Origin of the sequence: Methanoregula sp., from assembly GCA_041645435.1 — an archaeon.
GTDB lineage: Archaea > Halobacteriota > Methanomicrobia > Methanomicrobiales > Methanospirillaceae > Methanoregula.
In genome coordinates, this window is the sequence record JBAZQB010000002.1 from 230,686 (window position 1) to 346,028 (window position 115,343).

The 115,343-nt window shown below is 51.9% G+C and carries 110 protein-coding genes and 1 tRNA gene; 71 read left to right on the forward strand and 40 right to left on the reverse strand.

Going from position 1 to position 115,343, the window contains the following annotated elements; translation table 11 throughout:
- Nucleotides 1-439 precede the first annotated feature (439 nt).
- The 4 genes from WC593_04770 (at nt 440) to WC593_04785 (ending at nt 3,437) form a co-directional block, all read left to right on the forward strand.
- Nucleotides 440-895 (forward strand): hypothetical protein, encoded by a 456-nt coding sequence (locus tag WC593_04770; protein ID MFA4824453.1) that lies wholly within the window; start codon nt 440-442, stop codon nt 893-895.
- A 193-nt stretch (nt 896-1,088) separates the two neighbouring features.
- Nucleotides 1,089-1,161: transfer RNA gene (locus WC593_04775), tRNA-Gln, on the forward strand.
- Between the two features lie 481 nt (nt 1,162-1,642).
- On the forward strand, nt 1,643-2,389 hold the full coding sequence (locus tag WC593_04780) for a zinc ribbon domain-containing protein (GenBank protein MFA4824454.1): 747 nt from the start codon (nt 1,643-1,645) through the stop codon (nt 2,387-2,389).
- A 229-nt stretch (nt 2,390-2,618) separates the two neighbouring features.
- Entirely contained in the window at nt 2,619-3,437 is an 819-nt protein-coding gene (locus WC593_04785) for a potassium channel family protein (GenBank protein ID MFA4824455.1), read from the forward strand.
- 517 nt (nt 3,438-3,954) lie between these two features.
- Here the strand turns inward: WC593_04785 and WC593_04790 are convergent.
- From WC593_04790 to WC593_04845, 12 genes are all read right to left on the reverse strand, one after another.
- Nucleotides 3,955-4,734, reverse strand: a complete 780-nt coding sequence (locus WC593_04790; protein ID MFA4824456.1) for an RNA-guided endonuclease TnpB family protein — start codon at nt 4,732-4,734, stop codon at nt 3,955-3,957.
- A 181-nt stretch (nt 4,735-4,915) separates the two neighbouring features.
- Entirely contained in the window at nt 4,916-6,724 is a 1,809-nt protein-coding gene (locus tag WC593_04795; GenBank protein ID MFA4824457.1) for a DUF2070 family protein, read from the reverse strand.
- The gene (locus tag WC593_04800) at nt 6,724-7,380 is read right to left on the reverse strand and encodes a diphthine--ammonia ligase (GenBank protein ID MFA4824458.1); all 657 of its coding nucleotides are present in this window, start codon (nt 7,378-7,380) and stop codon (nt 6,724-6,726) included. Before WC593_04800 ends, WC593_04795 begins: the two co-directional genes overlap by 1 nt.
- Nucleotides 7,381-7,382: 2 nt before the next feature.
- Entirely contained in the window at nt 7,383-8,282 is a 900-nt protein-coding gene (locus WC593_04805; GenBank protein ID MFA4824459.1) for a carbohydrate kinase family protein, read from the reverse strand.
- A complete protein-coding gene (locus WC593_04810) occupies nt 8,279-8,617 on the reverse strand; it encodes a DUF555 domain-containing protein (protein ID MFA4824460.1) in 339 nt (112 codons plus the stop codon). The genes WC593_04805 and WC593_04810 overlap by 4 nt, the downstream gene beginning before the upstream one ends.
- A gap of 10 nt (nt 8,618-8,627) precedes the next feature.
- Nucleotides 8,628-9,155: a nitroreductase family protein gene (locus tag WC593_04815; protein ID MFA4824461.1), complete on the reverse strand. Its 528-nt coding sequence runs from the start codon at nt 9,153-9,155 to the stop codon at nt 8,628-8,630.
- Nucleotides 9,142-9,498: a hypothetical protein gene (locus WC593_04820; GenBank protein MFA4824462.1), complete on the reverse strand. Its 357-nt coding sequence runs from the start codon at nt 9,496-9,498 to the stop codon at nt 9,142-9,144. Before WC593_04820 ends, WC593_04815 begins: the two co-directional genes overlap by 14 nt.
- A 134-nt stretch (nt 9,499-9,632) precedes the next feature.
- A complete protein-coding gene (locus tag WC593_04825) occupies nt 9,633-9,968 on the reverse strand; it encodes a DUF5350 domain-containing protein (GenBank protein MFA4824463.1) in 336 nt (111 codons plus the stop codon).
- Nucleotides 9,969-10,051: 83 nt separating this feature from the next.
- Nucleotides 10,052-11,908: a Glu-tRNA(Gln) amidotransferase subunit GatE gene (gene gatE / locus WC593_04830; protein MFA4824464.1), complete on the reverse strand. Its 1,857-nt coding sequence runs from the start codon at nt 11,906-11,908 to the stop codon at nt 10,052-10,054.
- On the reverse strand, nt 11,898-13,124 hold the full coding sequence (gene gatD / locus WC593_04835; GenBank protein ID MFA4824465.1) for a Glu-tRNA(Gln) amidotransferase subunit GatD: 1,227 nt from the start codon (nt 13,122-13,124) through the stop codon (nt 11,898-11,900). The genes gatE and gatD overlap by 11 nt, the downstream gene beginning before the upstream one ends.
- Nucleotides 13,125-13,132: 8 nt before the next feature.
- Complete coding sequence (argH, locus tag WC593_04840; protein MFA4824466.1) at nt 13,133-14,614, reverse strand: argininosuccinate lyase; 1,482 nt, start codon at nt 14,612-14,614, stop codon at nt 13,133-13,135.
- Between the two features lie 46 nt (nt 14,615-14,660).
- Nucleotides 14,661-15,194: a helix-turn-helix domain-containing protein gene (locus tag WC593_04845; GenBank protein ID MFA4824467.1), complete on the reverse strand. Its 534-nt coding sequence runs from the start codon at nt 15,192-15,194 to the stop codon at nt 14,661-14,663.
- Between the two features lie 201 nt (nt 15,195-15,395).
- Here WC593_04845 and WC593_04850 point away from each other — a divergent pair, with 201 nt between their 5' ends.
- The 5 genes from WC593_04850 to WC593_04870 all read left to right on the forward strand — a co-directional run bounded on the left by WC593_04850 (nt 15,396) and on the right by WC593_04870 (nt 20,088).
- Nucleotides 15,396-16,403 (forward strand): ABC transporter substrate-binding protein, encoded by a 1,008-nt coding sequence (locus tag WC593_04850; GenBank protein MFA4824468.1) that lies wholly within the window; start codon nt 15,396-15,398, stop codon nt 16,401-16,403.
- Nucleotides 16,404-16,504: 101 nt separating this feature from the next.
- Complete coding sequence (locus WC593_04855; GenBank protein ID MFA4824469.1) at nt 16,505-17,293, forward strand: ABC transporter permease; 789 nt, start codon at nt 16,505-16,507, stop codon at nt 17,291-17,293.
- Nucleotide 17,294: 1 nt separating this feature from the next.
- Complete coding sequence (locus tag WC593_04860; protein ID MFA4824470.1) at nt 17,295-18,056, forward strand: ABC transporter ATP-binding protein; 762 nt, start codon at nt 17,295-17,297, stop codon at nt 18,054-18,056.
- Nucleotides 18,057-18,177: 121 nt separating this feature from the next.
- Nucleotides 18,178-18,924, forward strand: a complete 747-nt coding sequence (locus WC593_04865; protein ID MFA4824471.1) for a 50S ribosomal protein L16 — start codon at nt 18,178-18,180, stop codon at nt 18,922-18,924.
- Nucleotides 18,925-19,344: 420 nt separating this feature from the next.
- On the forward strand, nt 19,345-20,088 hold the full coding sequence (locus tag WC593_04870; protein ID MFA4824472.1) for a DUF3821 domain-containing protein: 744 nt from the start codon (nt 19,345-19,347) through the stop codon (nt 20,086-20,088).
- A gap of 362 nt (nt 20,089-20,450) precedes the next feature.
- Here the strand turns inward: WC593_04870 and WC593_04875 are convergent, their stop codons facing one another.
- The gene (locus tag WC593_04875; GenBank protein MFA4824473.1) at nt 20,451-22,412 is read right to left on the reverse strand and encodes an alkyl sulfatase dimerization domain-containing protein; all 1,962 of its coding nucleotides are present in this window, start codon (nt 22,410-22,412) and stop codon (nt 20,451-20,453) included.
- Nucleotides 22,413-22,559: 147 nt separating this feature from the next.
- Between WC593_04875 and WC593_04880 the strand changes: the two genes are divergently transcribed.
- On the forward strand, nt 22,560-22,820 hold the full coding sequence (locus WC593_04880; GenBank protein MFA4824474.1) for a hypothetical protein: 261 nt from the start codon (nt 22,560-22,562) through the stop codon (nt 22,818-22,820).
- A gap of 72 nt (nt 22,821-22,892) precedes the next feature.
- Here the strand turns inward: WC593_04880 and WC593_04885 are convergent, their stop codons facing one another.
- From WC593_04885 to WC593_04925, 9 genes are all read right to left on the reverse strand, one after another.
- Nucleotides 22,893-23,048, reverse strand: coding sequence for a hypothetical protein (locus WC593_04885; protein ID MFA4824475.1), 156 nt, complete (start codon nt 23,046-23,048; stop codon nt 22,893-22,895).
- A 709-nt stretch (nt 23,049-23,757) separates the two neighbouring features.
- Nucleotides 23,758-24,180, reverse strand: a complete 423-nt coding sequence (locus tag WC593_04890) for a hypothetical protein (GenBank protein MFA4824476.1) — start codon at nt 24,178-24,180, stop codon at nt 23,758-23,760.
- Nucleotides 24,177-24,446: a hypothetical protein gene (locus WC593_04895; GenBank protein ID MFA4824477.1), complete on the reverse strand. Its 270-nt coding sequence runs from the start codon at nt 24,444-24,446 to the stop codon at nt 24,177-24,179. Before WC593_04895 ends, WC593_04890 begins: the two co-directional genes overlap by 4 nt.
- Nucleotides 24,443-24,937, reverse strand: coding sequence for a hypothetical protein (locus WC593_04900; GenBank protein MFA4824478.1), 495 nt, complete (start codon nt 24,935-24,937; stop codon nt 24,443-24,445). Before WC593_04900 ends, WC593_04895 begins: the two co-directional genes overlap by 4 nt.
- Before the next feature lie 188 nt (nt 24,938-25,125).
- A complete protein-coding gene (locus WC593_04905) occupies nt 25,126-25,431 on the reverse strand; it encodes a hypothetical protein (GenBank protein ID MFA4824479.1) in 306 nt (101 codons plus the stop codon).
- 331 nt (nt 25,432-25,762) lie between these two features.
- Nucleotides 25,763-26,803 carry a PDDEXK nuclease domain-containing protein gene (locus WC593_04910; protein ID MFA4824480.1) on the reverse strand — a complete coding sequence of 347 codons (1,041 nt, stop codon included), beginning with the start codon at nt 26,801-26,803 and terminating at the stop codon, nt 25,763-25,765.
- Between the two features lie 386 nt (nt 26,804-27,189).
- Nucleotides 27,190-27,915, reverse strand: a complete 726-nt coding sequence (locus WC593_04915) for a TetR/AcrR family transcriptional regulator (GenBank protein ID MFA4824481.1) — start codon at nt 27,913-27,915, stop codon at nt 27,190-27,192.
- A gap of 27 nt (nt 27,916-27,942) precedes the next feature.
- The gene (locus WC593_04920) at nt 27,943-28,767 is read right to left on the reverse strand and encodes an EFR1 family ferrodoxin (GenBank protein ID MFA4824482.1); all 825 of its coding nucleotides are present in this window, start codon (nt 28,765-28,767) and stop codon (nt 27,943-27,945) included.
- A 48-nt stretch (nt 28,768-28,815) separates the two neighbouring features.
- Complete coding sequence (locus tag WC593_04925; GenBank protein ID MFA4824483.1) at nt 28,816-29,685, reverse strand: methyltransferase domain-containing protein; 870 nt, start codon at nt 29,683-29,685, stop codon at nt 28,816-28,818.
- Nucleotides 29,686-29,895: 210 nt separating this feature from the next.
- On the opposite strand from WC593_04925, the gene WC593_04930 reads away from it, so the two are divergent.
- Entirely contained in the window at nt 29,896-30,525 is a 630-nt protein-coding gene (locus WC593_04930) for a type 1 glutamine amidotransferase family protein (protein ID MFA4824484.1), read from the forward strand.
- 138 nt (nt 30,526-30,663) lie between these two features.
- Here WC593_04930 and WC593_04935 read toward each other — a convergent pair whose 3' ends face one another.
- From WC593_04935 to WC593_04945, 3 genes are all read right to left on the reverse strand, one after another.
- Nucleotides 30,664-30,930, reverse strand: a complete 267-nt coding sequence (locus WC593_04935) for a hypothetical protein (protein MFA4824485.1) — start codon at nt 30,928-30,930, stop codon at nt 30,664-30,666.
- A 5-nt stretch (nt 30,931-30,935) separates the two neighbouring features.
- On the reverse strand, nt 30,936-31,169 hold the full coding sequence (locus WC593_04940; protein ID MFA4824486.1) for a hypothetical protein: 234 nt from the start codon (nt 31,167-31,169) through the stop codon (nt 30,936-30,938).
- A gap of 379 nt (nt 31,170-31,548) precedes the next feature.
- Nucleotides 31,549-32,232 (reverse strand): RibD family protein, encoded by a 684-nt coding sequence (locus WC593_04945; protein MFA4824487.1) that lies wholly within the window; start codon nt 32,230-32,232, stop codon nt 31,549-31,551.
- Nucleotides 32,233-32,554: 322 nt separating this feature from the next.
- Between WC593_04945 and WC593_04950 the strand changes: the two genes are divergently transcribed.
- The 3 genes from WC593_04950 (at nt 32,555) to WC593_04960 (ending at nt 37,029) form a co-directional block, all read left to right on the forward strand.
- On the forward strand, nt 32,555-32,992 hold the full coding sequence (locus WC593_04950) for an isoprenylcysteine carboxylmethyltransferase family protein (GenBank protein MFA4824488.1): 438 nt from the start codon (nt 32,555-32,557) through the stop codon (nt 32,990-32,992).
- A gap of 377 nt (nt 32,993-33,369) precedes the next feature.
- The gene (locus tag WC593_04955; GenBank protein ID MFA4824489.1) at nt 33,370-36,141 is read left to right on the forward strand and encodes an HAD-IC family P-type ATPase; all 2,772 of its coding nucleotides are present in this window, start codon (nt 33,370-33,372) and stop codon (nt 36,139-36,141) included.
- Nucleotides 36,142-36,570: 429 nt separating this feature from the next.
- Nucleotides 36,571-37,029, forward strand: a complete 459-nt coding sequence (locus WC593_04960; protein MFA4824490.1) for a hypothetical protein — start codon at nt 36,571-36,573, stop codon at nt 37,027-37,029.
- A 239-nt stretch (nt 37,030-37,268) separates the two neighbouring features.
- Here WC593_04960 and WC593_04965 read toward each other — a convergent pair whose 3' ends face one another.
- Both WC593_04965 and WC593_04970 read right to left on the reverse strand, forming a co-directional pair.
- Nucleotides 37,269-37,511 (reverse strand): type II toxin-antitoxin system MqsA family antitoxin, encoded by a 243-nt coding sequence (locus WC593_04965; GenBank protein MFA4824491.1) that lies wholly within the window; start codon nt 37,509-37,511, stop codon nt 37,269-37,271.
- A 568-nt stretch (nt 37,512-38,079) separates the two neighbouring features.
- Nucleotides 38,080-38,826, reverse strand: a complete 747-nt coding sequence (locus tag WC593_04970) for a class I SAM-dependent methyltransferase (GenBank protein ID MFA4824492.1) — start codon at nt 38,824-38,826, stop codon at nt 38,080-38,082.
- Nucleotides 38,827-39,354: 528 nt separating this feature from the next.
- Here WC593_04970 and WC593_04975 point away from each other — a divergent pair.
- The 15 genes from WC593_04975 to WC593_05045 all read left to right on the forward strand — a co-directional run bounded on the left by WC593_04975 (nt 39,355) and on the right by WC593_05045 (nt 57,613).
- Nucleotides 39,355-39,744, forward strand: coding sequence for a HEPN domain-containing protein (locus WC593_04975; protein MFA4824493.1), 390 nt, complete (start codon nt 39,355-39,357; stop codon nt 39,742-39,744).
- The gene (locus WC593_04980; protein MFA4824494.1) at nt 39,714-40,055 is read left to right on the forward strand and encodes a nucleotidyltransferase domain-containing protein; all 342 of its coding nucleotides are present in this window, start codon (nt 39,714-39,716) and stop codon (nt 40,053-40,055) included. The genes WC593_04975 and WC593_04980 overlap by 31 nt, the downstream gene beginning before the upstream one ends.
- 409 nt (nt 40,056-40,464) lie before the next feature.
- Nucleotides 40,465-41,052: a hypothetical protein gene (locus WC593_04985; GenBank protein MFA4824495.1), complete on the forward strand. Its 588-nt coding sequence runs from the start codon at nt 40,465-40,467 to the stop codon at nt 41,050-41,052.
- 630 nt (nt 41,053-41,682) lie between these two features.
- Nucleotides 41,683-46,425, forward strand: a complete 4,743-nt coding sequence (locus WC593_04990; protein MFA4824496.1) for an ATP-binding protein — start codon at nt 41,683-41,685, stop codon at nt 46,423-46,425.
- A gap of 233 nt (nt 46,426-46,658) precedes the next feature.
- On the forward strand, nt 46,659-47,495 hold the full coding sequence (locus tag WC593_04995; protein ID MFA4824497.1) for a fumarate hydratase: 837 nt from the start codon (nt 46,659-46,661) through the stop codon (nt 47,493-47,495).
- Nucleotides 47,492-48,055 carry a FumA C-terminus/TtdB family hydratase beta subunit gene (locus WC593_05000; protein ID MFA4824498.1) on the forward strand — a complete coding sequence of 188 codons (564 nt, stop codon included), beginning with the start codon at nt 47,492-47,494 and terminating at the stop codon, nt 48,053-48,055. The genes WC593_04995 and WC593_05000 overlap by 4 nt, the downstream gene beginning before the upstream one ends.
- 76 nt (nt 48,056-48,131) lie before the next feature.
- Complete coding sequence (locus WC593_05005; GenBank protein MFA4824499.1) at nt 48,132-48,404, forward strand: ferredoxin family protein; 273 nt, start codon at nt 48,132-48,134, stop codon at nt 48,402-48,404.
- Nucleotides 48,401-49,501, forward strand: a complete 1,101-nt coding sequence (locus WC593_05010; GenBank protein ID MFA4824500.1) for a 2-oxoacid:acceptor oxidoreductase subunit alpha — start codon at nt 48,401-48,403, stop codon at nt 49,499-49,501. Before WC593_05005 ends, WC593_05010 begins: the two co-directional genes overlap by 4 nt.
- On the forward strand, nt 49,498-50,286 hold the full coding sequence (locus WC593_05015) for a thiamine pyrophosphate-dependent enzyme (GenBank protein ID MFA4824501.1): 789 nt from the start codon (nt 49,498-49,500) through the stop codon (nt 50,284-50,286). The genes WC593_05010 and WC593_05015 overlap by 4 nt, the downstream gene beginning before the upstream one ends.
- Nucleotides 50,283-50,813 (forward strand): 2-oxoacid:acceptor oxidoreductase family protein, encoded by a 531-nt coding sequence (locus WC593_05020; protein ID MFA4824502.1) that lies wholly within the window; start codon nt 50,283-50,285, stop codon nt 50,811-50,813. The genes WC593_05015 and WC593_05020 overlap by 4 nt, the downstream gene beginning before the upstream one ends.
- Nucleotides 50,810-51,895, forward strand: coding sequence for an ATP-grasp domain-containing protein (locus tag WC593_05025; protein MFA4824503.1), 1,086 nt, complete (start codon nt 50,810-50,812; stop codon nt 51,893-51,895). The genes WC593_05020 and WC593_05025 overlap by 4 nt, the downstream gene beginning before the upstream one ends.
- Entirely contained in the window at nt 51,892-52,767 is an 876-nt protein-coding gene (gene sucD / locus WC593_05030; protein ID MFA4824504.1) for a succinate--CoA ligase subunit alpha, read from the forward strand. Before WC593_05025 ends, sucD begins: the two co-directional genes overlap by 4 nt.
- A 245-nt stretch (nt 52,768-53,012) precedes the next feature.
- Nucleotides 53,013-53,978 carry a transporter substrate-binding domain-containing protein gene (locus WC593_05035; protein MFA4824505.1) on the forward strand — a complete coding sequence of 322 codons (966 nt, stop codon included), beginning with the start codon at nt 53,013-53,015 and terminating at the stop codon, nt 53,976-53,978.
- A gap of 8 nt (nt 53,979-53,986) precedes the next feature.
- Nucleotides 53,987-56,245 carry a PAS domain-containing protein gene (locus WC593_05040; GenBank protein ID MFA4824506.1) on the forward strand — a complete coding sequence of 753 codons (2,259 nt, stop codon included), beginning with the start codon at nt 53,987-53,989 and terminating at the stop codon, nt 56,243-56,245.
- Between the two features lie 102 nt (nt 56,246-56,347).
- A complete protein-coding gene (locus tag WC593_05045) occupies nt 56,348-57,613 on the forward strand; it encodes a threonine/serine exporter family protein (protein MFA4824507.1) in 1,266 nt (421 codons plus the stop codon).
- Nucleotides 57,614-57,977: 364 nt separating this feature from the next.
- Here WC593_05045 and WC593_05050 read toward each other — a convergent pair whose 3' ends face one another.
- The gene (locus WC593_05050; protein ID MFA4824508.1) at nt 57,978-59,450 is read right to left on the reverse strand and encodes an RNB domain-containing ribonuclease; all 1,473 of its coding nucleotides are present in this window, start codon (nt 59,448-59,450) and stop codon (nt 57,978-57,980) included.
- Nucleotides 59,451-59,587: 137 nt separating this feature from the next.
- Here WC593_05050 and WC593_05055 point away from each other — a divergent pair, with 137 nt between their 5' ends.
- The 32 genes from WC593_05055 (at nt 59,588) to WC593_05210 (ending at nt 90,336) form a co-directional block, all read left to right on the forward strand.
- Nucleotides 59,588-60,265, forward strand: a complete 678-nt coding sequence (locus WC593_05055) for a stage II sporulation protein M (protein ID MFA4824509.1) — start codon at nt 59,588-59,590, stop codon at nt 60,263-60,265.
- A gap of 109 nt (nt 60,266-60,374) precedes the next feature.
- Nucleotides 60,375-60,656, forward strand: a complete 282-nt coding sequence (locus WC593_05060) for a hypothetical protein (GenBank protein ID MFA4824510.1) — start codon at nt 60,375-60,377, stop codon at nt 60,654-60,656.
- Nucleotides 60,657-60,716: 60 nt separating this feature from the next.
- Nucleotides 60,717-61,130, forward strand: a complete 414-nt coding sequence (locus WC593_05065; GenBank protein ID MFA4824511.1) for a pyridoxamine 5'-phosphate oxidase family protein — start codon at nt 60,717-60,719, stop codon at nt 61,128-61,130.
- Between the two features lie 726 nt (nt 61,131-61,856).
- Nucleotides 61,857-63,287 (forward strand): hypothetical protein, encoded by a 1,431-nt coding sequence (locus tag WC593_05070; protein ID MFA4824512.1) that lies wholly within the window; start codon nt 61,857-61,859, stop codon nt 63,285-63,287.
- A 99-nt stretch (nt 63,288-63,386) separates the two neighbouring features.
- On the forward strand, nt 63,387-64,772 hold the full coding sequence (locus WC593_05075; GenBank protein ID MFA4824513.1) for a zinc-ribbon domain-containing protein: 1,386 nt from the start codon (nt 63,387-63,389) through the stop codon (nt 64,770-64,772).
- A 333-nt stretch (nt 64,773-65,105) separates the two neighbouring features.
- Nucleotides 65,106-66,308 (forward strand): methionine adenosyltransferase, encoded by a 1,203-nt coding sequence (locus WC593_05080; protein MFA4824514.1) that lies wholly within the window; start codon nt 65,106-65,108, stop codon nt 66,306-66,308.
- Between the two features lie 90 nt (nt 66,309-66,398).
- On the forward strand, nt 66,399-67,256 hold the full coding sequence (gene hisG / locus WC593_05085; protein MFA4824515.1) for an ATP phosphoribosyltransferase: 858 nt from the start codon (nt 66,399-66,401) through the stop codon (nt 67,254-67,256).
- Nucleotides 67,257-67,262: 6 nt separating this feature from the next.
- Nucleotides 67,263-67,973 (forward strand): 1-(5-phosphoribosyl)-5-[(5-phosphoribosylamino)methylideneamino]imidazole-4-carboxamide isomerase, encoded by a 711-nt coding sequence (gene hisA / locus WC593_05090; protein MFA4824516.1) that lies wholly within the window; start codon nt 67,263-67,265, stop codon nt 67,971-67,973.
- Nucleotides 67,970-68,551: an imidazoleglycerol-phosphate dehydratase HisB gene (gene hisB, locus WC593_05095; protein ID MFA4824517.1), complete on the forward strand. Its 582-nt coding sequence runs from the start codon at nt 67,970-67,972 to the stop codon at nt 68,549-68,551. The genes hisA and hisB overlap by 4 nt, the downstream gene beginning before the upstream one ends.
- Before the next feature lie 965 nt (nt 68,552-69,516).
- Nucleotides 69,517-71,769, forward strand: a complete 2,253-nt coding sequence (locus WC593_05100; protein ID MFA4824518.1) for a PAS domain S-box protein — start codon at nt 69,517-69,519, stop codon at nt 71,767-71,769.
- 134 nt (nt 71,770-71,903) lie between these two features.
- Nucleotides 71,904-72,518, forward strand: coding sequence for a YIP1 family protein (locus WC593_05105; protein MFA4824519.1), 615 nt, complete (start codon nt 71,904-71,906; stop codon nt 72,516-72,518).
- Nucleotides 72,519-73,138: 620 nt separating this feature from the next.
- The gene (locus tag WC593_05110; GenBank protein MFA4824520.1) at nt 73,139-73,810 is read left to right on the forward strand and encodes a hypothetical protein; all 672 of its coding nucleotides are present in this window, start codon (nt 73,139-73,141) and stop codon (nt 73,808-73,810) included.
- A 12-nt stretch (nt 73,811-73,822) separates the two neighbouring features.
- Nucleotides 73,823-76,408, forward strand: coding sequence for a PAS domain S-box protein (locus tag WC593_05115; GenBank protein ID MFA4824521.1), 2,586 nt, complete (start codon nt 73,823-73,825; stop codon nt 76,406-76,408).
- Complete coding sequence (locus WC593_05120) at nt 76,386-77,735, forward strand: response regulator (GenBank protein MFA4824522.1); 1,350 nt, start codon at nt 76,386-76,388, stop codon at nt 77,733-77,735. Before WC593_05115 ends, WC593_05120 begins: the two co-directional genes overlap by 23 nt.
- Entirely contained in the window at nt 77,704-79,803 is a 2,100-nt protein-coding gene (locus tag WC593_05125; protein MFA4824523.1) for a CDC48 family AAA ATPase, read from the forward strand. The genes WC593_05120 and WC593_05125 overlap by 32 nt, the downstream gene beginning before the upstream one ends.
- Nucleotides 79,804-79,895: 92 nt before the next feature.
- Nucleotides 79,896-80,108, forward strand: coding sequence for a gas vesicle structural protein GvpA (gene gvpA / locus WC593_05130; protein MFA4824524.1), 213 nt, complete (start codon nt 79,896-79,898; stop codon nt 80,106-80,108).
- Between the two features lie 884 nt (nt 80,109-80,992).
- A complete protein-coding gene (locus WC593_05135; protein ID MFA4824525.1) occupies nt 80,993-81,775 on the forward strand; it encodes a hypothetical protein in 783 nt (260 codons plus the stop codon).
- Nucleotides 81,776-81,867: 92 nt separating this feature from the next.
- Complete coding sequence (gene gvpN / locus WC593_05140) at nt 81,868-82,743, forward strand: gas vesicle protein GvpN (GenBank protein MFA4824526.1); 876 nt, start codon at nt 81,868-81,870, stop codon at nt 82,741-82,743.
- A gap of 100 nt (nt 82,744-82,843) precedes the next feature.
- Complete coding sequence (locus WC593_05145; protein MFA4824527.1) at nt 82,844-83,203, forward strand: hypothetical protein; 360 nt, start codon at nt 82,844-82,846, stop codon at nt 83,201-83,203.
- Complete coding sequence (locus tag WC593_05150) at nt 83,181-83,945, forward strand: GvpL/GvpF family gas vesicle protein (GenBank protein MFA4824528.1); 765 nt, start codon at nt 83,181-83,183, stop codon at nt 83,943-83,945. The genes WC593_05145 and WC593_05150 overlap by 23 nt, the downstream gene beginning before the upstream one ends.
- Nucleotides 83,946-83,948: 3 nt before the next feature.
- Nucleotides 83,949-84,179 (forward strand): hypothetical protein, encoded by a 231-nt coding sequence (locus WC593_05155; protein ID MFA4824529.1) that lies wholly within the window; start codon nt 83,949-83,951, stop codon nt 84,177-84,179.
- 1 nt (nt 84,180) lies between these two features.
- Nucleotides 84,181-84,489 carry a gas vesicle protein GvpO gene (gene gvpO / locus WC593_05160; protein MFA4824530.1) on the forward strand — a complete coding sequence of 103 codons (309 nt, stop codon included), beginning with the start codon at nt 84,181-84,183 and terminating at the stop codon, nt 84,487-84,489.
- Nucleotides 84,490-84,517: 28 nt separating this feature from the next.
- Nucleotides 84,518-85,015, forward strand: coding sequence for an Hsp20/alpha crystallin family protein (locus WC593_05165; GenBank protein MFA4824531.1), 498 nt, complete (start codon nt 84,518-84,520; stop codon nt 85,013-85,015).
- Between the two features lie 4 nt (nt 85,016-85,019).
- The gene (locus tag WC593_05170) at nt 85,020-85,268 is read left to right on the forward strand and encodes an Hsp20/alpha crystallin family protein (GenBank protein ID MFA4824532.1); all 249 of its coding nucleotides are present in this window, start codon (nt 85,020-85,022) and stop codon (nt 85,266-85,268) included.
- A gap of 128 nt (nt 85,269-85,396) precedes the next feature.
- Nucleotides 85,397-85,774 (forward strand): gas vesicle protein, encoded by a 378-nt coding sequence (locus WC593_05175; GenBank protein MFA4824533.1) that lies wholly within the window; start codon nt 85,397-85,399, stop codon nt 85,772-85,774.
- 6 nt (nt 85,775-85,780) lie between these two features.
- Complete coding sequence (locus WC593_05180; protein MFA4824534.1) at nt 85,781-86,428, forward strand: gas vesicle protein; 648 nt, start codon at nt 85,781-85,783, stop codon at nt 86,426-86,428.
- 39 nt (nt 86,429-86,467) lie between these two features.
- Nucleotides 86,468-87,577 carry a TRC40/GET3/ArsA family transport-energizing ATPase gene (locus WC593_05185; GenBank protein ID MFA4824535.1) on the forward strand — a complete coding sequence of 370 codons (1,110 nt, stop codon included), beginning with the start codon at nt 86,468-86,470 and terminating at the stop codon, nt 87,575-87,577.
- Nucleotides 87,574-87,873, forward strand: coding sequence for a hypothetical protein (locus WC593_05190; GenBank protein MFA4824536.1), 300 nt, complete (start codon nt 87,574-87,576; stop codon nt 87,871-87,873). The genes WC593_05185 and WC593_05190 overlap by 4 nt, the downstream gene beginning before the upstream one ends.
- Nucleotides 87,873-88,583: a hypothetical protein gene (locus WC593_05195; protein MFA4824537.1), complete on the forward strand. Its 711-nt coding sequence runs from the start codon at nt 87,873-87,875 to the stop codon at nt 88,581-88,583. The genes WC593_05190 and WC593_05195 overlap by 1 nt, the downstream gene beginning before the upstream one ends.
- A complete protein-coding gene (locus WC593_05200; GenBank protein ID MFA4824538.1) occupies nt 88,580-89,098 on the forward strand; it encodes a hypothetical protein in 519 nt (172 codons plus the stop codon). Before WC593_05195 ends, WC593_05200 begins: the two co-directional genes overlap by 4 nt.
- Nucleotides 89,088-89,453 carry a gas vesicle protein K gene (locus tag WC593_05205; GenBank protein ID MFA4824539.1) on the forward strand — a complete coding sequence of 122 codons (366 nt, stop codon included), beginning with the start codon at nt 89,088-89,090 and terminating at the stop codon, nt 89,451-89,453. Before WC593_05200 ends, WC593_05205 begins: the two co-directional genes overlap by 11 nt.
- A 103-nt stretch (nt 89,454-89,556) precedes the next feature.
- Complete coding sequence (locus WC593_05210) at nt 89,557-90,336, forward strand: GvpL/GvpF family gas vesicle protein (protein ID MFA4824540.1); 780 nt, start codon at nt 89,557-89,559, stop codon at nt 90,334-90,336.
- A 245-nt stretch (nt 90,337-90,581) separates the two neighbouring features.
- On the opposite strand, the gene WC593_05215 is transcribed toward WC593_05210, so the two are convergent.
- From WC593_05215 to WC593_05225, 3 genes are all read right to left on the reverse strand, one after another.
- Nucleotides 90,582-90,785: a histone family protein gene (locus WC593_05215; GenBank protein ID MFA4824541.1), complete on the reverse strand. Its 204-nt coding sequence runs from the start codon at nt 90,783-90,785 to the stop codon at nt 90,582-90,584.
- Between the two features lie 196 nt (nt 90,786-90,981).
- Nucleotides 90,982-91,746, reverse strand: coding sequence for a methanogenesis marker protein Mmp4/MtxX (gene mtxX, locus WC593_05220; protein MFA4824542.1), 765 nt, complete (start codon nt 91,744-91,746; stop codon nt 90,982-90,984).
- The gene (locus tag WC593_05225) at nt 91,731-92,744 is read right to left on the reverse strand and encodes a methanogenesis marker 2 protein (protein ID MFA4824543.1); all 1,014 of its coding nucleotides are present in this window, start codon (nt 92,742-92,744) and stop codon (nt 91,731-91,733) included. The genes mtxX and WC593_05225 overlap by 16 nt, the downstream gene beginning before the upstream one ends.
- A gap of 92 nt (nt 92,745-92,836) precedes the next feature.
- On the opposite strand from WC593_05225, the gene WC593_05230 reads away from it, so the two are divergent.
- Entirely contained in the window at nt 92,837-94,261 is a 1,425-nt protein-coding gene (locus WC593_05230; GenBank protein MFA4824544.1) for a replication factor C large subunit, read from the forward strand.
- Here the strand turns inward: WC593_05230 and WC593_05235 are convergent.
- Nucleotides 94,238-94,657 (reverse strand): UPF0146 family protein, encoded by a 420-nt coding sequence (locus WC593_05235; protein MFA4824545.1) that lies wholly within the window; start codon nt 94,655-94,657, stop codon nt 94,238-94,240. The genes WC593_05230 and WC593_05235 overlap by 24 nt on opposite strands.
- A 17-nt stretch (nt 94,658-94,674) precedes the next feature.
- On the opposite strand from WC593_05235, the gene WC593_05240 reads away from it, so the two are divergent.
- A complete protein-coding gene (locus WC593_05240) occupies nt 94,675-95,205 on the forward strand; it encodes an archaemetzincin family Zn-dependent metalloprotease (protein ID MFA4824546.1) in 531 nt (176 codons plus the stop codon).
- Nucleotides 95,206-95,370: 165 nt separating this feature from the next.
- Nucleotides 95,371-96,360 carry a histone deacetylase gene (locus WC593_05245; protein MFA4824547.1) on the forward strand — a complete coding sequence of 330 codons (990 nt, stop codon included), beginning with the start codon at nt 95,371-95,373 and terminating at the stop codon, nt 96,358-96,360.
- A gap of 4 nt (nt 96,361-96,364) precedes the next feature.
- Here the strand turns inward: WC593_05245 and WC593_05250 are convergent, their stop codons facing one another.
- Together WC593_05250 and WC593_05255 are read right to left on the reverse strand one after the other, a co-directional pair.
- Entirely contained in the window at nt 96,365-96,925 is a 561-nt protein-coding gene (locus WC593_05250; GenBank protein ID MFA4824548.1) for a hypothetical protein, read from the reverse strand.
- A 164-nt stretch (nt 96,926-97,089) separates the two neighbouring features.
- Entirely contained in the window at nt 97,090-97,605 is a 516-nt protein-coding gene (locus WC593_05255) for an RDD family protein (protein ID MFA4824549.1), read from the reverse strand.
- A 144-nt stretch (nt 97,606-97,749) separates the two neighbouring features.
- Between WC593_05255 and WC593_05260 the strand changes: the two genes are divergently transcribed.
- Nucleotides 97,750-99,057 (forward strand): hypothetical protein, encoded by a 1,308-nt coding sequence (locus WC593_05260; protein ID MFA4824550.1) that lies wholly within the window; start codon nt 97,750-97,752, stop codon nt 99,055-99,057.
- 334 nt (nt 99,058-99,391) lie between these two features.
- Here the strand turns inward: WC593_05260 and WC593_05265 are convergent, their stop codons facing one another.
- On the reverse strand, nt 99,392-101,008 hold the full coding sequence (locus WC593_05265) for a putative manganese-dependent inorganic diphosphatase (protein MFA4824551.1): 1,617 nt from the start codon (nt 101,006-101,008) through the stop codon (nt 99,392-99,394).
- A 683-nt stretch (nt 101,009-101,691) separates the two neighbouring features.
- Here WC593_05265 and uvrA point away from each other — a divergent pair.
- The 6 genes from uvrA (at nt 101,692) to WC593_05295 (ending at nt 110,143) form a co-directional block, all read left to right on the forward strand.
- Nucleotides 101,692-104,499 carry an excinuclease ABC subunit UvrA gene (gene uvrA / locus WC593_05270; GenBank protein MFA4824552.1) on the forward strand — a complete coding sequence of 936 codons (2,808 nt, stop codon included), beginning with the start codon at nt 101,692-101,694 and terminating at the stop codon, nt 104,497-104,499.
- Complete coding sequence (uvrC, locus tag WC593_05275; GenBank protein ID MFA4824553.1) at nt 104,496-106,052, forward strand: excinuclease ABC subunit UvrC; 1,557 nt, start codon at nt 104,496-104,498, stop codon at nt 106,050-106,052. The genes uvrA and uvrC overlap by 4 nt, the downstream gene beginning before the upstream one ends.
- A gap of 129 nt (nt 106,053-106,181) precedes the next feature.
- A complete protein-coding gene (locus WC593_05280) occupies nt 106,182-107,402 on the forward strand; it encodes a hybrid sensor histidine kinase/response regulator (protein MFA4824554.1) in 1,221 nt (406 codons plus the stop codon).
- A gap of 276 nt (nt 107,403-107,678) precedes the next feature.
- A complete protein-coding gene (locus tag WC593_05285) occupies nt 107,679-108,623 on the forward strand; it encodes a magnesium transporter CorA family protein (protein ID MFA4824555.1) in 945 nt (314 codons plus the stop codon).
- 124 nt (nt 108,624-108,747) lie between these two features.
- Entirely contained in the window at nt 108,748-109,308 is a 561-nt protein-coding gene (locus WC593_05290; protein MFA4824556.1) for a YqhA family protein, read from the forward strand.
- A 61-nt stretch (nt 109,309-109,369) separates the two neighbouring features.
- Nucleotides 109,370-110,143: a DUF169 domain-containing protein gene (locus WC593_05295; GenBank protein MFA4824557.1), complete on the forward strand. Its 774-nt coding sequence runs from the start codon at nt 109,370-109,372 to the stop codon at nt 110,141-110,143.
- Between the two features lie 5 nt (nt 110,144-110,148).
- On the opposite strand, the gene msrA is transcribed toward WC593_05295, so the two are convergent.
- The 5 genes from msrA to WC593_05320 form a co-directional block, all read right to left on the reverse strand.
- Entirely contained in the window at nt 110,149-110,655 is a 507-nt protein-coding gene (gene msrA / locus WC593_05300) for a peptide-methionine (S)-S-oxide reductase MsrA (protein MFA4824558.1), read from the reverse strand.
- Between the two features lie 225 nt (nt 110,656-110,880).
- On the reverse strand, nt 110,881-111,267 hold the full coding sequence (locus WC593_05305) for a rhodanese-like domain-containing protein (GenBank protein MFA4824559.1): 387 nt from the start codon (nt 111,265-111,267) through the stop codon (nt 110,881-110,883).
- A 256-nt stretch (nt 111,268-111,523) separates the two neighbouring features.
- Entirely contained in the window at nt 111,524-111,832 is a 309-nt protein-coding gene (locus WC593_05310; GenBank protein ID MFA4824560.1) for a DUF1894 domain-containing protein, read from the reverse strand.
- 88 nt (nt 111,833-111,920) lie between these two features.
- A complete protein-coding gene (locus tag WC593_05315; GenBank protein MFA4824561.1) occupies nt 111,921-112,601 on the reverse strand; it encodes a DedA family protein in 681 nt (226 codons plus the stop codon).
- A gap of 129 nt (nt 112,602-112,730) precedes the next feature.
- Nucleotides 112,731-115,301, reverse strand: a complete 2,571-nt coding sequence (locus tag WC593_05320) for a calcium-translocating P-type ATPase, PMCA-type (GenBank protein ID MFA4824562.1) — start codon at nt 115,299-115,301, stop codon at nt 112,731-112,733.
- Nucleotides 115,302-115,343: the final 42 nt, after the last annotated feature.

The window sequence follows — 115,343 nt, forward strand, 5'->3', positions numbered from 1 at the left end:
TCCAATGTTCTTGAAATCAGAAACTATGTCTGATAAGCGGTTCAAATCAATTTTTTTGGATTATCTAAAATTATATCTGAAAATCTCATCATTTCTATCTCGTTTGATATCGCAGTATCTGAAATAATATTATCATCAAATATTTCAGAATAGTTTTCAAATTTTTTTAATATTGATATTCCAATTTTTTGGATAAATCCCTCTTATAAGGACAATTCTTAATTTTATTGAAATAATTCCAATTTAAAAATTTCACCTCATGTTTTCTTGAGATTCAATACTTTAGAAAAATCTGTTCTTATGACTGAATTTTTGTATCAATTCAATATCATCAATCCGTTCAGATTTATTTTTAACATTTCATCAATTCCAATTAATTTTTAGGTTCCTTCATTGACGTGGATAGATTCAAATTCGAAAATATCCAATGTTTTACTATATGCCAAAGACTCATAAACGAAAATACGAAAAAATCGATGATGCAGAGATTGATCTCGTTATCCAGTGTGACGATAGTCATGAATTTTACGAACGGTACCGGCAAGTTTTTCCCACAAAAAAGAAAGGAATTGACAGTATCAGTAAAATCTGGAAACGCCGTAGTGAGTTTATAAAGAAACAACAGCCTGCTGAAGAATCTTCAGAATCGGTGTTGGGATCTACCCGTGAACTTGAGGTACTCATAACCGCACAAAATAAAATCCTGGCTGAATTGTCAACTGTTATGAAAGAACATCTCAAAGTCAGCAGGGAAATACTGGCACATCTTCCGAAACATATCCAGAAATATGAAGAACCCATCCCCAAACACAATGAAACAAGTACACCTGAACAAAAAGAACCCGGAAAGAAAACCAGTACGGAAAAACGCACTGATATCGTGATTGGATCCTGAATATCTTTTTTTGTAGCGCTGCCCGATAGCCATATTATTTTAAAAAAGTTCGTTTGATTGGATTCACCTTTTACTTTAATATTGCCTGAAAAAGGACTGTGGTGAAAGCTATCCTTATAGTGCTAAAATGCATAGGTATTATGACATTTCTCCAAAGGGAAAAATGTCCGATTCACGATCCAGTAAAATAAAAACCCCCGTAGTGTAGCGGTCAATCATGCAGGACTTTGGATCCGGCGACACCAGTTCGAATCTGGTCGGGGGTATTCTAGAGACGATTCTGGCAATTCTTGTTCTGTTTACCCAATTAAGGTAAAATGTCCCCTTTTTAAGATTATTGATAACACTTTTTTCGAGGCAGCGTTTGCGACATAGTTTACCTCATTTGGACCGGAAAGTGCTACCAGAACGCGAATATGAAGGTTGGTTTTACCGGTGAATTTAAAAAATCATGGTATTTGCCAATCGAATGCAGTGATGTAAAGCGAACCGGAGCATCCGGGATGACGAGTGAAAATAACCGACCGATATCCGGTGAACCGGACATTATGGCTCCTGCCATAGATGTGGTGATCCGGGAAAAGGGACTACACCGTGTTAATGGGGCATTGGGGTGAAGCTCTCAATAATACAAAAAGGTTCTTTGGCAAAGTCCCGATTATAATCCGTTGTTAACAATACCGTGATAGTAATTATTTTACAACCAAATACGAGAGAAGATATATAATTAAAACGAGAGGTAAAAATATGGCACCTGTTATCTGTCCAAATTGTGGCAGATCTACTCCAGAGGGTAAATTTTGTGAACACTGCGGGGCTTCCCTTTTTGCTCCCCCGGTCTATGTGTCCCCACCTTCTCCACCAGCCCCGGCGCCAAAAAAACAATCCGGCCTCACAACGATTCTCATAATACTTGGTGCTACGATCGGAATTATTTTGTTTATCGGGGCTATCGGATTTATAGTGGCATATGCAAACTATCAACCCTCTACTGAGGATAAAATTACTAATACAATTCAACCAACTCCGGTGCAAACATCAATAATAACGTCTGTGATAACACCAATGCCAATTAAGACGTCCCAGACATATCCTCCAACATATAGATCGACCTATACCACATCTTACAGTTCCTGGCATGCCGGCACACCCTCGACGGTACAGATCCAGAATAATTATTACTATTACTACAGGCTTGATATGCAACAGGGTGATATGAAAAAAATTTCTATCAAGACTGATGGATCTCCGATAGATCTTATGGTGATGGATTCCTCCAATTTTAAAAAATATGAAGATGCTGAGAAGAATCCACAATCAAAATACACCTGGCAATCTCGGAACCAGTTGAGCATAATCAATACTGAGTACATCCTGACTGCGCCGTTTGATGACACCTATTATTTTGTTCTCGATAATACGAATTATCCATCATTAGGAGCGTATGCAAAGAAAAATGTGAATGTCGGGGTGACGTTCAGTTCATATTATTAATGGGGAGAACGGTAGTTTCCCTCCCCGCCCATTTACCAATAAACAGGGCATGAACCCTCTTTTAGGTAATGTGGGGAGGGTTACGCGTAGGGCGTCCGGAATATTGTAACAAAGCGTGTGAAGGGCCCGGATTGCGAAACGATTCTAACCTTATGTCAGGAATCTGGTCGGGGGTATAAACCTGTATCAAGGGATTTCTTTTTTACGTATAACAAAAAGAATGTGATTGATGGAACCGATACCGCTCAGGCTCCGGATATATCTGATTGTATTTTTGATTGTTGCCCTTGGGGGTGTCATTGGCATGATGGCCATCGAACATCTCTCTCCATTAGATGCATTTTACTTCATGGTCGTTACGCTGGCTACGGTAGGATACGGGGATATCCACCCCCTTTCCCCTTTGGGCAAACTGCTTGTGATGGTGATCATTCTTGCGGGAGTAACCTGTTTTGTCGGCCTGGCCGCAGATGTTGTTGAATTCATCATTGACCAGCGTGAGCGGGAAAAACGGCTGGCTAAACTGAATATGATCATTGGGGTTTTTTATTCCGAGGTCGGTACCAGGCTGCTGAGAAAATTCAGTGTGCACGATAAAGACATTGACAAAATCCGGGATGCTCTGCTGGTTTCGAATACCTGGTCTGACGACGATTTTAAAAAAGCTCATGCCCTCCTGAAAGACCATTCATTCCAGCTTGACAGCCATTCTCTTCCGTTAGAGGAATTGCATAATTTCCTCTCGCAGCACAAGACATTCATGCTGGCCCTGCTAGAAAACCCGCAACTCTACGAACATGACCGGTTCACCGATCTCATGCAGGCAGTCTTCCATCTGGCAGAAGAGCTGATCTCCCGGGAACAACTGGTGAATCTCCCGCAAACCGATTATAGTCATTTATCCGGAGACATCACCCGGGTATACAGTCAGCTTGTGGTGGAGTGGCTGACCTATATGCAGCATCTCAAAAAGCATTACCCGTATCTTTTCTCACTCGCAATGAGAACGAACCCGTTCGATGCGCATGCAAGTGCAATCGTACGGTGATCGATTACCATTTATTCGGGACTAAATTTAAAAAATCGGCACTGATGAAACGGGCATGAACCATTATGTTCACTCCCAGACCATGAAACCGGACATGATGCCGACGGGCCACTAGCATATTGGATGAAAACGGAAGTTCTATTTTCATAGTAAATTGTCCTCTTTAAAGCGATGGGGGTTGAGACCCCCATACCCCCAGTTGCGATGAACGTCGTCGCCCCCGACGGGGCACCCCCGCGGCGATTTAGTGACTAAAAAACTAAAACCACCTTGCCCCGCCGTGCCTAAAGAGAGGCCCTGAGGCGGGGGAGAATCATAAAAAACAATTTTCATGGTTCGGGTGCGAACTCCCGTTCATTCCCGTTTCGACAAAACCAAAAATTTCAAACTCTCGTCCCCCGCATTACCCTCATAATTAAATCAAGCCCAGGCCCGGATTCATGTAAAGTGCGCTCCTTTGAACGTCAAAACCGAATATCTCCTATTGGGAATTACTCTCAGGGCTCTCTAAAAAAAATTATACCTGTTCCAGCACCGCGAGCAGGTTTTCTCTGACAGCCATATCAGCGATTACCGATATGACCGGGGCTGGGGAAAGTACAGGTTTGTGCCGGGCTTCAGTTTTTGCAATCCTGCGCATCTGTTTCTTTGATAGCAGGAATGCGTGTGTTTCTTCCTGTTCTGAAAGACTCTCCAGGCTTGCGCACCGGAGCGGTGTGGTGGCAATGTTGAATGCTGCATTCACATCAGCATGCACAACATACCCGCAATGGGGACATTCGAACCGCTTGCGCGATCTCCTGCCAAATTCCCCGCACCGGCAGCAGCGTTTGGAGGTGTAGGCCGGGTTCACGTAGATGACAGGAATTCCCCGTTTATGTGCCCGTCTTTCTACCATTTTCTGGAGCGTAAAAAACGATCCGTTGTCAAACGTGAATTCATAAGCGAACGTGTTTTGTTCGTGGGGTGTGTAACGGTTAGAAAAAAGCTTCTCAAATTTGATGCCGGTGCCCAGCAATTCGGCAAACGTTACGATCTGCCGGGTAATGGCGGCAAGGGCATATTTGAACGATGATCGTTCACGCGTTTTTGTTCTTTTTAATTTCCAGAGTTTGCCTTCTTTCCAGAGTTTTGTGCAGTTGTTGGTGGATTGAGTGTGGATGTGATGGATACTTTTTCCCAGTTTCAGGATTTTTCCGCTCTCGGGGTCTGCGGCAACAGCCACATGGCCCGTAGTGTTCAGGTCAACACCTATCCAGCGGATCTCATTGAGCGTGGCGAAATGAACTTCAATCACCTCTCTTTTAAGGATTCCGACTGCGATACAAACTAAAAACAAACCTTCAAGGGTCTTTTTTAAAACATCCTCCTGTGCTTACAGATTAGTAATCGACGGATTTCGGATATATCTTTCGGTCGGAGGGGCCCGGTTTAAAAAAAGAGTGATGATCCGTGCAATTTGTTGTATCCTTAAGGACCTAAGCCATCACAACATATGCAATAAGTGAGAGCAGGAACGCAAGGAGCAGCATGGCAAGAGAGAGAGGAGCGACAAATACGAGCATTGCATTGACGGTACTCGCCAGTTGGGATATCCGGTTTGACCCAAAGACCACCACATGTTCACAGTGAGCGGTGCTCGCTGCCACCTCTGCCGGGGAGAGATCTTTAACCGCGTCCCTGACACTCTGCATGACATACGGCAGAAATTCAGAAACCGGTACATGCATACCGACCGGGTTCTTTCCGGTGATGGTATTGACCACGTGTGAGTCTGTGGTCATCACTTCCGCATGATCAACCAGAGTAAAGATCTGCTCAAGCAGCACCTCACGCACACCTTTTGCCATGTTGTTGCCATCGATGAGCACGTAAGCCGTGCGCTGTCCGTCCACTTCCGTGACAAGAGTCTGGATTCCCAGATCCCCAAATCCCTGCTCGCGATGGTAGGGCACGGTCAGGTGGTTGACACCAATCTTCAATGGGTGCAGAGGTGAAATTCTGCAGGCTTCCATTGCATCCATAGCCGCACGTTCGTATTCGGTGCCGGTCAGGGTTGCAAGGAGTACCGGCGATGAAAGATCGGTCATGCAGTTGTGGGCATCGACGAGGGCGACATGGGGGAACAAGCGGTGTCCTTCTGCCATGATCGTGGAACCAATGGAGAAATCCAGATCTTCCGTTCTCCGGGGTGAGCGGGTGGTAACGAGAAGCACCGAGTCGTTGAACCGCTGGTAGAGTACCTGGACGGAACCAACGGTCAGGCGCCCGGCTCGTCCTGCCACCCCGGCATACGATAGATCGACCCGTGATTTCCTGAGTGCATCGATCACCTTGTTGATCTCGGATTCAGAAACAAGATTGAAGTCATGCGTGGCGCACCCATGGGCGACAAGGGTCTCTTCGGGAAAATTGTCGTGCAGCACCTTGGGCAGGTTACCCCCGCCAATTTCCCCCATGGGGCCCGGGTGCAGGTTCGGTACCGTAAACAGGACCGGTTTTCCGTTCTCCCGCTTGAAGAAGAAGTTGACCTGCGGGACAAAGATCTCCTCGCCGATCTCCCGGAAGAAATTCTCCATACCTTTCGACCCGTCGGTCATATGGGCAATAAAGGCGTTGATGAAGGCCAGTCCCCGTATGCCGAATGCACGCTTGAGCGGGCGCTCTATCATCCAGATAAGGATAACGAAACCCAGCCCGAATACGAGATGAAGGACCAGTGCGAAGATTGCAAACGAAGGTGAGAAGAGGAGCATTCCCACAATTACCCCGACCCCGCTCTGGGTCAGCGCTGGCAGGATCATTCTTGTCACCCGGAAATCTGCGATGGCAACAAGGATCAGGAGGCGAAGACCGAAAATGAAACCAAGGGATATTGCATAGAACAGGGGAATCAGTGTCACTGACGAAGCAAGTGAGACAAGGGTGATGATCACGCCAAAAACGGTACAGGCAAGTGCGAGCAGCCCGGACCTGTTCCAGGTCATGGTCTTGCCACTGTACTCGATCATGGGCTTTGTCAGGAGCAGGGCCGCGATTGCGGGTATGCTGAACGCAATGGTCCCGGAGAACAGGAATTTTTCAGGGAGGAAAAAGATGTTACTGCTCAGCACGGTCGGAAGGATGTACACGATATTGCCGGACGGGAGATTCAGCCAGGCACGGGCACAGGCACCATCGATGATAAGGCCGAGTATTACAATGAGGAGAAAGGATCTGAGCGCTGAGGGAGCGGTGAAAATAAACCGGGTGAGTTGTCCGAGTTTTACATCACTGTCCTGTGCCATCAGGCAAATCCTCCCAAAACGAGTTCGTGCCGGTCCGGAGTTGATCGTATCTTTTCTGTTGTGTAGGTGATGGCCCGGGAATAAAACGGTGCATTGAGGGTAAGGCTCTCGTACTCTCCGCCCTCGCCTGCAAGATTGATCCGCCGTGCAGCAGCAACCCGCTTGAGCCGGCTGATGAGATCCTGGTTAAAATGTGCCCCAAGGAAACTCTCGTCGAGTCCTTCCGCGGCAGTGACAATGATCATGGCATCCATCCGTGCTGCCACTTCCTGCAACAGGAGTTCCGTGTCCATGTGCCAGAGAGGGGTGAAGAGCTCAAGGCCGAGTTTGTCGGTTATCGTCTTAACCCGGACTGCCTGGTATTCCGATGCAACCGCCCCGGCAATCACTCCTTCAATGTCCAGCGCGGCAAGCCCGGCCTCGAGATCTGCCAGTTCTTCTTCCTTGCGCCCGTGGGTTTCAATCTCCACGTACTCCATGCCGGCAACCTTTGCAATAACGGGGACCGCATCGAGATTTGCTGAATGGAACATATAAGAGTCACGGTTTGCCGGACGGGCAGTCACCATGTACCGCACATCCCTGCCGCTGTCAATTGCTTTCTGGCACGACAGGATCGAGTCCTTTCCTCCGGAAGTGAGTGCAGCCCAGCTCATGCTCATTCTCCTGTCATTTCCGGCGTCTCAAGCGAGCCGAAATGCTGCTGGTACCGGGCCTTCATCGCATTCCAGTCCGGCAGGTGCGTCTGGCAGCCTACATGTTCGACCACATACGAGGCGGTAACCGTTCCAATCTTACAACTGGTTACCGGCGTATATCCGCGAACATATGCAGAGAGGAATCCTGCACGATATGCATCTCCGGCGCCCGTGGGATCAACCAGTTTGACCGGGACTACCGGTATGAAGTGCTCCTTACCTTGTGTATAGAGCGTACTCCCGTCGCCGCTCATGGTGAAGATTGCCGTATCCACCTGCCGGACGAGTGCCTCGCGGGTGATACCCAGCGTAGTGCACATCTGCTTTACCTCGTGCTGGTTTGCAAAGAGAATATCGGTATTTGCTATGATCGATCCGAGCTGTTCCTTTGTGTACCAGAAAACATCCTGCCCGGGATCAAACGAGGCAAATTCGCTTTGCTCTGCAACCCGGCAGTTGAAATCAGGGTCCGCAGTTGCCATGTGCACAAAGGGAAGTGAAGGTGCATCCGAATGAGCGAAGGCCTTTGAAGCCCCCCACTCAAAGAATGTCATCTGGTCGCCGCTGTCATCGGTGAACATGAACGCCGTGGGGGTATGGGTGCCCGGCACCTTGAAAAACTGCTGACCAATCCCGAGTTTTTTCATCCAGCGATCGTAGTCGCTCCCGGTAAAATCATCGCCAATACAGGAGACCAGGGTAACCTGTTCGCCCAGCATGGCGATTCCTGCCGCAATGTTTGCCGCCCCGCCACCAAAATAGATCTGACGGTCCGAGATATGGGTCGAGCAGTTCTTCTCCGGGAGATGGGCAACCCGGGATATGTGATCGATCGCCGTGTGCCCGACAATATGGATCATTGTTCCTGCACGTCCAGGAGTTTTAAGGGGATATCCCGCAGGGCTTTTCCAATGGTCTGTTTGGCGATCCGGCCGGCATGTTCCGGTGTCTCAGCACGGAATACCTTCATTTCCAGCACGAGCCCCACAAGAGCGGTATCTGCGACGACAATTGCGCTTGACAGTGTCTCTTCGCAGTAAGGGCAGGCTAAAAAACCCGCCTCGACTTCAACGTACTTTGCCTGGGGGTTCAGGCGCTTCCCCGCTTCGCTGATGGCAATCCCGATCGCATCATCCAGTGTTTTAACGTCGCGAACGAGCCAAGCGGATTCTATTGTTACAACATAATCTGGCATTTTTTCTCCATTACCACGTATTCAGGTGCACGTGCTCTCCTTCTGCCATGCGCCCGGTAAGCTGTGCCGGCGGGTGGCCTTTACCCACCGCAAGCAGGGAAACCGGACGGATGTGCGGGGGAAGGGAGAGTACTTCGCGCACGGCCTCATCGTCGAAAGCGCCGGTCCAGCAGGACTGGAGGTGGCGTGCATGGGCTGCAAGCATCATATAGGTACAGGCAATCGTTGCATCTTCAAGGCCGTACAGGATTCCGCGATCCCCGTAGCGCGACATCGAACGTACATAATTGGCACAGACGACAAAGACTGCCGGTGCCTTTTCAATATGTGCCTGATCGAGTGCAGCCTCTGCAAGTGCTGCACGGGTGTCTTCATCTGTGACAACAACGACATCCCATGACTCAAGGTTCCCGGCACTCGGCGCGGTACCTGCACACGTCACGATATAATCGATCTCGTCCTGGGACAGGGGCTCGTCATCGTACTCGCGCACCGAAGAACGACTGGTCAAGAATCCCAAAAATTCAGAGGAGTCCATGTTCCGATAGTACCTGCCATGCTTCCTGTGCGGGTGTTGTGGATGCGCTGATCGCTGCAGCGATCCTCAGTGATGCCTGCTCGGGCTGGTTGCTTTCCGTAAGCGAGATCGCTTCATTCAGGGCATTGATCGCTTTTGAGAATTCGCTCTGCCCGGTGCTCTTGAAGGCAAACTGGAGTTCGGTCCGTACTGATTCCATCACCATGAGGAGCATCCTGCGTCCGCCCGCCCGTTCCTGTTCCGGAAAGCCGGAAATCGCGAGACAGAGCTGAGACACTACGATCAGTTCGGATTTTGCCTTTTCACCAAACTGGAAACTTCTGACTGCAGTTTTGAGATCCATACTCACCATAGTTGTTGTGGATAAAAGATAGTTATCCTTGACGGAATAAATCTCTAAAAAAACCGATCAAAAAAACCAGAATGGGTGGAACTTAATCCCACCCGGCACGGGCGTATAGTGTTATTTTAACTCAGTTACCGTGCAGACTTTGCCTTTGCACCGAGCGCGGACACCTTGGGTCTGGCCATGCGTCTGCGGATCATCGGGTTTGCCGTGGACTCGTTCATACCGGAGCCGCCGGACCTGTCGCCCCTGCTGCCACCGCGCCTTCCACCCCTGCTGCCGCCACGCTTGCCTCCGCGCCCCTGCAGTGCTTCTGCAGCAGCATCGATCTGCTTGACGTTTGCGCCTGCCTTGAATCGCTGGTTCGGGCCGGGAGTCTTTGCCAGTCCTTCCTTCTTCGGGACGAGCCTGATCTTACCTTTTACTCCCTTAACCTGTGCCCATGCTGTTGTTCCTGTCTTGCCCATAATTAAACTCCTTATCTAATTCTGTCCCACCACTCATAAATGTTCGCGCCTGAATACCGGTCGGTGCGAATAAAAAGAGTATATTATCCGTTCCTGCCGGTGGTTGCCGCATCGATCTCTTTTCTTAAGATCTCGCTGACCAGCCTGCCGTCCACCGAGCCCCGCACTTCTTCCATCACGAGGCCCATGAGAGGGCCAAGCGCGGCTTTTCCCTTCTCTTGTACAAAGTCCGAGCGGGTGGCGATGATCTTTCTTACGATGGTTTCGAGGTCTGCGCGCGAGATGGCGGGAGCGAGCTGCGCAAGCGCTGCATCAACGGTACTACCCGCAGCGATACTGCGGAGGAGGTCCGGAATCGCTTCCTTTGCCGCACGCCCGTTTTCCACGGCATGCCAGATCGCGAGGTAACTCTCATCCGGTACCGCACGTATCCCGACGCCTTCGCGCCGGAGTTCGGTCGCGGTGGAGAGGATGGTGAATGCGGCAAGTTTGGGTTTGATCTTTTCGTTGACCGCTCTTTCAAACAGTGGCAGTTTATCTGATGCTGCCAGCTGGAGTGCATAATTCAGGTCGATGGCATAGTCCTTTGCGTACCGTTCAGCCTTGTGCGTGAGCAGTTCGGGTATGATGACTGCGTTCCAGCGCTCCTTGCCGATAATAACCGGCAGGACATCTGTCTCAGGATACATCCTTGCCGCGCCGGGCAGCGGGCGCATGTACGCGGTGCTGCCTTCCTCCAGCATCTTCCGCGTCTCTTCCGGTACGGGAGTATCGGAGAGTGCCATGCCTGCCCTTATGATCACCTGGCTGAGGGCACACGCCGCCTGCTTCTCGTTTGCTCCCGATACGATGATAACGCAGTCCTGCGCTTCTGCATGCATGTGGCTGCGCAGGATGGCAACTTCCTCTTCAGTCACGCCGTACGCGGGCAGCTCATCGGTATGAAAAATACCGCCTACCCCGCATTTTTTTGCGTAATCCGACATCTCGCTGCCGAGGCGGCGGCCCGGCTGGATCTCGCGTCCCACGAGCCCGGCAAATCCTTTGAGCGTGATCGCAGAGATTCGCTTTGCCTTTTTGAGAACCGCCGATTTCGTCTCTTTGAACAGGCCGGTCACGTCCTGCGCCGCTGCATGGGCAACCGATGCATTCCGCTTCTTCAGTTCATCGCGGATGGCAAGGAGTGCCTGTTGTCGCTGTACCTCGCGCTTCACGACTTCTGCTATGAGATCGAGTTCCTGCACGCCCTTGATCTCAACGCGTGCACCGCTTGCAATCGAGATATTCACATCCTGCCGGATCGTGCCGATCCCTCGCTTGACTTTTCCCGTTGAGCGCAGCACCATACCGATATACTCGGCCATCTTCTGCACTTCCTCGGGAGTGTGCATGCAGGGTGACGTGGTGATCTCGATGAGCGGAATACCGAGCCGGTCGAGCGAGAAGCAATCGTCTTTTACCCGCTGTGCCGCCTCCTCTTCAAGACAGATGGTCTCGATCTCCCCGCCGTTCGGGAGTGCTCCTTTGACCGCCACGAGCGCCGTGCGCTGGAACCCGCTCGTGTTCGAGCCGTCGATGACCAGTTTGCGCATCGTGTGGATCTGCGGGATCGGGGTCATACCGAACATTTTCCCGATCGTCAGGCAGACCGCGAGCGCTTCATCGTTGAGCGGTGCCGGGGGTTCCTCATCGTTCTCGACAAGGCAGGTGGTATCATAGGTATAATACTGGAACTTCCGGTCGCGCTTCATCTCCTCTTTCGCTGCCCGGTCGATCTCACCCATCTCGCTCTCGGTGGCCCGGAGGTACCGGAAAAATTCCCCGCTGTGCCCGCTCACTTCACGGAGGCTCGTCGGGCAGTGGCAGAACAGTTTTTCCTTCGTATCCAGCTGCTGGTGGATCTCGATGCCCGCTACCAGTCCCAGCGCCTTATAATCCATGAGCTGACCTCCGGTTCAATTCGCCTTTGAGATCGGTCTGCATCATCGCAGCCGCTTTTGCCGGGTCTTTCCCGTTGCCCAGCACCCACATCATCTTCACGAGTGCCACTTCAGGAAGCATGTCGCCCCCTTCTATGACTCCTGCGTTGAGGAGATCGCGCCCGGTATCGTATACCCGGTCGCAGACCCGCCCGTGCATGCACTGCGAGGTCATTACAACGAGTGTGCCTGCGTCAACAAGTTGTTTGATGGCCGGAATGAGCAGCGTGCTCACATGCCCGAGCCCGGTGCCCGAGAGCACGAGGCCCTTGTAGCCTTCATATGCCCTGAACAAATCCGGAGACATGCCCGGGTAGAACTGCAACAGGGCGCAGTGGGGTTCGAGGGTATCGTGAAGGGCAAGGGTATGACTTCCGCGCCGGACTGCATCCGGTGCCAGGGTGACCGTGCGGGACGGGTACGCAACCGACCCGATGGCCGGCAGCCCCACGCTCTGGAATGCATCGCGGCGTGAGGTGTGCATCTTGCGCACTCTCGTGCCCCGGTGAATTGCGCAGGTGTCGTCGTTCGTGGTTGCGTGCATGACGACGGCAACTTCGCCCAGACCGCTGGTTGCTGCGGCAGCGGCACAGATCGCGTTCATCGCGTTGTCGCTTGATGGCCGGTCGGCCGATCGCTGCGAGCCGACAAAAATAATCGGGACGGGCGTGTCGAGCATGAAACTGATCGCGGCTGCACTGTAGGCCATCGTGTCGGTGCCGTGCGTGACGATGATACCGGCTGCGCCGTTTTTTATCTCCGCATGGATTGCCCGGGCAAGTTCCTGCCAGATCGCCGGCGTCATGTTCTCGGAGAGGATGGCCGCGAGCGGGAGGGTGCGGTAATTGGCGATCTGCGCTAGCTCCGGGATCGCGGTCAGGATATCGCTCGCATCGAACTGGCTGGAGACCGAGCCGGTGCGGTAATCGATCCGGCTCGCAATAGTCCCGCCGGTGGAGATGATCGAGAGATCCGGCAGCCCCCCGGTTTTATTCACCACGCGTGATCGCGGGGGTGTCGGGACGGACCGCTCAACACAGGTGCAGGATGCCGGCGGCACCCCGATATTGTATCCGGAACTGAGTTTGACCACGGACATGCCATCCCGGCTGGTGATAAAAATTCCCTTGTGGGTCTTGCCCCCGTATTCGCATGACACCAGGTCGCCGGATTTCATCGCGGTGGTTATGCTACCAGCCTCCGTGCACCGGTGATGAGTTCATCCTTTGCTGTTGCCAGTTTTGCCAGCCGTTCGTCAACCAGTGCGGAATCCTTATCGAGCTGCTTGTGCCGTTCACCGAGTGCAATCTTTGTTGCAAACGGTGCCGGGCCCCCGGGCGCTTTCCGGAGCGCAACCGAATGCACAACATCGAGCGCCTCATCGATCTTTGCCGGGGTGAGCCCTTTTGCGCTCAGGGAGATACCGGCATTGAGCTCCAGCGCTGCTTCATCAAGGGTTGCAAGCGACAGGCTGCCTTTCTGCACGGCCCGGCCGACAATATTGTGGGCAGTGCGGAACGGCAGGCCGTAGTTCCTGACCAGTGTATCGGCAAGTTCGGTTGCCGTGGAAAATCCCTTGCCCGCCTCTTCCTTCATCCGCTCCGTATCAAAATGTGCGCTCGCGAGCATGTCGATGAGCAGGCGCAGGCTGGCCCTGGTATCGTGCATGCCCCGCCATATATTGGGCGTGAGTTCCTGGAGGTCGCGGTTGTAACTCATGGGGAGTCCCTTGACGGTCATCATCGCCGCTGAATAGGCGCCAAAGACCGAGCCGCTCTTTGCCCGCATGATCTCGGCCATATCCGGGTTCTTCTTCTGGGGCATGATGGAGGAGGTTGAACAGAAAGCATCATCGAGCGAGACAAACTTCACAAACGAGGTGCTCCAGATGATCAGTTCCTCGCAGAGCCGGCTCGTGCCGGCCATCAGGATCGAGAGATCGGCAAGCACTTCGAGAGCGAAATCGCGTCCTGCCACCGCGTCCATGGTATTGGTCACCAGCCCGTCAAACCCGAGCAGGCGTGCGGTGAGTTCGCGGCTGATGGGGTAACCGGTAGAAGCAAAGGCTGCTGCACCGAGCGGGGATAAGTTCACCCGCACGTACGCGTCCCTGAGCCGGTCGAAATCCCGCGAGTACATCTGCTCGTAAGCGAGGAGGTGGTGGGCAAGGGTGGTGGGCTGGGCATGCTGGAGGTGGGTGAACCCGGGCATGACCGTATCCCTGTGTTTCTCGGCAAGCGCAACGAGCACCTCGCGCACTTTTATGAGTGCTGCCATCTGCTTGAGAAGATCGTCGCGCAGTTTGATCCGGATGCAGGTGGCAACCTCATCGTTGCGCGACCGTCCCATGTGCATCCGTCCCCCGACATCGACCCCGACAGATTCGATCAGCATCGCTTCGATCCCGGCATGCACATCCTCGAACCGGTCATCGAATACCTCTTCGGGAATGCCGTTATCGAACAGTTCCAGCAGTGCCGGTATAAGCTGCTTCGTAATCTCGCGCTCGATGATCTTCTGCTTGTCCAGCATCAGCACATGAGCAATATCCACGAGTACATCAGCGTCAGCAATGCACCGGTCGGCATGCATCGAGGAGAGAAAGCGCATCATCTCTCCGGTCCTCTCACCTGAAAGGCGCCCCAGCCTCACAACATCGGTTCGCATTTAAGTTCACCCACAAATAGTACTGTTGTTTTTGGCGGCGGACTGATTAAATCCACGCCTTTTTTGCCGCAAGTTCGATCGCTGCCTGAACAGATTCCTTGGGAATGATCGTTGCTACGGGCACACGGATGATCTGTTCAATGACACTCGATACAATGGGTGCGCAGACGACCGCGATCGCACCCTCGCGTTCAGCCCGGACGGCTGCAACAATCGCATCTTCCATCGTATGCACGGGATACTCACGCACCCGCATACGGTGCCCGTCGATATCGGTCACCCGCTCCTCAACACTTTCAAGGACGGAACGCGCGGCAATCAGCCCGATGAACGCCTCGTCGCCCACATGGTATAACTGGCGCAGGGCATGAATGATCGCCCGCAGGGTGGAGAGGTTGGGCGATCGTTTTCCATGCATGATCTTGTAGAGAGAACTTTGTGCGATCCCGCTCTTTTCCGAAAGTTCCCGCACGCTGATACGCAGATCGTGTTTGAGGAGATCATTGAGCGTGGCCACGAACTCCTCATCCGAGACCAGTGCTGCGCGCATGAGCCGGTCGATTGGGTCCACCTGTGCCATATAACAGGTACAATAAGGTTAATTATTGATTAATTTTTTCTGTATTGTACCAAAATTGAACATTTTTAATTTTCCGATTCTGGACAGTTATGGCAATTTTATGATACTAAAGTAAAAATTACATGATTAAATTAATACAAAAAGGAAGATATCATGTCCTTATAGAGCACTTTTAAATTACTGACAGAACAACTCTCATCTATGAAAACGATGAGAATAACTGCAATTGCACTCATTGCCATTGCCCTTCTACTGATCACTGCCGGCTGCACGCAGCCTGCAGGTACTACTCCCACGACAGCCCCGATCAAGGAACTCCGTATAGGGTACCAGCCCAGCACCCACCAGATGGCCCACACCACCGCCATGGATAAGGGCTGGTGGCAGCAGGATCTTGGACCTCTCGGCGTCCAGAACGTTTCCGATAAGGTATTTCCCACCGGCGCTCCCGAGATGCAGGCCATGCTTGCCGGTGACCTTGATGTTGCCTATGTAGGAGCAGCCCCGGTCCTGAGTGCCATCAGCACCGGGCTCGATGCCAAGATCGTTGGCGGTGTCAACACGCAGGGCTCGGATCTGGTTATCCGGTCTGACCTCAACTACACCGGTCCGCAAAGTCTCAAGGGTCTTACTATTGCAACCTTCCAGGCCGGCACTATCCAGGACACCGTCCTTCGCAACTGGCTTGCCAGGAACAATATCTCTGTTGGAACCGGGGCAACGGATGTCAAGATCACCGGCATGGGTCCCGGGGATGCGGTTACGGCAATTACTGCCGGCAAGGTCGATGCAGTCTTCCTCCCGCACCCGTCCCCCGCAGTGATTGAGGCGCAGGGCAAGGGCAAAATCGTGGTCCACTCCGGCGAGATGTACCCGGGCCACACCTGCTGTGTTCTCGTTGTCAGCGGCAAGCTGATCCGCGAGCACCCGGAGATCGTCTCCCAGATCCTCAAGACCAATGAGAAAGCGGTTGCCTTCAACCTCCAGAACTCAGATGAGGCAGCGGCAATCTATGCTAAGAAGACCGGTGCAAAAGTCGAGGATGTCAAGGCTTCCTTAAAGGAATGGGATGGCAACTGGGCAACGGATCCGAACCCGATCGTTGCTCCGGTTCTTGACTACGCGAAGATCCAGTACGATCTCGGGTATATCAAGACACTCCTGACCAAGGACCAGCTCTTCGACCTGACTTTCTACAAGAAGAACTGATCGGGCATTCCCAACCCTTTTTTTCCTTGAAGTTCTTTATTATACAAAAATATCCGCAGGTGACACCAGAACGGTCCGCTGCGGGCAGAAGGTGAAGTCCCGTGGGCACACAGATTCAGAAGAAGGAAAAGAACTGGTGGCTCGGTGCACTTGCCATCGTGCTCGCGCTCATTATCTGGGAAATTGTGGCGGCAGTGATTATCCGCTACCCGTTTATCCTCCCCACCCCCACGGATGTCCTGGCTGCATTCATCGGTTTTCTCGATGATGGCACTCTCTTACTGGATCTTGAGACCAGTCTCATTCACTTTGCCATCGGTCTTGGCGCGGCACTCCTCATTGGCATCCCTCTTGGGATCATGATGGGCTGGAACCGCCGGCTCGATGCCTTTTTTGATCCGCTCATCGAACTCCTGCGCCCCATCCCCCCGCTGGCATGGATTCCCTTTGCCATTATCTGGTTCGGGCTGACGTCATGGTCGGCCGGGTTCGTCATCTTCATGGGGGCGGTGTTTCCCATCATCCTCAATACCTACCACGGGTTTCGCAGTGTCCCCCGGATCTTTGTTGAAGCGGCAAAGATGCTCGGGTGCACAAAGAGCAGGGATCTCATACGATACATCGCCTTTCCCGCGGCATTACCTTCCGTAGTGGCCGGGATCCGTATCGCCTCCGGTGTAGGCTGGATGTGCCTTGTCGCAGCCGAGCTCTTCGGGGTATCGAATTACGGGCTCGGTTCACGGCTCTGGTTCTCCTACAACCTCCACCAGATGGACGGGGTGGTTGTGTACATGATCATCCTCGGGCTCATCGGTCTTGCGTTTGACATGGTGTTCCGGTATTTCATTGACCGGCACTTCCTGAAGTGGCAGACCGGGGTGGTGGCATAATATGGGCAAGCTTGAGATCCGTGATTTAAACCAGTCTTTCCCCCGCGATGACGGTTCCCGCCTCATTGTCCTGGACCACCTCAATTTTGAGGTTCAGGACAAGGAGTTCGTCTGTATCCTCGGGTCATCCGGCTGCGGCAAGACCACGCTGCTCCGCCTGATCGCCGGGCTCGATGAGGCACAGGCCGGCTCAATCTTTCTTGATGGCGAGGAGATGAAAGGCCAGAACCCCAAGGTCGGGATGGTCTTCCAGGAATATTCCCTCTTCCCGTGGCGGACGGTCATAGACAATATCGCCTTTGGCCTTGAGATGAAGGGAATACCCAAAGAAGAGCGTTACCGTATTGCCATGCAGTACCTCGAACTGGTCAACCTCTCGCAGTTCAGGGACAGTTTTCCCTCGGAATTATCCGGGGGTATGCGCCAGCGGGTTGCTGTTGCGCGGGCGCTTGCGCTGGACCCGGTGCTGCTGCTGATGGATGAGCCGTTTGGCGCACTCGACGCGCAGACCCGCAACATGCTCCAGTTCGAGCTGCTCGAGATCTGGGAAAAGACGAAGAAGACGATCATTTTTATCACCCACAGCGTAGATGAAGCGGTCTTCCTTTCAGACCGGATTATTGTGCTCACCCCCCGGCCCGGCATGATATGCCATTTTGTCACGATCGATCTGCCCCGTCCCCGGGACCGCACCAGTGTGGAATTCGCCCAGGTCCGGCGGCATGTGCTGGATCTTATAAACCAGAAATGTTCAATCCAGTAAGGTTTATTACGCCATATCTCCATTTTATAAAAGCAGTTTGTGAAGCGTAATGGCATGGTCATCTGATCATTTATGGATGATTATGCCCGCTTTTTGCATTATAATTCAGGAGTAGGACGCGATGGTTAGAAAACCGGCAAAGATGTACAGGAACATTTCCAAGAAGGCCTATACACGGCGCGAATATATGGGCGGTGTTCCGGGAAGCAAGATTGTTCAGTTCGAGATGGGAAACCTCTCGCAGGAATTCCCGACCGAAGTTGACCTCATTGTCGAAGAGTCATGCCAGATCCGGCACAGCGCTCTTGAGGCAGCCCGTATCACGACCAACCGGCGCCTGATGAAGGATGTCGGCCGGTCGAACTTCCACTTCAAGGTACGGGTTTTCCCCCACCATGTCCTGCGCGAGAACAAGCAGGCTACCGGTGCCGGTGCGGACCGTGTGTCTGAAGGCATGCGTCTTGCCTTTGGCAAAGCAGTCGGGACTGCAGCCCGGGTAAGTTCCGGCCAGAAGCTCCTGACGGTATATTCTACTCCCCAATACCTCGAAAAGATCAAGGATGCACTCCGCCACGCGGGTTACAAGCTTCCGACTCCTGTTCACCTCAAGGTGAGCGAGATCAAGGTCAGCGGCAGGATCATCGCAGCCCCCAAGCTTGTGGGTGAGAAGGTTGTTGCAGCACCGGTTGTTGTCGAAGAGGCAGCAGCAGCTGAGCCCGCCAAGGGTGGCAAGGATGCCGCCAAGGCAGCAGCACCGGCAGCAAAGGGTGGCAAGGAAGCAGCACCGGCAAAGGGCGGTAAGGACGCAGCACCCGCCAAGGCCGATGATAAGAAAGGCGGCGCCCACGCAAAGGGCGGCAAGAAATAACTTTTTATTTTTCCTGTCTTTTTTTTCGGATTTGTTCTTTTTTGCACCGCAGGGTGTGTTTATTGGATGTAATGGCTCGTATTCGCAGATCAATCCGGTCAGGATTGTAAAGAAGTATAACCTGTTTAAAAAAAATGTTCTGAAAACGAATTTTTTTGGAGAGCAGGGGTCCCGGTGCCGGAATCTGACAGGGTGTGCTAATCTCTCTCAAGTCCGACAGTGCCCGCGTCGTGAAAATATTACACCTGCTTATTTTCAGAATAAAAATGCCGGGTCGTTTTACAGAATTGCATTTCGATAATTTATTAGGGTTTTACTAATGAATGTGTTAATATTCAAAGAAAAAATTGAGAGATATCAATGCTGAAATCAAGTCCTCGGAATTGGGTTCTGGCAGGAATTTTTCTCCTGTCTTTGTGTATGGTAACTAGTCCGGTATGCGCTGCAGGAACCGTTATCGAACAGGGTGAGACGATATTTATCGGGCAGTCTGGGTTGGACGTAACCCATGCCCTGAACAGTGCACAGGGCACTCCGATCGATGGGATCCCTCCGTCTGCCACTATCGGCTGGTGGCCATCAGCAGCACTAGTCAGTCTCACCATGCCGACTAAAACCATTTATCTGGGTGCAAATTACCAGAACTTCTTTGTCAGTCCGGTAGATTTTACCGGATACGAGGGTGAGTGGTACGTTATATCCGAATCCACCGGGCAGGCTTTAGGCACGCCGGCATTTACCGTCAGGGCTCCGGCTCCTGTTGTCCTCTCTGCTAAGGTACGGGTTGTGCCAAATACTCTTAATCTCGCGAGCAAGGGGAAGTTTGTGGCATTCATCACCTTGCCGGATGCATACCGTGTTACTGATGTGGACGCAAAATCCGTTGTCTGCGAAGGTGCCCCGGCACTCAGGCTCTTGAGAACCAAGGCATCCTCCCCTACATTCGCAGCAGTATTCAGTCGCGATAACCTCGTGAATGTGAACCCCGGAAATAATGTGAAATTCACCGTATCCGGGACATTAGACAACAACGGTCAGGACGTTAACTTCCGCGGCAGCGACACCATAAGGGTGATCAGCAAGGCAACAAAAGCAAAAGAATTAATCGATGACGTGGAATCCATGACTTCTGACATGGTGTTTAACCAGTTCAACCACGGATAACATTTTTTCAAATCCCTTTTTTTTAATAACCGGCTGAAAAGCCAGGGCATTGCGACATCCTGGGTTGTGGGTGAGAAGGTTGTTGCAGCACCGGGTTTTATCGAAGTGGTAGCAGCAGCTGAGCCAGCCAAGGGGGGAGTCCACGCAAAGGGCGGCAGGAAATAAATCTTTTTTAACCGTTTTTTCTTTGTTCAACCAGTACGGGTTTTTGTTCAGTACAGGCACATTACCGGTACTGCATGAATCTGATAATCCCTTTCCGGGCAGGTTCCATTTTCTTCCGGCAGGACATCATGCCTGCATCAAAACAATAAAAAAAAGCGGGGGTACCAGCATCACTGGACCGCATGGTTATTTTCAGACTACGGGATTGCTATATGAAAGTCGGGATCGAACGTATCGAGCATTCCGACAAATTTGCTGAACACTACAGGATCTCCGGATGTCACGACCACTCCTGATGGAGTGGCAGAGGGGTTGAGAGCCAGCGTTTCGAGTGTTTTTCTCGGCATCTCAACGGATATGTCCGCTGCCGGTAAAGACTCATTCACCCAATATACGATCACGCTGTTTTTCACCTGGACGAGCGCTGTGTCCCCGGTATCGGTAATCCTGAGACTGATGCGGTAATTTTCGCCGTCTGCTTTCGTTGCATTAACCCTCACTGACAGGTAGTCGAGGAGCTGGCTGGTCGTCAGTGCGGACATGATATCTGAAGATATCATGCTGCGACCCCTGGCCGGCAGGGTTCCCCGGAGTTCCGATGCTGCAGTCAGGTACGCGTTCCTTGCAGAGCCCGATTCTTCCTGGTATCCGAGCTGTTCGAGAGCATCTGCTTCGATCTTCCTTGCCCCGGTGTTCGCGGGATTGGCATACACGAGATAATTCGCGATCGAGGCAACGAGTTCGTAGTTTCCGGCATCATAGTCCTGAGAGAGACGCTGCATGACGGCATCTTCTCCACCCATGTATTCGGTCATGCTCTTTGCGTATTCCACGGGTGTAAGCCTTTTCAGGTTGACCGGATTCCCGTCGTAAAAACCAAGATACCGCTGGTACGTGGCCTTCACGCCCATGGAGACCTGGCCGTAGAAGCCATGGGTGTACCAGTGCTGCTCCAGCGACGGGGGAAGCTCGACCATGTCTGCGATCTCGTCCATGGTATAGCCCTTGTTGGCAAGGTTCAGCGTCTGGTCGTTGATGTACTTGTACATGTCCCGCTCGTTTTCGAGGATCTCAATGACCCGGTCATTTCCGAACCGGGGCCAGTTATGGGCGGAGAACATGATCTCTGCCTTGTTCCCGTACAACCGGCGGGTCTCGTCCAGGCTCGCCGACCACGCGAGCGGGTCCCGCACCTGTGCCCCCCTCGGCGTCAGGATGTTATGGAGCGTTCCCGCGCAGTTCTCCGCAACGAACAGGGCATTGTACTGCGGGAACCAGATATTCATCTCAACCGGGGCCTCGGTATCCTCAGCCAACTGGAACTCCATGCGGACGCCGTCAATGGTGACTTCCTGCCCGGTATGGGTAATGTCCATGGTGGGCGGGATTAAGGAGGCAGTACCGGTCGAGATGGTTTTGCCGATTCCGTTGTCGACCAGTCCCTTCTCATCCCGCGGGAGGAAGAGGCCCAACTGGTAAACCGCCCTCCGCTGCATCGCGTTACCCGCATACACGTTCTCGCTGATGGCATACTCCATGAAGTGCTCGGGAGCGATGATCATTACCTTACCGGATTTGACCGCATCGCTCGTCGTAACTCCCTTGACTCCCTGGTAATGATCGGCATGGGGGTGGGAGTAGATGACGGCTTTTACCGGATAGGAGCCAAGGCTTTTGTTGACGAGTGCCATTGCTGCCCGGGCCGGCTCGACCGATGACAGGGGGTCGATGATGATCCAGCCGGTGTCGCCTTTGACCAGCGTCATTGACGACATATCGAAGCCCCTGATCTGGTAGATCCCCGGGCTGACCATGAAGAGGCCGTGGATGTTGTTCAGCTGCGCCTGCCGGTAGAGGAGCGGGTTGATGGTATCCGAACGGGACCCGTTCTCGAAACGCCGGAACGCCTCTGCGTTCCATGCGGTGATGTTGGGGATGTCGGCCGGGATGATCAGGGGGTCGTAGGTCGCGATGAGTCCCCGGCTCGCAAAATCGAAGTCCTCGTTGTTGTTCCACGCGGGAGTATTGTTCGCGTTCAGGTTGGCGGTAACCGTGAACGCTGTGGCATTGTTCCGAAGGTCCTTTGCAGCAGATGCACCGGCAATGATGCAAAGGCAGCATAAAACGACCAGCAGGAGAGTGAAAACCGGGGATCTCATGGGTACTAGGTTGTCAACCTGTCCTTTGGTATAACGATATCGAAATGATGCAGGGGGGCCGTGCCTGTTTTTAAAAAGGTCCAAAACCGCTCAGACCGGGAACGTAACGCATGGGAACGGCATCAAGAGCATTTAAGAAAATTCGTAATGCCGGCCTGCAACTTTCTCTCAGTGGCAGACGCCCTGGTCTTTAAAGATCCCCCGGGACGAGCAGGAGGGCCGGCATCAGACGGCATCCATGTTCCAGTAATTGAAGTCCGGTCGCTTGCGGCCGCAGTTGGGGCAGGCTCTCCGGGCGAGGCGCTCTCGCTCTTCGGGAGTGTTGGAGTACCGGCGGGGTTCCCGGGAGATCATCGTTGCCGGGAGATGTTGGGGGCGGTCGGGATAATGCCGGGGCTCGTGGGGTGAAAGTGAGGGCGGGTGAAAAATGCCTTTGTGAAAAAAGACTACGAATAAAAATGTGAGAAATGAAAAATAGGATTATCCTCGCTTTGGGCTGCCTTTCTTGGCTCCGGCTACGGTCTTTCCTGCTACGGGAGCGGTCTTTGCTGCGGGGGCAACTACTTTCTTTGCTTTATTTGACGTGGTTATCACTTCCTTTTTCAGTTGTTCTTCGTTGATGGTGGTATTTACCACGTATTCATGTTCTTCCGGTGCCGGGATATACGCTTTCTCCCTGTTCAGGAATTTAAACGATGTAATTGGTATTTTTTTGGACCGGGGACGGGAAATGTGCCGGGGAATTTGAGGGTGGGGAGCTTTGTAGGTCTACGCAAAACCCCGTCGGCTCCCTCAAAACCTGCATTCTTTCATTTCCCACGTACCCCCGCAAACCCGGAAAACGATCCGCCCCTCAATTGATGCTATTAGCGGATATTTCAGGCTGCATTTTACCCGTATTTAGCCGGAACTGAGGAAAAATTGGCGGAATCTAAAAACAATAGTGTCGTTTTTACGGGAATTCATGTCAGAAAACATCCCGGAACCGGCAAACGGAGCCTGTAGAGGGGAGATCTGGTCTCATGTCATCAGGGGTATTCCCGGCTGCCGGGAAGATCTTCCGGCCCCCTTAAAAACCCGTATTCTTTCATTTCTCACATATCCCTACAGACCCGGAAAACGATCCGAATCCCAATTGATGCTATTAGCGGATATTTCAGGCCGCAGTTTGCCAGTATTCAGCCGGAACGGAGGAAGAATTGACGGAATTTTAAAAACAATAGTGTCGTTTTTCTACGAATTCATGTCAGAAAACCTCCCGGAACGGGCAAACGAAACCCTTACAGGGGAGATCTGGTCTCATATCTTCCATGCTCTTTTGCTCCTCAAAAGAGGGGGTGACCGGTTAATCCCGTACCGGGACTACCCCGGCCGCATCAGACCCCCCTCCCGGTTTTGCCGGCTCTTTCGCTGCTACAGTCACCGGCAACCCCTGCGGGCCGATCTCGGTTATGCCTGTGTCCCCGATCCTGAAGTACCGCCAGTTCCCGTGCCGGGAATAGCACCAGAGTTCCCGGAGGATCGTGCCGGAACCGGGAAGCGACCGGAGCCGGCTGACCGGTTCCCGGCACTCGGCTTCCATCTCCATGAGAGTCCCGTACAGCCGCTGGGCATTCCGGATCCGGACAAACACGAGAAGCCCGCCCCCGTTGATTACAAAGTTACTCACGCTGTCGCCATCCGGCAGGAATCTCATCATCGAGCCCCGCGTTCGGGCTATCCGAATCGCATCCACCATCCCTTTTACCGGCCTGCGTCCCCGTGTCATGCAACACACCCGGGTCTGTTGCTCCCTGAAAAATCCCGGGGATTATCCGGTACCCTGCATGCCGGTACCGGGACGCAGTTTTTGTGCCGGAGTTCCCGGTACACGGCCCCGGTCCTTACCGCCACACCATAGGAATGGCGGGGCGATGAACGTGCGTGGACATGACGGGTATCCCTATAACGTATCCACCAGGCCGGCGTTGCCCCGGCCTGCGGGATCAGCAGGGCCGGCAGTGCGATTGTTGCGGGTATCCGGAATGCGTTCATTCCGATCGTCCCGCTTCAAGGTCGTCAAGTCTGTACTGCATATCGGTAATCAACAGCAGCACCCCTTCGATCGCCCGGTCCTGCCGCTCGATTAGCGAACAGATCAGGTCCCTGCCTGCCTTCTCGGCCGCAGCATACGGGACATCAGAGTCATTCTCCATAAGTTCCCGGGAGACGATCTTCCTCCGGCTTTTCGGGTTTCTCACAGGTGCAATGGCTTGTCCCCGTAACCCGGTCTTCCTCTCTGCCGGTTTTACCGGCTTTTTCATATCCGTGGCCGGTCCGTGGGATGCATGGTGTCCCGGCACAGCCCCATTTTTCCTGGAACAAACTGTCTCCCGTCCTCCGGCATCCTGCCGATCCTTCAGTTCAGGCGGAAGGGGTGTCTGGTGCCTCTTTGCCCATTCCAGTTCGCTGATCTCCGTGTCTTCCACTGCACCGGACCCGTCTGGTCCGGGTACCTCCCGCTGAATTTCCAAACAAATTCCCATAATCCACCACCTTTTTCCTTTTTTGTTCATCAACTCCTGTTCATGCACTACCTGTGCAGTGCAGCCACTACAGCGCCGGTTCCGGCCAGAGCCGCAGCTCTTTGCAGCGACTGTAAATTCCTGTCACGATTGTATACGGCAGGCTAACCGTACGGGTGTTTCAGGAGCTTAACGACCGGAACCGGCGGTCAATTACGACGTATACGAGAAGAGGCGGGCACGATGTCTTCGGCTTCGGGTCCCGCGATGATGTACCCGGCGCCGGTATTCCTGCTGGGCAATGCGATGAGGCCGGCGAGCGTGTGCAGGAGCGGGCGGGGTGTTTCTTCACCGATGATCTTCACTCCTTTCCTGCGGCGCAGACCGGTGATGATGATTCCGCTCACAGACAGCATCGAGAGGTAGAAGAACCGGGAGTAGAAGGTCGCAACCTTTGGGGCGGCTCCGAGCTTCCGGATTTTCCTCGCTGTTTGTGTGCAGAATCTGTTTGACATGCTATATTCTCCTGTTTTGGAAATGGGGTTAAAAAGGTTTTTTATTGCTGGGTAAATTTTCGCAGTTATCGCGGAGTTTTTGGGGAATCCGGGCGTGGATTGCGGTTGGTTTTGTGCGGTTAGTTTGGCTGGGAATTTTGGGAGACTGAGCGCGGCACACGGCGTAGATCGGTGGATGTTTTTGCGGGGAATTTTCCGGGATTTTTGCGGGATTTGGGGGATGGTGCCGCATCAATCAGCTAACCGGGCGGTTGTGTGCCTGGGGTCTGACGCTCAATAGGGGCTCTGCCCCACGGCCAGCGTGGGCAAATCCCCGGCATTGGGAGCAGTCTTAGAGTATAATCTCTTTCAACCGTGTCGTATCCGGTAATTGTTCCCTGAATTGTGGGGGAAGTGCAGGCCCGACATGATAGGTAGAGATGGCCATCGGCTTTGACATGTCCCGCAGAGAATATTCTGCAATCACCCGGTTCTTTTCCCGGCACAAGAGAATCCCAATACATGGCTTATCTATCGAAGGATCGCGGAGCAGATCATCTGCTGCTGACAGGTAGAAATTCAGTTTGCCGGCAAACTCCGGCACAAATGTGCCAACCTTCAGCTCGATGATGATATAGCAATGCAGCCGGGTATGGTAGAACAACAAGTCCAGATAAAAATCCTGGTCTCCGATTTCAAGGTGATATTCACTGCCGAGGAACGCGAATCCGATTCCGAGTTCGACTAAGAAATCCCTGAGCTTTTCGAGAAGTGATTGGTGAAGTTCCCGCTCGGAAATTTCCCGGCTGCGGCCCAGAAAATCAAAAATATAGGGGTCTTTGATAATCCCGAGGGCAAGTTCTGACTGTGGTACCGGAAGAGTAGTGGGGAAGTTGGTGACAGAAGTCCCGGTCCGGTTCACCAGTCCGCTCTCAATCTGGTGAACGAGTACATTCCGGCTCCAGCCATGCCGGATAGTTTCACGGATGTACCATTCCCGCTCTGCAGGGCCCTTCACTTTATCCAGAAGGGCAATATGATGATACCAGGTAATTTGTGCAAGCAGCTCTTGCACAATTGCTAAGTCACGCCATGCCCCGGCAAATTTCTGCATATATTTCAGGTTCCTGACCGAGAATCCCTTCATATCGGGAAATTCATGGAGCAGGTCCGAGGATAAACGATCGATGACCTTTGCACCCCAGCCTTCCCGTTCCTGCCGGGTCAGGATATCGTCTCCTATCTGCCAGTAGAGCAGGACCAGTTCGCGGTTTACGGATAACGCAGCTTTAACTTGTGCTGACCGGATCCGGTTTTTTAACGAGACGATAAATTCCGGGTAGCCGTCAGGGGTATCCGGAGCTGGTGACGTGATTGCGGTTCTGGGTTTCATGAATGAATCGCGTTCCTTATCCAATGTTTCGGTACTTGTGAGGATAAGGAACCCGGTTGGCGGGGTGAAAGTGTGGGAAAATGGCAGGTCCTTGAAGGTTCATTCTCTGTCAGCGTCGGGGTTGGTGGAAGTGAGGGTGTTCAGGTCGAAGGAGGGGGATTTTTGTGGAGAAGTGAAATTAATAGAGAATAGTTATATCACTCTCATCGAGGATTCATTCATATCCCGTAGTATTTCTCCGGAAGGATCCCACGATTTTTGCAAAAAGATTCCCGCAGCGCAAACCACCAGCATCTCCGGCCCGGGCGCATCCCCGGGGGCAAGCCCACGCAGCGAGAGGCGAAGCCCCGTTGAGCGTAAAATCCCCCCTCCAAAATCCAAAAAATTTACCCTTTCTTCCCCTTCTTCTTCCCCGGCACCACAGCCCCGTCTGAAAAGAACCCGGATGCTGCGAAATCCCCGACATCCATTACGTGAGATTTCTCACCGGAAGAGACAGCAGGGGCAATGAACCGGAAGAATTCCTTGGAGTACTGCTCGTAGCTGAACCCTTCCGCCTCGATCACCCGTTTCCACTTGTCTTCCATGGACAAAATGCCCATAAAGGAGATCATCAGGTACATCGAGATCAGGAACGGGTCGAGATCGGCCCGGATCGTACCGTCATCGATGCCCTCCCGGACAGCATCCTGCAGGATCATCCGGCACGTGCCATACCCTTTTCCGATATCCGCTGTATATGGGTTCTCTTGGGAAAAACGTTCAGACCCGTAAAAGTGGATAAGTCGCAGGTAATCCGGGTGCTCCTGGGAAAAGCGGTAATAGGCCTGGCCCATCAGGGCTACCTTGACAATGCCCGGGACCTCTGTCTCCATGCATTCCCGGTATTTTTCCTCCAGGATCGAGACGCCACGGAGCACAATGGCCGCAAAGAGCGCCTCCTTATTTTTAAAATAGAGATAGAGAGTGGCCTTGTTCAGCTCGACCTCATGTGCGATCCCGTCCATGGAGACATCATCATATCCGCGGGAAAAGAAGAGGCGCTCGGCTGTATCAAGGATCTCTTTTCTTCGCTGCTCCTTTTCCCGTTTTTTTCGTTCGGTGATACCCATTCTTCCACACCTTCTGACATTTACCCATTATAAAGAGTATTCCGGCTCCTTTCGCTCTTTGTATAAAGTATACAAACGCAACGAAGCGTCCCTGACCATGCCGGGTTTTATCGTTCTTACGTGTTTGGGGCAGTGTTTGATGCAGGCACAGCACGTGATGCATTTTTCCGTGTCGATCTGCCTGCTGTTCCCCGGATCGACCGCCCCGACCGGGCATCCCTCTGCACAAGTCCCGCACTGGGTACATGCATCGCCGACTGCAATAAAATCAACATTCCAGAACGGGGTATCTCTCCGGTAAGGATGACACGGCTCTCCCCGGTAAGGATGACAGCCGGGGATTTTTACTTCAGAAATCGTGTCGGCAGATGTTACCGACCGGAGTTTTTCTTGTATTTTTTGCCCGAACAATTCTGCAATTTTCAGGTCACCTGTATCAGGACGACCCACGGCAGTTGGTATTTCAGCAGTGGAAAAGGAGTGTTCCCCGATGAACGCTGCACCGGCAACCGGTTTACATCCACATTCAGTCAGGATATCATTCAGCTCGAGCAGGGCATCGTCATACGCGCGATTGCCATACACGACAACGCTGACAGCGGGCGTATGATGCGCCTCGAGCGTATGCAGCCATTCGGTCACCAGTGCCGGCACTCTTGCCATATACACCGGCACACCAACAATGAGTAATTCTTTTTCTGATGTTCGTAACGGTTGTTCTCTCGCGTCCGGCCTCGTGATATCCAGTTCTTCCACGGTGCCGGGATGTATTCCGCGTGCTATTCCCCGGACTGCCGCTTGCGTTGTTCCCGTGGGTGAAAAATAAACGAGTTTCACTGTTTGTATTTTCATCTGATTCTCCCTGAAGTGGTTGACGTTGTCCTGATAATATCCATGATTTTAATTCCCGTTTTCCGCTGTCAGCAGACAATTCTCCACAGGCGCTGCAAGACCTTCGTTTTCCCGCCAGCCTGCAAGCTTTGTTTCAATGCTGCGGAACATCCGGGTCCGCTCCTCCTCAGGCAATGCTGCGATCTGTGCAGCAACCGGTAATGCCGAGAAATATGCGGGAAGGAGCTCGGCAAGTGACGGGTGACGGGCGATTTTCACTTTGGACCGGATGCGTATGTTGGAAAACCCGGCATCACTGACCAGGTTGTGCAGCACCTTATGATTGGAAAGTGAACTGGCAACCTTGAAAATCGTTGTCGAATCCTCGCCGAAATATTCCGAAAAAACATCGCATATGACCATCACGTGCGGACACATTTCGGGACGGCCCCATACACTCAGGGCAAGCGTTCCCTGTGGTGCAAGGACTCTTTTCATCTCCCGCAGTGCCGCTGCCTTGTCCGGGAAAAACTGGAGCCCCTGCTGGCAGAGGACCGTGTCAAATTCCCCGGAGGAAAACGGCATCCGGGATACGTCGCTGTGATACCACTCGATGCCAGTCGCACCCTCTAATCCTGCACACCTGCCGGCAACCCGGAGCATTCCTTCGTTGAAGTCAAGCCCGGCGATCCTGCCACCCGGTTCGACAAGACCTGCCGCCTTCCGCGCAACGATCCCGGTGCCGCAGGCAACATCCAGTACTCGTTTTTTTGGGCCGACACGTCCGGCATCGATGAGGCTTGGTGTCCAGTCAGCCATCCATGTCGGGACGATAACCCGTTCGTAGGTTTCAGGACCATCGGTATTCATCTGCCATCTGAAGGTGGTGCGGTTGTCCTGCAATTTTTTGCTGGTCTCATGAATGATATTGCTCTCCATCGAACTCACACTACAGTTATCACTTTTGGTTAAATTATAACTATCGGTTATTTTGTAACCACTAGTGTGAGTTATGGACAATCCGGGTAACCGGATTGTTGTGGGGCCGCCGTCAATTGCCGGAACCGGGGCACTGAAAAAGCGTATGGAGAATAAAACAAAAAGAGTAGGAATATCTTAATCCCGCCCGATTATCTATAACGGTGAATCATGCGCACACTCTATCTCTATATCCTCGATACCTTAGCTGACTGGGAGCCGGGCCATGTCCTGGCCGAGCTCCGCTCCGGACGGTACCTGAAAGATCCGTCACTCCGGTATTCCGTTGTACTATGCGGCAGTAACCTGGATCCCGTCACCACCATGGGCGGGCTGCATCTGACGCCGGAAGTCCTCATAACAGATATCCACCCCATCCCCGGCGACGTACTCGTGCTACCGGGAGCAGATACCTGGCTTGATCCAGCACAGGAACCCGCCCTCAAGGTGGCAGGACAGTTGCCTGATGAAGGAATACTTGTTGCCGCTATCTGCGGTGCGACGCTGGGCCTTGCAAACGCCGGCCTGCTGGACAAACGCCCGCACACCAGCAACGATCCTGCTGCCCTGAAAATGTTCTGCCCGAACTACCGGGGCGAGAATCATTATGTGAACGAACCCGCAGTGACTGACGGCAATCTCATCACCGCAAGCGGACTTGCACCGGCAGAGTTCGCGTACCATGTCTTCCGGAGCCTGGATGTCATAGCACCTGCAACGCTCGAAGCCTGGCATGGGCTTTTCACCACCCGGCAGCCTGAATATTTCTATGCCCTGATGGGCTCCCTGCCGCAACGGTAGGGATTCCTGAGCGTGCGTGTGGGGCGGACCCGGGACCGGATCCAGTACATGACCTGTCGTTGATCTCCGGAACCGGGGTTACTGAGGAGCGCCGGTAATGACGGGTCGACGTGCAAGCGTGTTGGGCGGCCTTCCCGTTTAGATCCTGCCGTACTTTTTATGCGCCTGTTCCGTGGTCATGATCTCGTTGATGATGATCTCCTCGCCATCAGGATAAAAGAAGATAGTGTACCGGTATGACACGTGCATCCGGTACCGCTCTTTTTTCATAGTGAGCCGCTTGATATCGCCTGTCGCATGCGGATGGTAAGCAAGACGATCGATATGTTCACCTACGATACGAAGATCCTTGTCGGGAATATCTTCGAGAAACTTAATCGCCCTTTCTGTGATCCGTATCTTCACTTTTATCACGTCTTTGAAAGGCCGAGACCCTTCTTCGCCTTGTCCCACGTTACGGTCTTTTCGGTCGCATCGATCTCATCGAGATCTGCGATGAGCTGCTTGCGCTGGTGCTCGGATATGAGCTCGGCGATTGTATCGTCGAATGTCTGGCCCGGTTTCCGGAGGTTTGAGAGGGTTGCCCAGGTGCCCGGCGTCAGGGCGACTCTTTTATTCGCGATTTCTCCTTCTGCTGATGACATGGTACGTGCTCCCTGGCGATCGGTAAAACCGTATCGCGAAAAAGTTCATGATTGGCATGCTGGTACAGCATGGTGATATTGACAAGATTGACAGGATTTCCTATTAAATGTATGGCACGATGCAATTATCCCGGCAGGTTGCTGAGGGGACTGAAGGGCGCAGGTAAGGGGGGGTCGGGACGCATGCGTGGCTGGGCGGACCCGTCTTCTCAGCGATTGACGGACCCGGAACCGGATTGGTACCGGACTTCTCGATAATCTCCGGAACCCCGGGGCACTGAAAAGTAATGGTATTGAACGGCAAAACAACACACGTTCATGCCGGAAAAAATGTTGAACTCCGATCAGGTTTGCCAGATTATCTTTCAGGAATAGCGTATCAGGTTTTCTTCACTGAATAACGGAGCCATAGAATACCCGTCCCCAGTACCTCACTTTTAAGAAGTTGCAGGGGAACCTGAAGATCCATAAAACCGGCTTTATGGGGATCGAACATAGTTGGATCCGGTGCACCACCTGCAAGATACGGATGGATAAGGACACTCACTTCATCAACAACCCCTGCCTGCAGGAGCACACTGTTGAGGGTCCCCCCGCTGTCAGCCCTGATCGTGTTAATACCGTAATCCCGGTTCAGCATATCCAGAGCGGTACGCATATCGATATGGTCATCTCCGGTTACAATAGCTGCGATCTTTTCATCCCGGAGAAAATCCAGATATTCTTGTGGGGTTGAGGATGAACACAGAGCTAAAACGTCCCGCATGTAGGGCCATTTCCGTATTGCATCCCAGCAACGCACCCTTCCCCGGCTGTCAGCGATGACCAGTAACGGGCGGGGATCAGGGAGTCCATGGGGAGGTCTGAACATCTCCTCATGCTCCGGGGGGATATCCAGCGCAGGATTGTCCCGGGCTGCTGCAAGCACCGTTTCACTACCGAAAAGAATAGCATCGGGGTTCCATTGTGCAGCAAGCGCATAATAGAGTTCAAGATCCGCCGGAAATCCGGTTATACGACCATCGAGACTTGTAGCGGTATGGAGAATGACTTTTGGCAGCATAGAAAATTCCTTAGAGGTATTTCTCCAGCCAGGGAATTATAAAAACGTGGTGTGCGGAGTGAAACTAACATTCTGCTTTTACCTGCGAAACCAGATTTTTTTTTTAGTGGAGGCTGGTCACCCTCTCCCATTATAGCCGAGGGTGGTGGTGCGGACCCATCCTCTCTTTGATTGACGGACCCGGAACCGGATGGTACCGTGGCCGTCGCCAGTCTCCGGTACTGACAGCGGGCCTGATACCAGGAAAACGAGAATGAAGAGATTAGTTTCATGGGGTTTAACCGCCCTATACTAAAAAATACAAAAATTACCGGTGGGATCTATGGCAGACGGACAAGATTATTTTATCATCCTGCTCGTCCTGTCGGTTTTGCTGCATTTCGTATTCCCTGTTCTGGTGTTCCTTTCCCCTCCCTTGACGTATTCCGGGTTTCTCATCATCGGCTTTGGTCTTGTTCTGGCTTTTTGCAGCCGTTCATTATTCCTGAAAAATGCAACAACCCTGCAGCCGTCTGAAGAACCCACGTCGCTTGTGACCTCCGGCCCGTTTCGTATCAGCCGTAATCCGATATACCTGGGAATGGCATCAATCCTCTTAGGTGTCGCAGTATTGTTGGGAACACTGGTCACCCTTGTATTTCCCGTCATTTTCGTTATATTGATCGAATTTTTCATTATTCCGGGCGAAGAGCGGAAGCTGGAAAAAATATTTGGGGAACCGTACCGGGAGTATAAAAAAAGTGTCCGGAGGTGGATATAACACCGTATGCTTTCCGGTGGGGTATAACGTATGGTGTGCGGGTGGAATGAAGTAGAGACGAACAGTGTCGACTGTCATCAACGTTCAGGTCAGTTATTTATCCGCGGAGCGGAGGCCTCCACCGAACGCAGTTAGGGCGGTAGTAACTAAAAAAAAAGATCTTCACGATTCTTTTATATATTTTTAATATAAATTCCCGTTTTGTTTCTCATCAAAATCCGGATGTGAACAGATGGCGTTCCCGAATTCAATTCGAAATAGTAAGGAAAAGATAAAAACCGGGGCCTCTCTAGGGGAAAAACTAAAAAGGGCACACAACTCCTCAGCCATCATGCAACAGACCCGGCACGGGAATTTCGCGAAATGAACCCGGGAAGATGAAGGATAAAAAGGGAAATTTCACGACCATGGCCGACAAACTACGGCAGCCTTCCGCTACCGCTGCTACCAAAGAGATTTGGTACGGACTACGCAGCGATGAGGCCGCAAAAAAACTTGGAACAACCCTGGAAAAAGGGCTCAGTGCCGCTGAAGCCGCCCGCCGGCTTGAGTTGTATGGCAGAAACATTCTTGAAGAGGAGAAAGAAAAATCTGCCTGGCTTCGTTTCCTGGAGCAGTATACGTCGTACATGCAGATCGTCCTGGTCATCGCGGCGATCGTGAGCCTGTTTATTCGCCAATATCACACTTTTTTACTGCTTTTCCTCCTGACCGTCTTCAACGCAAATCTCGGCTATCGCCAGGAGGCGAAGGCAGCGGCCAGTGTCGCGGCACTCAACAAGATGATGAAGATTGTTGCCAAAGTGCGGCGGGATGGCGGGGTTGTGCAGGTTGAAGCCGATCAGGTTGTTCCCGGCGATATCGTGATCGTAGATGCCGGTGACCGCATCCCGGCCGACGGTCGTGTCATCGTTTCGGCAACGCTCCAGATAGAAGAATCTGCCCTTACCGGAGAGAGCATCGCTGTGGAGAAGAACACGGACCCTCTGGCAAAAACGGACGTCTCTCTCGGTGACCAGCTGAACATGGCGTTCATGAACACGAACGTGACGCGGGGGCATGGGGAGATCCTGGTCACCACCACGGGAATGGGCTCCGAAGTGGGCCATATCGCCACCATGCTCCGGGAACAGAAGGCGGAAAAGAGTCCCCTTACCCGGCAGATCAATAACGTCACCCTCATTATTATCGGCCTGGCAGGGTTCGCGTTTATCAGTATTGTCGTACTCGGGCTCTCCCAGGGTGTGTCTTTCACGACGTTATTCACCATTGGGATATCACTCGCCATCGGTTCGATTCCTGATGCCCTGCCGGCAGTCGTCACCACAATTCTCGCCATGGGCACGGTCGCAATGGCAAAGAAGAATGCCATCATCAAAAACCTGCCCGCTGTCGAGACCCTGGGTTCCACTTCAGCGATCAACTCGGACAAGACCGGGACTCTGACGATGAACCAGATGACGGTCCGGACGATATCAACGGTGAAACATCGCTACATGGTTACCGGGGAAGGCTACAGTTTTACGGGAAAGATACAGAGGACGCAGGGGGAATGTGAAGAAAATCTCGATTTCATTCTCTTTCCCTGTGCGCTCTGCATTGATACCGAGATCAGGGACGGCCAGGTAATCGGGGACCCGACGGAAGGGGCACTCTATGTCCTCGCAGAGAAAGGTGGGGTTGATGTCAGGCAGTTCCGTGAAAACTATCCCCGGATAGCCAGTATTCCCTTCGATTCCGACTATAAATTCATGGCCACCTTCCATGTCATGAAGGATGCAACAGGAAGAGAGGTCATCCGTGCCTACGTGAAAGGGGCACCGGACGTGATCCTGACCCGCTCATCGTACAGCCTGTGGCCGGACGGAACGGCGCAGGAACTGACGGAGGCGCACAGGAAAACGTTCCTTGAGGAAAACGAGCGTATTGCCCGTGGAGGATTGCGTGTGCTCGCGTTTGCCCAGCGTGATTTCGACCCGGCAACTTTCGATCCGAAGGCCGATCTCATCCCTCTGATACAGGACCTTGTGGTAACTGCACTTATCGGGGAGGTCGATCCTCCGCGGGCGGAAGCAAAGGATTCCATTGCAAAGGCGAAAAAGGCGGGGATCCGGGTCAGGATGATCACCGGGGACCATGCAGTGACCGCAGAGGCCATCGGTCGGGAACTGGGAATAGAAGGGCGGGCGGTCACCGGTGCCGAATTTGCAGCACTGAGCGATGCAGAAGCGGAACGACAGGTCGATGAGATAGGGGTTATCGCACGGGTCGCACCGGAACATAAGGTCCGGCTGGTGAATGTCCTGAAAAAGAAAGGCAATATCGTGGCGATGACCGGCGACGGTGTGAATGACGCTCCTGCAATCAAGGCGGCAGATATCGGCATCGCGATGGGGATGACAGGGACCGATGTTGCAAAGGGAGCGGCCAAGATGATCCTCACCGACGATAACTTTGCGACAATTGTGGCCGCCATCGAAGAAGGCCGGAAGGTGTACGACAACCTGCAGAAATTCCTGCGGATCCAGATCGCCAACCTGTTTATGTTTATCCTGGCATTCCTGGGTTCCTCGCTCTTTGCAATAGCCGGAACTGCCCTCTTCAGCCCCGGCCAGGTGCTCTGGATTCACATGCTCGTTGTCGCACCCATCGGCATTATGTTCGGCCTCGACATGGCGTCACCCGGGATCATGAACCGGGCCCCCCGGAAAGTCCATGAGCCGCTGATCAGTACAAGGATGTTTATCCGGCTGTTCGTCGTGGGTTTGCTCATGGCCGCGATGGCGCTGTATCTCTTCCATATGGGCAAGGTCACTTTCGGCTCTGTACAAACCGGGCAGACCATGGCGCTGGTTTCTCTTTCGCTGATGAATATCTTCCTTGCATGGAACCTGCGATTCCCGAAAGATACCGCCTTCCAGACCGCGACATTTTCGAACGCCCGGCTCGTTTACATCTATCTCTGGGTTGTCTTTGGGGCTTTCCTGATGACAGAAAGCCGCCTCTTCCAGGATATCTTCGGGACCACCTCACTTACCCCGTACCAGTGGGTGCTCTGTCTCATCCCCGGCCTGATCATTTTAGCCGTTGGCGAGATCTTCAAAGCCGTGCTCCGTTCTAAAGACAGGAATTCTCCCGTTGCCCTGTGAGAGACGAAATAATCCCAAAACCGGAGCTAATCTTTTTTTTGGTATAGTATCATTCCAGCCACTAAACTTCGTTATATCTCCATGAATGCAGTGCGAGGAACTGTGGAGAGTACACATCGGGCATTTTGTTTTGTTGTACGAGATTGATGCGAAGGAACCGGCTGTTGTTTTGCTAAAGATATGTCCATCACTCTGAAGCGTACGGCTAATTTTTACTTATTTGCTTTTCCTCAGTCAGTCCGCGTGCGGTGGTGCGGACCCGTCCTATCAGTGATTGACGGACCCGGAACCGGATTGGAACCGGACCCGTCGTCAATTGCTGGTTCTGACCCCCGCTCCCCATGAACCTTGCATGAAATCGTCCCCTCCACCCGTTCCCCCGGGTAATTCCGCCATGCTTATCATCTTTCTCGTTATATTGTCGGGTGTATGAGAACTGCATTCACGATCCTTGTACTTATCCTTGCCGTGCTTGCCTGCGGGTGCACGGCAACAGCGCCGGCAGCAGCCCCCGCGGCAGCACCGGCAGCCACGCCGGCCGTAACAGCGACCACCCCTATTCCCGGGGTAACCGGCATCTGGACCGGGACCTCCGTAGGGCACAGCCAGCTCGAAGGGTTCCGCGAACACACCTCAGCGGTGTACAACATCTCGGTACAGAAAGGCCACGCGTTCACCGGTACCAAGGAGTACGTGAGGGCTGACGGCAAGAAGTATACCGAAAATTTCTCCGGGACCGTCTCGTCCCGCGGGGAGATCTTCATGGGTGACACCGAGGGAGGCATTGCGGACGGCATGCTGACCGGGCCGGACGCCATGGAACTCGGGTATGCCGAAGACGGGCCGGATGCCAAGGCCTTCCTCCTGATACTCAACCGGCAGAAGTGATGAGATCCACCTCCCCTTTTTTCCCGTAGCATTCATCTTATGACAGGGTAGCCGGTCCTTTGTAGTCGTATGGGACGGCTGCATGGATGCTGTACGCGGTGGAGCGGACCCGGACTATTTTTTATTGACGGACCCGGGGCCGGATGGTACCGAGGCCGTCGTTGCTTCTCAGGAACCGAGGGCAATGAGGCTTGGCCGGTGCCGGATTGATCGTTATCACAAACCAATCTAAAAAAGTATCAGCAGCTGCCGGCAGATCCGGCAACGTATTTCCGGACATCCACGACCGCACCGCTCTTTGCCATGCGTTCTGCTATTCCAAGAATTTCATGAGCAACGTGCTCGTCAACGTAGTCCTCACCGCAGTTTGTGCAGACCTGGGCGGGAACTTCCTTGACAACCAGGGTAAGACCGTCGCGATCGAAGGTGACGGTCGTCAAGCCTTCTTTCGTTTGCCCGTGTTTACAGATTACGCATTTCATGATTTCCTCCTTATTGAGAAATTTTCTGACCACACGTCAGGATCAGGTTCGTATGCCGTGATAACAATTGCTTCACGTCTACGGTCCTATGTCTTCTGGTTGACTGCCGTAATTATCTACATTGCGGTTCGGATGCCGGAACATTTCGACTTGCTAAACCCCTCTTCCTTTACTCGCAGCGTGCGTGGGCGGGGCCGGGCTTTGTGGTGATGGGGCGGACCCGGGGATTTAGTACCGGACCCGTCGTAAACTGCCGGAACCGAAGGGCACTAAGGAGCGCCGGTACTGATGTATTACGACGAAACGTGGGTTAAAGAACGAATACGATTTGAGCACATTTTCCTTCAATCCGGAAAAAAGGAGTATATACGACGAGTCAAAAGCGAGTATTCATTTTAGGGGCTGTACCAGATTAGAGTTTTATATATCCCCCCACAGCCTCAACGTTCCCGGGTTGTTGCATGGGTGTTCCGTAATTAAACATGAACTCACATTTTGACGAGCCGCCGGGTGTAGCTCAGCTGCCCCAGCCGTTGACAATCCGCCAAAATATCCCCGCTGCCTCACATCACCGCGCCATCAGCGCGAATACACCCCATCCAAGATATTCACGCGTGTACGCGGCGTAGCGTTTTGGTTCCACAGTCAGTCTGGCCCTGACCTCTTTTACGAAGTCGTCGTGGGGATTCGCTTCGAGCCATCGGCGCATGGTGAGCCACTTGGCCGCTTCGTACCTGTCCCAGCCTTCCTGGTCTGCCAGAACCATTTCCACAACATCGTAGTCGAGGTCGCTAAAAGACGCGAGAAGTTCCGGAAGTATGAGAAAGTCGGAGACAGAACTGGCATCGCATCCCCTGGCAACGTCTTCCGTCGGCGGTAACCTCACCCAGTAGGGCTCGCCGATGAGGATGATTCCTCCGGGGCGGAGACTCTTTGCCAGAAGCCCGATGGTGCCGGCGACTCCCCCACCGATCCACGTGGCACCGAGACAGGCTGCCACACCGACCTTTTCGTCGGCAACGTAGCCGGCAGCGTCGCCATGGATGAACCCGACTTGATCGGCAACTCCGAGTTCTTCAGCGCGGAGTTTCGCCTGTTCGGTGAACAACCGGCTCATGTCGATGCCGACGCCGATGATTCCGTAATCGCGTGCCCAGGTGCACAGCATCTCGCCCGAACCGCTGCCGAGGTCGAGCACACGAGTCCCCGGTTCCAGGCGCAATGCTGCGCCGAGAGTGGCGAGATTTTCTGGTGTGAACGGGTTATGGATGCGGTGAGTACTTTCGGTAATGGTGAAGATACGTGGGATGTCCAATGCACAACCTCCTTTTACTAAGTTGGGTAATAACCGGAATATACTTTTAGTGACTGTTGTGGATAAGGGTTTTAACTATCACACAACAGCCTCAACGTTCCCTGGTTGTTGCTCTGGTGTAAACCGGCGCGAGCGAGCTTTGGCCCGGGAAATTTTCTGCTACAACCGGAACCCGGGCAAAAATGTTTTCGGCTCGTACCGGTTCCGGCCGGAAAAAATCCGGAGCGATTGCATCCGGAGTCCCGGGAAATTTTCCGGCTGCCGGAAAATAATCCGCTGAATTGCCGGGTCGGGTTCTGCGGAGGATGGTCGCGATTGCTCCGGCTACGGCTGCGTGCGGTGGGGCGGGGCCGGACTTTTTTTGATTTACGGACCCGTAACCGGTTGGTACCGAGGCCGCCGTCTATTGCCGGAACCGGCGGCACTGATCAACGCTGGTACGGACGGGTCAGGGGCCGCAGGATGAAACAATATATTCATCTTACAACATACGCAAAGATACAGAACGGCAAGAGGTTTTTCAAAAAAATGACTCCCGATTCCGGCGAATGGTTCCGACAGGCACAGTATGATCTCGGTACTGCCGAAACCCTCGTCTCCGCCGGGCGTTATCCTCCGGTGATATTCTTCTGTCACCTCGCACTCGAAAAAGCCCTGAAGGCTCTTTACGTTGAGAAATTCAACGACAATCCGGATAAGACCCACAGCCTGATCTTTCTTGTTGAAGTTCTCGAACTGGAAGTACCTCAGGAGTATATGGAATCCCTGTTCGTTATCAATCGTATCGGCATTACCGGACGATATCCGCATAACCTTGATGTGGTTCTTGAACAATATACCAAAGGAAAGACGGAAAAGATCTTACACGAGACAAAGGAGATACTTACATGGTTGACGCACAAGTCCTCGAAGCGGTAAATTTTTTCAGAGCTCTGGTGAGGGAAAACGGCGTCCATATTAACGATCTTATCCTGTTCGGGTCTTTTAGTACGGGAACCGCAACTCCTGAAAGTGACATCGACATCGCGATTATTTCCAAAGATTTTACCGGCCGCGATATTTTTGAGCGGGCCCTCATGACGAAAGATGCGGAAATAAAGACCGTCAGGAAATTCAAAGTAGCCCTCGATGTACTTACCTTGACTCCGGAAGAATACCGGGATCCGATGTCCCTTATTGCAGGCACGCTCAGAAAAGGAATTGTTGTGCCGACGGTTTCATCCGCTTGAAATTAAAGGGAGGGATTTTCCCGGGACTCGTTTTTCGTGCTCACCATTGGTGCGGCCCCGTCCTCTCTTTCGCTTGCCGGACCCGGAACCGGATCCGGTTCCGGACCCGTCGTCAGGTGCCGGAACCGTGGGCACTGAGCAGCGCCGGTATAGACAGACCGGGAAATGAAGATGAAACAATTTATTCCTCTGAAAACATATGGGAAGATAGAGAGCGTCAAAGGTTTCCCAGATGGCACCAAATTCCAACGAATGGTTACGGCAGGTGCAATACGATATTAATACTTCCGAATCCTGGTCCTACCGATGGGGTAAGACCAGGGCCGCAGGTCAGGAAAGGCAATGCCTGTAAGCAGAAGAAAAATACCAAGGGTCATCCGGAATAGTATCCAAACAGAGTGGGGCACCCATGAGTTGGAATGATTTTGTTTTTTTCCCCGGAATAATCATTGAATTCCTGGGAGTTGTCATCCTCGTTGCCGGAGGTATTACCGGTAGGCCCGTGCTCCTTATCGCCGGGGTGGTAATCATCTGTATCGGCTCTGCATTAACAATCATGCGGATCATACGGCGGGCTCGCAAAGGGGCCGGTTCACCGGATCCGGGTATACGGGCACCGGCAGATGCGTTATCAGAAAAACCGGTGGATTCAACGGTCCTCTACCAGGACCCTCTGGTAAGCATCTCCGGGAACTCGATCACGTTCCACCATTATTCGTTTCCCCTTTTTTTGTCAGACCGGCAGGTTTATTTCCGGGATATTGTCCGCATCGATGTAAAAAAAACGGCTCTCGGGACCGGGAAATGGCGGATCGCGGGGTCTGGTGATTTCCGGACTTGGTTCCCGATGGACTGGGACCGTCCTTCCCGCGACAGGACATTTTTTGCCACGCTGAAAGCAGGGTGGTGGACGATCGGTTTCACGGTGGAGAACTCCTCACGGGTGCTGTCCATCCTGAAAGAACAAGGCCTGCCCATTGTTGAATCGGGAGAATAAAATTCCTCTCTCTCTTCGGTGATTCTCCGCTTTACTCGCGCTGAATTGTTCCCTCCGGGATCCCCTGGCGGCCGCATGCGGTGGGGCGGGGCCGGGCTGGTACTGATTGGGCGGACCTGGAACCGAGTCTAGTACTGGACCCGTCGTCAATTGCCGGGACCGGGGGCACTGAGAAGTGCTAAGTATGCGGGTCGTGCCAAAGATTGGTAATGCAGTTCCCAGGCAAAAGGGAGTTTATATGTTGATTTATTTTATCTGGTATTTTTGTTCTTATTGTTGATATTAATGATAACATTTCCTTTTGGTCCGGTTCGTCTGGTTCTAACACTATTACTTTTAGGACATTTATGATTGCGATCTTTCCCCCACCCCTCACATACGGGACATGTTTTTACACGAATGTCAAGACCAACAATTTCTCGAATTTTCCCAGACCCTTCACAACGAGCGCATGTGATATCCGTATTGCATTTGCCACATACTACCATACTTTCTCAAGGATTTTGTTTAGTATCCTTATATATTAAATATGTGTTTTGCTCACGAATCGGCAAAAAAAATTCGCTATCTTAACAAAATAACAATATCCAATCGATAATGATTTTTAGTGAATAAATCCACACTACCTCAATGCAACAGCAAACCGCACCTGCGATGGGGGAGCGACGTGCAATAAGCGGTTACAAAGCTCAATATGAGATTGAAGCAGTAAAAATACATCACGCAATTAAACAAAAAACCCTTCAATTTATTCGAATTGCAGATCCAAATGCGGGCAGAGTTGACGATTTTCAACTTCAAACTTCTTCCCAAATAGATGCGTTCCAGATTAAATGGAGTACATATCCGGGATTGCTAACTTTCAATTATCTAGTAACTTCTCAAAAAAATGGAAGTCCATGTCTAATTAACCAACTATCAGATGGCTGGAAAAAACTGAAAGCAAGATATCCAGATAAAAAAATTATTGTCCATCTCGTCACTCGTGATCGTCCATCGCCAAAAGGAAAAATAATTGAAAAAATTGACTCCTCAGAGACAAATCATTTTGCTGGATTTATAGCGCATATTTGGAAAAATGTACATGATTCCACGTTCAAGACAAAATCTGATATTCCCCCCAACTGGAAACCTGTGTGGGAAAAACTTCAACGAGCGTCAGAGTTAACTGACGATGAATTTTTTGAATTCGTCCGAAATTGTGAATTAGATTTTGGATATAAAATTCCAGAATTTGAAGAATATAACGATCTTGAAAGACAAGCGATAAAAAATGAAATCTCCCAGATTTTACACTTTCTTTTTTTATCAGTTGCTGATCCGATGATGATTGTTGAACTAAGTGTTGGAGAACTTCTTAGAAAATTGGGATGGGCGGAAAGATACGATTTAATTAATGCTCAAAATTTTCGAGTTGACGATGCTCAATACCGTCCGATCGAAGGATTAGACAATAATCTCGAGTTCCTAATCAGCAAAACCACTAAAGGATATATTGCAGTAATTGGAACCCCAGGATCTGGAAAATCGACTTTCTTGACGCAAGTGCTAAAAAACCGCGAAGAACGTGTTATCAAATATTATTCATTTATCCCCGACTCCATCGAACCAATAAATCTTCGCGGAGAATCGAAAAATTTCCTACATGACATTACACTTCAATTGGAGAAAGAAGGCTTTTCGCCGGGTGGAAGTATCAGTTCATTAGACAGAGAAGTACTCTTGAGAAGATTCTTCGATCAGATGAGAATTCTTAATGAAGATTGGAAAAAAACCGGTCGAAAAACTCTCTTTCTTGTTGATGGTTTAGATCACATTACTCGGGAACAGCGTCCTGTCCATTCTCTACTTATTGATTTGCCAATTCCTGAGTCGATTCCCGACGGGATAATTTTTATCTTGGGAAGCCAGACCGAAACAATTTTCAGTTCCAGAATTCGTGCCGACATAAGAAATCGTAAAATTGAGATGAAACCTCTTAGTCATCAAGCGACCTATGAGATAATAACAAATTCTCATCTTCGATACTCTCCAAATGAGGACCAGATCACAAAAATCTTTTCCCTCTCGTCAGGTCATCCCTTGGCTTTGAAATATATCCTGAACAAGATAACCGAAGTGAAAAGTACTGCTGAAATTGCCTTAGTCTTAGATGATACGAAGGCTTACGAAGGTAATATTGAACTACAATACCAGTCCTACTTCGATGATATTTATGACGATTCAAAATTATTCGAGTTGCTGGGTTTAATATCGCGGTGTAAGGGAGATATCGATCTTCAATGGGTTGAAACCTGGTATGACGGTTTATCAATAGTAAATTTAAGAAATAAATTTTCTCATTATTTCAAAAAGGAAGATAATAACACGTGGTCATTTTTTCATAATAGTTTTAAGCGATTTGTTTTTGAGCGAACGAGCGAATCTGATCCGGGAAATGTCAATCCCTCAATGTCAATTAAGTTTTATAAAAAATTAGCCGAAAAGTCTTCCGATTCGCCGTGTAATTCAATTCATTCATGGGATGAAGTCTTTTACAGAAGTCGTGCTCAACAATATCAAAAAATTATTGAGATTGCTACAAGGATCCGTTTTGAAGAACAAATGCGTAGTTTCCGTCCAATCTACGAAATACGTGAGGATATTGACTTAGCATTGAATGCAGCTAGAGAACAGAAAGATATTGTTGCATTTATACGATTTATTTTCCTCGGATCCGAATTTGAGCAGAGGGATGGATACATCAAAGAAGTCTTATATTTCAGGCTTCTTTACTCGTTATTAGAAGCTGACGAAAGAATTCCATTAAAGCATATACTTTCTGGCAACCAACTGAAAATAAAAAATGAAATTGCTCTCAAATTGTCAAGAGAACTAAAAATTAAAGGACGTTCTGCGCAGGCTAAAAAAATATTTGAATTGTCTGAACCAATCGAAATTTTAAACGCTGCCGAACCAATAGAAAATCCTCAAAAATATGAGAACCCCTCAATTTTAATTGAGTGGGCAAGATCCGCCAGCTATTTTAGAGATTTAGATAGAACGGTTGAATTGATTAAAAAGTGTCAGCAAAAGGCAAATTTCACTGATAGAGATTATGATAGTTCTGTAAAATCACTTCAAAAAAGTCTTCTGCATGCCCTTGGTATCTCACTTGTCAAACAAAAAAGATGGGATGATGTTTTACGAATACAAACTGAATTAAATAACCATTTTTTTGCTGATTCCTTGAAATTTAGTTTAGTCTGGAATTCATGGGAGATATGTTTCAGAGATGATGACTTCGATAGAGCAAAAGAATTTTTAGAATGGGGGAAAGCTGACATAGGTTTCGATTATCTTTATCCAAATTCCGACACTTTTAATCCCGGGAAAATAACCCGTGTTGCTCTGGGAATTTGCGAGATTGATAAAGATTTGAAAACTGCAAGAAAATTTCTGAAAAATGTTCCTCTACCAGAAATCAATAATTCAATCTTTTCAACTAAAGCTGGTTTATCTCCATTCTTGGATTTGATTTATTATCTTAGAGTAAATTTTTATTTAAATGAGCAATACTCTCCTGAAAAAATATTACAATTGGTGGGGGATGAGAAATCGGAAATCTCTGATGAATTTAAAAGACATCTTTACGCGATTACCTATATCTCGACAATGGGAGACAAGGAAAAATTTTTGCCTGCTTCGCGAATTACGGAATTAGTATCTCCAATATTGAAATTTTTTTACAAAAGTTATTTTCCGCGTTTCCAAGATCAAGATTCGGGTTTTGTTATCGCATACTCAAAACTCGAATTCTACGATTTCCTGGTCAATGCTGTAAGTAAACATGGGCCTGAGGCTATTCACTCCTTGTGCAGATTACTTGATGAGGAGTGGGATAATTTAGAAAACGAAAAATATTGGCCTTCTGATATTTGGAGAAAAGTTATTAATGTCCTCAATTATCGACATGCCGAAAAAGAATGGTGCGAGAATAAACTTTTACTGTTGCAAATGGCGTTATTGAAACGTCCGAATGAGTATGCAGATACATATGCCAGAGTTCATGAATTTTTGAACCAGGCCACCTCATGGAATAATCTAAAAAAGTTTGATTTGTCGAAAGAATGTTTGTCAAAGATGTTTCAGACTTCTTTAAGCATAGGTTTTCATAAAGACTACCAATTAAATTCATGGATTGAATGGTTGGATACCATAAACAATCTCGAAACAGATAAAAGAATTGAACGAACCTTGGAATTTGTAAATTATATTCAAGTTTTACATGGTTATGTTGAAGAAAGAGCAGATGAATACGCCGCTGAGGAATTAATAAAAATTACTTTTAATTGGAGTCCAAGACATAGCCTAATTCTAACAAATTGGTTCCTTGAAAAAGATATCATCTCACAACGAAGAGCAAGATACAATTATCTTTTACAAATATTGAAAAGTCAAGAAGATATCCCACTTGAATCTGTTAATCCGTACGTGGACTCCTTCTTATTTTGTCAAGATGAAATAGAAGGAGTTTATCGAGAGATAATAGAGGTGATAATCACCAGAGCTTTTCAACAAGATGTCAAATTGGGACGTAAAATTACTCGTCATTTTATCCATTCGATTGAAATGTCAATATTTGAAAAAAATAAACCTCAATGGAAACTCATAATCGCGGATCAACTTAAAAATTTGGGAATAAATCCTCAGTTTTCCAAATTAAGTATAAAAAATCTGGAAACAGAAATCAAATCAACTAATACCAATAGTGTTCAGATTGATGACTCAATTCCTAAGAAATTGCTTAAATATCCGATTACTCCAGAACTTTTAATCGCAAAAATACCGGAACTAAAATATCGACGAAAATGGGAGCCCATAATTCTAAAACATCTTAATTCATTCACAAAAAAAGATATCAATAAAATTCTATCAACCACGGAAAATCCTGATCTGACTGTTTTATTGGCTCAACGGCTATTCGAATTGAATGATTTAAAAAATGCGCAAAATGCTTGTCTGAAAACGATACGTAATTGTCCCTTTGGGGGATATGGGCTTCCCCTTGATTATGGTGCTAAAGTAAATTCGATGAAAATAATTTCAAAAATTGATGCGGAAAAAGCGAAAGAGATCTTCTACGAAACTGTTTATTCGGATTTAACATCGAATTATCCATACTATTTGATGGTAGCAATGCGAATTAACGAGGTTATTTCTCAATTATTTGAAAAGAATCAAATAATAGGGATTTGGATAGAAATTCAAGAGTATCTAAATTCATTGTTTTCAGAATATTCGATGCCAAATGAAATCCCGGCGCATTTCTATGATCGAATAAAAGATAATTCAGCGGTTGTTGCATTTGACCAATTTCAAAAGAATTTTTGATTATGTTTGAATATTTACCGAATCTTTGATCTATGTATTGCCATTTGGTACCAACAAGAATTTTTTTACATCCCCATCTCAATCACACTCGTTACCCCCTTTCACTTTCTTACCCCATCCCGCACCTCTTTAATACCCCATGCCAATTTGTACCGCACCAAAATGAAAGACATCGTCATCAAGGGTGCCCGCCAGCACAGTATTTATCACTCCCCGATCATCAGTATAATTGAATGAAGTCTACGGACCAGACCCGTATTCACGAAGCCCTCGCCGACGCCACCTTCCGGGCGTACCGCGAAGCCGTCATCCGGCTGCCCCCGGACGTACTCCGGGTGATCGAGCAGGCCGCTGCCACCGAGACATCCCTGGTAGCCCGCGGAGAGTTTGCCAATATTTTACAAAACATCAGCATGGCCGAAAAACTCGGCGTCCCGATGTGCCAGGATACCGGCGTCCCGGTAATTTACCTCACCATCCCCCCGGATGTCCCTCTCACGCAGGATCTGTACAATGCAATAGCAGAGGGAGTCCGGAAAGCAACGAAAGAAGTACCGCTACGGCCAAACGTGGTGGATCCCATCACCCGTCACAATACCAACGACAACACCGGCGCCGGCATGCCGGCAATTCACGTCAAACCCGGGGAAAAGTTCACCGTCACCGTACTCCCCAAGGGAGCGGGTGCAGAAAACATGTCACGGATCGGGATGCTCCTCCCCTCGCAGGTGGGCCAGATCGAGAAATTCGTTGTCGAGACGGTCTACCTCGCGGGTTCCCGGCCCTGCCCGCCCATCGTAATCGGTGTCGGTATCGGCGGGACCTTTGACGGGGCAGCCGCGATGGCAAAGGAAGCGCTCCTCCAACCTCTCGACCAGATGACGGAGTACGAACGCGGGATTCTTGCGGCAGTGAACCGGCTCGGCATCGGTGCGATGGGCCTGGGCGGCGACTTCACGGCACTGGCAGTCAAGGTCAAGACCGCCGGGTGTCACACGGCTTCGCTGCCGGTTGCGGTGAACATCCAGTGCTGGGCGAACCGGCATGCAACGGTGGAGGTGCTGCTATGAGCGCGAAGACTGCAAAACCCGTGCAGCTTCGCACGCCGCTTGGAGAGGAAGTGCTCGCCCTCCACGCGGGGGATCATGTCGAACTCTCGGGTGTCGTGTATACGGCCCGTGACGAGGCGCACCTCCGCATGCAGAAAGAGGGTATCCCGTTCGATCCGCAGGGTGCGGTGATCTACCATTGCGGCCCGGTGATACAGGACAAGCGGGTGGTAGCTGCCGGGCCTACGACCTCCGCCCGGATGAACGAACTTTCGGGTTTCTTATTCGACAAGGGAGTGCGGGCGCTCATCGGGAAAGGCGGCATGGGAACGCGCGTGCGGGAGCAGCTGAAAGGCAGGGGGGTGTACCTCGCGTTCACCGGCGGGTGTGCAGCCCTTGCAGCGGATCGCATGACCCTCAAAGAAGTCTTTTTCGAAGATCTCGGGATGGCGGAAGCCGTGTGGGTGATCGAACTCGACCGGCTGCCGCTCGTGGTGGGGATCGATGCGCAGGGCAACGACATCTTCGGGGATGTCAGCAAACACGCGGAAGCAGAATATGCCCGGTACCGGAAGTCATGAACGCTTCCGGCAGGACAGGTATAAAGAACAGGTTTTTTCCATTCCAGCGGTCACATAATACCTTAGGATATTTTCCATGAAACTCGCCATTGACGAGACCCGGTGTAAGGGCTGCAATCTCTGTACAAAGGTCTGCCCGTACAAGATCTTCCGGGAAGGCAAACGGCTCAACCGCAAAGGGGTAGCCATACCGGAACTTGACCGTCCCGAGCGCTGCGCTAACTGCCGGCTGCAGAAACTCTATGGCCGGCAGCTCTGCGGGGTCTGCCAGCTCACCTGCCCGGACCAGGCGATTCACTGGATCGAGGAAGAACCGTACGAACCCCATAAGGTGGCGATTGAATATTGACACGGACTGAATTCTGGCAGGGAAATACTGCCTGTGCAGAGGGCGCACTGGCAGCAGGATGCAATTTCTTTGGCGGGTACCCGATCACCCCCTCCACGGAAGTTGCCGAACACATGGCAGCCAAGCTCCCGAAGAAAGGCGGGGTCTTTATCCAGATGGAAGACGAGATCGCCTCGATGGCCTCGATCATCGGCGCTGCCTGGACCGGCGCCCGTGCCATGACCGCAACGAGCGGCCCCGGCTTCTCCCTGATGATGGAGAACATCGGGTATGCCGTCATGACCGAGACTCCCTGCGTGGTCATCAACGTCCAGCGGGGCGGTCCCTCCACCGGCCAGCCCACGATGTCGGCCCAGGGCGACATGATGCAGGTGCGGTTCGGCTCCCACGGCGATATAGCGATCATTGCTCTCTGCCCGGCAACCGTGCAGGAGATGTACGAGCTGACGGTGAAGGCCTTCAACCTCGCTGACAGGTACCGCGTGCCGGTCTTTCTCATGGCAGACGAGACGGTCGGGCACATGCGGGAGAAGATCATTATCCCCGACACGGTTGAGCGGGTTGAGCGAAAACCCCTCGTTCCCGGTACCCTGCCGTTTAAAGCAGATGCGGATCTCGTCCCCGGCTTTCCCCAGTTCGGCAGGGGCCACCATGTCCATGTCACCGGGCTCACCCACGATGAGCGGGGTTACCCGGCGGCAACGAACCCGAAGCTGCACGCGAACCTGGTGCAGCGCCTCGTTGACAAGATCGAGAACGCCCGTGACGATATGGCGGACTACGATATCATCAACCCTGACGCCCGCCGGGTCTTCATCGCCTACGGCGGACCGGTGCGGACCGTCCAGCAGGTGATGCATGACCTCAAGGACAAGGACATCGGGTTCTTAAGGATCCGCACGGTCTGGCCATTCCCGGAGAAGGCCCTTGCGGAGTTCAAGAACGCAAAGGCGTTTTTTATCCCGGAGATGAACCTCGGCCAGATGGCTCGCGAGATCGAGCGGCACGTGAAGGTGCCGGTCGTCAGCATCCCCAAGATCGGCGGCGAACTGCATACTCCCGCAGAACTCATTGCAGTCCTGGAGGCGCACCCATGAGCTACGAGGACTGGTACCGGCAGGACCGGCTCCCGCATATCTTCTGTGCCGGCTGCGGCAATGGTACGATCATCAACTGCACGCTCGCAGCGATCGAGCAGATGGACTGGAAGAAGGAAGAGACCGTCTTTGTTTCCGGCATCGGTTGCTCCTCGCGGGCCCCCGGTTACATCCTCACCGACTCGCTCCACACCACCCATGGGCGGGCGATCGCCTTTGCCACCGGTGTCAAGATGGCAAACCCGGACCTGCACGTGGTCGTCTTTACCGGCGATGGCGACATGGCTGCCATAGGCGGCAACCACTTCATCCATGCCTGCCGGCGCAACATCGACCTCACGGTCATCTGCATGAACAACCAGATCTACGGTATGACCGGCGGGCAGGGCAGCCCGACCACGCCCAAAGGCTGCCTCTCGTCCACAACCCCCTACGGGTGTGCCGAGACCCCGTTCGATCTCTGCGAACTCGCAACGGCTGCGGGAGCCAACTATGTCTCCCGCTGGACCTCGTACCACGTCAAGGAACTGGAGAAGGCGGTCAAGGCCGGTCTCGAGACTCCGGGCTTCTCGTTCATCGAGGCGCTGGTCCAGTGCCCCACCGCATTCGGGCGCCGGAACAAGTTCCGGCAGGTGGCAGACCATGTCGAGTACCTCCGTTCGCACTCGCTCCTGAAAGCAAAACGCGACCGGATGCTGGAGAATCACGAGCATATCCCCGAAGATATGTACATTGTCGGGGAGATCACCCGGCGGAAGCGGCCGGCCATGGGGGTAAAGCCATGAGGCACGAAGTGCGGTTCTCCGGGTTTGGCGGCCAGGGGATCATCCTCTCGGCAGTGATTATCGGGAGGGCTGCTGTCATGTACGACAACAAGTATGCCGTCCAGACGCAGGTCTATGGGCCGGAAGCCCGGGGCGGGGCCTCGATGAGCCAGGTGATCATTGACGATGATCCCATCCTCTACCCTAAGGTAGCCACCCCCGACATCTACCTGATCATGTCGCAGGAAGGCTTCGAGAAGTACGGGGCCGTGGCCGAAGACCCCTCGATCATGCTGGTCGATTCCACCCTCGTCCACTCCCGGCCGAAGTGCCGGTGCATCGAGATCCCGGCCACCCGGGAAGCTAAACTGACGCTCAAAAAAGACATTGTGGCAAACATCGTGATGCTCGGGGCCCTCGTTGCCGCAACCCATGTCGTGAGCGAGGAATCACTTAAAAAAGCCATCCTCGATTCCGTGCCCAAGGGAACCGAGGATCTCAACCTGAAAGCCATGCAGCTCGGCCTGCAGCTGGGAAAGCAACCATGAAGTTACGTGAGCATGAGGCAAAGAACGTCATTAAGGAGTTCGGGATCCCCGTCCCGGCAGGATTCCTGATCCGTACAGCAGCAGAATTACCGGCACATCTCGATGCGCTCGGCGATAAGATTGTCCTGAAAGCACAGGTGGATGTCGGCGGCCGGGGCAAGGCCGGTGGTATCCTGATGGCGGATAAGAAGACCGCTGTCGCTACCGCAGAAGCGCTGTTCAAAAGAGAGATCAAGGGGCTCCCGGTCAAAGAGATCCTTGCCGAGCAGCGGCTCGATATCCAGCACGAGTACTATCTCTCGATCACGGTTGACCGCTCCAGCAAGCAGCCGCTCATTCTTTTCACGGAAGCCGGTGGCGTGGATATCGAGATCACCGCAAAGGAAAATCCCGGTGCAATAAAAAAAGTGATCGCGAACCCCCTCATGCGGGATCTCCCGCCCTTCATGCTCCGGGAGCTCGCAGGAAAAGCCCCAAAAGAGATCATGCCCATCATCAACAAGCTCTACCGGGTCTTCCTGGAAAAGGACGCTTTGCTCGCCGAGATCAACCCGCTCGTCACCACCCCGCAGGGAGTCTTTGCGGCCGATGCGAAGATCATTGTTGACGACAATGCGCTCGGACGGCAGGGTTTCACGGTCAACCGGGATCTCACCGACCGCGAACGAGAAGCCGAGAAGCACGGGTTCTCGTACGTGGAACTCAACGGGGCAATCGGTGTGATCGGTAACGGTGCCGGGCTCACGATGTCCACCCTTGACCTGATCGAGTTCTATGGCGGAAAAGCCGCAAACTTCCTCGATGTAGGTGGCGGTGCCGAGAGCGAGCGGGTCATGCACGCGGTGCGACTCGTTGCGAGTGTTCCGACCGTCAAAGTCATTGTCGTGAACCTGCTGGGCGGGATCACCAAGTGCGACGAGGTGGCAAAGGGCATCATCGCGGCCGGCATCTCCCAGAAAGTGATCGTCCGGCTCGCGGGCACCAACGAAGCAGAGGGCCGGCGTCTCCTGACCGAAAAAGGCTACGAGATGCTCCCGACCATGGACCTTGTGGTCAAGAAGGCAGTCGAGGTGACCGCATGATCTACGGCGATAAGAAAACGGGGATTCTCGTGCAGGGAGCCACCGGCAAACAGGGCGAGTTCCACATCGGGCTCATGAATGCCTATGCCCGCGAAGTCGGCGGCAGGGGTGTTGTTGCGGGAGTCACTCCCGGCAAGGGTGGCCAGCAGGTGCACGGTGTCCCCGTCTACAATACGGTCAGGCAAGCGATGGGCGAGCACGATATCGGTGCCAGCGTCATCTTTGTGCCCGCCGGTGCAGCAGCCGATGCCATCATGGAGGAGGCAAATGCCGGTATCGAGACGATCGTCTGCATCACCGAGCACATTCCCGTGCACGACACGATGAAGGCAGTCGCGTACGCAACCATGCAGGGTTCTTCGGTCATCGGCCCCAACTGTCCCGGGCTCCTCTCTCCCGGAGAAGTCAAGATGGGCATCATGCCCTCGGGATTATTCTCACGCGGGAATGTCGGTGTCATCTCCCGGAGCGGCACTCTCACGTATGAAGTCGTGGACGAACTCACCCGGGCCGGTATCGGCCAGAGCACGGTGGTCGGGATCGGCGGCGACCCGGTGATCGGCCAGACTTTCGTGGACGTGCTCAAACAGTTCGAGCACGATCCGCAGACCAAGGCGGTCGTGCTGATCGGCGAAGTGGGTGGCAACCTCGAAGAGGAAGGGGCGAAATGCACAGACCTCCCGATCGTTGCCTACATCGCCGGCATATCAGCACCGCCCGACAAGCGGATGGGGCACGCGGGTGCGATCGTGGAGGGTGGCGAAGGCGATGCCCGCTCCAAGATCGCCCGGCTCAAGAAGAACGGCGTGCCGGTTGCATCCCGCCCCTCGGAGATTCCGGATATGGTCCGGAAGCTCTTCTGCGGGTGCTGATTTTTTTAAATTTCTTTTTTCCCCGGTTATTTTCCGGTGGCAGTATCGAAGGACACCCGGATATCCGATAAAACCGGAACTTCAGATCTTCACGGGCGGCAGAGAGCAGAGTCATGACGGTGCACCCGGATTAATAATAGAAATGGGTAAATAATGACTCGTCTTATATGAATTTGAGTTTTTCCCGGCTTAAAAAATAATACCGTCGCAAAGCCTGGCAGGAAAAAGAATAAAGGAATCCCGACATGTCTTCCCGGCGCATATATGTGGCAGGAATCATTTTTTTATTACTCCTTTGCTGTATCGTCGTGGTTTCCTTTGTCCTGCCCCTGCTGGCTGCTCCCGTCCCTGTTCCACCGGATGACAAGCTCGCCGAAATAATGGCCCGCGGCAAGCTGGTTATCGCTACGGATTCGGATTATCCTCCCAATTCAGAATTAATACCCGGGAGTATCCGCACTGCGGGCACAAAATGCACCCGGAACGAATATACCGCAGATGAATTCACCGGCTACAATATCGCCGTCGCGGTGGAGATCGCCCGGAGGCTCGGTGTTGAACCCTGTTTTGTCACGCCGACAAGAACCGAGATCATCAGCGGCAGCTGGTCCGACCGGTGGGACATCCACATCGGGTCGCTGGCTATTACGCCGGAACGCATGAAGGTGATGTACTTCACGCAGCCGTATTATGCCGGTCCGGTGAGCATTTTTGTGAATAAGAACAATACCGCCTATTCAAACCCCGGCGATCTGTCAGGAAAGAAGGTCGGAGTATGCGCCGGCTGCATTCTTGAACGTTACCTGGAAGGCACGCTCGACCTGCCCGGCCAGAAGATTGACTTCGCGATCAAAAATGCCACTATTGTGGCCTACGAGAATGAAGCCGTTGCCCTGGGAGACCTTGCTCTCGGGGATGGTGTGAAGCTGGATGGTGTTCTCACCAACCAGCCCCTTGGTGAGGACGCGATGAAAAATGGTATGCCCCTCAGGCAGTTGGGCAGGCCCGTTTTTTATGACTACGACGGTGCAGCAGTGGACAAAAAGAGCGGCAGGGACCCGCTCTCGTTTGTCAGGAAAGTAACCGGTATTATCCGGGAGATGAATCAGGACGGCACGCTGCTTAAGTTCTCACAGCAATACTATGGGCAGGATCTCGTGACAGAAACAACCCGGTTTAATACCAGTGCCCTCGGGTATATCCCCGTTTAGGAAGGGACATGAAGAGCACCTGGTTCTGGCGCCGGAATCTGACAGCACGGCTGATCTGCTCGTTTCTCATCTTATCCCTGCTGATCGTATGTCTCGTGGGAATTATCGTCTATTTCCAGGCCACCCAGTCCCTTACCCGTTCGGTTGATGACAGGCTCAATGCGGTGGCCACCTTAAAAGAAGACGTGCTGAACAACTGGGTTGATGACCAGACGCAGGATGTGGTCATGATAGCGGGGATCCCGGAAATCCGCAAACAGTCCGGCATCCTCTTCTCATTGCCGGACACTTCCCCGGAAAGAAAACAGGCATATGCCGAGCTCTCCGGTTTCCTTCCCCAGGTGATTTCCCGGACAACATACACGGATGAAATATTCATTATTGACCTGAATGGCACGATAGCTGTCTCAAGCGACAGGACTCATGAAGGGCGGTCGGTTGCCACGGATCCGTATTTCCCGCAAGGCCGATCCAGGACGCTTGCAACAACGGTCTATTCTTCAACTCCTGATGAAAAACCGGCCATCATCATTGTATCCCCGTTATTCGATATGGAGGGAAAGCGCACCGGTGTACTGGCCTCACGCATTTCCCTTGCCCATATAGATCGCATTATTCTCGAACGTTCCGGCCTTGGAAGGAGCGGGGAAACCTATCTTGTTGACCAGTCCCACTGGATTGTCTCAGAAACTCCTCTCATGATGAATGGGACCTATTTGCAGTTCGTCCAGTCTGAAGGGATCGATGCTGCACTCCGGGGCAAAGATGGTTCCGGCTTTTACCGGAATTATGCAGGGATTCCCGTTGTCGGGGTCTACCGCTGGCTGGATAACCAGGACGTGGCCCTCCTTGCCGAGATAAGCCAGGACGAGGCATTTGCGCCGGCACGAGATCTTGCCCTGACCATATTGTATACCGGGATAATCCTGTCCCTTATCCTTGCAGCAGGCATGTACCTGCTGGCCCACCAGATAACCCGGCCTGTCCTGGAAATTGCCGATACTGCAGCCCGGGTCACTGCAGGAGACCTCAGCCGGCAGGCCCCGGTCCTGACCGACGATGAAGTCGGCCTCCTTGCAGTTGCCTTTAATGACATGACCAGAAAACTGCGGCAGACCCTGGAAGGTCTTGAAACGAACCTCAGTGAACTTAAGGAACGGGATGAAGCCTTACAGAAATCGGAACACAAATACCGGACCCTTGTGGAGAATATTCCGCAGAATATCTTCCTAAAAGATCTCAATTCCGTGTATGTTTCCTGTAATGAGAACTATGCATCTACCTTGAACATCAGGCCCGAGGAAATTACCGGAAAGACCGACTATGATTTTTTCCCCGGAGAATGTGCAGAAAAATACCGGGCCGACGATAAGCGGCTGATGTCTGCCGGGCAGACCGAAGAGATTGTCGAGCAGTTCCTGCTCAACGGGAAGATGCGCTGGATCAATACCATCAAGACCCCGGTAAAAGATATCGACGGGAGCATCACCGGCATCCAGGGAATATTCTGGGATATCACCGACAAGAAACGGGCGGACGAAGATCTCAGGAAACTATATTCCGAGCTGGAACACCGGGTAGCCGAACGGACTGCGGATCTCAGGCTGGCGCAGGGGGCGTTGTATCAGGCAAATAAAAAACTCAATCTTCTCTCAGGCATAACCCGGCACGATATCACGAACCAGCTCCATGCTCTGTCAGGATATCTTGAAATCTCCAAGATATCTGTCGGTGATCCGGTCGTCACACTGGAGTATATTGCAAAGGAGGAGAAGATCGCAGATACCCTTGCCCACCAGATCAGTTTCACCAAGGAATATGAGGATCTGGGTGTGAATGCCCCCATGTGGCAGAATGTAAACCTGATAGTCAAAAGCATCATCACCCGGCTTCCCATGCGGAATATCAGCGTTGATGCCGGAGATCCTGACCTGGAAGTGTTTGCAGATCCGCTCCTGGAAAAAGTGTTCTACAATCTCATCGATAATGCCCTGCGGTACGGGGGAGAGCAGATGACTACCCTCCGTGTAAAGAACCGTGATGACAACGGCGATCTGGTTATCATTGTTGAAGATGATGGCAACGGCATCAGCGCCGGGGATAAAAGGAAGTTGTTCACGAAAGGATTTGGCAAGCAAACCGGTCTTGGCCTCTTCCTCTCCCGCGAGATCCTTTCGATTACCGGCATCACGATTACTGAAACCGGCGAACCCGGGAAAGGCGCCCGGTTCGAGATGCTGGTACCGAAAGGGGCGTACCGGTTTTGAGGGCGGCCTTAATCTGCACGTAAAGAAAAGTGATGTACTATGACCGTTGTGCAGGATAAGCTAGAATCTTCTTTGGCACCCGGTTTGTGCAACCCGCCGTCTGTGAAAGCAACAGATCCGGATCCCGAAGGCCACCGGGTGGATCTCTACCTGGATCTCGGGCGAACCCTCTACGATGCCGGGGCATCGGTCCAGCGCATCAGTGATTCGGTCCGGTACTGTGCCCATACCCTGGGCGATGACGATGTCCATGCGTTCGTGGGCAATGAAGCGATCGAGGTCGGGCGCCGCACCGGCGACCGGACCCAGATCCGGATGCACGCGTTCCGGGAACCGGTGCGGGTCAATGCCACCATCCTGCAGGGTGTCAGCCGGATGCTCGCTTCCTTTAAGAGCGGCTGTACAAATCCTGCTGCTGTCAGGAGCAGGCTGCTGGCGTTACGGGGCCTGCCCCCGGTCTTTCCTGCATGGGCTGTCATTATTGCAGTCGGTGCGGCCTGTGCTGCGTTTGCGTGGCTGAACCATGCCGACCTGCTCTCCCTCTGGGTGGTCTTCATCGCTGCCTCGGCAGGTTTTGCCGCAAAGCTCTATGCCTCTCCCCGGGCCGGCAACCTGTACCTCACCGTGCTGCTGTCCGCTCTCGTTGCATCGGCCGTTGCGCTGGTCCTGCTGCCGTTCTCCCATACGGCAACTTCGGAGACGGCGCTCATCTCATCGCTCCTGTTTCTTGTGCCCGGTACCATTCTCATCAATGGCGGGCTCGATATCATACGGGACCATACCGGCTGCGGGATCGCCCGGCTCACCTCCGTTATGGCACAGCTGCTGGTCATCACCGGCGTACTGCTGATCCCGCTCTCCCTGATTGCCCCGGAAACGGGCGGGTTAACCCTTATCCCCCCTGGCCTGGCCGGCATCCTGGTCAGTACTGTCGCTGCCGGTATCGCGGCATTCGGTTTTTCGCTCATGATGAATATGCCCCTTGCCGCACTTCCGGGATGCGTGATCTGCGGTGGTGCTGCACGGATTATCCGGGAAGTGGCGATCCTTGCCGGTCTCGATCCCATCATGAGTGTCTTCATCGCGATGGCGTCGGCCACGCTCCTCGCATTCGTGATCGGCCGGTTCACCCATGTCACCGAAGTGGTGATCGCGGTGGCGGCTGGTCTCCCGATGATTCCCGGACTTGCTGCAATCGTGGGGCTCAACGGCCTCTTCCAGCTCGCTCACCCGGCGACAGTATTCCAGTCCGCACTTATCCAGACTACCCTGCAGAGCTCGCTCTATGCAGCGGGTGTCTCTCTCGCGCTGGTTGCGGGGATCATATTCCCGCTCATCATCATCACCCGGGGAAAGCCCCGGATATAACGAGGGGCTGATTTTTGTACGTCCGGGATGCGACTGTTAGTTTCTCTACTTCAGATATGATGATGGGGGTTGAGACCCCCATACCCCCGGATTCGATGAACCCCGCCGCCCCCAAAGGGGCGCCCCCGCGGCGGATCAAGGACGGATCAAGACTGAAAAAAATATTTGCAAAAAAAAACTCCTTGCCCCGCCGTGCCTGAAGAGAGGCCCTGAGGCGGGGGAGCCTCACAGAACATTTCCAGTATGCCGGTGAACCAGATCGGTTCATGCACATTTTATCTGAGCCTGAAACGCTTTGCTACAGAAAAACACAGCTTCTTGTATTACCCGCTCTTTTTCCCCGGCCTGTCCCGCGTGATGATGCTTAATCCCTGCCCGTGCAGGCAAAGTCGACATACCCGTTCATCGGATCTGTCTGGAGCAGCCGGACCCGGACTTTCTGGCCAACCCGGAGACCCTGCTGGCCCTGCATCACCCGGCCTTCCGCAGGGGGGTTGATGAGCCGGACATACGTCCCCTTCTCTGAAGCACCGGTTACCAGTGCATCAAACGTGGTGCCGATCCTGTCCTGGAGCAACACGGCAGCCGCGGCTTTGCGCATGAACCGTTCGACTTTCTTTGATCCTTTCTCCTTCTCGGTCAGCCACGCCGACTGGTCTACAAGTTCTTCGATCGTGTAGGGGCTCTCTTTTTTGTCGAGCACGGTCTTTACCAGCCGCTGGATGATGAGATCGACATAGCGCCGGTTCGGGGCCGTGCCGTGCGTGTAGTCGGTGACTGCAAGAGCGAAGTGACCTATGGGTTCTTCACCGGGATCGAGCGGAACGTATTCGCCGGCCCCCATCAGTTTTACAATCGTGAGTGACAGGTCCGGGAAGCGAACCGGATCGGCTTCTTTCTGGCGGCTTAAAAATTCCGTGAGTGCCTTTGCATCCGGCTGGTCGGGAAGTGTCTCTCCATAGGTAGCAGCCGTCAGCACGATCCCGTCCCAGTGTTTCGGGATGCGGACGATGCGCTGGATCATCGGAATCCCCGCATTTCCGAGAAATGCCACGGTAGTACCATTCGCCGCCACCATGAACTCCTCGATCAGGTTCCGCGCCATATTCTTCTTCTGGACAACAAGTGCTTTTACGGTGTTGCCCTCAACAACCGGCTCGGGTTCTATCGTCTCGAGTTCGAGCGCACCCTGTTCCGTGCGGAATTTTTTTAACCGGAGGGCGGCCTCGTGCTGCAACCGCACCTGTGCTTCAAGCCCCTCAACATCCCGCACCGTGGGGGGAATGGGACCGTCACCTTCCAGCCAGTCCCCGACTTCTTCATAGATGAGCTTGGCCTTGTTGGCAACGATCGCCCGGTAGAGGTTGCCGTGGCGGACACTTCCGTCCGGGAGCACGGTGTATTCAATGATCACCGCCCTGCAATCCTGGCCCGGCAGGAGCGAGGAGATGCCTTTTGAGAGCCGGTCCGGCAGCAGGGGATAGGTGACGATTCCTGTATAGACTGAAGTGCCGTTGTAGGATGCGTACTGGTCGGCCTGCGAGTGCTTGGGAACATAGTGATCGACATCGGCAATGGCAACCCTGACATGGATCTCATCATCCATGCCGCGTTCGCAATATTCCATCTGGTCGAGATCCTGGGAGTCGACATTATCGATCGAGGACCACAGGAGGGCCCGGAGATCCTGCCCGTCCTTTCCGACAGCATTCGATGCATCCGGGTGTATCGCGTTCACTTCCCGGATAACGGCCTTCGGGTACTCGGGTTTGAAGCCGTACTTCTGCATGGCAAAAAAAGAGATGGCCTTAAGGTCAACGGGGCGGCGGTGTTTCATAGGCAACTGTGTGGGGTTTGATGGCAGGGATGATAAAATAGTGCGTGCACCGGTGGAAACGAATCGCGGGCAGGCATTATCAGCCATCAGCTCCCGATCAGTACAGGGAGCCCCGGCACGAGCCTGACCTTCACATCATGAACGAAAAAATACTCAGACAGGGCGTTCTGTATTTCCTCCTTCTCACTCTTGTTCTCATTCTGGGCAGTGGGATCGTCTTTTTCGCATCTGCGGCAACCCATCCCGGTCTGGTCCGGAACAATGCCGGTGAACTGCAGGCCAATTACCTGTATCATGTGTCGGTCATCACCCCCCATATGTCCACCCTGTTCCTGCAACTTTTTGTATCCAATGCCGGTGTTGCCCTGATCATCCTGCTCGTTCCCCTGTACTGGGTAGGGATCTGGTGGCTGAACCCCGACCATCTCAATACCATAATCCGGCTGATGAAAGGAACGGTAGTTCTCCTGGTCCTCGCGCTTGGCTATAATTCCTTCAGCTACGCATATATCACGTCGAAACTCTACCCGCTGCCGGTCTTTCTTGTCATGTATTTCCCTCATGGATGGCTTGAGATGCTCGCTTTTGTCCTGGCCGGGACCTTCTCGCTGCTCTGCACGGATGCCCTGCGCGAGTATCTGTGTACTCCTCGCGATCAGTCTGCACTGCATCCCGGCGGGATCGCCCTTTTTATTTTCAACCGGGTATGGCGGGTGTTCCTCGTGATTGCCTTCCTTCTTGCCGTTGCTGCTGCCATTGAATGCTGGATCACCCCTCCTCTGGTCACTTCAGTATGGGAACAGGTCCTGTTGTAGTACAGGCTATAAAGGGATGACTCGCTTTTTCGTCTGGACGCATTCTACGTAAAACAGGAAGGGGCAGTGTCCCGTCTCATTTTTATATCCCCTGCGCTGAACAATCATTATGTCACCAAGACAATCCACGCCCAAAGACCAGCGCGATGTGAAAGTCCCGGTCAAGAGAGGACCCAGCCAGGACAGGGATCGCCAGCTGGAAGATGCACGCCATCATCCAACAACCCGCCCGCTGCCGCATCCTGAACACAAACCCATCAAAAAGCCCGTTCTTCCAAAAGTACATACGCCCCATTCCCATCCCCATGGTGACGAGTTGCCCGCCCATACGAATCCCCCCAGCCCCATCAAGCCCGCCAAGAAGATAACAAAGACCGGCGCAAAAAAGTGATGATCCCATATTTCCCTTTTTTCAGATAATTATATTACCCGCGTTTGCAGATTTGTGTGCATGGCACTCAAGGAAAAGATCCTGGATGTGGTTGAAGGCCCGCACCCGGCCGCAGTCGCGACGGTTGCCGGAGGGCTGCCCGCGGTACGGTTCATGGTACTGGCAGGATTTCCCGATATGACCTTTGTGGGCGCGACAATGAAGAACACCCACAAAGTTGCAGAACTTAAAAAAAATCCCCATGCTGCCATCTCCATCTGGTCCGGTAAGGAATTTACCGATCCCTATGTCGAGATCAAGGCAAAAGGGGAAGTGCACGAGGACCTGGCAACAAAAAAGCGTTACTGGAACCCGATGTTTGAACAGTATTTCAAATCCGTTGACAACCCGGATTTTGTCGTCCTGATATTCTCCGCAGATGAGATCACGTATCACGAACCAAAGATGATGGGACAGGAAATCTGGAAGCGGTAATTGTCGTTCTCCGCTCCTACTTTTTTTACCGTTATGGTTGATGCGCTCATTCCTGTTTTGAATGGGTAAAGCATATTTTGAGGTGATTACAAAGATGGGGGCTGATACCCTTATGCCCCCAACTACGATGAACGCCGCCTCCGAAGGGCACCCCGCAGCGGTTTTAATGACTAAATGCTGAAATCCTCTTTGATACAAACGGCCGCTCTTGGGGGCTCCAGCACCAAGTGCCTCCGCCCCCGCCGCTCGGGCATCCCCCAATTGCGATATTCCCTCAGACGGTTGAAGAAGAACTCCGATAAGGGGGGGTCAAGGGGTGCTCCCCTTGAGCTGCTTCCCCCTCTGGGGGAGAGAGGGGGTCACAATCCTAACTGTCACAGAGGACCCGGTGAATGAAGGAAATGAGAATTTCCCATGAAAATTATCCTCTTCAGGAATTATAATGGGGGGTTGAGACGCCCATACCTCCAGATACGATAAACTCCTCCGACCTCAAAGGGCGCCCCCGCGGCGGATCAATAACAAAAATACTAAAACCTCATTGTCCCGCCGTGCCTGAAGAGATGCTCTGAGGCGGGGGAAGATCACAACCTCTTTTTTAATAACCTGCTTTACCCCCATGAAACAGCGAAGAACCGTTTAATGAGTATAATCTCCCTCTCCCTCCTTCCATACGATCGTTTATCCCGTCAGCGTGACAATCGATACGAACAGCGAGCAACACGTATGTCAGCCACCCAGTTTTTCCCCATTACTCCCGAACTCCTCACCCTTGCCTGCGAAACGGTGAACCGGCGCGTTGGCCGGTTACCCTTCATGCAGGACGGTGTATCCGTCACCCGGGATCTTATCGGCGTCACCATGGAATGCCTCAACGCGGAATTTTCCAAGACTCTTGCGATTCATACAAAACAGACCCCGGAAAAACAGGCCCCGGAAGGACTTGACCAGTGTCTTTCCCAGCGCCTGAACCTGTCAGAAGACCTGTCCTGCACTGTCGTGATCACGGACGTGCTCTGCCGTGCGGGAATCGCTGAGAAAACCGAGGTTGTCGACCGCACATCCCACGCGCGGATCAGGGGAGTCCGGTTGCTTTCTCCCTGGACATGGCATACTGCATCGGCCCCGGTACCTTCTCTCACTCCAACCGGTACGGAAACGGAAAGCGGGACTCCCCCGACGCCCTGGATGAGTCTCTGCCCCATCTGTAAGACCGGTATCTTAAACCGGGTGTTCGGCAAGCAGTTGTATGGCATTCCCCACACAGATTATTACGTTGAATGCACCCATTGCGGGGCAAAATTCATCCCGGAAAAAGATCAGTTCTGCCTCGTCTCCATCGCCACGATCCGCGATCCCGGCTGGAAACGCTACCTGAACAAGTCCTATGCTCCTGAATCGTGGATGGAGATCGCGCGCGCCAGCAGCCCGGGCATCGTAAAGCGGGCAACCATGCCTTCTACTCACCGCCGCTCTCCTGCCATCCCGTTCAGTGCCCCCCAGGGTCCCACGACCCGCACTCCCACGGTATCCGTTGTACTGAAAACCGGCGCACTTCTCCCCATGAAAGACGGTTCCTTAGGAGTCCCTGTGCTGGATAAGATCCTCTATTTCAAACCGTTAAAGTTGATCTTTTCCGGGGGATTGAAAGAGGATGTCTTTGAAAAAGAACAGAGGCTCTTAAAAGATGTCATCAGCACTCCTGTCTATTCCCACCTTAAAACAAAAGTTGAAGAGAAGTATGCAAACTATCTTCCGCTCCGCCTCGGGCTCTTTTTATGGGAGAGGAAGGAGAAACACGATCCTTTCTATCGGGAATTCCTCAACCCGTGGGGCGATGAAAAGTTCGGGACATTCATGGTGGAAGACAGTGACCTGTCCGGCAGGAAAGGAGTATACCTCGTTGTTGCAGAAGGGAAAGCCTGCCACGCCGGCTACAGTCATGAATCGTTTAAAAAGACCCTGACCGGTGAGTTCAGCCGTATCACTGCGGGTGATTGTTTCCTGGACCAGGATGGCACCCGCTGCCGGATCAATGCACTCCTCTGCCTCCAGAAAAAAACTGCCTCGGTGTATCTCCATGTGGTCGATAAGGAAGAAGAACGGGTTCAGATTGCTGATGCCCTGATGAACCGTACCCCGGTTCAGACTCCATAATCCTGATCCATGAACCACGCGATACCGATCACAGAATTTTTCATATGCAATGTAAACATTATAGTTATCTACTCTGGATACCGATCAAGGAGATCATAAATGAAGTGCCCTCACTGTGGGATGAATATACGCGACAATATTGTGGAGTGTGGCTATTGCGGCGGCCAGATATCACCCACCTCCGGGAAATCTTCCGCAGCAGGCAGGACATCACCCAAAGAGAGTCCTGTAAAAAAAGGGACAAAACCTGCAAAACCCCAGGATAAAGAGATAGAAACAGAAGAAGATGAAGAAGAAGGAGGACTCTCGCCCTATCTTCAGCCGGGTGAACAGGTCCAGATCGGATCTCTTAACGTATCGGTGAAAAAATTCTTTTTCCATGCATATCTCACCGACAGGCGCATTTTTTTAATTGATACGCAGGAAAAGAAACTCAAGGTAACCGCAAAAGATGTTGCCCGGGACACTATCGCGGGATGCATCAGCGAGTTTTCCGAGAATTCAGATCCTGTCCTTGTAGTGTCAATACGGTCTCCTGACGATGAGATTAAGACGATGAAAATTGTCTTTGTCCAGAATGGCATGGACCGGTCAACCGAGATTGACGAATGGCTTTCGCTCCTCCAGGAAGAAAAACCTCCGAAAAAGGCCTCAAAGAAGAAGGCTGAAGAACCCGTCCGGGAGGAAGAAGATGCAGCAGTTGCTGCACCCGCAGAGAAACCCACACAGAGAGGGGGACTGCACCCGACAAAGAAGCCGGCCAAGGAGCATGAGAAACAACCTCCGGTAAAGCGGCTTCTTTCGATCTATAAGGTGCCCGAGAAAGAGCCGGAGCCCGAACCTAAGGAAGAAGAACCCCCCCGGCGTTCCCCCGTCCGGCAGCAGGAACCGGTGAAAAAACCGATCTCGATCAAGGAATATGATCAGGAGATCCCTTTCACCCCGAATGAAAATATCAGACTTACGAAGAAACCTGAAGTGCAGTCGGCAATGAAAGTTGCCATGAAGAGTGCGATGGAGCCGCTCAGACAGCCCTCCTCGCACCCGGTGAGAAAAGTAACTGCAGAACCCATGCGTCGCCCTCCGGTTGCGGAACCCGAACACCCTCCGTTTGTGGAAATTCTTCCTGAAGATAAGCCGGAAACCCATGAAAAAGCGGTGGAGGAAGATGAAGCGGGCAGTCCCCAGTTCTGTCATAACTGCGGCAAGAAACTCCCCCACAGCGCAAATTTCTGCCCGGGGTGTGGAACCAAACTATCTGCTCACAAAGCAGGGCATGCTAAAGAAGAAACTCACGGTTCAGGAAAGACGCATGTGCACACCCCGTCAGCCCCGCAGAGGAAAGTGCCAAAAATCACTGTATCTGCTGCAGATGAGGATGAAGAGGATGAGCATGATGCTGCACCTGCGCCGGTAAAACCCCCGGTTAAAAAGACCCCCCCGGGCAGCGAGATGACTATCCTCCACAAATTCCTGAGACGGTAAAACGTTTCTCTAAATAATCCAATCCACTCTTCTTTTTTCCCTGTCCTTCTAAAAGTATGCTCAATAAGTAATCTCTCCGGGTAATCCCTGAGAAAAACCCCTGACGTTTACCTGCACAAATCCCTTGCGCTTCTCGTAAATAGTGGTATTTCTTTACGGGATGGCATATTTTCTCCATCCAACAAAAACAGCTCGACCGGATTCCATTCCCGGTGAAAATACGCTCTGAAAGCGTGTTTTTTCATTACTACCGGTCATTTTTGGCCATCAGAAGAAAACGGTTATATCACTACCAGTCCCTTTTATTATTACGAAGTCTCACGAGGAACGGGAATGAAGAGAAATATCCAGATTGAAGCATTAGACCAGATCCCCCTTGAAAAGCAGCGGATTGAACTTGTTGAACGCAAATGCCTTGGCCACCCGGACAGCCTTGCAGATGGTATCGCTGAGTCGATCAGCCAGGCACTCTGCAAAACATATCTCGATGAGTTCGGGTTTGTTCTCCATCACAACACCGATCAGGGTGAAGTAGTTGCCGGGGAATCCCGCCCGAAATTCGGCGGCGGTAAGATGGTCCGCCCGATCTATGTCCTGATTGACGGGCGTGCAACCAAGCAGTTCAATGGCATCACGATCCCCGCCGATTCTGTAGCGGTGGAAGCAGCACACACCTATCTCCACAAGATTCTTCCCGAACTCAACCTCAACCGTGACCTGATGATTGACTGCCGTCTTGGAACCGGATCAACGGACCTGAGGGATGTTTTCAAGCCCTTACAGGGAAAAACACCACGCTCAAACGACACCTCATTCGGTGTCGGACACGCCCCCTTCTCAGAAGTTGAGAACATCATCAGGAACTCAGCAGAATATATCGATGTAAAACTCCGGAAAAAGTATCCTGCAATCGGACAGGACATCAAGATCATGGGTCTGCGCGATGGCAACACGATAACCTTGACAATTGCCTGCGCTATTGTCGACAAATACTGTGCAGATATCAAGGAATACCAGGAATACATGGTCCTTTTAAACGAAGAAATTGTCAAGATCGCAAAGAAGAGCACCAAGCGCAAAGTTGTCGTCCATGTCAACACCGCCGATGACATCAAGAAGGAGAGCGTCTTTTTGACCGTGACCGGTACTTCTGCCGAGATGGGCGATGACGGGTCTGTTGGTCGCGGCAACCGCTGCAATGGCCTGATCACCCCCAACCGCCCGATGAGCATGGAAGCAACCAGCGGTAAGAACCCGATCAACCATATCGGCAAGATCTACAACCTCCTCTCTACCCAGATTGCGCAGGACTGTGTCAAAAAGGTAGATGGGATTGACGAGATGTATGTCCGGCTCCTCTCACAGATCGGAAAGCCCATCGATCAGCCCCTTGTTGCCAGCGTGCAGGTGCTGCCCCAGTGTGGCATTAAATTAAAGGACATCAACGGCGAGATTCTCTCGATTGTGGATGAAAAACTCGCAACGGTTACCCATGTGACAGAAGCAGTCATCCGTGGTGAACTCAAGACGTTCTGATCGCAGACAGGAAAGACCGTGAAAGCTGTTAAACCAAAAAAAACAATAAAAGAAGCAAAAAAAACTGCTTCCCCCACCCCTTTTTCAGATATTGTGCGTCTTGCAATTCCCAATAAGGGCAGGATTGCAGAACCGATCATGGAACTGGTGGAAAAGAGCGGGCTCCATCTCGCAGAGACCGGTGAACGGCGCCTCATCACCCGTACCCTCGATCCTCATGTGGAGATCCTGTTCGCCCGTCCCATTGATATTCCGGAATATGTTGCCACGGGTGCAGCCGATCTCGGTATCACCGGTCATGACATGGTCATCGAGCGGGAGTCCGATGTGGAAGAGCTGCTCGATCTCCAGTCCGGGAAGGGAAAACTGGTGCTTGCGGTGCACGAGGATTCCCCGATCACGTCGGCAAAACAGCTGGCAGGAAAGAAGATCGCCACAGAATTTCCGGTCATCACCCGCACGTACTTTGAGCAGCAGAAGGTCAGGGTCAATGTGGTGCTGGTAGGGGGCGCCTGCGAAGCGACACCGCACCTCGGGATCGCGGATGCGATCATCGACCTGTCGAGCTCGGGCACGACCCTCAAGACCAACCGGCTCCGGGTGATCGACGAAGTGCTCCAGACGTCAACTATCCTGATCGCAAACAAGGAATCGCTCCGTACCAAGAAAGAGAAGATCGACGAGATCCATCTTGCGCTGGAGAGCGTGATCCGGGCACGCGGCCAATGCTACCTGATGATGAACGTGAAACGTGCCTCCCTGGATGCAGTGAAACGCGTGCTTCCCGGTCTTTCAGGGCCGACGGTTATGGACGTTGCATCGAGTGAAGATCTGGTCGCCGTGCATGCCGTAGTGAATGAGGAACGGGTCTATTCCCTTATCAACGCGCTGAGGCGGGCCGGTGCAAAAGATATCCTCGTGATGGCAATCCAACGGATGATTCGCTGATCCTGTATGAAGATCTTTCCTGCTGTTGATATCCTCGGGGGGAAATGTGTCCAGCTGGTGCAGGGCAGGCGGGAGAGTGCAACTGCGTATGGCGATCCTCTTGCCTGTGCCACCCGCTGGCTGGATGAAGGAGCCGATGCCCTCCATGTGGTGAATCTTGACGGGGCATTCGGCAGTTCCCAAAAAAATGCCGACCTGATTGCGGAACTTGTCAGGAAGACGGGTGTCGAGATCGAGCTGGGCGGCGGGATCCGGTCGGTGGAGGATGCAGCCCACTGGCTGAATACCGGTGTGTCGCGGGTGATCATCTCAACGCTCGCCACCCAGAAACCGGAATGTATCCGGCAACTTGCCAGCGAGTTCGGCAGCGAACGGGTGATGGCCGGCGTGGATGCCAAGGGCAACCAGATTGCCGTGCACGGCTGGCAGGAGACCGCCGGCAACTACCTGGACTGGACCACCCGGTTCGAGGAACTCGGGGCAGGTTCCCTGCTCTACACCAACGTGGATGTGGAAGGACTTCAGCAGGGAGTCCGGTTCGAGCCGGTGAAACGGCTGATCGATCACACCCGCCTGCCCGTGGTCGTTGCCGGCGGCGTGTCCGCACGATCCGATGTTGCAGGACTCAGGGAGATCGGGGCATTCGGGGCGGTGCTCGGCTCTGCCCTGTACAGCGGGAAGATTGGACTGAAAGAAGCACTGGAGGAGAGCCAATGAGAGTTGTGGAAGTGAAGCGGGAAACAAAAGAGACGAAGATCGTAATCAGGCTGAACCCCGAGGGCACCGGGAAGATAACGGTGGACAGCGGTGTCCCTTTTTTTGATCATATGCTCAACGCGATGGCACGGCACGGGGGATTTGATCTCACCTGCACAGCCAAGGGGGATCTCGGGGTGGACTGCCATCACACGATCGAGGATATCGGGATCGTGCTCGGGGATGCGGTAAAGCAGGTGATGGGTGACGGAAGGGGGATAAAGCGTTTCGCCCACGCGATCATCCCCATGGACGAGTCAATATCGACCGTCGTTCTCGACTGCGGGGGCAGGGGATACCTTGTCTTTACCGGCACGTTTGGCAGCAAAACCGTAGGCAATATTCCCGCAGATATTTTCGAGCATTTCTTCTACAGCGTGTGCAACCGGGCCGGCATCACCGCCCACATCGCATTTGCCGGCAAGAACGATCACCACCAGTGCGAGGCGATGTTCAAGGCATTCGGGATTGCGCTCGGTGAGGCGCTGTCCATGAGCGGGGACAAGAAGGTTGTGCGGAGTACTAAGGGGAAGTTCTGAACTGTCCGGAATGAACGGATGATGCGAACAATCTTCGTCACAAGTGCGTGAAAATATTTTTTGTTTTTGTCCACTCGTTATCGGTGGAAAACTGTTTTATCCGGGTACTACTGAGATACGGGAAAATACGCCCAATTCGGGCTCCGTTTTCCATACTCCCTTTCAGAAAACCCCGTAAACCTGCCCGTTTCAGTTCGCGTGGAAAATCTGCTTAAATTCCGCCCTGTTTGCCAAAATACGGGCGGAAACCCCCTCGCCCAATGGCTGCCAAAGGCCCGGGAATCGGGGCTTTTTCCGCCACCTGGTTTAGCCTATTCTATGCCCGGAAAGGCTGCCGGAATGCGGATATGAGGGTCATTTTTTCACGACGGAAGTTTTTAAAAATCATGTAAGTGAAGAATTGCTCTCCCTCATTAGGGATCCCTTACCGCTGGTACTTAACATTCCAGGGTTTGGACCCTGAGATAAAATACGCCCGTAGCGGGCTCCTTTTACCAAATTCCTGTCCGGAAAACCCCGTAAACCGGCCCGTTTCAGTTCGCGTGGAAAATCTGCTTAAATTTCACTCTGTTTGCCAAAATACGGGCGGAAACGCCCTCTCCCAACGCCTGCCATGTGCCCTGAAATCGAGGCCTTTTTCGCCACGTAGTTTATCCCATCAGCCCCTCCAAAACCCTGCCGGAATGCGGATATGAGGGTCATTTTTCCGGGAATGTCTAAAAAACAGGATTTTAACCTGAAATATGGCGAGCCGGTTGGGGTGCGGGGGTGAGCGCGGTGGCAATGTACGAAGCGTGCGAAGTTGGTGGCGGTTCAAGTATGATTGTATGCCAATCCTCTGCTCTTTTTCGTGGTTGTTGATTTTCAGATTTTGAGACAAAAATCGGAAATAACACGTTCATTTATCGAAATGAAATCTCATGTAAAACAAAGAAGGAGTCAATCTTCCTTAAAGCCGGTTTGCTATGATCTCTGTTCTCTGTGTAGATGATGATGCGGTACATCTCTCCCTTGAGAAAAGATGCCTTGAAGAGCCCGGTGCAATGACTATCACAACAGTGTTTTCATCACGAGAAGCACTTCGGGTGATGGAAACGAGCAGGTTCGACGTTGTTGTTGCTGACTACCAGATGCCCGGCATGGATGGAATTGAGTTACTCAAAGCGGTTCGTGCAGCAAACCCCGGTCTCCCGTTTATCTTATTCACCGGCAAGGGACGGGAAGAGGTAGTTATTGAGGCGTTCAACGATGGCGTGGATTTTTATCTCCAGAAAAACGGTGACCCCAAAATTCTGTTCCCCCATCTGAAAGATACGATCATAAAGGCAGTGAAGCTTGCAGCCGTGTGGAAAGCGTTTCATGATTCAGAGATCCGGTATCGCCGCCTCTTTGAGACAGCGCAGGACGGCATCCTGATCCTCGATGCAGAATACGGGAAGATAACTGATGCAAACCCGTTCCTCTTAACACTGCTGGGATATCCCCGGGAGCAGATACTGGGAAAAAAACTCTGGGAGATCGGGTTTATCCGGGACAAGGCGCTGGCAGAGAAGGCTGCTGCCCATTTAATAAGGACCGGATATATCCGGTATGAAGATCTGCCGCTGGAGACAAAAGACGGACGGGTAATTGATGTAGAGTTCGTCAGCAATGTCTACGTTGTGGATAATGAGAAGGTTATCCAGTGCAGTATCCGCGATATTACCGCTCACAAACTGGCAGAAGAGGAACGGGTACGTCTCGCTGCCATTGTGGAGAATGCGGATGAGGCAATCATTGGAAAAACGCTGGACGGAATAATCACCAGCTGGAACACCGGTGCCGAACGAATCTATGGGTATTCTGCACAGGAAGTTATCGGCAGGAATATCTCGCTGCTTATACCGCCGGATCTCCCGGATGACACACAGGCAAGTCTTGATCAGATCAGGAACGGCACGCCGGTTATCCGTTACGAAACCCTGCGCAGGAAAAAAGATGGCGGGCTGATCAACATTGCCCTGACAGTGTCACCGGTCAAAGATACACAGAAACGTCTGATCGGTGCATCCACCATTGCCTACGACATAACCGAGCGCAAGCGGGCTGAGGTGGCGCTGCGGGAGAGTGAGAAACGGTACCGGAATCTCTTTGATAATATGCTGGAGGGTTTTGCGTACTGCAGGGTGCTGTATGACAAGGAAAAACACCCCACCGACTTTATCTTTTTGAATGTTAATCTGGCGTTTAACCGGATTTTCGACACAACAACGGTCCTGGGAAAGCCGGTCACTGAAAATTTTCCCGGAATAAGGGAAGCATTCCCTGACCTGTTGGAGATCTATGGGCGGGTTGCATTGACCGGTGAACCGGAATCATTTGATCTCGATTTCAAACCTACAGAAAAGTGGTTGCATATCTCTGTCTATTCCCCGTCAAAAGAATATTTTGTTGCATTTTTTGAAGACATCACGGAACGCAAAGCAGCGAATGAAGCCCTGCGAACATTCGGGGAGCATCTTGAACGCAAAGTTATTGAACGAACCTCCGATCTCACGGATATTAACCTGAAACTGATGACGGAAATAGAGATCCGTGTCGATGCTGAAAAGCAGCTCTCGAAATCCGTGGGTGAAAAAGAAGTCCTGCTCAGGGAAGTCCACCACCGGGTGAAAAACAACCTCCAGATTATCATCTCCCTCTTAAACCTCCAGTCCCGTTTCATAACGGATCCGGTGACTCTTTCTGCATTTAAGGAAAGCCAGAACCGGGTCCGGGCGATGGCATTGGTCCATGAAAAACTCTACCAGTCAACTGATCTTGCAAAACTGGATCTTGGCAATTATCTCAAATTCCTCGGGGACAACATGCTCCATTTCTTTGGTATGAAAGGAAAGGGTATCATGCTCACCATGGATATCCGGGATATTTCCCTCGCCATCGACTCCGCTATTCCCCTCGGGCTGATGTTCAATGAACTCATTTCAAATGCTTTAAAATATGCATTTCCCAAGGGAAGACAGGGGGAGATTTACGTTACGATTCACCAGCAGGATCACACGCTCACCATCCAGTTCAAGGATAACGGCGTCGGTATCCCGGAGGATTTTGACTGGCGCAATGCCAATTCGCTGGGCCTCCGTCTCATCTGCTCGCTCGTGGAACAACTGGACGGGACTATCGAACTGGACCGGAGTTCAGGGACGACTTTTACGATTGTCGTCAACGAGAAAGTGTGATTGGTACTCAATCATTGCTCTGCCAGTCCACAGTAACCGTCATCAGAAAATCGCCAGGTTAATTCCAATTATTGTCTTGTATTTTGGAAGTTTGCTCAATCTATAAATCGTCACCAAAAATATAGGCTGCACATATGATCTCCAGATGTTATGAAAAGGCAAAAGCGTTCCTCATGACCCCGGTCGAGGAACTCCAGAAATCGCGGGATGACCCGACCGGGTTCACCCTCCAGTACTACATTTTCATCGTCCTGTTCAATGCGATCCTTACTGCACTCATCGCTCTCCTTCTCGGGGGACATGGGACACTCAATACCATGTCCCGGATGATGTCACAACTTGGCTGGGCACTGCCGTTTGTCGGGGCTGTTGGTGCAATCCTCATGGTTGTTGTCGTCGCTATCCTTGCGGTGATCTTTTTGTTCGTTTTTGCAATCTGGCTCCATATCTGGGTCTACCTGGCCGGCGGGCGAAAAGGATACATGGATACCGTAAAAGCCCTTGCTTATGGTTCAACGCCGGGCATGATCATCGGCTGGATCCCCATTATCGGACCGTTTATCGGCGGCATCTGGACATTGGTGCTTGAAGTGCTGAGCGTCCGGGAAATTCACCAGATATCGACCGAACGTGCAGTCATTGCCGTCATCCTTGCTGTAATTATCCCGATCATTATCATGCTGCTTTTCCTTGCAGCAGTCCTTTCGACAATGATGAGCGGAGCCACAATGATGCCGGGAAAGTACTAATTCTTCATCTTTTTTTAATCGACATTTCATTATTCAGCCTGATGCTCACATTATGTGAGGTTTTTATTTTCCCAATCTATTCTAAAAAAAGGGTGTCTTGTCTTGCAACTGCTTACCTGAGTTGTTTACTTTCCCAAGCATAAACGCACTCATCTGTTGCAAGTGCTTCCTGGTACTCTTCTCCGTTTACAGGTTCATAAAGAGCGGGATATCGTGTATGGACTGCATATTCTGTCAGATCCACGGTTGATTTCAAACGTCCGGCACAGGTTTTTCTTACATGAATAGTAATCGTACTTGTGTGTACCGATTCTTGTGCGTACCGATAAAAACAAACCTTTCTTTTTTAGGAACGTGGGGAAATATTTATTATATCATATACTGTTAAAAGAAATATACTAGTTACATCTTATCATCGAATATAATATCTAGTACAAATCCTGCACGGACAGCAGGTTACCCGGAGCAAAAAGTCTCCCCATGCATCATCGCAGACGTTTATGCAGCACGCTGTATCTTTTTAGAAAGGAGCGGAAAAGAAGTGCAGGAAATAAACACGGATGGGAAGATGAGCGGTACCGGAATAGTACACGAAATGTTACGGGTCTGATGAGCGCATTATGACAAGAAAACTGATGCTGATACCGATCGTTCACAGCGAGAAAGAGATGGGGTCATTAAAGAGCGACATCTCTGAGATGATCGACCGGAAATTCGGGAAAGAGAGACGGGATCAACACCGCAAGGATGTAGCGCTTTTCTGGGAAAACCTCCGCACGATCATAAATGCCGTTGTCGCCAATCTCGATGGCACTGCCATCAGGATATACCAGGATGGTATCCCCATCGGGGGTGAGATCGGCGCAAAACTCGTTGCTATGGGCGCAAAGGACGGCGTTCCCAACCACCAGATCGTCCTCTCCATCATCGAGCATGGCGGAGTGCTGGAGAAGACCGAGAGTCCGGCTCTCTTAAAAGAAGAGTATGAGATCATCAAAGCGATCGTGAACGCAAAGACGGACCCGGAACGGGAAGCACTGAGTGAGAAGCATAAGCACCGGCTCTATGATCTAACCCTCGAACGGGACAAGTACATCGCACAGCGGATCGAAGAATCCTTAAAGGACGGGCAGTACGGGCTGCTCTTTATCGGGGCAACGCACGATGTCGCACCGAACATAAACCCGGATATCGACCTGTTCATCTGTAACTTTGTTCTGGATGATATCCTGGCATGGCTGAAAAGAGGCAGTGCGGACAGGGTTGTTGCGCAGGGAAAAAAAGTCCCGTGAGATGGAATCCTTATGTCATGGTTACAGCGGATAATCGATCGCGATCCAAATGATGCAGTTACTGTTCCGGATGATCCGGAAATGACAGGAGGGATCGATCCCGGCCTGGAATCCCCCCTCTTTTCAGAAGTGTCCGTTTCCCCTGTATCACCCCCGGATACTGATGCAGTCCCCTGTCCTGATATCCATACCCGTACGGGTAAATCAATTTTTATCGTGGAAGATGAAGTGATTGTAGCCAATGATATAAAGGAGACATTAACAAACCTGGGATATGATGTTACGGGCATTGCGAAATCCGGAGAGGACGCGCTGGAAAAAGTTGAAGAACTCAGGCCCGATCTCGTGCTCATGGATATTCACCTTGCCACCGCAATGGACGGGATCGAGGCTGCAGGAATAATCCATACGCGCTTTGATATCCCGGTCATCTATCTCACCGCTTATGCCGATAAGGCGCTTCTTGACCGGGCAAAAGTCACCGAGCCGTTCGGGTATGTCATCAAACCCTTCGATGAGCGGGAACTCCAGTCAACAATCGAGATCGCATTCTATAAGCATAAACACGATCTGCAGATCCGTGAAGCATACGGGGAACTGGAACTGCGTATTGCCGAACGGACTAAAGAACTGGACCAGATCAACCGGGCAATGGCGGAAAGCGAACAGCAATACCGCAGCTTGTTTGACGAAGTCCCGATAGGCCTTTACCGCACTACCCCGTTGGGGCGGTTCCTGGATATTAACCCGGCTCTGGTATCTCTGCTGGGTTATCCGAATCGGGAAATGCTGATGAATGTCAGCGGATCTGATATATACGTGGACCCCCGGGATCGAAACCGGTGGTTGGATCTGATTAAGCGCGAAGGAATAGTGCGCGATTTCACAGTCCGGTTCCGCAAGTACGATGGAACGATTATCTGGGTACGGGATACCGGAAAAGCCGTCTATGATGACAGCGGTCATATCCTCTATTATAACGGAAATGTCGAGGACATCACCGAACGCAAGCAGGCAGAAGAAGCACTAAAACAATCCGAACGTCGGCTTATCGATATTGTCGAACACCTGCCCGATGCTACCTTCGCGATCGACAGGAACGGAACGGTCATCGCATGGAACCGGGTGATCGAGGAAATGACCGGCGTGAACAAAGAGGCGATAATCGGAAAAGGCAATTATGAGTATGCCCTCCCCTTTTACGGTGCTAAAAGACCTATACTCATCGACTGGATCCTCAACACTGGCAATAAAATCGACCCACGTGAGTACCAGAACATCAAAAAAATCGGACAGAACATTTATGCTGAGACGAAGACTGTCCTGTCAAACGGGAAGTCAGTTGCATTATGGGGTAATGCGAGCCCACTCTGCGATATAAATGGAAACCTGATTGGGGCAATCGAATCGATCCGTGACGTGACCGAACAAAAGCAGGTGGAGGAAGCGCTCCAGGCGAGCGAACAACGGTACCGGGATGTCGTCGAGGACCAGACCGAATTCATCTGCCGGTTTTTACCGGATGGAAGACTTACGTTCATCAATGAAGCCTATTGCAGTTATTTCCGGTTGAACCGGGAAGAAATTATCGGGAAACCGCATTTTGTTGTTCTTCTGCCGGATGATGCCCGACTGATGAAAACCCATCTTGCAGCACTCACGCCGGAAAATCCGGTTGCAGTGATCTCGCACAGGATTGTGATGCCATCCGGTGAAGTCTGCTGGCAGCGCTGGAGCGACCGGGCGATTTTTGACAATGAGGGTGATGTGATTGAATACCAGTCTGTCGGAAGGGATATCACCAGCCAGAAAGAGGCAGAGATCCAACTGAAAAATTACAAGGAAACCCTTGAGCAACAGGTACGTGACCGCACTTCTGAATTATCCAGAACAAACCTGAAACTGAAAAAAGAGATTGAAGACCGCAAAATAATCCAGAAAAAGTTAACCCAGTCATCCAATGAAAAAGATCTTCTGATCAGGGAGATTCATCACCGGGTCAAGAACAACCTGCAACTGATAATCGGGCTTATCGATATGACAAAGACGAGAGCGCATGAACCGATAGTCGTCTCTACGCTGACCGATATCATGACAAAAGTGCAGACCATGGGATCCATCCACACGCGATTATATGAGAGTAAACGATTCGATAAAATCAATATGAGAAAGCAGGTTCACGACCTTGTCGAAATGATATCAGGATTCTACGATCATGATCACCTCGATATCATGACAAACATCGATTGCGCAGAAATTTATCTTCCTGTTGACCAGGCAATTCCCTGTGCACTGGCGTTAAACGAGATCATCTCCAACATCCACAAACATGCATTCAAGGGGAGGAGAAATGGACTTATAGAGATCTCGTCATCCATCAAAGAGGATTTGCTCCGGTTTGTCATCCAGGACAATGGTGTCGGGGTGCCATCCGGGTTTGATATCGAAAAGAGTAATCGGCTTGGGCTCAGGCTGATGAGGACACTCGTTGAGCAGCAGTTGCACGGCAACGTTCAGATCACAGGTAAGAACGGAACTGAAGTGGTGATAGAATTTTGTATACGGCAGGAGGAGTATGGCCCGGGTACTGGTAGTTGATGACGAAGCGATCATCACGATGCAGCTCGAGGAGAAGATCAGCTCCATGGGGCATAAGGTAGTCGGCATGACATCATCCGGTGAGGATGCAATTGAAAAGGCACGGGTGACAAAACCCGACATTGTGCTGATGGATATCGTCATGCCGGGAAAGAAAAACGGCATCGATGCAGCAAAGGTGATCCACAAAGAACTGGGGATACCCGTCATCTTCATCACGTCGTATGCGGATGACAAGATCTTAGAGGAGGTAAAAAAGGTCAACCCCTACGGGTATATCGTTAAACCCTTCAACGAACTGGAACTCAAAGCAACGATCCAACTGGCGCTCTCACGGAAGAAGAGCGAGGAGAATGAACCGGGAAAGCGGGGACCCCGGAAGGAGCGGGGAGTGGATAAAGCCAGAGATGAGAGCGGTGACACCACTGAAACGGACAGTGCTATTGCACCGGAAAGTAAGACCGTGCTCCTGAACAATTTTTACCAGGGGCTGATCCTCGTCCTGTATACTCCCCCGCAGACAAACGAGGCGATTTATAAAACGTCTATTGAATATGGACTGAAAAATGGTCACCGGATATTCTTTGCCTATCACCAGTCGCGTATCCCGAAGTATTTCTATAAGGAGATCCAGACTGGCGAGATTGTCCCGCACCGGTTGAAACAAGGGAAACTCGATACAGTCATCCCCGCTATTGGGACCCTCTTTGAAGCATCGCAGGAAACCGAAAAAGCCAGGGGTTGGCAGATCCTTATGGACTTCTCAGATGTTGAGGATATTGGGGAGATCTGTGCGATCAAAGAGTATATACTCAAAATGATACCGGAAGACTCACCCGTATCGGGGATTATCGCCTTGAACATCGAGCAGTTGAGTCGTGAACAGATCGAGTCGGTATCTGCCGGCATCACAAAGGTGATTGTCTCAACTGGTGACGAAATTTCGGTTTCGATAGCGAATCATTCCTATCCCCTCGAAACCCTCTCCATCGTACCACAGGCGATGATCGATGAGATCGTGCGCAAATCATTAGAACCGCTCGTCCTCTCGATCTTAAACAGGCCCTTGTCTGGTTATGACATCGTCCACGAGATCCATAGCCGGCACAACGTGCTCATCCCGCAGTCCCGGATCTACACGATCCTGTACGAACTCGAAAGGCAGGGGATTTTAGAAGTAAAAACATCCGGCAAGTCAAAGATGTATGTCCCGACAGAGCGGGGGGGCGCGTATATCCGGCAGAAAGTGAACGAGTTCAAATTTACATTCCAGCATATCTTCGGAGGTGTGGCACATGAAGGTGAAAGTATCCGCAGCGCGAAATAAGGACATCGGACGGGGGATTGGCAGGATCGATCCAAAGACCATGGAAGAACTGGGCGCAGGTGTCGGGGACATCATGGAGATCTCCGGAAAACGGACTACCTGTGTAAAGGTGATGCCATCTTTTCCGGAAGACCGTGGGAAAGGGACGATACAGATCGACGGAATTGTGAGGAAAAATGCAACCGTAGGCATCAATGAGACCTTAGAGATCAAAGCGATCACCATCCCACCGGTGAGTCATGTCGTGCTCCAGCCGCTCGACCGGTTCTTGCAAAAAGAAATTGACAGCCGCCTGTTTGAAGGAATACCGGTAACAAAGGGCGACCAGATCCGCCTCTCCATGTTCGGGAAGAAGTTTGATTTTCTTATCTGTGATGCCACACCGGAGATTGGGCTGATCACCCGGACTACATCTGTCAAAATCTATGGGAAGAAGACACAGGAAAAAGAGACAAAGAAGAGTCTCATCTCGTACGAGGATATCGGCGGATTAAAAGGACAGGTCGACAAGATCCGGGAAATGATCGAGCTCCCCTTAAAATATCCCGAACTTTTTGAACGCATGGGCATTGACCCGCCACGGGGCGTCCTCCTCTACGGTCCTCCGGGCACGGGTAAAACGCTCATCGCAAAGGCAGCAGCACAGGAAACCGATGCCTACCTGATCTTTATCTCAGGTCCCGAGATCGTAGGGAAATATTACGGGGAATCGGAAGCCCGGTTACGGGAAATCTTTGCAGAAGCCCAGAAGAATGCCCCTGCCATTGTCTTTATCGATGAGATTGACGCGATTGCCCCCAAGCGCGAGGATGTGGGCGGCGACAAGCAGGTGGAACGGCGTATCGTTGCCCAACTCCTCTCGATTATGGACGGTCTGAAGGACCGGGGACAGGTGATCGTGATCGCAACGACCAATATCCCCAACTCGCTCGATCCTGCACTCCGGAGACCCGGCCGGTTTGACCGGGAGATCATGATCCCGATCCCGGACCGGGACGGGCGACGGGAGATCATCGAGATCCACACGCGGGGCATGCCGCTTGCTGCGGATGTAGACTTCGATGAACTGGCAAATATCACGCACGGGTATGTCGGCGCTGACCTTGCAGCACTCTCCCGTGAGAGTGCGATGCATGCACTCCGGAAGATATTGCCGGATATTGACTTTACTAAGCACGAAGTCCCGTACGAGTTGATCGCCGATCTTACGGTAAAAAAAGAGGATTTTATGAATGCGTTCCGGGAGATCGAACCATCCGCCCTGCGTGAGGTCTTTGTTGAGATCCCCGATGTCGGTTGGGATGATGTGGGGGGCCTGTCTGAAATCAAGGAAGAGATCCGGGAGGCGGTCGAACTCCCGCTGAAATGTGCGGATCTGTATACCTATGCAGCGGTCACTCCCCCGAAAGGGATACTGCTGTACGGTCCTCCGGGCACGGGTAAGACGCTCATAGCAAAGGCGATCGCCCACGAGACACAGTCGAATTTTATTTCGATCAAGGGGCCGGAGCTGCTCTCGCGGTTCGTGGGTGAGTCTGAGCGTGGCATTCGTGAGATCTTCAAAAAAGCCCGACAGGCAGTCCCCTGCATCATCTTCTTTGACGAGATCGATGCGATCGCCCCGACCAGGGGCGGCAGGAATGACAACGGCGTTACCGAACGGGTCATCGCACAACTCTTAACTGAGATGGACGGTCTTGAGGAGTTAAAAGGCGTTACCGTCCTTGCCGCGAGCAACCGTATCGACATGATCGATCCTGCACTCCTCCGGGCAGGACGCATGGATCTCCAGATCGAGCTGCCTAAGCCTGACGAGACGGGACGTCTTGAGATCTTCAAGGTGCATACACGAAAACGACCTATCGTAAAAGGGGTGAAACTTGCCGATTACATCAAAGAGACAGAAGGGTTCACCGGTGCAGAGATAGAGGCAGTCTGCAACCGCGCCGCCATTCTTGCCATCCGGGAGTTCTCAAAAACCGAAAAGGACCCGTCCGCATTTGTGATCAAATCGTTGCATTTCACCCGAGCGATTGAGGATGTGCGAGCCAATACTTCCAATACTTGAAACAATATTCGGAAATTCCGGGAACCTATATACTCTTCCCCATTGAGTAGGTTGTGGGCAAAAATGCCCAGAACATAAAGGAGGAGAAAAACATGGTAGAAAAAATGAACTCATCTTCGAGCCTCGTGGAGGTTATTGACCGTATTCTGGACAAGGGCATTGTTGTTGACGCATGGGCACGCGTCTCACTTGTCGGTATTGAGATACTCTCTATCGAAGCCCGCGTCGTGATCGCATCGGTTGAGACGTTCCTGAAGTACGCAGAAGCTGTCGGGCTTACGGAACACGCAGAAATTGCTGCATAATCATATATCCTTCTCTGGGATGAATTCAAATGTATCCACATGTATGGAGATGCAATCCAATCATTCTTTTGAATTCAATCCTTAAATTTTGCACCAGATATTCACAACCACATTTTCCCAAGGTACGATTCGTTCACGTCATTACAATGCACGTCCCTCATGCTGCATAGTATGACCATAATATCGATATCTTTTTCGTTTTTAAAATTTTTCGTTAGTTAAGATTGTATCTGAATAACCTATGACCGGAACATGAGCATTTACCGGTAAATAGCGAGGAAGACTGGATACAGATACAATAAAAATCCGTACAATATTACCCTGGAGATCATCGGGAGTTGCGCATATCGGTGATTGTCATCAGAACGATCAATCTGATATGCCTGTATTCCGGTATACCCCGTCACTCATCAGATCTGGTATTCCCGTTATACCCGTTGCAGTATTATGTGTCCGATTCCGTGTTACGGGGTACTCACTCCTCATGATGTACCTGTCCCCAACAATGTACCGTGCACCGGGTTACCCTTGCTACACCGGGTGTCCCTGTTCCTTTGATGTAACTGATTCTTCGGCATACCTTCTTCCACGTGACCAGCAGCGCCCGTGCCCCCCATAGTCTCTGTTGACCGGAGTGACTTGCAGGAAAAGGACCGGGGAACGCGAGGGAACAGATAAGATATGGGGATCCTGGCACCCCGCACTTGTCACGGCGCATACCCAGAACCCGATCCGGGCGTAGCTGTGTTCGTTTTGCCCTGTCTTTTGCACCTGCATCGTATCCTCAAATTTCGAAACAAAATTCGGAAATTCCGGGCACGTATTTATCAGATCCGTTCAGAATGGAAGAGTGTCAAAACAAAGACAGATGTGAGGTGGGAAAAATGACAATAGCAGATGGAATGCACCAGATCGTTGACAACATCAACGAAGCCAGATCGGCCAGGACATCGGACATTGCAGGATTGGTACGAGAAGTCGGGGCGATCCGTGCCGGCGCACAGAAGGACCTGAAACTGATCAGCCGCGTCCGGAGGCACAATGCCACCGCCCAGAAAAAGACACTCCACAAGTATGTAAAGAACCTGAAACATGACTCGCTGGATATGCTGGGCGGTTTTTCCGCAAGCCGGATAGCGATGGGACAGGAATGCCGGGAAGAGCTCGGGGACTTTACGGACCAGTTAAAAAAGGACGTCACCGACATCCGGCTCGATGCGGTACACATGATTCACGGCTTTGCAGATGAACGGGTGAGCCGGGGCATTGAACTCTCCCGGATGCTCAGGTCCTACAATGATGGAATCGTAGACGATGTACAGCAGTTAATGGGCATGTTCAAACAGGAGCGCATCCCGTTCCAGGAAGACCTGGCAGAAGCACACGGGATCTGGCAGAACGAGCGTTCGGGCGGACATGTACACACAAAAGTCCCAAAACGAACCGAGGCAAAGGCAGCAAAAGAGACAAAGACTCCCGAAGAGAAGGAAGGAGCCGTACTCAAGCAAAAGATCCTCAAAGCGATAAAAGCCTCTCCGGATGGAATCACCCTTGCAAAAGCAGGCAAGAAGGTAGGGATTGAATGGAGAAAACTTGTCAGACCTGCAAAAGAACTCGTTGAAGCGGGCTTAGTCGCAAAGAAGGAAACCCAGTACTTCCCGAACTAAAAACCAGAATTCCGGGAGAACTCTTTTTTGGTTTGACAAAAGCCCAAAAATAATGGTTCAACCGGCATGTCACACCGCTGGGAGAGCACACTATGGATCTTGTAACCGTAATAAACCCAAAACCCCAGAACGAATTTGTTGAGACCCCCTATATCACGAGCATCGCGGATCGGGGTCTGCGCTATATTAAAAAAGGGTTCCCCATTCATTTATCCGGACCCACTGGCTGCGGAAAGACCACCCTTGCTTTGCATATTGCATACCTGCTGGGGAGACCCGTGGTGCTGATCAACGGCGACGAGGAGTTCAGTACGTCGTCTCTTGTCGGCAGTCAGTCCGGGTACCGGAAACGCAAGGTGATCGACCGGTTCGTCTCCAGGGTTTACAAATCCGATGAGTCCATGACGAAGACCTGGTTGGATGACCGGCTTACGACTGCCTGCAAGCACGGGTTTACCCTGATCTATAACGAGTTCACCCGGTCACGCCCCGAAGCAAACAATATCTTTTTAGGGGTACTCGAAGAGCGGATGCTCGAACTGCCGAGCGCGTCTGAAGACGGCAACTACATCAAGGTCCACCCGGACTTCTCTGCAATCTTCACGAGCAACCCGGAGGAGTATGCCGGAGTATTCCGGTCTCAGGACGCACTGATGGACAGGATGATCACCCTGCCGATGACCCATTATGATGAGGAGACTGAGATCGCTATCACGCAGGCAAAGGCGGGGGTATCTCATTCTGTGGCAAAGAAGATTGTAAAGTTCGTACGAAAACTCCGGGCGGCAGATGTCTGTGAGTTCAGTCCTACGATCAGGGCTTCGGTCGCAATCGCCCGCGTCTATGACGAAGGGGACAAAGAATGGTTCGAACAGACCTGCATCGATATCCTCTCGCCTAAGATCGGAAAGGGTGACAAGGGAGATGTCGATCCTGCCGGAATCATCCGTGACCTGATAGCGAGTTAGGACCCTGTCATCCGGGTTATGTGCTGCCACCGGCATCCTAGTGCCTGGAAAGCATAAAACATCGCATGCAAAGAAACGAACCATCGATGGAGAGAACGAGATGAAGACCGCACGAGATATCCGATCCGGACTTGACCTGTCACGGGATAAGAAGGTCCCCTGCCGGACGATCCAGATCGAGGACGAGATCAAAAAGAGGCTTGCAGAAACCGAGGGAGCCCTGCTTACCGAGGACGAACGGAACGCGATTATTAAAAAAGAGGAAAAAAGGATACAGGTCCATAACCGGGCACTCACGAAGGCACGCCGTAAGATACTGAAGAGGAAAGAAGCAACTTCACTCGTCCAGGCAGTCCGCCGTGGCGAAAAGGTAAAAAATACTGCTGAAGTGACCGTCATCCCAAATAAAAAAGCATCCCCGAAAAAGAAGGCGTACCATGAAATCGATGTTGCGTACTGAGACCCAGTCGAAACTCCGGTGGCGGTACGTGTATGCCATCATCCCCTCGCGAAAGGAGCACACCTTTGGGCCTATCGGTCTCGATGGCGAGAACGTGTACACGATTCACTACCGGGAGATTGCAGCAGTCGTCTCCGATTCCCCGACAAAGACCTTCGAGGTGCTCGATTACGGGATCGTCCACCAGCAGGCGCTCGAGAAGATCATGAAGGAGTACTGTGTTATCCCGATGAGCTTCGGGCAGTCAACATCTGAGGGGGATATCAAAACATTCCTCTCACGTAACTATCCGAAATTGAGGATGTACTTCACCAAACTTATCGGAAAGACCGAACTCGGGCTGAAAGTAACCTGGAAGATCGACACGACGATAAAAGAGATCGCTGCATCCAATGTCAAGATCCGTGCAATGAAGCACCAGATCGCGGGCAAACCTCTCGAAAAGACCTACCGTCAGCGCCTCACGCTCGGGACGAAGGTCGCCGAAGAACTGACCAAACGGGAGGAGAAGATCGCCCATGACATCTTTAACCGGCTGGGCGGGATTTCGGCGGATGCGAAGATGAACAAGAACCTCTCGGACGAGATGGTCTTAAACGCTGCCTTCCTTGTTGACAAAACCAAAGAGCGGGACTTCGACATGCTCGTCAACACGCTCGAACAGGAGTACGGGGAGAAACTACTGATGAAGTATGTGGTCGCACCGCCGTATAACTTTGTGAACGTGCGGATACGGAGCTGAATTATGGTCCTCATCGTCGATGACCTGCTCAAACTGCCGTTCGATCTCGGCATGAAGGTGCTCCAGGGGATTGCAGATGATGCAGATGCAATGACCTTAAGCACGGAGCGGTCAGTCCGGGAACAGGTGCTCAGGACTCAGATGCAGTTCGAGCGGGGTGACCTGCCCGAAGAGGAGTACCGGGCTGCGATGATCCAGCTCCGGAAACGTCTGAATGAAGTAAAAGGTGTATAACATGGCAAAACAGGTGCAGGTGCAGGCAAAACCCAAAGGGCAGAACATGAAGCAGTTACTGGATTCCGTCAAAAAGGAGATGGTGGAACTCACATCACTGCCGTTCAACATGATCGCCGGCGTGGCACTCGACGAAGAGACGCACATGCCTATCGTGACAATCGAACTCGTAGAGAGGAAAGCGATTCCCGACTCCATGGATCTCTTGGGAATATACGAAGTCATCATGAATGACGAGGGCGGGGTTGCCACGTTCAAGCGGGTCAGTATGCGAAAACGCGGGGACGTGGTCTCAGCAACGGAATATTAACATCCGGTCATTTTCGGGGGTATGGAAAATGGAGAAAAAAAAGGTAAAAAACAATGAACCCATCCTGGATTTCGGCTTGAAATTCGGGGGGATACTGACCGAACTGGGAAACTTCACCCAGGACATAACAAAGATGGTCGAGGAGGGAAAAACCGAGATGAACAGGACCGGTGAAATCTCTTTTGACAAGTCCCAAAAACGAAAAGGGATGTACGGGATCTCTGTCCGGATGGGCGGGGATGGTATGCCCCGTGTCGACACCTTCGGCAGGAGGCCTGAGTCGGAGACCCGCGAACCGATTGTTGACGTCTTTGATGAAGCCGACCGGTTACAGGTAATTGTCGAGCTTCCCGGAGTTGAAGAAAAGGACATTTCCCTTGAATTGAAAGACCGCACCCTTATTCTTACCGCAGGGAAGGGTGAACGGAAGTACAGAAAAGAGATCGATCTCGGGGCTACGGTCAAAGGTGAGCCAAAGAAGCAGTACAAGAACGGGATACTTGAGATCAATCTCAAGAAGGCGTGAAAGTATGCAGTCTGGCACATTATCCGGAGTCGACATTTTCGATGAAACTGACCGGTTGCAGGTGATAGTGGAACTGCCCGGAGTAAGTAAAGAGGATATCTCTGTAAACGTGAAGGCAAATGCCTTAAAAATTGTTGCCATGGCAGGTGCCCGGCAATATCACAGGCACATCGATCTGGGGGTTCCGGTCAAGGGTGAACCTGAAATTCACTACAACAATGGCGTCCTTGAGATCATGCTGGGAAAGGCTTAGGAGATTATGAGAACCGTTCAGCTATATCAGCGTTCTTTGAAAAGTTGTTTCTCAGAACGTAAAAGACGGATTATAGATTTCACAGGTACAGGCACTGCTGGCATTTACCCCAGAGTACGGGATGAATAATGGCGATACAGGCATTGCGGGACGATTCGGCAAGTTCCCTTGTCGATGTGATCGAGCGGGTGCTGGACAAGGGAGTGATCATCAACGCTGATATCTGCGTCTCGGTTGCCGGCGTTGAACTACTCGGTATCAAGATACGTGCAGCGGTTGCTTCGTTTGAGACTGCCGCGAAGTACGGGCTGGAGTTCCCTTCGGGCACAAACCTGAATACAGCAGTCTGGGACCGGGTAAAAGAGGACCAGGAACGATGCCCCCAGTGCGGGAAATCGGTTCCTATCCATGTGCTGCTCAACGAAAGTTGTCCCTGGTGCGGCTGGTCGAGCGCGAAAGCCTTAATGAATGCCCCGTCACTAAAACGGATTTCCCATCACAGGTGAGAGGAGATGGAAGCGACTCGTGAACGGAAAACGACCCTTATCGACCTGCTTGACCGGATACTTGATAAAGGGGCAGTCATTGATGCAGATGTGATCATCACGGTCTCGGGAGTTCCCCTCATCGGGCTCAAATTGCGGGCGATGTTAGCGAGCATCGAGACGATGATCGAGTACGGAATGTGGGCGGACTGGGACAAAGCGATCCGTGCTGCTGCAAGCGAAGAAGAGAAGAAAAAACTCGCACAGGAAATCGCCCTGCTGCAAGGCGAAACGCCCTTGTTCCAATGCGCTGTTTCATACTGGCAGTCTGCCGGTGCCTGCCCGGCATGGACTTACGGCACCCTCACCCTCACTGATGCTGCGATCCGAATCCACCAGAGAGAGCCGTTAGCATGCCTTGTTGCCGTCCGGTTCGAAGATCTTGCCGGGTATTCGCTCGAATACGGCGCGATATCGACAGCCGCTGAACCCACCGGGTATCTCCACCTCGTTCAAACGGATGGCTCGGTCAGTGTGCTGCACCCGGATACCCCGGAGCAGGTGATCTCCTGTATCAGTGCAGAGATGAACCGGAGAAAACTCCGGTGGGCCCCCGTGGAGTGTCGTGCCCGGATGCCGGAGAATTACCGGAAATGTGTAGCAAAAGAGACTTGAACCGGAATCCATCATACCCGACAAGCAGGTGTAAGTCACATGAACTCACAGGTGCAATCTCCAAAAAGACCCGGGGAAAAAACCCGCCCCTCTCGTGTGAGTGCCACGCATGCATCGATAATATCGGGGGCATCTGCTAAAACATCTGCCAATACTACCATGGATTCCCCTGCCCCTCCTGCAACACCGACAACAAAGATCATCCTCTTTGGTGGAAAGGGTGGCGTTGGAAAGACGTCAGCTGCCGCCGCTACTGCACTCTCACTAACCGAATCAGGTGAGCGGGTGCTGATAATCTCTAGCGATCCTGCACCATCCCTGTCGGATATATTTGAATGTCCCATTGGGGGAACCGTCACCCATATCAGTAAGGGACTATCTGCCATCGAGATCAATGCCGAGACAGTCGTTGAAAAATACAAGAAGATCTACGGCAGTGCCATCATTGACGCCCTTGCTACGGTTATTCCCATAAAAGAAGATGTGCTCGATGACATCCCCAATACGATCATACCGGGCTTTGATGAACTCTTCGCACTGGAAGAAGTGCTCACATTCTTACCGGAAGGGTATGATTACATCATCTGGGACACCGCTCCCACCGGGCATACCCTGCGCCTGTTAAATCTCCCGGACAGTATTGTTGGCTATACAACGGGTATGCAGAAGATCCAGGAGCGGCTGGCTGGGGTGATTGGTACGATCAGGGTCATGTTTGACAAGGAATCGTCAAAAGACACGCTGGCTCTTGCGTTACAAAGAATCCAGAAGATGGCACAGCACGCCCTGTCGGTGCTCACCGATCACAAGCGAACAGAGTTCGTCCTCATAATTATCCCGGAGGCACTGGCACTGTACCAGACAGAACGGATGCAGCAGGTGCTCGATCACCTCAATATTCTCACCGCAAGGATTATCGTGAATGGTATCATTCCAAAAAATACCTGCCCGTTCTGCACCTCCCGCCGGACCGTGCAGGAGCGCTATCTCGCAAAGATCCACAAACGCTACGATGACCAGTTGACCGTCATTGAGGTGCCGCTCTTTCCCGGTGAATTGAAAGGACGGGAGCACCTGATGGAGTATGCCCGGTACCTTGGATGGGAAGCAGGTGCCGGACTAAAAAAGGATACTGGGGTAGTATCATGAAAAATGTACATGATTCTTTCCGAAAAAAAGGCACACCGCCGATTGAAAACGACACCGTTCGTTTGCCAATGGAAACGAAAGGGCGAAAGGGAAAGAAAAAGAAAAAAGGGAAATCCATTCTTGAAACGGTCAAAAACGTAAAGATCGAGGTTGTTGAACCCCGTACGATCAGCCCGGTCCGCCCCATCTCCATGACGGTGCCCGGTTTCTCTACGGAGACAACAGAGATTGGCGTGGCGGAGATCAATAATAACAAGGCAATTTACCTGCGACTCACTTTGCGGAGTGATGGCTGATGACACCGCGGCAACGCAGCAGGATGGTCCCGATCATTGCCGTATTAGCCAGTACCCTCCAGGAGATCCTCGGAACACTCTACCGGAAACATCCTGATGAAGTCAGGTCAGCCTGCACCGGCAAAGGTGCACACTCATCCCGCAATCCTGCCGATCTTGAGGATCTCATCTTACTGCATTCCGGCGATGAAGAGATACAGGAGATCCTTGCTCGCAGGTTTAAAGAATGCGAGTCGATTATCGATTCAATCTCAGGTTCGACCTCGCTGGTGGCAAAGCAGCGCTATGATCTCTCCAGTGATCTTGATGAAGGGAGCAGTTCCATCCTCCGCATCCTGTATGAGCAGCGACACGCCACCCTTGACGAACTGAGCGACTGTTCAGGGCTTAACCATTACGAGGTGTTGTACCGGTTACGGGAGATCATCATCCCGAGGTCAGTGAAGCGTCGGGGCATACCGATCGCGGTCTTCCGGGAATCCGCAACAGACCTCGCCACTGGCAGGCAGATCGCGTTCTCGTGGTGGTTGAATGACGATCTCCTGCATAAGACCGATACAGTTGAGGTGGTTGAGACGAGCGACTCTTTGGTAATCACGCTCGACCGTACTGGCTGTGACCTGCCAAAGACCCTGCATGTGTCAGCCAGCTGTAAGCATGGTTTATTGGAGATCCGGGTAGAGAAAGGAAATACCGGGAGGAGAACATGAAGAAGGATGACCGAAAAACGAATGAGACTGAAGATGACGACAGTGTTGTAGAGAGTGTAGTAAATGATATCCTGCCCGGCATGGGGGGTCTGGTAAAGAACCTGCGCAAACGATCCCCGGAGCTGGACCAGAAGATCAAAGAGAAAGACCGCGAGATTAAAAAGAGATTAGAAGAGGGATACTCTCCGGAACCAACGGTCACCCACAGGGTAAAGATCCGTTCACTGGTCCCGTCCGGTCCAAAGAAAGCAGAAGAACGTGAAGAGAACAAGACGATTGACCCTATCACGGACATCTTCAATGAGGGTGACCTCCTGCGGATCGTGATCGAGATGCCGGGCGTTACCCTGGAGAAGATACATATCGCAGTCAAAGGCCGCTCACTCGAAGTCTCTGCAAAAGAGGGTGGGAAGCGGTACAAAAAAGAGATCCCCCTGCCCTGGCATGGAAAGGTTGCAAAAGAACGGTACCAGAACGGGATCCTGGAGCTGGTCCTGGAGCAGAATGACGATTGAGATCGATGAGAACAACCTGAAAGAGGGCGTACTCGGACTTGTTATCGCAGTTGTCGAGATCCTTGAAGAGGCGCTCAAGATCCAGGCATTGAAGCGGATGGACTCGGGGGTATTATCGGAAGCAGAGATCGAACGCCTCGGTAAATCGCTCATGGACCTTCATGTGGCGATCGAGCAGATCAAAACCGATCAGGGACTGACAAAGACCGTCGGGGAGATCCGTGCCGAACTGGATGATATTGTCGATGATGTAGTCGAGAAGATGGTTAACCCGATCGACACCCATGATCTATCAGGACAGGATACAGCCGGGAATATGGGTGAGTTGTGGAAACGGGAGAGCGAGATATGTTAAGGGAAGTCTCTACGGGTTTGCCGCACGGAGATCCACCTATCACGGTAAGAGTGCCGGGAGGAAAACAATCATCTTTCCCTGCCTACAGAAGGGAAGTAATGGTATGACGGGAACGGAAAATGACGGGTTGTACCTGTATGCTCTCGTGGAGCACAGGGAGGAGATCCCCATGGGAATCACCGGTGTTGACGGACAGCAGGTCTTTTCCCTCCAGTACAAGGACATGTCTGCCATTGTCCATGCCTGCCCCCTCACACCCTATGCGAGTGAGGATCAGAGCGTCGTGACCGGGTGGGTACTGAGTCATGAACAGGTACTGGAACGGCTCATCGGGGCGGGGATGAACACCATCCCCTTTACATTTGACACGATCATCAAACCGGAAACAGAGCGGGATGCCAGGACGGTGCTTACCGGGTGGTTATCAAAAGAGTATGAAAATTTTTTGCAGAAATTTGAAAAGATCCGGGGTAAAAAAGAGTACGGCATCCAGATATTTACCAACCGGCAGAAGATTCGGGAAACGATATCTGCAACAAACGATTTTATAAAGCGACTCGAAGGGCTGGCAAAGACCAGCGCTCCTGGGAAAAAATACTTGATTCAGCAAAAGCTGGAAAAGGAAGTAAATGTTGCCATGGATGCAGAGATTGCCGGTATAATTTCAGAGACCAAAACAAAAATCCAGGGATATTGCGATGAGATTTCCTTGGGTAAACTAAAAAAAGGGCAAGTGCCGGAACGAGATATGATTCTGAACTGCTCGTGTCTTGTTTCAGATGAGAACTATGCAAAGCTTGGTGCTGTGTTAGAAGATATCGAGCGGGAGGGAGACCATTTAGTGAGATTCACCGGGCCGTGGGCGGTGTACTCGTTTGTATGAGAAGACGGGCTCCTGTTATGATTTATTGTTTTTCAGGGGTGCCGATTTTTATAAAAAAAACAGGCCTGAAGCCAAAGGCTTCGCACCAGCGCAATGAAAAATTTGCACTTCAAACTCAATTTCCATTTGTCTCTGCTATCGTCAGCAGATATTAAAATTTGATACTCCAGACTTTCACAGGGAAAACGCTACTAATAAAATTACGAAAAGATTACAAACAAATCTGCGAGAAAAAGAGAGTTAATCTAGGACTTTGCAGCCAGATCAACGTCTTCTTTCTTGATCGTCTTTCTTCCTGCGTGCTCGGCAAGCTTGTTGGCTTCCTTGGTGAGCCCGGCGATGTACTTCTCAGCCTTGATAACAAGTGCTTCTGCTGCATCGCTTCCCACGCGTTCGGCTCCGTTCTTCTTTGCAATCCTTACAACTGCTGCGATTGGTAAATCTGCCATGTTTCTTACCTCTAAAAGAAATCCAATTGATATATATAAAAACTTTCTGGGGAAATGGCTCAAATTACCCTGCAATATGATTTCTGGGGGCATCCCATTTAGCAAGGATAAATCGGGGCTCAAAATTTCGCAGAATATTTTTTATTTCCCTTAAAATGGTTTTTTTGGGAAAAAAAGAGGAATTTACGGTTTAAAATTATTCCAACAAAGATGCAGCGAGCAATAGCGCATTGGCATAATTTGGTGAGGCGCGCGAACTATCCACGAAAATTCTGCTGATATTTACTACGGGCGCGCCATGGCCGTGCCCGCCTCCCAGAAAGACAAGAGTCCTGAACACCAGGTTACCGGAAATACCGTCAGGTGCAATGATAAGCCCGCAGGTTTCAACCGCATCTTCGATCAGGATCTCGCAGTGCGTGGCATCACCCAGCCGGGCAACCCGTTCGGCATCGGCCATGCTTGCATCCACCTGCGGGTGCCTTCCGATATCGCCCAGCCGGCCCCCCGACAGGACGCCGACTTTTTCCGGCAGGCCGAATCTCTTTGCAATATTCCGGCCTTTTTTGATCAGCTCGAGTTTCTCTTCAACCGTCCACCCTTCATCCACGCCAACCGGGGTGAGCAGGAATTTTTTCCCCGAAACTGTCTCCAGCAGCGCAATGCGCTCGAGATGATCGACACCCGCCGCTTTCTTCAGTGCTTTTAAGGTGGCATTGGCAGGCAGGGTGCCCCGCACGGCAGCATCAATCCTGCCGGACATCAGGTCGTCGACCAGTGCCTGTTCCGGGTGAAGATGCTCTGCAATACTTACCCCGGTTCCTGCTGATTTTTTATCCACAACTCCGGATCTGCAATAACAGATGATTTCAAATTTCCCGCTAACGTGGTTTACACTCGTAAGGACCTTTTCTGGATCTTCAGCGATCCCGATACCGATACGCCTTACCGGCCCTGGCATGCCACATCCTCTTCGGACAGGTGCATAATACCGTTATTGATGAAATCAAAGACCTGCGTGTCCTTGCCCTCGTAGCGTACCCGCAGTTCCCGGGTAGCATTCACTGTGCCAATCTCGTGTGCCGTCATTCCCACACCTGCAAAGAGACGGATAAGTTCCTGCACATGGGCCTTGTTCGCCGTCAGGATAAAGCCCATGCCGGGGTACATTCTCACCCATTGCTCGAACGTCAGGTTATTTGACGACAGGTTCGGCTTGGGAATCAGGCCGAGATCGATCTCGGCGCCCTTTCCGCTCACTTCGAGCAGCATCCCCAGCGTCCCGATGATACCCGGATTGCTGATGTCCTTGCCTGCCGTCACCAGGTGTCTGGTGCCGATCTGCTCCATTAAGGAGATCTGGGCCCGGACTTCCGCAGCGGATTTCATGGTGACCGAGTCCCAGTTGAGCGCACAGGACGGGTGGACCCGGCCCGTGATATCGATAGCCGCAACAACACAGTCACCTACCTGCGCAGTGTGGCTGTAGATGACCGAATCCAGCCGGGCTGATCCGAGGATCGAGACATCGATGACGCTGTATGGGGCATCCGGGTGGAGGTGTCCGCCAACAATCGGGACCCCGAACTGTGCTGAGGCATCGTGCATTCCCTTTACCACCTGTTCCTGCACGGTGGTCTTGGCTATCGAGAAAATATCTACCATCGCAATCGGGTGACCGCCCATTGCTGCGATATCGTGGATATTGACCAGTACCGAGCAGTATCCCGCCCAGTAAGGATCGGCTTCCATGAGCCTGCTCCAGATACCATCGGCGGCAAGCAGCAGCGCTTCTCCGTTGTGCTCGATCACGGCTGCATCCTCACCGAATGAGGCAACCACATGCGGGGCATCGATCCTCAATGCCCTGACCATCTCACCGATGGTATGTTTGCGCCGGACACCCTCATATTCCCGGACTACTTTTGCAATTGTCTCTGTTGAGCAGTTGTGGGTCACGGCATCACCTGAAATCGACTAAAAAATATTGTGTGTATCCTAGTTTCATTTCATCAGAGATAATTTATTTGATATACGGTCAACGTGTCTGTATGGACTGGGCAGAGAAATACCGCCCCGCACGGCTACAGGATATTGTCGGGAATTCGACGGCCGTCAGGCAGATTGCGGAGTGGGCGAAGAACTGGACGAGGAAATCAAAACCTCTCCTGATCTACGGAAAGCCCGGTATCGGTAAGACGTCAAGTGCGTACGCGCTCGCACATGACATGAACTGGGAGGCAATCGAGCTCAACGCGAGTGATACCCGGACCGCCGGTGTAATAGAACGTATCGCCGGTGCAGGAAGCCAGACCGCAAGCCTGATGGGGGCCTCGCGGAAGCTGATCGTGCTCGACGAAGCAGACAACCTGCAGGGGACCGCAGATCGGGGGGGTGCCAAAGCGATCATCGATTGTATCAAGCATGCCCAGCAGCCGATCATCCTGATTGCCAACGATTTATACGGCCTTTCTCCTGAACTCCGGTCCCGGTGCGAACCGGTCCAGTTCAAGGCGGTTCCTGCGCGGTCAATTGCCCCCCGGCTCAAATATCTCTGCTCTGCTGAGAAGATCACCTGCAGCGAATCCGCGATTCATGCAATTGCCGAAAGTGCGGAGGGTGATATCCGGTCTGCGGTAAACATGCTCTATGCCTCGGCGATCGGGCGGGATACGATTGATGATGCGCAGGTGCATACCTCGCAGAAAGACGAACGGGTATCCATCTTCTCGCTGATCTCTGCCCTGTTTTCAAACACTCCCGATGAGGAGCTGCTGCGCCTCTCTTACGATGTAGACGATACCCCTGAGACCATAGAACAGTGGGTGGAAGGAAACATTGGCAATATCTCTGACCCGACAGCGGTCGCACGGGCCTACCAGCACCTGTCACGGGCGGATGAGTATCTTGGTAATACCTATCGCCGGCAGTACCATACACTTTGGCGCTATGCAACCGCGGTGATGCTGCTGGGAGTTGCGGATGCTGCCGGAGGAAAAGGTATCCATGCAAGGATTATGCCCCCGGAGCGGTGGCAGAAGATGTCGACTGCCAAAAAACAGAAGGCGATCCGGATTGCCCTGCTCAACAAAATTGCCGGTACTATGCACATCCCGCAGAGCACCCTGCGCGAAGAGTACCTGAGCACCTTTTCACTGCTCGTGGATCATGACCCGGAGGGATATACCCGGGACATGATGCTGGATGCAGACCAGCTCAATTTCTTCTTAAATGACCGGGCACGTGCATCAGAGATAATCAAGGCACTTGAAAAAGAAGAGAAGCAAAAAGCAAAAGAGCAGGAAAAGGTCAAAGAACCGCAGAAAAAGTCAAAAAAGGAATCCCTCCCAAAACCCGGAACCCTGCCCGAGGCAGAACCAGCCAAAGAACCGGAACCCGCGACCGTTATCCCCCCGGAGCCGGCAGAGAAAAAGGCCCCGTCCCGGACTCAGTCAACCCTGTTTGACGGTTTCTGACCGGACGTGATACCGGTGGAGGAGCACCCCGCAGTCGATGATCTCCCCGCCCTTTTCATAGGATTCAAAACCGAGATGGTACACGATCAGGTCAGCGTTGATCCGTCCTGCCAGTTCGATCAGGGGCGGGATCATCTCTATTGCAGGGCGAATTGCGTAAATGACCTCTGCGCCTGTGTACAGGGAGATATCGGGTGAAAAAATATCGTCCTGTGAAAAGGGCAGATTGTCCGTAATATCCAGCGGTTTTACGTCTGTGCAGCGGATCAGGGCCCCGGCATTTCTGATGATGCGGGCGGCCTCTTCATTCCTGCCAACGCCGACTTCGATGGCACGGGAATAATGTTTTACAATATAGGTCCCGACGCGTGTTTCAATATGTTTATAGTCGCCCATTCCAACAGAATATAGCGATGCATGTCCATATTTTTTGGGATGCCCAGTCCCCGGCCGGGCTCCAGGTGCCCGTTTCCCGGAAAATTTCTGCGATTCTTGGCGTGCCCACCACGGTTTCTGAAAACCATGTACGCATGATGGGATATGTGACCGAGCGCAGGCAGATCGATGCAGCTGCACTTCTGGACAGCATCCAGACCTACAAGCACCGCCACGGGATCGAGGACCCGGTCCTTGTGGTGGTTCACCAGGACCTGTTTAAAAACGGCAGCAGTTTTGTCTTCGGGCTTGCCCGGGAATCTGTTGGTGCGGCAGTGGTCTCATCGGCTCGCCTGGGAAATGAGTACTACGGGCTCTCCGGCAGTGACGATGACCTGATGGACCGGATTGTCAAAGAGGGCGCACACGAGATTGGGCACCTGCTGGGTCTCGGGCACTGTTCCAACCGGGAATGCGTGATGTTCAAACCCGATACTCTTGACGAACTGGATCGCAAGAAAAAACAGCTCTGTTCTTCCTGTTATGAACAGATGGCTGCACTGCGATAATACAGTATACAACCAGTCCCGGAAAAGGGCGTGTCGTTATATTTTTCCCGTCCGTTCTTCCCGGATCTTGTTTTAATCCTCATCCTGTCTGTTCATAGCAAAACGGATATTCCGGAAACGTTGATAGTCAATAAACCCGTCCAGGTACGTGGATGGAGAACTGAAATGACGCGTTCTTCTGCAATCACCGATTCACGCGCTGTCTGGCACGATGCCCCGGGCCACCCGGAATGCCAGGGTCGGCTTGAGGCTGTCCTGTCAGGGCTCCCTCCCGATCTCCCCCTCTATTCTGCAACACCTGCTGCCCGTCAGGATGTGGAACGAATTCATGATCCGTATTTTCTCCGCTGGCTTGAGCTGCGATGTGAAGCTACCCCTTCAGTGAGCTACCTTGACCGGGATACCTATGTCTCCCCGCACTCGTTTGATGTGGCACTCCATGCCGCCGGTGCGGCTATTGCAGCATCTGAACGGGCGATAGATGGCGAACACTGTTTCTCGCTTATGCGTCCCCCGGGTCACCATGCGGAACGTGACCGTGCGATGGGCTTCTGCCTGCTCAACAACGCCGCAATTGCCGCGAAACATGCACTTGAGTCTGTTGACCGGGTTGCGATTGTTGACTGGGATGTCCATCACGGAAACGGCACGCAGCACGCATTTTACACCAGTAACCGGGTGCTCTACTGCTCGGTCCACCAGGAGGGAATATTTCCGTATACCGGGGATGTCCATGAGACCGGGATGGGAGACGGAACCGGGTACACCATCAACGCGCCACTCGCAGCGGGTGCAGACATCGGCGATTACCATCTGGTGTTTTCTGAAATATTCTGCCCGGCACTACAGCGCTTCCGCCCGGATCTGGTCATCATTTCCGCAGGACAGGATATCCTTGCTGACGACCCGCTCGGCTGGATGCAGATCCAGCCAAAGGATTTCGAGGTCCTCACCCGGCTTATCCAGGTTGCAGCTGAACGATCACTCGCACTCATACTCGAGGGTGGATATGGTCCATCGCATGGAGAGGCGATACGGCATATTATCTCTACCCTGAAGCGGGAACAGGAAATTACCGTTCCTGATATCCCGCCAGCATCACCGGCAACGCGGGCACTGGTAGCGCAGCTCAAAAAAATACATGGATTATCCTGATTCATCAGGAGATAGGAACGATATCGATATCCATCCCGCTGATCTTCTGGTACACCTTTTTCATCTGGAGTATCGGCCAGAGTTCGTAGAGGAGTACTGTGATCGGCTCCCACATGGCAGCCCACCCGAAGATCAGGAGAGCGTCAGCAAAAATTTGTGCTGCCAGATAGTTCATATGAGAAACCATCTGCCGTGTGAAAAGGGCAATGGTCAGAAATGAAAGCCCGATCAGCATGGTAGTCCTGCCATACCGGAAATGCGACCGGAATTTGCGGTCTGCACCCATCGCCCGGTACTCGAAGTGATACTGGATAGCGGGTTTGATCTTCCTTGCCTGCTCGCTTTCTGCAAGTTCTTTTGGCAGGTAGATTACCATTTTGAACTTCGTTTTTACCGGGAAGTCCTTGACCGTATCGATAATATAGTGCTCTGCGGCTGAATCGAGTTCTTTTTCATGGAATGGGGCAGGATCAAACGAGTTGAAGAGCTGCATGATCGACGAGAGTTTGATCTCGATCAGGATCATGCCATCCACTTTTTTGTAGAGTGATTCGATATCAGCCATGCACACGTGCCTGTGTTTTGGTGGTGTTTTGGAACCAATAAACCTGTCTTTACCGGTCAAATTATTTCATTGGGGGGGTCTGGAAACTGAAACAATTGTGAAAAAAAAGATTTACCCTCATGAACAGGGGCAAAGGGAAAATAGCCATCTACTGCCGATAAAAATTATTCTTTTTCCTTTACGTACAGGATACCGTCAGGTTCCTTGTAGTCGGTCTTGATCACGATGGTATTGGATATCCGGTTGAAAACCCGCAGTTTTGTATTGGGCATTCCAAGCCATCCGATCAGGCAGTCAAGCGGCAGTAAGAAGGCTTTTCCGATACTCTCAACAGCGGCGGTCTTATAATGTATTTTTGTTCCATCGCGGTTGACCACTTTTAGGTTCATCACCATCTTGCCGATGGACTGTCCCCGGAAACCCTCCATCACGGTCCAGTACAAAAAGAAGAAGATCGTTTCGAAACCTATTGCAAAGATCTCCCAGTGCCCGTAATCCCAGAGCAGGGGAAGTTTCCAGAATGGATCAAAGATGCCGCGAACGATGTTTAAGAAGAGGATAATAAGAATGACATCAACGAGCCAGGCCCAGAACCGGGCGCTCCACTTTGCGAGATGAAGAGTCCTTTCAGGAACCGGTTTGATGCATATCGGTTCCGATGTCATATTCTCATCAGACATTTCATTGAACTATTTGCAACACGAATGAATGAAGTTTACTCTCTTATCCGGCAGACCGGGACACGACCCCTGCCAGAGAAGAAACTATTTCTGTCCCCGGAAAAGAATCAGATCAAGGAAATTTTTACGGAGTGAATGCGCGCTATGACCGATGCAGTCATCACTGAGTATGCAGGAACCCGCAGGAATGGTACGATATCCCGTTACTACCAGTATGGCAGTGGGGGTGTACGGGTACTTGACGGGAGAAAGAACTTAAAAAGACTCTACCGCTTTGATCCGTCATCGGATATGATGACCGAATGCGATCCTGAAAGGCCCGACCGGATTCTCCGGCGATTTGTCTTCGATCGGATGGGCATGCTGGAAGAAACCTTTTCGCCCGGGATCAGGCCGCGAACATTCCGTTACGAGCAGGGCTGCCAGCTGATTGCCGTCCGCGAAGGGGGCGAATACGGGCAGGTGGGAAAGTCCTTCACATTCGAGGAAAACGGCATAGCCGAGACCGGATGGGGGCGTAATGGCGAGATTGAGCGGGTTTTTATCTTTGAACCCGGTAACGATACGATCACGGAAAGGACTGGTGGATGGTTCGGAAATGTTGAACGGACCATCATGGTTAATGGCATCCGTGCGTCACTCTTCCGTGAACCCGAGGCGTTCCTCCAGTTCCTGGTATTCACCGAATGGAGCGCCAATGACCGGGAGGACCATATCCAGGAGCAGGTAACCAGGATCCGGGGCGGAGAATCTGCATCATCCGGCCGGAGCCCGTATGCCTACACCGGCCCGCGACGTTCTTCAGCTGACTCAGGTCAGGTAGCCGGGAGGGGACCGGCCCCGCGTACTCCGTCGGTGCAGCAGGATATCCGGACGAGCCGGTCAAACAGTCCCGGGGATGCGGGTATCGATTTCATACCGGAAGAGGGCAGTTCGCAGGATATCTCCCGCGGGCTCGTGCCACCATCCCGCCCAAGCCGTAATCTCTCTTTTGAGGAACGCCTGAACCGGGAGCCGGGTGACCGGGGATTTTCTGCGGGGAGAAGTGCCGAAATTCCTCTCCAAGAACGTTTCGAGAGCTCACGCGCTGAACGTGAACCTCTCTCAAGGGGAAGGAGTGTCGATATATCCGTTGCCGAACGTTTCGAGAATGCACGCAGCGAGCGTGAACCGCTCTCCAAGGGAAGGAGTGTTGAGATCCCGCTTGAGGAACGGTTTGAGAGTGCACGTGGTGAACGCGAACCTCTCTCCAAGGGAAGGAGTGTTGAGATCCCGCTTGAGGAACGGTTTGAGAGTGCACGTGGTGAACGCGAACCTCTCTCCAAGGGAAGGAGTGTTGAGATCCCGCTTGAGGAACGGTTTGAGAGCGCACGTAGTGAACGGGAAAAGTTATCCAAAGGGAAAAGCGCCGAGATCCCATACAGTGAACGCCGGGGCAACCGGGATCGCTGATTTTTTATTGAGAGAAGCAAGACCGGTCAGAGGAAGAATCGTTGCTGCTGTTTTTAGTGCCGGTGCGTATGAGAAAGGTTATACTGCATTTTAACACTTGCACACTCGTCGAAACGGGCATGAACGATTAAGTTCACTCCCAAACCATAAAAATCGTTTTTATGATTCTCCCCCGCCTCAGGGCCTCTATGAGGTACGGCGGGGCAATGAGGTTTTAGTATTTTTAGTCATTGAGCCGCCGCGGGGCGCCCTTTGAGGTCGGCGGAGTTTATCGTATCTGGGGGTATGGGGGTCTCAACCCCCATTATAATTCCTGAAGAGAATAATTTTTCACTCATATTGCCCGGAGCTTGTCCCCGAACCACGGGATAAGATCCTTTTTCCGGGACATCATATTTGCCAAGTGAACGGGTTGGTCCTTCAGTCCCAGTTTCGTTATAAGTCCGCTTTCCGCAGAGGCAAAGAGCTCGCTCCCGTTTTCTGTGACACTGGTAAACAGTCCCAGGTAGATGTCGGTACCCTGCTGCTTACGCAGACGTGCGAGTTCCTGCTGGATCTCACCAGTATGTGCCTGTGGGTAGACAAATGATGGTACCATGACCTGGGAAATGATCACCTTCTTTCCGAAAAGCTCGTACCGTTTCGTGTCCCGCACCAGAAGATCTTCCATTGTTGCCCCTTCAATATTCATCCCGCGCTCCAGCAGTTTTGTGCCGAATGTGACCGGGTCAAGTCCGGTAATATCCGAAAGATACGCCACCATTTTGTGATCTTCGGGTGTGGTTGTGGACATTTTCAGGATCAGGGTATCGGAGAGAATGCCGGCAAGGAGGATTCCGGCTATTGCCGGTGTGGGTGTGATGCCACTTTCCACATATTTCTGTGTGATGATCGTTGAGGTGGAACCAACCGGGTCATTGAGGAATTTTACCGGTTTTAATGTCGATATCGCGCCAAGCCGGTGGTGATCAATGATCTCGATAATATCTGCGGTATCAATCCCTTCCACGGCCTGGGCAAATTCATTGTGGTCCAGGAGAATGACCGGCCTGTGCACATCGTCGATAAGGGTCGTGCGGGTTACGATGCCCCGGAGGGTCCCGTCTTTTTCCACTACGCACGCGGAACGGAACTTGGAGGAGTACACGACCTGTTTTGCATGTGCCAGCGAATCGTCCAGTTCGAGACGGGGGATATCGGTTTCCATCACCATCCGGGCCGGGAGAGAGAGGTTGATCATCGTGCCTACGCCAAAAGCATCGAGATCGGTTGCCAGTACCGAGACTCCTTTTGATCCTGCTTCGCGAATCACCTGCTCGCTGACGGGTGCCTTGTCGACAATGATGAGCGCTGCGACACCCGCCGCTATCAGCGAACGCTGGACGGGTTCGTTATCTCCTGCGATTGCGATGTTTTTGTCCGTCTGGTTCTTTGAGCTGACCGAGGGCGCATCGATAGCAATAGAAACCCTGCCCTCGAGGGTATCTGCAGCTCTTACCACCACACGGGCGCTGAGTATCCTTGCCAGGGTATCGAGGGGAAGTGGCAGTATTGCGAGCTCGCCGATCTTTCGCCTTTTAACATATGCCTGGGCGAGCCCATGCTCACCGACAATACCGACAAGCCTTCCCTCTGTATCGGTGATAGGCACGTTGCGGATATCATGTGTATCCATAAGCGCTGCGACATCGACGGTTGGCACATCCTGCGTCACACTGATGCGGTGGATAGCTAGATCGGATACCCGGGGCTCGATGCTGTCGATAAGAACCGGGGGTTTGAGGCTTAATGTTTCAAGTGCAAAACACGTCTCTGCATTCAGTTCCCCGCACCGGGCCGGGATGTATCTCCCCGGTTCAGCAAGGTTCAGGAATGCTGCATATCCCATCACGCTTGCGACAGAGTCCGTATCCGGCTGACGGTGGCCGATGATCACCACTTTTTTGCCCACGTATTGTTCCTTCCTTTCACTAGTATTGCGGGATGGTGAATAATTAATGTCGCTTAAAAAATGTCTTTTTAAAAATTTTTGCATTGGAGAAAACCTTTTTTCACGTAATATACTGCCCCCCTCTTGCGCCACCAGTCCCCCGTTGGGAGACGGGCGCAGTGCGATAGCCCGAGTAAGGTTACAGGTAATACGTTGTCATCGCAATGGGGGGTGCCCCAGTGGTGGGGGCGAAGCCCCCGAGAGCGTGAGAGTTTTCTCAATGATTTCCCATGAAAATCATATTATTCGGAAAAAATGGAGATATATCCTTTCTACAACTGCGATGAACGCCGCCGCCCCCGAAGGGACGCCCCCGCGGCGGTTTTGATGAATAATCTGTTGAAACCTCATTACCCCGCCGTGCCTCGGAGAGGCCCTGATGCGGGGGAGAATCATAAAAATGATTTTCATGATTTGGGAGTGAACTTAATGGTTCATGCCCGTTTCAACAGAGCCAAAACCCTGTAAAAAACGATCTGCCAGAACTATTTTGGTGGACTTTTTATTGGCTGTGGTCATGATGTTAAGGGGTGGTTAAAAACCCGTTATGCAGGGGGGACTTTTTTACTCTTCCTTACCTGTAACACTTTCATGCCCCAACCCTCATTCCTATAAACTCCTGTGCCGATTCGTACAGCATACAAATGAAAAATATCATCATCAAAGGTGCCCGCCAGCACAACCTGAAAAATGTGAACGTGGAGATTCCCCGCGATAAACTTGTGGTTATTACAGGTGTTTCCGGTTCCGGGAAATCCACGCTTGCATTCGATACCCTCTACGCGGAGGGACAACGGCGCTATGTTGAGTCGCTCTCCACGTACGCCCGCCAGTTTCTCGGTATGATGCACAAGCCGGATGTGGACAGCATCGAAGGTCTGTCACCCGCGATCTCGATCGAACAGAAGACGACAAGCAAAAATCCCCGCAGCACAGTCGGGACAACTACCGAGATCTATGATTATCTCCGCCTGCTGTTTGCCCGCATCGGAACTCCCTATTGTCCCGAGCATAATATCCCGATTGCCTCGCAGACCCCCGACCGGATTGCTGACCAGATCGCAGCCGAACACCCGGGCATGGTGACCATCCTGTCTCCCGTTGTCCGGCAGAAGAAGGGCACTTACCAGCAGCTCTTGAAAGACCTGAACAAGGAGGGTTACGCGCGGGTGCGGGTAAACGGGACGATCATCCGTACCGATGAGGAGATTACCCTCGACCGGTACAAGAAGCAGGATATCGAGATCGTCATCGACCGGCTCGCATCATCCGATCGCTCCCGGCTGACCGAAGCGGTTGAGAATGCCCTCAAAAAATCCGAAGGTCTGGTGCTGGTCACCGGTGAGGATGAAAAGGAGTCCACCTATTCATCGCTCATGGCCTGCCCGGTCTGCGGGCTTGCCTTTGAAGAGCTCCAGCCCCGCATGTTCTCGTTCAACAGCCCGTTCGGGGCCTGCGAGGACTGCCATGGCCTCGGCGTGAAGATGGAGTTCGATCCTGACCTGATCATCCCCGACAAGTCCCGCTGCATTGCGGATGGTGCCGTTGCCCCCTACCGGAACCCGATGGACGGGTTCCGGGGGCAGTACCTTGCCACCGTGGCAAAACACTTTGGTTTCGATGTAATGACCCCGATGAAGGATCTCACCGAGAAGCAGTACAATGCCCTGATGTTTGGCTCTACCGAGCGGATGCATTTCTCGATGAGCATGAAGAGCGGGGATGCCCAGTGGTCCCATAACGGGGAGTGGGAAGGACTCCTTCCCCAGACGGCCCGATTGTACTCCCAGACCCAGTCCGAGTGGCGGAAACGGGAACTGGAAAACTATATGCGGATCTTTGACTGCCCTGCCTGTAAGGGCCGTCGCCTCAAGGACAAAGTACTTGCGGTCCGGATAAACGGGAAATCGATCATCGATGTGACGGATCTTTCCATCAACAGCAGCATTGCGTTCTTCAACGAGCTGAAATTTACCGATAAACAAGTCGAGATCGCCCGCCAGATCATCAAGGAGATCCGTTCCCGCATTGAATTCCTGGAAAAGGTAGGACTGGGGTATCTCACGCTCTCGCGCAATGCCGGTACCCTTTCCGGCGGGGAAGCCCAGCGTATACGGCTTGCCACCCAGATCGGCTCGAACCTGATGGGGGTGCTGTACGTGCTCGATGAACCTTCCATCGGGTTGCACCAGCGGGATAACCGGAAACTGATCGAGACGCTGCGGACTCTCCGCGATCTCGGTAACACCCTGATCGTCGTTGAGCATGATGAGGATATGATCCGCTCTGCCGATCACTTAATCGACATGGGGCCCGGGGCCGGTCTTCACGGGGGGGCAATCGTTGCGGAAGGAACACCCCTCCAGATCCAGAAGAACAAAAAATCCCTGACCGGCCAGTACATGGCCGGTACAAAAAAGATCGATATACCGGTAAAACGCCGCACATCCCAGAAATTCATCACGGTAAAAGGCTGCCGGGAGAACAATTTGAAGAAGATCGACGCGAAGTTCCCGATCGGTCTTCTCACCGTCATCACCGGGGTCTCGGGCAGCGGGAAATCCACGCTCGTATACGAGACGCTCTACAAGGGCATGATGCAGATCCTCAACCAGTCCCGGGATCAGCCGGGTGCCCACGACCGGATCCTCTTCGATGCCGAGATCGACAAGGTGATCGTGATCGACCAGTCCCCTATTGGGAAAACCCCCCGGTCCAACCCGGCTACCTACACCAAGGTCTTTGACGAGATCCGGACGGTTTTTGCCGAGACAAAAGAGGCAAAGATGCGGGGATACAAACCCGGCAGGTTCTCGTTCAATATCCGTGGCGGGCGGTGCGAGGCCTGCGAGGGTGACGGGCTGATCCGGATCGAGATGAATTTCCTGCCCGATGTCTATATCGAGTGCGAGGAGTGTAAAGGCAAGCGGTATAACCGCGAGACCCTTGAGGTGAAGTACAAGGGCAAATCGATTGCTGACGTGCTGGATATGAGCGTGGAAGAAGCCCTCACCCTGTTTACCAATATTCCGTCGATCCGGACCAAGCTCGAGACACTCTCCCGCGTAGGACTCGATTACATCAAGCTCGGGCAGAGTTCCACGACCCTTTCCGGCGGGGAGGCCCAGCGGATCAAGCTCACCCGCGAGCTTGCAAAGAGGGCAACCGGAAAGACGCTCTACCTGCTCGATGAACCCACCACCGGGCTCCATTTTGATGATACGAAAAAACTGATCAAGGTGCTTGACGATCTGGTGGAGAAGGGCAACACGGTCGTGGTGATAGAGCACAACCTCGATGTGATCAAGTCCGCCGATCATATCATTGATATCGGCCCCGAAGGCGGCGATGGTGGCGGAAAGATCATCGCAACGGGAACACCGGAGCAGGTCGTAAAAGTGAAGGGGAGTTATACAGGGGAGTTCTTAAAACCCATACTCATGTCCGTATGATCGATCTCACCCGTCTGCCCCACGCCCCCGGCTGCTATCTCTTTTCCGATCAAGCCGGCACCATCATCTACGTGGGCAAGGCAAAAGACCTCAAAAAGCGGGTGACGAGTTACTTCCAGAAGACCGATCACGATGCCAAGACGGAGAAACTGGTTGAACGGATCGTATCGCTCGATTTTGTGGTGACTACCACGGAAACGGAAGCATTTCTGTTGGAAAATAACCTGATAAAAAAACACCAGCCGAAATACAATATTGACTTAAAGGATGCAAAGCGGTTTGCCTACATCGAGATCAGCAATGATCCATTCCCGCGAATCGGGATTGCCCGGCAGAGGATCAAAAGTGCCGTTTATTACGGGCCATTTGTTTCGGCTGCCGAACGCGATGCGGTGCTCCGTGCAATAAAACGCACGTTTACTCTTCGTTCGTGCCGGAAACTTCCCAAACGTGCATGCCTCCGGTATCACATGCATTCGTGCAGTGCGCCCTGCATCGGTGCGATCAGCCCGGAAGAGTACCGTGTACAGGTTGACCGGGCTGCCGCCCTGCTCAAAGGAAAGGGGGGGGAACTGGTAAAACAGCTCCGCGAAGAGATGGCAGCGTACTCAACGGCACAGGAATACGAAAAGGCCCTGTCTCTCCGCAACCAGATCGATGCCATCGAGCGTCTCTCGGAACGACAGTCTGTCGAACGGCCAAAAGAGAGCGACCAGGACGTGATCGCGTATACCGTTGCTGACGGGATTGTCTCTTTAATGGTCTTTGCGGTCCGGAAAGGCTCGCTTACCCAGAAGCAGGAGTACTCCTTTAAAGCGGTAGAAGATTTTTTCGAGGAATTCCTGGTCCAGTATTATGCGGATCATCCGCCTCCCACTGAGTTGATCGTTCCCCAGACTGTCGATGCAGCACTCAGTGAATATCTTACCGAACGCAGGGGCAGGTGTGTACAGGTCACCGTGCCGAAGATTGGCGAGAAGAAAAATCTTCTCGATCTGGTATATACTAACATCGAGCTCAGTTTCCGGCGGGGCGCCCTGAAGACAGGCGACCTCCAGGCCGCTCTTGATCTTCCCGATACACCTCACGTGATCGAATGTTTCGACATCTCGCATCTCTCCGGCACCTCTATGGTAGGTTCGATGGTCCAGTTCCGGGATGGGTCACCGGACAAGAAAAATTACCGCAGGTTCAAAATCAGGACTGTTGAAGGGATCGATGATTTTGCATCCATCGCAGAAGTTGTGAAGAGGCGCTACCAGAGACTCTCCGGGGAAGGGGCAGATATGCCCGATCTCATCGTAATCGATGGGGGCAAGGGACAACTGTCGGCAGCTCTGGAAATCCTGAGTGGTCTCAATGTGGAGATTCCGGTCATTGCACTTGCCAAGCGGGATGAGGAAGTGTACCTGCCCGGAGAGATGCTTCCCCGTAATCTCGATCCCAAAGGAATGGCACTGCGGTACCTGCAGGAGATCCGCGATGAGGCGCACCGGTTTGCCGTGGCCTATCACCGGCTGCTGCGGGGTAAAAAGATGAAGGGAGAAAAATAACAACCTTTCTCCTCCTGCTGATATGACCCCTCTCCCTTACCCTTAAAACTGTTTTTCCGGTTTGGGCTGTTTATTATCGACACACCTTTATAATCGGACACGCACGATTAACTCACTGGAGCAGACATCGTGAGTTCGGGTGATGGGGATCTTAAAAAACCTGTAAAAGTCTTAATTGTCGAGGACAGCCGCACCCAGGCAGAGATACTCAGGCACACTCTTGAAAAACACGGTTATGTCCCCTCTCTTGCGGAAAACGGGAAGGAAGCCCTGGAGATGATCGGCAACGTAAATCCTGATGTGATTATCAGTGATGTGATCATGCCGGTAATGGACGGTTATGAATTTTGCCGTACGATTAAAAATGATACGCGGTATCAGCATATCCCGGTTATTCTCTTAACCATGCTGACGGACAGCAGGGATATCATGTATGCAATGATATCGGGTGCTGACAATTTTATCACAAAACCCTACCAGGCCGAATACATTGTTTCACGGCTTAAAAAGATCCTCTCACAAAAAGAAGCCCCGCTCCCACCAGATTCTCTGGAATCCCCGATTGAGGTGATGTTATCCGGCAAAAAATTTGCCATCTCCCACAACCGTCACCAGATCATTGATTTTCTGACATCTGCGTATGAGGCGGCGGTCATCCAGCACAAAGAGATGCTCAACGCCCAGCACAGTCTTGCCGAGGCAAATAATGAAGTGAACCTGTATCTCGATATTATTACCCATGATATCAATAACGTAAATACGGGTGCTCTTGCCCTCACGGAACTGCTTTTAATGAGAGCTGCCGGGGAATCCGAAAAAGCACTTGCCTCACGGCTTGCCACCTCAGTCAACCAGAGTATTGAGATCATTGGCAACGTTTCCACAATCCGAAGACTGCATGAACGCAGGGAAGCGCTGAAATCTATCCCGCTTGATGATGTCATCCAAAATGAGATCCGTCGTTTCTCCAATGCAAAAATCAATTTTTCCGGAACCAATGCCCGCGTCTATGCAGATTCCCTGCTGGAACAGGTTTTTATGAACCTGATCGGTAACAGTATAAAATTTTCCGGCATAAAAGTGGTCATTGATATATCGGTACTGGACAGGGGGGAGATAATCGAGGTTGTCGTTTCCGACAATGGTCCCGGAATTTCTGATGAGGTAAAACCCCTTATCTTTGATCGCTTCAAGAGGGGTAAAACCTCCAAGAGCGGCAAAGGGCTCGGACTCTTCATTGCCCGTGCGCTTGTCGACAGTTATGAGGGTAAAATATGGGCTACGGATAACCTGCAGGGGAAACAGGAATCAGGAACCGCGATCCATTTTACCCTGAAAAAATCTCTTTGATCCGGGTTTGTTGATATCCATGATCCTGAAAAGAGCAGGAAAGACCATTCGAGTCCCGGTTTAATAAAATTGCATTGAAACCAGGATTTCTTATAAACCCATTTATAGCAATTACCGGCAAAATCCCTTTTTTGTATTCAGTCAATGTGGACGATGCCAAAAACCCCGGGAAAAATTTTCTATAAATAGTAAGAAGGTAAACACCCTCAGTACTATTGTGAGTACAATCCCTCGTGGGATTCTCACTTAAAAGAAAAGAGGGGATCCAGTACCTTGATGCAGATTTTTAAGACCCGGAAGGAATCCGAACCCGCTGTTACCGATAAGACCGAGGTGATTGAGGCGGGCTGCTGGATACAATTGTTCAACCCTACTGAAGAGGAACTGTTTGCTGTTACCCAGAAATGCACCATTCCTCCGGATTTTCTCAAGGCTGCACTGGATGACGAAGAACGCCCCCGCATTGACTATGAGGAAGGAGTAGCACTCGTTGTTATGGATATTCCGGTCACCAATGTGAACGCGGAGATCAATAACTTAACCACTCATCCGCTGGGGGTGATCATGACCAATGATCATATCATCACGGTGTGCAGCCGGCAAACCCAGCTTCTCGATGACTTTGTCTCTGGTAAAGTGCGTCACTTCAATACGATTAAAAAAACCCGGTTCCTGTTCCAGATCTTTTACCGGAATGCATCCAATTATCTCCACCACCTCCGCCAGATCGAGAAATCGATATCACGCATCGAAGTCGAACTCCACCGCTCCATGAAGAACGAGGACCTTTTCCAGATGATGGAAATCGAAAAGAGTCTCGTTTACTTCTCAACATCCTTAAAAAGCAACGAGGCGGTTCTCGAACGGATTCTCCGGACAAAACCATTAAAGATGTATGAAGAGGATGCCGAACTCCTCGAAGACGTCATCATAGAGAACAAGCAGGCAATGGAGATGTCCCAGATCTATTCCCACATCTTAAACAGTATGACGGAGACTTTTGCTACCATCATCTCCAATAATCTCAACATCGTCATGAAATTCCTCGCCTCGGTGACGATCATCCTTGCCGTGCCGACCATGATTGCCAGTTTTTATGGGATGAACGTGCAGGATATTCCGCTATCACAAACACCATTAGCCTTTGAGATCATTTTCGGTATATCATTCATGATCTCGCTCTGCCTCGGTGTATGGATGTGGACAAAGAAGATGTTCTGATCTTTTTTGTTCTTTTTTTATTCCTGATTTTTGCCTGAAAAATGAATTGTGCAGATCTTTTTTCTGCAACAATAATGGTTATCCCTTTTCCTGACACTATTCTTTAGCAACAAAGGAATCGCTTATGGAAAAAGCAGACACATCAGAACCTTCTGCACAGGGCGGAAAAGCTCTTGCCGACCAGCATATTGTTGAGAATATTTTTGAACGGTCTCTCTGGAGTGTACGGTTTATCGTACTTCTCGGCGTAATCTTTGGTGCGCTCTCCGCAATTGTCCTGTTCCTCGCCGGCTCAACTGAGATATATCATATTCTTGTGGGATATATTCAGGTGGGAGCACACCCGCTCACCCACGAACAGATCCTGATTGGTATCATCGGGGCCGTGGACTTTTACCTGATAGGTCTTGTCCTCATCATCTTCAGTTTCGGTATCTACGAACTTTTCATCTCCGATATCGATATCGCGCGGATTGAGGGAGGATTCGGGAGCATTCTGGATATCGAAAACCTTGACGATCTCAAGAACAAGATCATCAAAGTCATCATCATGGTGCTGATAGTGACATTTTTCCAGCGGATTCTTTCCATGGAGTTTACCACATCGATCGATATGCTAGCTATGGCCGTGTCGATCTGTCTGATCTGCGTTGGGGTATATTTCCTCGGCAGGCACGGCCACTGATTTTTCTGGAATCTTTTTTTTAAAAGATCCCCTTATATTCTAAAAGCGGGTATTTCCGTATATGGATATCGAACTGCGGGATCGTTTCATTACCCTGTGGCAGACCTATTTTCCCGGCACCGAACTTCCGATCACGTTCGGGTTCAGAAAAGACGCCGGGACCGTGCAGAACGTTCCGGCACCTGACGGGTGGCGATGCATCATCTGCCAGATTGGCCGGGTCCGGAACGGGACTTCTCTTGCGCTGGATGCGCAGTCTGTAACCTGTCGCGGGGGTCTGTTTTATTCCGGTTATTCAACGGAACGACCGCCGGATTTCCGCTATTTCCTGTCAAAGGGCAAACCCGGCGGTGTAGAGGGAGAGCGCTACAAACAGACGCCGGAACTGGTCGATGAATGGCAGAAGAACACAGAATTCCTTCCTTCCGCGGGAAAGAAGATCGTTTTCATCCGCTGGGATAACCTGATTGCCAGTGACACTCCTGAAGTGGTGATCTTCTTTGCCCGTCCCGAGGTGCTTTCCGGGCTTTTTACGCTGGCAAATTTCGACCAGTCCGATCCTTATGGTGTGATCTGCCCGATGGGGGCAGGGTGCAGTTCCATCATCCATTACCCGTGGCTGGAGCAGCAGAAGGAAAACCCCAAAGCGGTACTGGGCATGTTCGATCCATCCGCCCGCCCCTGCGTTCCGTCCGATATGCTTACCCTGGCATTTCCGATGAAGAAATTTTCCCGGGTGGTAGGATTTATGGAGGAGAGTTTCCTGATTACGAAAACATGGGGTACGGTAAAAAAGAAGATCGAACTGAGTGCCTCACTCTACCAGAAGATCTAAACGCTTTATTCCCAGCATTTCAGGCTGGCACAATACCCCCTCCCGCTTTTTTCAAAGTACTGCTGGTGATATTCCTCCGCTTTCCAGAATTTCTGTGCAGGAACAATCTCGGTTGCGATAGTTTTTCTCTGGTATGGTGCGGATGCTGCAAGCCGGGCTTTTGATGCCTCTGCCAGTTCCTGCTGTTTAAGCGAATGGTAAAAGATGGCGGACCGGTAACTGGTGCCGACATCCGGCCCCTGGCGGTTCACCTGCGTTGGGTCGTGGATGCTCCAGAACACATCCAGCAGTTTTTCATAGCTTATAACTGCAGGATCAAAGATGATGCCGACGGCTTCGGCATGCCCGGTCCGTCCCGAGCAAACTTTCTGGTAAGTAGGATCGGCAGTGGTCCCTCCCGTATACCCGACCGCTGTATCCGTTACTCCTTTAACCCGCCGGAATGCCGCTTCAACACCCCAGAAACAACCGGCAGCAAAAGTAGCCCTTTCCTGTTGTGTCTCTTCATCCATACAATGGAGTAATCCGTGCCGGATAAAGGACGTTGCGGTGCGGGCAGCTCTATACAGCCCTTTTAACAAAACCCGGGTGAGATCGAACCGGGGGTAAAACAGACAGAATCCTGACGATTCTTCTTTATAGTTCACAGAAATGATGGTTCGCAGGATTTGTGTAACAATATGCAGAGATGATCGTTACCGGTCCATGAGATTTCCTGTAAAAAGGAATTACCCGTATTATTCTGCCGGGTAGCCGGCCGAGACCCATGACTCGTAGTTTCCTTTCAGCCGGTATACCGGAGAAAACCCGGCATTTACCAGCTTCGTGGCACCGGCTATACTGGTGTTATCAGAGTGGCAGTAGACAAGGTATGGTTTTGATCTGTCGAGGGTCGGGATCTTTTCATCCAGAGTGTCGAGCGGAATACTGATCGCCATTGGCAGGTGGCCTTCTGCATAATCCGGGGAGAGATCGATGATGACCATTTTTCCCTGGCTAGCGTGCTTCAATGACCGTGCCTCCTGTGCCGTGACATCGCTGTACCCTGAAGAGGTCTTCGTACCGGACTGCGCAGGCTGCACACACCCGGTACAGATGACCGCGAGAATCATGAGGAGTATCAAAGTTCTGAATTTTGGCGGGAAGATCATCGTTACCAGATAAATGATCTATACAGGAAAGTGATTAATATGTTGTGATGCGGGATTGAGAGTATCTTCTTGCAATGATAGCATGTTTTACGTATGCCCCCACCGCATCCGCGGTACTGATTTTCACTGATGTTATCGTGTTCATTTATGTTGATCTTTTCCCCTGTGGTAATGGGGGATCTTTGCCAAATTCCCTCCTGACTTTTCATGACAGGTGTTTTTCCATCCGTCATGCCTTCTTTTTTCCGAGAGCAGAACGGAGATAGGAAAAATCTTCCTCGTCCGCAATTATCTTGTAAAGCATCGTGCCGTAGCAGGGTTTTGTAAACGGCATCAGGATTATGCAGGATTCCGGAACAAGCCCGATAAGCATGGGGGATTTGAGCTGAATGGCGATTCCCCGGAATTCAAAACCGGGGGGCATCAGGTAATACTCATCGCAGTGTTTCCGGATATAATTGTTCACTTTTCGCCCGGTAACCTCTTTCAGTACGGTTTCTAAGTCCAGGTACCTGATACAGCGGGCCGGTTGATCCATACCAGATGTGATAGAACTTCCATGAAAAAAAGATTATGACTGATCATTTCCCGGTCATCCGGAAAAAAATGATCTTTTGAAATGCGTTTTATTCTTTTTTTTCTTTATCAGTGTTTTCAGCTGCCGAGCAGGCACGGGCCGTCCGGAAAATTCCAATCAAAATCGATGCAACGGCAAAGAGCGAGAGTGCGATGATGGCATAGATTATGTAATTAAAGTTCTGCTGGACGATGGGCATGCTGCCGAAAAAATACCCGGCAAGGGTAAAACCGAGTATCCAGAGGGCTGCGCCGATTACGTTGTAGGTTAAAAACCAGCGGTAGCTCATCTTTCCCACGCCGGCAAGGAACGGGGCGAAGGTCCGTATAAAGGGAATGAACCGGGCGATTACAATCGTAATGCCCCCATAGCGGGTAAAATATTCCTGGGTCTTTTCCAGGTGATCCCGGCGGACGAGTGAGTAGTTCTTCTCCAGCACTTTCATGCCCGCAGTTTTCCCGATCCAGTAATTGACGGTATCGCCGATCACCGCAGCGGCAAAGAGCGAGATAAGCAGGATCTCGATGTTGAGATACCCGCTCCCTGCCATTGCCCCGGCGACAAAGAGGAGCGAGTCCCCGGGAAGGTAGGGCATTACAACAAGACCCGTCTCACAGAAAATGATCACAAAAAGGATCAGATACGTCCACAGGCCGTAGGTATCGATGATGCCCGGGAGGTACTTATCGAAGTGGATGACAAGGTCAATGAGGGAAAAGAATGGATCCATTTCCGGTAGTATTGGTGGCGTAGTCACATAAACACAACTGCGTGCTTAGGGTATTCCTCCAAAGCATCATGAAAGAAAACGATGGGATTTCATCCCGTTGAATGCATCCGTTCGTCAAAAAAAGTGAGATTATCCGGGCAGGGATTTTTTGCCTGTATGGACTGCGTGGTATACAGTCCTTAACAGAAGCCCGATGACCAGTACGGATGCCGTTGCCACGACAATCGTTATCCACTGGTTGAGGGACAGGGGTACCGTGCCAAATACTGCACCGCCGTACTGGATGATCAGGATCTGGGCGAGGACGACTGCCCCCATCACGGCAAAAAATGTCGGGTTGCCTTTAAAAAACGATGGCATCTTCCCGTCAAGTGCCCGGCAGTTGATGCCATTCCAGACAGCAGCGATGATGAATGCCGCGAAAAAGACAGTATTAATCTCTGCCGGGGTCGTTCCTCCCAGGAATCCCGTCGCGATCTGGAGCATGCCCCCGAAGATAAAAAATGCCCCTGTGACAATGATAGATATCCACATGAACGGCGTGATGATCTTTGCGTCATGCGGTATCGGCCGGTGTTTCATGAGACCGGCATGGGGGGCTTCCGAGCAGAGGGCGAACGCGGCAAGGGTGTCCATGATGATATTGATCCAGAGGATCTGGATAATGGTAAACGGTTCAGGGTAGCCCATCACCGATGCGATGAATACAAGGATACAGGCGGAAAAGTTAATCGTGAGCTGGAAGAGTAAGAACCGCTGGATATTCTCGTAGAGCGAGCGTCCCCACAGGACTGCATTGGTGATCGAGCCGAACGAATCGTCGAGCAGGATGATGTCGCTCGCCTCCCGTGCAACTTCGGTTCCGGCTATCCCCATGGCAAGGCCAACATCGGCATGCTTGAGAGCGGGAGCATCATTGGTCCCGTCACCGGTTACCGCTACAACTGCCCCGGTCTTCTGGAGTGCGTTGACGAGCAGCAGTTTGTCCATCGGTTCTGCCCGTGCCATAATGTCGAGTCCCTGTGCAGCCGTGACCTGCTGGTCTTCGGTGAGTGAGCGGAACTCTGATCCGGTAACGACCGTACCCTGTTGCAGGATTCCTGCATCACGGGCAATGGCCCGTGCGGTTTCCGGGTTGTCCCCGGTTACCATGCGGATCTTTATTCCTGCACTCTGGCAACGGGCAACGGATGCGGCGATATCATCCCGGAGTGGATCGCGTATGCCGACATACCCGTCCCAGATCAGTCCGGTCTCCGTTTCGTCGCCGTTGATGATCTCTTTGTGTGCAAAGGCAAGGGTCCGCATGGCCCGCGATGCGAGTTCGCTCACGCCGGAGAGGTCGGGTGTAGCCTTACAGAGCCCGCTGATGATCTCCGGTGCACCTTTGACGAGCAGGTACGGTGTTCCTTTCATGTGGACAACGGTGGACATCCGCTTGCGGTTCCCGTCAAAGAGATACTGCTTCGCAACAGTAGTCTCGGCACGCAGCTGCTGGTAGTCCAGTGTATGTTCCCGCAGCCAGCGGTTCAGGGCACCTTCGGTTGAATTGCCGATCACGATCACCCTGCCCTCGCGCTCTTCGAGATGTGCGGTGCCGTTCACTGCCGCGTTTAAGGTGATCCATTCCACAGGTGAACCCGGGAGATCCCCCGGGTGGACGGGGTTTCCAACCGAGGATGCCACCACTTCCATCTGGTTTTTGGTAAGCGTGCCCGTCTTGTCGGTGCAGACCGTTGTGGCTGAGCCGATGGTTTCACAGGCAATCAGGCGCCGGACAAGGCAGTTGGCCCGGGTCATCTTGCGCATTGCAAGCGAGAGAGAGAGGGCAACGCTCATCGGGAGACCTTCCGGGACCGCAGCAACGACAATGACCACGGCGAGCATGATGTAGTGCAGGAGATGGTTGGCAGTATCGATGGTAAACCCGGTGATTTCCCCGAACATGAGACCCCGGATAAACAGGGTGCCGAAGATGAGTATTGCCATTGCGTAACCGAACTTGCTGATGATCCCTGCGAGATCTTCGAGCTTGTGCTCGAGAGGTGTCTGGGTGGCGTGATCAATGCCGAGGGATGCAGCGATAAGTCCCATCTGGGCCGAGTCGCCTACTGCGGCTGCGATCATGCGTCCTTTTCCTGCGGTTACAAACGCACCTTTTAAGACCCGGGCCTGTATCTCTTTCTGGACCGGTTCGCTCTCCCCGGTGAATGCGGATTCATCGCTGAACAGGGCATCAGAGACCGAAAGATAACCGTCTGCCGGGACGGCATCGCCGGCTTCGAGTATGATGAGATCGCCGACTACGATATCGCGGGCAGGAACCGAGGTGGGGTGTCCGTCCCGTATTGCCTTGACCCCCATGTCATCCCGGTGGGCATTAAGAATATCGAACTCTTTGCTGCTCCGGTATTCATTGAAAAACGCAATACCGGTTGCGAGCAGGATCGCAATGATGATCCCGATTGTATCTAAAAAACCGCTTCCCTGCATAAGAGAGACAATCAGAGAGATCGTAACTGCGAGGAGCAGGATCTTGATGATCGGATCGTCAAAATTCTGTAAGTATTGTTTCCAGAGAGGCTCCCGGACCGGGGGCGTCATCGCATTGGCGCCGTATTTCTTCCGGAATTCTTCTACCCGGGAGGACTCAAGTCCTGAATCCCCTGCCAGCTTGATAATCTCGTCAAATGTCAGCATTGTTGATGTCCTTTCTGATGATGGGTTGAATAAATAAATGCA

What these genes read in the sequence shown, in the direction of transcription:
- WC593_04770 (MFA4824453.1), top strand. Translation starts at nt 440, where the DNA reads ATGCCAAAGACTCATAAACGAAAATACGAAAAAATCGATGATGCAGAG.
- WC593_04780 (MFA4824454.1), top strand. Translation starts at nt 1,643, where the DNA reads ATGGCACCTGTTATCTGTCCAAATTGTGGCAGATCTACTCCAGAGGGT.
- WC593_04785 (MFA4824455.1), top strand. Translation starts at nt 2,619, where the DNA reads ATGGAACCGATACCGCTCAGGCTCCGGATATATCTGATTGTATTTTTG.
- WC593_04795 (MFA4824457.1), bottom strand. Translation starts at nt 6,724, where the DNA reads ATGGCACAGGACAGTGATGTAAAACTCGGACAACTCACCCGGTTTATT.
- WC593_04800 (MFA4824458.1), bottom strand. Translation starts at nt 7,380, where the DNA reads ATGAGCTGGGCTGCACTCACTTCCGGAGGAAAGGACTCGATCCTGTCG.
- WC593_04805 (MFA4824459.1), bottom strand. Translation starts at nt 8,282, where the DNA reads ATGATCCATATTGTCGGGCACACGGCGATCGATCACATATCCCGGGTT.
- WC593_04810 (MFA4824460.1), bottom strand. Translation starts at nt 8,617, where the DNA reads ATGCCAGATTATGTTGTAACAATAGAATCCGCTTGGCTCGTTCGCGAC.
- WC593_04815 (MFA4824461.1), bottom strand. Translation starts at nt 9,155, where the DNA reads ATGGACTCCTCTGAATTTTTGGGATTCTTGACCAGTCGTTCTTCGGTG.
- WC593_04820 (MFA4824462.1), bottom strand. Translation starts at nt 9,498, where the DNA reads ATGGATCTCAAAACTGCAGTCAGAAGTTTCCAGTTTGGTGAAAAGGCA.
- WC593_04825 (MFA4824463.1), bottom strand. Translation starts at nt 9,968, where the DNA reads ATGGGCAAGACAGGAACAACAGCATGGGCACAGGTTAAGGGAGTAAAA.
- gatE (MFA4824464.1), bottom strand. Translation starts at nt 11,908, where the DNA reads ATGGATTATAAGGCGCTGGGACTGGTAGCGGGCATCGAGATCCACCAG.
- gatD (MFA4824465.1), bottom strand. Translation starts at nt 13,124, where the DNA reads ATGAAATCCGGCGACCTGGTGTCATGCGAATACGGGGGCAAGACCCAC.
- argH (MFA4824466.1), bottom strand. Translation starts at nt 14,614, where the DNA reads ATGCGAACCGATGTTGTGAGGCTGGGGCGCCTTTCAGGTGAGAGGACC.
- WC593_04845 (MFA4824467.1), bottom strand. Translation starts at nt 15,194, where the DNA reads ATGGCACAGGTGGACCCAATCGACCGGCTCATGCGCGCAGCACTGGTC.
- WC593_04850 (MFA4824468.1), top strand. Translation starts at nt 15,396, where the DNA reads ATGAAAACGATGAGAATAACTGCAATTGCACTCATTGCCATTGCCCTT.
- WC593_04860 (MFA4824470.1), top strand. Translation starts at nt 17,295, where the DNA reads ATGGGCAAGCTTGAGATCCGTGATTTAAACCAGTCTTTCCCCCGCGAT.
- WC593_04865 (MFA4824471.1), top strand. Translation starts at nt 18,178, where the DNA reads ATGGTTAGAAAACCGGCAAAGATGTACAGGAACATTTCCAAGAAGGCC.
- WC593_04870 (MFA4824472.1), top strand. Translation starts at nt 19,345, where the DNA reads ATGGTAACTAGTCCGGTATGCGCTGCAGGAACCGTTATCGAACAGGGT.
- WC593_04875 (MFA4824473.1), bottom strand. Translation starts at nt 22,412, where the DNA reads ATGAGATCCCCGGTTTTCACTCTCCTGCTGGTCGTTTTATGCTGCCTT.
- WC593_04880 (MFA4824474.1), top strand. Translation starts at nt 22,560, where the DNA reads ATGCCGGCCTGCAACTTTCTCTCAGTGGCAGACGCCCTGGTCTTTAAA.
- WC593_04890 (MFA4824476.1), bottom strand. Translation starts at nt 24,180, where the DNA reads ATGACACGGGGACGCAGGCCGGTAAAAGGGATGGTGGATGCGATTCGG.
- WC593_04895 (MFA4824477.1), bottom strand. Translation starts at nt 24,446, where the DNA reads ATGAACGCATTCCGGATACCCGCAACAATCGCACTGCCGGCCCTGCTG.
- WC593_04900 (MFA4824478.1), bottom strand. Translation starts at nt 24,937, where the DNA reads ATGGGAATTTGTTTGGAAATTCAGCGGGAGGTACCCGGACCAGACGGG.
- WC593_04905 (MFA4824479.1), bottom strand. Translation starts at nt 25,431, where the DNA reads ATGTCAAACAGATTCTGCACACAAACAGCGAGGAAAATCCGGAAGCTC.
- WC593_04910 (MFA4824480.1), bottom strand. Translation starts at nt 26,803, where the DNA reads ATGAAACCCAGAACCGCAATCACGTCACCAGCTCCGGATACCCCTGAC.
- WC593_04915 (MFA4824481.1), bottom strand. Translation starts at nt 27,915, where the DNA reads ATGGGTATCACCGAACGAAAAAAACGGGAAAAGGAGCAGCGAAGAAAA.
- WC593_04920 (MFA4824482.1), bottom strand. Translation starts at nt 28,767, where the DNA reads ATGAAAATACAAACAGTGAAACTCGTTTATTTTTCACCCACGGGAACA.
- WC593_04925 (MFA4824483.1), bottom strand. Translation starts at nt 29,685, where the DNA reads ATGGAGAGCAATATCATTCATGAGACCAGCAAAAAATTGCAGGACAAC.
- WC593_04930 (MFA4824484.1), top strand. Translation starts at nt 29,896, where the DNA reads ATGCGCACACTCTATCTCTATATCCTCGATACCTTAGCTGACTGGGAG.
- WC593_04940 (MFA4824486.1), bottom strand. Translation starts at nt 31,169, where the DNA reads ATGTCATCAGCAGAAGGAGAAATCGCGAATAAAAGAGTCGCCCTGACG.
- WC593_04945 (MFA4824487.1), bottom strand. Translation starts at nt 32,232, where the DNA reads ATGCTGCCAAAAGTCATTCTCCATACCGCTACAAGTCTCGATGGTCGT.
- WC593_04950 (MFA4824488.1), top strand. Translation starts at nt 32,555, where the DNA reads ATGGCAGACGGACAAGATTATTTTATCATCCTGCTCGTCCTGTCGGTT.
- WC593_04955 (MFA4824489.1), top strand. Translation starts at nt 33,370, where the DNA reads ATGAAGGATAAAAAGGGAAATTTCACGACCATGGCCGACAAACTACGG.
- WC593_04960 (MFA4824490.1), top strand. Translation starts at nt 36,571, where the DNA reads ATGAGAACTGCATTCACGATCCTTGTACTTATCCTTGCCGTGCTTGCC.
- WC593_04965 (MFA4824491.1), bottom strand. Translation starts at nt 37,511, where the DNA reads ATGAAATGCGTAATCTGTAAACACGGGCAAACGAAAGAAGGCTTGACG.
- WC593_04975 (MFA4824493.1), top strand. Translation starts at nt 39,355, where the DNA reads ATGACTCCCGATTCCGGCGAATGGTTCCGACAGGCACAGTATGATCTC.
- WC593_04980 (MFA4824494.1), top strand. Translation starts at nt 39,714, where the DNA reads ATGGTTGACGCACAAGTCCTCGAAGCGGTAAATTTTTTCAGAGCTCTG.
- WC593_04985 (MFA4824495.1), top strand. Translation starts at nt 40,465, where the DNA reads ATGAGTTGGAATGATTTTGTTTTTTTCCCCGGAATAATCATTGAATTC.
- WC593_04990 (MFA4824496.1), top strand. Translation starts at nt 41,683, where the DNA reads ATGCAACAGCAAACCGCACCTGCGATGGGGGAGCGACGTGCAATAAGC.
- WC593_04995 (MFA4824497.1), top strand. Translation starts at nt 46,659, where the DNA reads ATGAAGTCTACGGACCAGACCCGTATTCACGAAGCCCTCGCCGACGCC.
- WC593_05000 (MFA4824498.1), top strand. Translation starts at nt 47,492, where the DNA reads ATGAGCGCGAAGACTGCAAAACCCGTGCAGCTTCGCACGCCGCTTGGA.
- WC593_05005 (MFA4824499.1), top strand. Translation starts at nt 48,132, where the DNA reads ATGAAACTCGCCATTGACGAGACCCGGTGTAAGGGCTGCAATCTCTGT.
- WC593_05015 (MFA4824501.1), top strand. Translation starts at nt 49,498, where the DNA reads ATGAGCTACGAGGACTGGTACCGGCAGGACCGGCTCCCGCATATCTTC.
- WC593_05020 (MFA4824502.1), top strand. Translation starts at nt 50,283, where the DNA reads ATGAGGCACGAAGTGCGGTTCTCCGGGTTTGGCGGCCAGGGGATCATC.
- WC593_05025 (MFA4824503.1), top strand. Translation starts at nt 50,810, where the DNA reads ATGAAGTTACGTGAGCATGAGGCAAAGAACGTCATTAAGGAGTTCGGG.
- sucD (MFA4824504.1), top strand. Translation starts at nt 51,892, where the DNA reads ATGATCTACGGCGATAAGAAAACGGGGATTCTCGTGCAGGGAGCCACC.
- WC593_05035 (MFA4824505.1), top strand. Translation starts at nt 53,013, where the DNA reads ATGTCTTCCCGGCGCATATATGTGGCAGGAATCATTTTTTTATTACTC.
- WC593_05040 (MFA4824506.1), top strand. Translation starts at nt 53,987, where the DNA reads ATGAAGAGCACCTGGTTCTGGCGCCGGAATCTGACAGCACGGCTGATC.
- WC593_05050 (MFA4824508.1), bottom strand. Translation starts at nt 59,450, where the DNA reads ATGAAACACCGCCGCCCCGTTGACCTTAAGGCCATCTCTTTTTTTGCC.
- WC593_05055 (MFA4824509.1), top strand. Translation starts at nt 59,588, where the DNA reads ATGAACGAAAAAATACTCAGACAGGGCGTTCTGTATTTCCTCCTTCTC.
- WC593_05060 (MFA4824510.1), top strand. Translation starts at nt 60,375, where the DNA reads ATGTCACCAAGACAATCCACGCCCAAAGACCAGCGCGATGTGAAAGTC.
- WC593_05065 (MFA4824511.1), top strand. Translation starts at nt 60,717, where the DNA reads ATGGCACTCAAGGAAAAGATCCTGGATGTGGTTGAAGGCCCGCACCCG.
- WC593_05070 (MFA4824512.1), top strand. Translation starts at nt 61,857, where the DNA reads ATGTCAGCCACCCAGTTTTTCCCCATTACTCCCGAACTCCTCACCCTT.
- WC593_05075 (MFA4824513.1), top strand. Translation starts at nt 63,387, where the DNA reads ATGAAGTGCCCTCACTGTGGGATGAATATACGCGACAATATTGTGGAG.
- WC593_05080 (MFA4824514.1), top strand. Translation starts at nt 65,106, where the DNA reads ATGAAGAGAAATATCCAGATTGAAGCATTAGACCAGATCCCCCTTGAA.
- hisA (MFA4824516.1), top strand. Translation starts at nt 67,263, where the DNA reads ATGAAGATCTTTCCTGCTGTTGATATCCTCGGGGGGAAATGTGTCCAG.
- hisB (MFA4824517.1), top strand. Translation starts at nt 67,970, where the DNA reads ATGAGAGTTGTGGAAGTGAAGCGGGAAACAAAAGAGACGAAGATCGTA.
- WC593_05100 (MFA4824518.1), top strand. Translation starts at nt 69,517, where the DNA reads ATGATCTCTGTTCTCTGTGTAGATGATGATGCGGTACATCTCTCCCTT.
- WC593_05105 (MFA4824519.1), top strand. Translation starts at nt 71,904, where the DNA reads ATGATCTCCAGATGTTATGAAAAGGCAAAAGCGTTCCTCATGACCCCG.
- WC593_05110 (MFA4824520.1), top strand. Translation starts at nt 73,139, where the DNA reads ATGACAAGAAAACTGATGCTGATACCGATCGTTCACAGCGAGAAAGAG.
- WC593_05115 (MFA4824521.1), top strand. Translation starts at nt 73,823, where the DNA reads ATGTCATGGTTACAGCGGATAATCGATCGCGATCCAAATGATGCAGTT.
- WC593_05120 (MFA4824522.1), top strand. Translation starts at nt 76,386, where the DNA reads ATGGCCCGGGTACTGGTAGTTGATGACGAAGCGATCATCACGATGCAG.
- WC593_05125 (MFA4824523.1), top strand. Translation starts at nt 77,704, where the DNA reads ATGAAGGTGAAAGTATCCGCAGCGCGAAATAAGGACATCGGACGGGGG.
- gvpA (MFA4824524.1), top strand. Translation starts at nt 79,896, where the DNA reads ATGGTAGAAAAAATGAACTCATCTTCGAGCCTCGTGGAGGTTATTGAC.
- WC593_05135 (MFA4824525.1), top strand. Translation starts at nt 80,993, where the DNA reads ATGACAATAGCAGATGGAATGCACCAGATCGTTGACAACATCAACGAA.
- gvpN (MFA4824526.1), top strand. Translation starts at nt 81,868, where the DNA reads ATGGATCTTGTAACCGTAATAAACCCAAAACCCCAGAACGAATTTGTT.
- WC593_05145 (MFA4824527.1), top strand. Translation starts at nt 82,844, where the DNA reads ATGAAGACCGCACGAGATATCCGATCCGGACTTGACCTGTCACGGGAT.
- WC593_05150 (MFA4824528.1), top strand. Translation starts at nt 83,181, where the DNA reads ATGAAATCGATGTTGCGTACTGAGACCCAGTCGAAACTCCGGTGGCGG.
- WC593_05155 (MFA4824529.1), top strand. Translation starts at nt 83,949, where the DNA reads ATGGTCCTCATCGTCGATGACCTGCTCAAACTGCCGTTCGATCTCGGC.
- gvpO (MFA4824530.1), top strand. Translation starts at nt 84,181, where the DNA reads ATGGCAAAACAGGTGCAGGTGCAGGCAAAACCCAAAGGGCAGAACATG.
- WC593_05165 (MFA4824531.1), top strand. Translation starts at nt 84,518, where the DNA reads ATGGAGAAAAAAAAGGTAAAAAACAATGAACCCATCCTGGATTTCGGC.
- WC593_05170 (MFA4824532.1), top strand. Translation starts at nt 85,020, where the DNA reads ATGCAGTCTGGCACATTATCCGGAGTCGACATTTTCGATGAAACTGAC.
- WC593_05175 (MFA4824533.1), top strand. Translation starts at nt 85,397, where the DNA reads ATGGCGATACAGGCATTGCGGGACGATTCGGCAAGTTCCCTTGTCGAT.
- WC593_05180 (MFA4824534.1), top strand. Translation starts at nt 85,781, where the DNA reads ATGGAAGCGACTCGTGAACGGAAAACGACCCTTATCGACCTGCTTGAC.
- WC593_05185 (MFA4824535.1), top strand. Translation starts at nt 86,468, where the DNA reads ATGAACTCACAGGTGCAATCTCCAAAAAGACCCGGGGAAAAAACCCGC.
- WC593_05190 (MFA4824536.1), top strand. Translation starts at nt 87,574, where the DNA reads ATGAAAAATGTACATGATTCTTTCCGAAAAAAAGGCACACCGCCGATT.
- WC593_05195 (MFA4824537.1), top strand. Translation starts at nt 87,873, where the DNA reads ATGACACCGCGGCAACGCAGCAGGATGGTCCCGATCATTGCCGTATTA.
- WC593_05200 (MFA4824538.1), top strand. Translation starts at nt 88,580, where the DNA reads ATGAAGAAGGATGACCGAAAAACGAATGAGACTGAAGATGACGACAGT.
- WC593_05205 (MFA4824539.1), top strand. Translation starts at nt 89,088, where the DNA reads ATGACGATTGAGATCGATGAGAACAACCTGAAAGAGGGCGTACTCGGA.
- WC593_05210 (MFA4824540.1), top strand. Translation starts at nt 89,557, where the DNA reads ATGACGGGAACGGAAAATGACGGGTTGTACCTGTATGCTCTCGTGGAG.
- WC593_05215 (MFA4824541.1), bottom strand. Translation starts at nt 90,785, where the DNA reads ATGGCAGATTTACCAATCGCAGCAGTTGTAAGGATTGCAAAGAAGAAC.
- mtxX (MFA4824542.1), bottom strand. Translation starts at nt 91,746, where the DNA reads ATGCCAGGGCCGGTAAGGCGTATCGGTATCGGGATCGCTGAAGATCCA.
- WC593_05230 (MFA4824544.1), top strand. Translation starts at nt 92,837, where the DNA reads ATGGACTGGGCAGAGAAATACCGCCCCGCACGGCTACAGGATATTGTC.
- WC593_05235 (MFA4824545.1), bottom strand. Translation starts at nt 94,657, where the DNA reads ATGGGCGACTATAAACATATTGAAACACGCGTCGGGACCTATATTGTA.
- WC593_05240 (MFA4824546.1), top strand. Translation starts at nt 94,675, where the DNA reads ATGCATGTCCATATTTTTTGGGATGCCCAGTCCCCGGCCGGGCTCCAG.
- WC593_05245 (MFA4824547.1), top strand. Translation starts at nt 95,371, where the DNA reads ATGACGCGTTCTTCTGCAATCACCGATTCACGCGCTGTCTGGCACGAT.
- WC593_05250 (MFA4824548.1), bottom strand. Translation starts at nt 96,925, where the DNA reads ATGGCTGATATCGAATCACTCTACAAAAAAGTGGATGGCATGATCCTG.
- WC593_05255 (MFA4824549.1), bottom strand. Translation starts at nt 97,605, where the DNA reads ATGTCTGATGAGAATATGACATCGGAACCGATATGCATCAAACCGGTT.
- WC593_05260 (MFA4824550.1), top strand. Translation starts at nt 97,750, where the DNA reads ATGACCGATGCAGTCATCACTGAGTATGCAGGAACCCGCAGGAATGGT.
- uvrA (MFA4824552.1), top strand. Translation starts at nt 101,692, where the DNA reads ATGAAAAATATCATCATCAAAGGTGCCCGCCAGCACAACCTGAAAAAT.
- uvrC (MFA4824553.1), top strand. Translation starts at nt 104,496, where the DNA reads ATGATCGATCTCACCCGTCTGCCCCACGCCCCCGGCTGCTATCTCTTT.
- WC593_05285 (MFA4824555.1), top strand. Translation starts at nt 107,679, where the DNA reads ATGCAGATTTTTAAGACCCGGAAGGAATCCGAACCCGCTGTTACCGAT.
- WC593_05290 (MFA4824556.1), top strand. Translation starts at nt 108,748, where the DNA reads ATGGAAAAAGCAGACACATCAGAACCTTCTGCACAGGGCGGAAAAGCT.
- WC593_05295 (MFA4824557.1), top strand. Translation starts at nt 109,370, where the DNA reads ATGGATATCGAACTGCGGGATCGTTTCATTACCCTGTGGCAGACCTAT.
- msrA (MFA4824558.1), bottom strand. Translation starts at nt 110,655, where the DNA reads ATGGATGAAGAGACACAACAGGAAAGGGCTACTTTTGCTGCCGGTTGT.
- WC593_05310 (MFA4824560.1), bottom strand. Translation starts at nt 111,832, where the DNA reads ATGGATCAACCGGCCCGCTGTATCAGGTACCTGGACTTAGAAACCGTA.
- WC593_05315 (MFA4824561.1), bottom strand. Translation starts at nt 112,601, where the DNA reads ATGGATCCATTCTTTTCCCTCATTGACCTTGTCATCCACTTCGATAAG.
- WC593_05320 (MFA4824562.1), bottom strand. Translation starts at nt 115,301, where the DNA reads ATGCTGACATTTGACGAGATTATCAAGCTGGCAGGGGATTCAGGACTT.